At 71.9% G+C, this 113,025-nt stretch carries 107 protein-coding genes and 2 pseudogenes (2 of these 109 running past the window's edge); 46 read left to right on the top strand and 63 right to left on the bottom strand.

Translation table 11 applies throughout. The features are described from left to right. The 4 genes from F4553_RS02580 to F4553_RS02565 all read right to left on the bottom strand — a co-directional run. Positions 1-1,222: the 5' portion of an MFS transporter gene (locus tag F4553_RS02580; protein ID WP_312875067.1), read on the bottom strand. Its footprint begins 29 nt before the window's first position; 1,222 of the gene's 1,251 nt are visible here — the first part of the coding sequence; it begins with the start codon at positions 1,220-1,222; the stop codon falls past the left edge of the window. A 66-nt stretch (positions 1,223-1,288) separates the two neighbouring features. Further along, the gene (locus F4553_RS02575) at positions 1,289-3,190 is read right to left on the bottom strand and encodes a mechanosensitive ion channel family protein (protein ID WP_184831543.1); all 1,902 of its coding nucleotides are present in this window, start codon (positions 3,188-3,190) and stop codon (positions 1,289-1,291) included. Between the two features lie 67 nt (positions 3,191-3,257). Further along, positions 3,258-4,082, bottom strand: coding sequence for a GNAT family N-acetyltransferase (locus F4553_RS02570; protein ID WP_312875066.1), 825 nt, complete (start codon positions 4,080-4,082; stop codon positions 3,258-3,260). Between the two features lie 9 nt (positions 4,083-4,091). Next, positions 4,092-4,961 (bottom strand): sulfotransferase family protein, encoded by an 870-nt coding sequence (locus F4553_RS02565; protein WP_184831541.1) that lies wholly within the window; start codon positions 4,959-4,961, stop codon positions 4,092-4,094. Positions 4,962-5,222: 261 nt separating this feature from the next. On the opposite strand from F4553_RS02565, the gene F4553_RS02560 reads away from it, so the two are divergent. Further along, positions 5,223-5,771 carry a hypothetical protein gene (locus F4553_RS02560; RefSeq protein WP_184831539.1) on the top strand — a complete coding sequence of 183 codons (549 nt, stop codon included), beginning with the start codon at positions 5,223-5,225 and terminating at the stop codon, positions 5,769-5,771. 60 nt (positions 5,772-5,831) lie between these two features. Here the strand turns inward: F4553_RS02560 and F4553_RS02555 are convergent, their stop codons facing one another. Then, positions 5,832-6,119 carry a hypothetical protein gene (locus tag F4553_RS02555; RefSeq protein WP_184831537.1) on the bottom strand — a complete coding sequence of 96 codons (288 nt, stop codon included), beginning with the start codon at positions 6,117-6,119 and terminating at the stop codon, positions 5,832-5,834. A 40-nt stretch (positions 6,120-6,159) separates the two neighbouring features. Between F4553_RS02555 and F4553_RS02550 the strand changes: the two genes are divergently transcribed. Then, positions 6,160-6,729 carry a DinB family protein gene (locus tag F4553_RS02550; RefSeq protein ID WP_184833142.1) on the top strand — a complete coding sequence of 190 codons (570 nt, stop codon included), beginning with the start codon at positions 6,160-6,162 and terminating at the stop codon, positions 6,727-6,729. Here the strand turns inward: F4553_RS02550 and F4553_RS02545 are convergent. Further along, a complete protein-coding gene (locus F4553_RS02545) occupies positions 6,724-7,467 on the bottom strand; it encodes a class I SAM-dependent methyltransferase (RefSeq protein WP_184831535.1) in 744 nt (247 codons plus the stop codon). The genes F4553_RS02550 and F4553_RS02545 overlap by 6 nt on opposite strands. A gap of 90 nt (positions 7,468-7,557) precedes the next feature. After that, entirely contained in the window at positions 7,558-8,049 is a 492-nt protein-coding gene (locus tag F4553_RS02540) for an NUDIX domain-containing protein (RefSeq protein WP_184831533.1), read from the bottom strand. Positions 8,050-8,084: 35 nt separating this feature from the next. On the opposite strand from F4553_RS02540, the gene F4553_RS02535 reads away from it, so the two are divergent. From F4553_RS02535 to F4553_RS02515, 5 genes are all read left to right on the top strand, one after another. Continuing rightward, the gene (locus F4553_RS02535) at positions 8,085-10,166 is read left to right on the top strand and encodes a S9 family peptidase (RefSeq protein ID WP_184831531.1); all 2,082 of its coding nucleotides are present in this window, start codon (positions 8,085-8,087) and stop codon (positions 10,164-10,166) included. Between the two features lie 158 nt (positions 10,167-10,324). After that, entirely contained in the window at positions 10,325-13,099 is a 2,775-nt protein-coding gene (locus F4553_RS02530) for a CHAT domain-containing protein (RefSeq protein WP_184831529.1), read from the top strand. Next, positions 13,096-13,431: a CATRA system-associated protein gene (locus tag F4553_RS02525; RefSeq protein ID WP_184831527.1), complete on the top strand. Its 336-nt coding sequence runs from the start codon at positions 13,096-13,098 to the stop codon at positions 13,429-13,431. The genes F4553_RS02530 and F4553_RS02525 overlap by 4 nt, the downstream gene beginning before the upstream one ends. Next, positions 13,416-14,801, top strand: a complete 1,386-nt coding sequence (locus F4553_RS02520; protein WP_184831525.1) for a CATRA conflict system CASPASE/TPR repeat-associated protein — start codon at positions 13,416-13,418, stop codon at positions 14,799-14,801. Before F4553_RS02525 ends, F4553_RS02520 begins: the two co-directional genes overlap by 16 nt. Beyond that, on the top strand, positions 14,768-15,601 hold the full coding sequence (locus F4553_RS02515; protein WP_184831523.1) for a hypothetical protein: 834 nt from the start codon (positions 14,768-14,770) through the stop codon (positions 15,599-15,601). Before F4553_RS02520 ends, F4553_RS02515 begins: the two co-directional genes overlap by 34 nt. Before the next feature lie 87 nt (positions 15,602-15,688). Here F4553_RS02515 and F4553_RS02510 read toward each other — a convergent pair whose 3' ends face one another. The 4 genes from F4553_RS02510 to F4553_RS02495 all read right to left on the bottom strand — a co-directional run bounded on the left by F4553_RS02510 (position 15,689) and on the right by F4553_RS02495 (position 19,756). Further along, positions 15,689-16,294: a hypothetical protein gene (locus F4553_RS02510; protein WP_184831521.1), complete on the bottom strand. Its 606-nt coding sequence runs from the start codon at positions 16,292-16,294 to the stop codon at positions 15,689-15,691. Between the two features lie 120 nt (positions 16,295-16,414). Continuing rightward, complete coding sequence (locus F4553_RS02505) at positions 16,415-16,876, bottom strand: hypothetical protein (RefSeq protein ID WP_184831519.1); 462 nt, start codon at positions 16,874-16,876, stop codon at positions 16,415-16,417. Between the two features lie 32 nt (positions 16,877-16,908). After that, positions 16,909-18,150: an FAD-dependent monooxygenase gene (locus F4553_RS02500; protein WP_221469661.1), complete on the bottom strand. Its 1,242-nt coding sequence runs from the start codon at positions 18,148-18,150 to the stop codon at positions 16,909-16,911. After that, a complete protein-coding gene (locus F4553_RS02495) occupies positions 18,143-19,756 on the bottom strand; it encodes an MFS transporter (protein WP_312875065.1) in 1,614 nt (537 codons plus the stop codon). The genes F4553_RS02500 and F4553_RS02495 overlap by 8 nt, the downstream gene beginning before the upstream one ends. Before the next feature lie 106 nt (positions 19,757-19,862). Here F4553_RS02495 and F4553_RS02490 point away from each other — a divergent pair, with 106 nt between their 5' ends. The 4 genes and pseudogenes from F4553_RS02490 (at position 19,863) to F4553_RS02475 (ending at position 23,431) form a co-directional block, all read left to right on the top strand. Then, the gene (locus F4553_RS02490; RefSeq protein ID WP_184831508.1) at positions 19,863-20,348 is read left to right on the top strand and encodes a MarR family winged helix-turn-helix transcriptional regulator; all 486 of its coding nucleotides are present in this window, start codon (positions 19,863-19,865) and stop codon (positions 20,346-20,348) included. 72 nt (positions 20,349-20,420) lie between these two features. Beyond that, positions 20,421-20,966: pseudogene (locus F4553_RS42810) on the top strand (inositol monophosphatase family protein); the annotation flags it as partial. After that, entirely contained in the window at positions 20,927-21,301 is a 375-nt protein-coding gene (locus F4553_RS42805) for an inositol monophosphatase family protein (RefSeq protein WP_184831500.1), read from the top strand. The pseudogene F4553_RS42810 and the gene F4553_RS42805, both read left to right, overlap by 40 nt. A gap of 96 nt (positions 21,302-21,397) precedes the next feature. Beyond that, the gene (locus F4553_RS02475) at positions 21,398-23,431 is read left to right on the top strand and encodes a prolyl oligopeptidase family serine peptidase (protein ID WP_184831498.1); all 2,034 of its coding nucleotides are present in this window, start codon (positions 21,398-21,400) and stop codon (positions 23,429-23,431) included. Here the strand turns inward: F4553_RS02475 and F4553_RS02470 are convergent. Further along, complete coding sequence (locus tag F4553_RS02470) at positions 23,376-24,014, bottom strand: HAD family hydrolase (protein ID WP_184831496.1); 639 nt, start codon at positions 24,012-24,014, stop codon at positions 23,376-23,378. The genes F4553_RS02475 and F4553_RS02470 overlap by 56 nt on opposite strands. A gap of 58 nt (positions 24,015-24,072) precedes the next feature. Next, positions 24,073-24,372, bottom strand: a complete 300-nt coding sequence (locus F4553_RS02465; protein ID WP_184831494.1) for a hypothetical protein — start codon at positions 24,370-24,372, stop codon at positions 24,073-24,075. Between the two features lie 49 nt (positions 24,373-24,421). Here F4553_RS02465 and F4553_RS02460 point away from each other — a divergent pair, with 49 nt between their 5' ends. The 6 genes from F4553_RS02460 (at position 24,422) to F4553_RS02435 (ending at position 31,873) form a co-directional block, all read left to right on the top strand. Beyond that, complete coding sequence (locus tag F4553_RS02460) at positions 24,422-24,916, top strand: NUDIX hydrolase (protein WP_312875064.1); 495 nt, start codon at positions 24,422-24,424, stop codon at positions 24,914-24,916. 11 nt (positions 24,917-24,927) lie between these two features. After that, a complete protein-coding gene (locus F4553_RS02455; RefSeq protein ID WP_184831492.1) occupies positions 24,928-25,266 on the top strand; it encodes a cupin domain-containing protein in 339 nt (112 codons plus the stop codon). A gap of 329 nt (positions 25,267-25,595) precedes the next feature. Further along, entirely contained in the window at positions 25,596-27,788 is a 2,193-nt protein-coding gene (locus tag F4553_RS02450; protein ID WP_184831490.1) for an acyltransferase family protein, read from the top strand. Between the two features lie 14 nt (positions 27,789-27,802). Next, positions 27,803-28,393 (top strand): GNAT family N-acetyltransferase, encoded by a 591-nt coding sequence (locus F4553_RS02445; RefSeq protein WP_221469660.1) that lies wholly within the window; start codon positions 27,803-27,805, stop codon positions 28,391-28,393. 44 nt (positions 28,394-28,437) lie between these two features. Continuing rightward, positions 28,438-29,007 carry a hypothetical protein gene (locus F4553_RS02440; protein WP_184831488.1) on the top strand — a complete coding sequence of 190 codons (570 nt, stop codon included), beginning with the start codon at positions 28,438-28,440 and terminating at the stop codon, positions 29,005-29,007. A gap of 193 nt (positions 29,008-29,200) precedes the next feature. Next, the gene (locus tag F4553_RS02435; protein ID WP_376776169.1) at positions 29,201-31,873 is read left to right on the top strand and encodes a pectate lyase-like domain-containing protein; all 2,673 of its coding nucleotides are present in this window, start codon (positions 29,201-29,203) and stop codon (positions 31,871-31,873) included. A gap of 118 nt (positions 31,874-31,991) precedes the next feature. On the opposite strand, the gene F4553_RS02430 is transcribed toward F4553_RS02435, so the two are convergent. After that, positions 31,992-32,336: a hypothetical protein gene (locus F4553_RS02430; RefSeq protein ID WP_184831486.1), complete on the bottom strand. Its 345-nt coding sequence runs from the start codon at positions 32,334-32,336 to the stop codon at positions 31,992-31,994. A gap of 89 nt (positions 32,337-32,425) precedes the next feature. Here F4553_RS02430 and F4553_RS02425 point away from each other — a divergent pair, with 89 nt between their 5' ends. Next, complete coding sequence (locus tag F4553_RS02425; protein ID WP_184831484.1) at positions 32,426-32,962, top strand: hypothetical protein; 537 nt, start codon at positions 32,426-32,428, stop codon at positions 32,960-32,962. A gap of 1 nt (position 32,963) precedes the next feature. On the opposite strand, the gene F4553_RS02420 is transcribed toward F4553_RS02425, so the two are convergent. The 4 genes from F4553_RS02420 to F4553_RS02405 all read right to left on the bottom strand — a co-directional run bounded on the left by F4553_RS02420 (position 32,964) and on the right by F4553_RS02405 (position 35,539). Then, on the bottom strand, positions 32,964-33,347 hold the full coding sequence (locus tag F4553_RS02420; RefSeq protein ID WP_184831482.1) for a hypothetical protein: 384 nt from the start codon (positions 33,345-33,347) through the stop codon (positions 32,964-32,966). A gap of 116 nt (positions 33,348-33,463) precedes the next feature. Further along, on the bottom strand, positions 33,464-34,156 hold the full coding sequence (locus F4553_RS02415; protein WP_184831480.1) for a DUF4386 domain-containing protein: 693 nt from the start codon (positions 34,154-34,156) through the stop codon (positions 33,464-33,466). 93 nt (positions 34,157-34,249) lie between these two features. Then, positions 34,250-34,900, bottom strand: coding sequence for a hypothetical protein (locus F4553_RS02410; protein ID WP_184831478.1), 651 nt, complete (start codon positions 34,898-34,900; stop codon positions 34,250-34,252). A 144-nt stretch (positions 34,901-35,044) separates the two neighbouring features. Next, complete coding sequence (locus F4553_RS02405) at positions 35,045-35,539, bottom strand: SigE family RNA polymerase sigma factor (RefSeq protein WP_184831476.1); 495 nt, start codon at positions 35,537-35,539, stop codon at positions 35,045-35,047. A gap of 134 nt (positions 35,540-35,673) precedes the next feature. Between F4553_RS02405 and F4553_RS02400 the strand changes: the two genes are divergently transcribed. The 6 genes from F4553_RS02400 to F4553_RS02375 all read left to right on the top strand — a co-directional run bounded on the left by F4553_RS02400 (position 35,674) and on the right by F4553_RS02375 (position 41,708). Beyond that, entirely contained in the window at positions 35,674-36,867 is a 1,194-nt protein-coding gene (locus tag F4553_RS02400; RefSeq protein WP_184831474.1) for a sensor histidine kinase, read from the top strand. Further along, positions 36,855-37,517, top strand: coding sequence for a response regulator (locus F4553_RS02395; RefSeq protein ID WP_312875063.1), 663 nt, complete (start codon positions 36,855-36,857; stop codon positions 37,515-37,517). The genes F4553_RS02400 and F4553_RS02395 overlap by 13 nt, the downstream gene beginning before the upstream one ends. Positions 37,518-37,790: 273 nt before the next feature. After that, positions 37,791-39,185 carry a DUF1996 domain-containing protein gene (locus F4553_RS02390; protein ID WP_184831472.1) on the top strand — a complete coding sequence of 465 codons (1,395 nt, stop codon included), beginning with the start codon at positions 37,791-37,793 and terminating at the stop codon, positions 39,183-39,185. Positions 39,186-39,260: 75 nt separating this feature from the next. Then, positions 39,261-39,866: a GrpB family protein gene (locus tag F4553_RS02385; protein WP_221469659.1), complete on the top strand. Its 606-nt coding sequence runs from the start codon at positions 39,261-39,263 to the stop codon at positions 39,864-39,866. A 55-nt stretch (positions 39,867-39,921) separates the two neighbouring features. Beyond that, on the top strand, positions 39,922-40,434 hold the full coding sequence (locus tag F4553_RS02380; RefSeq protein ID WP_184831470.1) for a SigE family RNA polymerase sigma factor: 513 nt from the start codon (positions 39,922-39,924) through the stop codon (positions 40,432-40,434). Next, positions 40,431-41,708 carry a WD40 repeat domain-containing protein gene (locus F4553_RS02375; protein WP_184831468.1) on the top strand — a complete coding sequence of 426 codons (1,278 nt, stop codon included), beginning with the start codon at positions 40,431-40,433 and terminating at the stop codon, positions 41,706-41,708. The genes F4553_RS02380 and F4553_RS02375 overlap by 4 nt, the downstream gene beginning before the upstream one ends. Before the next feature lie 47 nt (positions 41,709-41,755). Here the strand turns inward: F4553_RS02375 and F4553_RS02370 are convergent, their stop codons facing one another. Together F4553_RS02370 and F4553_RS02365 are read right to left on the bottom strand one after the other, a co-directional pair. Continuing rightward, positions 41,756-42,187, bottom strand: a complete 432-nt coding sequence (locus F4553_RS02370; protein WP_184831466.1) for a hypothetical protein — start codon at positions 42,185-42,187, stop codon at positions 41,756-41,758. Between the two features lie 35 nt (positions 42,188-42,222). After that, positions 42,223-43,122, bottom strand: a complete 900-nt coding sequence (locus F4553_RS02365) for a LysR family transcriptional regulator (protein ID WP_184831464.1) — start codon at positions 43,120-43,122, stop codon at positions 42,223-42,225. 71 nt (positions 43,123-43,193) lie between these two features. Here F4553_RS02365 and F4553_RS02360 point away from each other — a divergent pair, with 71 nt between their 5' ends. Beyond that, entirely contained in the window at positions 43,194-44,066 is an 873-nt protein-coding gene (locus tag F4553_RS02360) for a dihydrodipicolinate synthase family protein (protein WP_184831462.1), read from the top strand. Between the two features lie 18 nt (positions 44,067-44,084). Further along, a complete protein-coding gene (locus F4553_RS02355) occupies positions 44,085-45,017 on the top strand; it encodes a tetratricopeptide repeat protein (RefSeq protein WP_184831452.1) in 933 nt (310 codons plus the stop codon). On the opposite strand, the gene F4553_RS02350 is transcribed toward F4553_RS02355, so the two are convergent. Next, entirely contained in the window at positions 45,018-46,088 is a 1,071-nt protein-coding gene (locus F4553_RS02350) for a MerR family transcriptional regulator (RefSeq protein ID WP_184831450.1), read from the bottom strand. It lies immediately after the preceding gene. 239 nt (positions 46,089-46,327) lie between these two features. Between F4553_RS02350 and F4553_RS02345 the strand changes: the two genes are divergently transcribed. Both F4553_RS02345 and F4553_RS02340 read left to right on the top strand, forming a co-directional pair. Beyond that, positions 46,328-47,713: a cellulase family glycosylhydrolase gene (locus F4553_RS02345; RefSeq protein ID WP_184831448.1), complete on the top strand. Its 1,386-nt coding sequence runs from the start codon at positions 46,328-46,330 to the stop codon at positions 47,711-47,713. A gap of 58 nt (positions 47,714-47,771) precedes the next feature. Continuing rightward, complete coding sequence (locus F4553_RS02340; RefSeq protein WP_184831446.1) at positions 47,772-48,896, top strand: cellulose binding domain-containing protein; 1,125 nt, start codon at positions 47,772-47,774, stop codon at positions 48,894-48,896. A 46-nt stretch (positions 48,897-48,942) separates the two neighbouring features. Here F4553_RS02340 and F4553_RS02335 read toward each other — a convergent pair whose 3' ends face one another. The 3 genes from F4553_RS02335 to F4553_RS02325 all read right to left on the bottom strand — a co-directional run bounded on the left by F4553_RS02335 (position 48,943) and on the right by F4553_RS02325 (position 52,450). Further along, positions 48,943-50,040, bottom strand: coding sequence for a hypothetical protein (locus F4553_RS02335; protein ID WP_184831439.1), 1,098 nt, complete (start codon positions 50,038-50,040; stop codon positions 48,943-48,945). 79 nt (positions 50,041-50,119) lie between these two features. Then, the gene (locus F4553_RS02330; RefSeq protein ID WP_184831437.1) at positions 50,120-50,980 is read right to left on the bottom strand and encodes a hypothetical protein; all 861 of its coding nucleotides are present in this window, start codon (positions 50,978-50,980) and stop codon (positions 50,120-50,122) included. Positions 50,981-51,244: 264 nt separating this feature from the next. After that, entirely contained in the window at positions 51,245-52,450 is a 1,206-nt protein-coding gene (locus F4553_RS02325; RefSeq protein ID WP_221469658.1) for an RNA-guided endonuclease InsQ/TnpB family protein, read from the bottom strand. 255 nt (positions 52,451-52,705) lie between these two features. Between F4553_RS02325 and F4553_RS02320 the strand changes: the two are divergent. Next, positions 52,706-52,933 (top strand): annotated as a pseudogene (locus tag F4553_RS02320) (allophanate hydrolase-related protein); the annotation flags it as partial. A 3-nt stretch (positions 52,934-52,936) separates the two neighbouring features. On the opposite strand, the gene F4553_RS02315 reads toward F4553_RS02320, so the two are convergent. After that, positions 52,937-53,410, bottom strand: a complete 474-nt coding sequence (locus F4553_RS02315; protein ID WP_184831433.1) for a hypothetical protein — start codon at positions 53,408-53,410, stop codon at positions 52,937-52,939. A gap of 261 nt (positions 53,411-53,671) precedes the next feature. Beyond that, on the bottom strand, positions 53,672-54,763 hold the full coding sequence (locus F4553_RS02310; RefSeq protein ID WP_184831431.1) for a polysaccharide deacetylase family protein: 1,092 nt from the start codon (positions 54,761-54,763) through the stop codon (positions 53,672-53,674). A gap of 247 nt (positions 54,764-55,010) precedes the next feature. On the opposite strand from F4553_RS02310, the gene F4553_RS02305 reads away from it, so the two are divergent. Beyond that, on the top strand, positions 55,011-56,258 hold the full coding sequence (locus tag F4553_RS02305) for a S1 family peptidase (RefSeq protein WP_184831424.1): 1,248 nt from the start codon (positions 55,011-55,013) through the stop codon (positions 56,256-56,258). Positions 56,259-56,719: 461 nt separating this feature from the next. Here the strand turns inward: F4553_RS02305 and F4553_RS02300 are convergent, their stop codons facing one another. From F4553_RS02300 to F4553_RS02290, 3 genes are read right to left on the bottom strand one after another with little or no spacing between them, the layout of a single operon-like run. Beyond that, entirely contained in the window at positions 56,720-57,682 is a 963-nt protein-coding gene (locus F4553_RS02300; RefSeq protein ID WP_184831422.1) for a hypothetical protein, read from the bottom strand. A 25-nt stretch (positions 57,683-57,707) separates the two neighbouring features. After that, a complete protein-coding gene (locus F4553_RS02295; RefSeq protein ID WP_184831420.1) occupies positions 57,708-58,454 on the bottom strand; it encodes a VOC family protein in 747 nt (248 codons plus the stop codon). A gap of 25 nt (positions 58,455-58,479) precedes the next feature. Next, positions 58,480-59,091: a hypothetical protein gene (locus F4553_RS02290; RefSeq protein ID WP_184831418.1), complete on the bottom strand. Its 612-nt coding sequence runs from the start codon at positions 59,089-59,091 to the stop codon at positions 58,480-58,482. Positions 59,092-59,195: 104 nt separating this feature from the next. On the opposite strand from F4553_RS02290, the gene F4553_RS02285 reads away from it, so the two are divergent. Both F4553_RS02285 and F4553_RS02280 read left to right on the top strand, forming a co-directional pair. Beyond that, positions 59,196-59,972, top strand: coding sequence for a phytanoyl-CoA dioxygenase family protein (locus F4553_RS02285; protein ID WP_184831416.1), 777 nt, complete (start codon positions 59,196-59,198; stop codon positions 59,970-59,972). Beyond that, positions 59,965-60,705 (top strand): class I SAM-dependent DNA methyltransferase, encoded by a 741-nt coding sequence (locus tag F4553_RS02280; protein ID WP_184831414.1) that lies wholly within the window; start codon positions 59,965-59,967, stop codon positions 60,703-60,705. The genes F4553_RS02285 and F4553_RS02280 overlap by 8 nt, the downstream gene beginning before the upstream one ends. 49 nt (positions 60,706-60,754) lie before the next feature. Here F4553_RS02280 and F4553_RS02275 read toward each other — a convergent pair whose 3' ends face one another. The 12 genes from F4553_RS02275 to F4553_RS02220 form a co-directional block, all read right to left on the bottom strand. After that, positions 60,755-61,522 (bottom strand): leucyl/phenylalanyl-tRNA--protein transferase, encoded by a 768-nt coding sequence (locus F4553_RS02275; protein ID WP_184831413.1) that lies wholly within the window; start codon positions 61,520-61,522, stop codon positions 60,755-60,757. Continuing rightward, the gene (locus tag F4553_RS02270) at positions 61,519-65,889 is read right to left on the bottom strand and encodes a non-ribosomal peptide synthetase (RefSeq protein ID WP_184831411.1); all 4,371 of its coding nucleotides are present in this window, start codon (positions 65,887-65,889) and stop codon (positions 61,519-61,521) included. The genes F4553_RS02275 and F4553_RS02270 overlap by 4 nt, the downstream gene beginning before the upstream one ends. Before the next feature lie 2 nt (positions 65,890-65,891). Then, entirely contained in the window at positions 65,892-69,038 is a 3,147-nt protein-coding gene (locus tag F4553_RS02265) for a non-ribosomal peptide synthetase (RefSeq protein ID WP_184831409.1), read from the bottom strand. Beyond that, positions 69,035-71,104, bottom strand: coding sequence for an amino acid adenylation domain-containing protein (locus F4553_RS02260; protein ID WP_184831407.1), 2,070 nt, complete (start codon positions 71,102-71,104; stop codon positions 69,035-69,037). The genes F4553_RS02265 and F4553_RS02260 overlap by 4 nt, the downstream gene beginning before the upstream one ends. Before the next feature lie 5 nt (positions 71,105-71,109). Next, positions 71,110-71,301, bottom strand: coding sequence for an MbtH family protein (locus F4553_RS02255; RefSeq protein ID WP_184831405.1), 192 nt, complete (start codon positions 71,299-71,301; stop codon positions 71,110-71,112). Between the two features lie 15 nt (positions 71,302-71,316). Then, positions 71,317-72,606: an MFS transporter gene (locus tag F4553_RS02250; RefSeq protein ID WP_184831403.1), complete on the bottom strand. Its 1,290-nt coding sequence runs from the start codon at positions 72,604-72,606 to the stop codon at positions 71,317-71,319. Beyond that, positions 72,603-73,874, bottom strand: a complete 1,272-nt coding sequence (locus F4553_RS02245) for a glutamate synthase-related protein (protein WP_184831401.1) — start codon at positions 73,872-73,874, stop codon at positions 72,603-72,605. Before F4553_RS02245 ends, F4553_RS02250 begins: the two co-directional genes overlap by 4 nt. Further along, a complete protein-coding gene (locus F4553_RS02240) occupies positions 73,871-74,854 on the bottom strand; it encodes an asparagine synthetase A (RefSeq protein ID WP_184831393.1) in 984 nt (327 codons plus the stop codon). Before F4553_RS02240 ends, F4553_RS02245 begins: the two co-directional genes overlap by 4 nt. Before the next feature lie 10 nt (positions 74,855-74,864). After that, entirely contained in the window at positions 74,865-76,163 is a 1,299-nt protein-coding gene (locus F4553_RS02235; protein ID WP_184831391.1) for a methylaspartate mutase, read from the bottom strand. After that, a complete protein-coding gene (locus F4553_RS02230; protein ID WP_184831389.1) occupies positions 76,160-76,687 on the bottom strand; it encodes a cobalamin B12-binding domain-containing protein in 528 nt (175 codons plus the stop codon). The genes F4553_RS02235 and F4553_RS02230 overlap by 4 nt, the downstream gene beginning before the upstream one ends. Positions 76,688-76,839: 152 nt before the next feature. Next, on the bottom strand, positions 76,840-79,743 hold the full coding sequence (locus tag F4553_RS02225) for a helix-turn-helix transcriptional regulator (protein ID WP_221469736.1): 2,904 nt from the start codon (positions 79,741-79,743) through the stop codon (positions 76,840-76,842). 208 nt (positions 79,744-79,951) lie between these two features. Continuing rightward, positions 79,952-80,155, bottom strand: a complete 204-nt coding sequence (locus F4553_RS02220) for a hypothetical protein (RefSeq protein ID WP_184831379.1) — start codon at positions 80,153-80,155, stop codon at positions 79,952-79,954. Positions 80,156-80,561: 406 nt separating this feature from the next. Here F4553_RS02220 and F4553_RS02215 point away from each other — a divergent pair, with 406 nt between their 5' ends. Then, a complete protein-coding gene (locus tag F4553_RS02215) occupies positions 80,562-81,914 on the top strand; it encodes a condensation domain-containing protein (RefSeq protein ID WP_184831377.1) in 1,353 nt (450 codons plus the stop codon). Positions 81,915-82,039: 125 nt separating this feature from the next. Here F4553_RS02215 and F4553_RS42195 read toward each other — a convergent pair whose 3' ends face one another. From F4553_RS42195 to F4553_RS02195, 4 genes are read right to left on the bottom strand one after another with little or no spacing between them, the layout of a single operon-like run. Then, positions 82,040-82,609, bottom strand: a complete 570-nt coding sequence (locus F4553_RS42195; RefSeq protein WP_184831375.1) for a TetR/AcrR family transcriptional regulator — start codon at positions 82,607-82,609, stop codon at positions 82,040-82,042. After that, positions 82,606-83,193: a sugar O-acetyltransferase gene (locus tag F4553_RS02205; RefSeq protein WP_184831373.1), complete on the bottom strand. Its 588-nt coding sequence runs from the start codon at positions 83,191-83,193 to the stop codon at positions 82,606-82,608. The genes F4553_RS42195 and F4553_RS02205 overlap by 4 nt, the downstream gene beginning before the upstream one ends. A 39-nt stretch (positions 83,194-83,232) precedes the next feature. Continuing rightward, complete coding sequence (locus F4553_RS02200) at positions 83,233-84,636, bottom strand: pyridoxal phosphate-dependent decarboxylase family protein (protein ID WP_184831371.1); 1,404 nt, start codon at positions 84,634-84,636, stop codon at positions 83,233-83,235. Next, a complete protein-coding gene (locus tag F4553_RS02195; protein WP_184831369.1) occupies positions 84,629-85,219 on the bottom strand; it encodes a helix-turn-helix domain-containing protein in 591 nt (196 codons plus the stop codon). Before F4553_RS02195 ends, F4553_RS02200 begins: the two co-directional genes overlap by 8 nt. 66 nt (positions 85,220-85,285) lie before the next feature. Between F4553_RS02195 and F4553_RS02190 the strand changes: the two genes are divergently transcribed. The 3 genes from F4553_RS02190 to F4553_RS02180 all read left to right on the top strand — a co-directional run bounded on the left by F4553_RS02190 (position 85,286) and on the right by F4553_RS02180 (position 88,528). Then, on the top strand, positions 85,286-87,133 hold the full coding sequence (locus tag F4553_RS02190) for a hypothetical protein (protein ID WP_184831367.1): 1,848 nt from the start codon (positions 85,286-85,288) through the stop codon (positions 87,131-87,133). A 142-nt stretch (positions 87,134-87,275) separates the two neighbouring features. Next, on the top strand, positions 87,276-88,043 hold the full coding sequence (locus F4553_RS02185; RefSeq protein ID WP_184831366.1) for a hypothetical protein: 768 nt from the start codon (positions 87,276-87,278) through the stop codon (positions 88,041-88,043). An 80-nt stretch (positions 88,044-88,123) separates the two neighbouring features. Next, positions 88,124-88,528: a YchJ family protein gene (locus F4553_RS02180; protein WP_312875062.1), complete on the top strand. Its 405-nt coding sequence runs from the start codon at positions 88,124-88,126 to the stop codon at positions 88,526-88,528. Between the two features lie 103 nt (positions 88,529-88,631). On the opposite strand, the gene F4553_RS02175 is transcribed toward F4553_RS02180, so the two are convergent. From F4553_RS02175 to F4553_RS02160, 4 genes are all read right to left on the bottom strand, one after another. Further along, positions 88,632-89,144, bottom strand: coding sequence for a hypothetical protein (locus F4553_RS02175; RefSeq protein WP_184831362.1), 513 nt, complete (start codon positions 89,142-89,144; stop codon positions 88,632-88,634). Between the two features lie 158 nt (positions 89,145-89,302). Then, entirely contained in the window at positions 89,303-91,024 is a 1,722-nt protein-coding gene (locus F4553_RS02170) for a PHP domain-containing protein (RefSeq protein ID WP_184831360.1), read from the bottom strand. Positions 91,025-91,124: 100 nt separating this feature from the next. Further along, positions 91,125-92,624: a GGDEF domain-containing protein gene (locus F4553_RS02165; RefSeq protein WP_184831358.1), complete on the bottom strand. Its 1,500-nt coding sequence runs from the start codon at positions 92,622-92,624 to the stop codon at positions 91,125-91,127. A 126-nt stretch (positions 92,625-92,750) separates the two neighbouring features. After that, positions 92,751-93,374 carry a hypothetical protein gene (locus tag F4553_RS02160; protein ID WP_184831356.1) on the bottom strand — a complete coding sequence of 208 codons (624 nt, stop codon included), beginning with the start codon at positions 93,372-93,374 and terminating at the stop codon, positions 92,751-92,753. Positions 93,375-93,425: 51 nt separating this feature from the next. On the opposite strand from F4553_RS02160, the gene F4553_RS02155 reads away from it, so the two are divergent. Further along, entirely contained in the window at positions 93,426-93,656 is a 231-nt protein-coding gene (locus F4553_RS02155; protein WP_184831354.1) for a DUF2630 family protein, read from the top strand. Between the two features lie 105 nt (positions 93,657-93,761). Here the strand turns inward: F4553_RS02155 and F4553_RS02150 are convergent, their stop codons facing one another. Continuing rightward, on the bottom strand, positions 93,762-93,899 hold the full coding sequence (locus F4553_RS02150; protein ID WP_184831352.1) for a hypothetical protein: 138 nt from the start codon (positions 93,897-93,899) through the stop codon (positions 93,762-93,764). Between the two features lie 158 nt (positions 93,900-94,057). On the opposite strand from F4553_RS02150, the gene F4553_RS02145 reads away from it, so the two are divergent. Next, entirely contained in the window at positions 94,058-95,041 is a 984-nt protein-coding gene (locus F4553_RS02145; RefSeq protein WP_184833128.1) for a GlxA family transcriptional regulator, read from the top strand. Here the strand turns inward: F4553_RS02145 and F4553_RS02140 are convergent. After that, positions 95,020-95,718: a class I SAM-dependent methyltransferase gene (locus F4553_RS02140; RefSeq protein ID WP_184831350.1), complete on the bottom strand. Its 699-nt coding sequence runs from the start codon at positions 95,716-95,718 to the stop codon at positions 95,020-95,022. The genes F4553_RS02145 and F4553_RS02140 overlap by 22 nt on opposite strands. A gap of 65 nt (positions 95,719-95,783) precedes the next feature. On the opposite strand from F4553_RS02140, the gene aroA reads away from it, so the two are divergent. Next, positions 95,784-97,019 carry a 3-phosphoshikimate 1-carboxyvinyltransferase gene (gene aroA, locus F4553_RS02135; RefSeq protein WP_184831348.1) on the top strand — a complete coding sequence of 412 codons (1,236 nt, stop codon included), beginning with the start codon at positions 95,784-95,786 and terminating at the stop codon, positions 97,017-97,019. A 94-nt stretch (positions 97,020-97,113) separates the two neighbouring features. On the opposite strand, the gene F4553_RS02130 is transcribed toward aroA, so the two are convergent. Next, the gene (locus F4553_RS02130) at positions 97,114-98,523 is read right to left on the bottom strand and encodes a condensation domain-containing protein (protein WP_184831346.1); all 1,410 of its coding nucleotides are present in this window, start codon (positions 98,521-98,523) and stop codon (positions 97,114-97,116) included. 188 nt (positions 98,524-98,711) lie between these two features. Then, positions 98,712-98,972 (bottom strand): antitoxin, encoded by a 261-nt coding sequence (locus F4553_RS02125; protein WP_221469657.1) that lies wholly within the window; start codon positions 98,970-98,972, stop codon positions 98,712-98,714. Between the two features lie 117 nt (positions 98,973-99,089). Between F4553_RS02125 and F4553_RS02120 the strand changes: the two genes are divergently transcribed. Continuing rightward, on the top strand, positions 99,090-99,650 hold the full coding sequence (locus tag F4553_RS02120; protein ID WP_184831344.1) for a GNAT family N-acetyltransferase: 561 nt from the start codon (positions 99,090-99,092) through the stop codon (positions 99,648-99,650). A 52-nt stretch (positions 99,651-99,702) separates the two neighbouring features. Here F4553_RS02120 and F4553_RS02115 read toward each other — a convergent pair whose 3' ends face one another. Together F4553_RS02115 and F4553_RS02110 are read right to left on the bottom strand one after the other, a co-directional pair. Next, entirely contained in the window at positions 99,703-100,584 is an 882-nt protein-coding gene (locus F4553_RS02115) for an NAD-dependent epimerase/dehydratase family protein (protein ID WP_184831342.1), read from the bottom strand. Continuing rightward, positions 100,581-101,279, bottom strand: coding sequence for a DUF4386 domain-containing protein (locus F4553_RS02110; RefSeq protein ID WP_184831340.1), 699 nt, complete (start codon positions 101,277-101,279; stop codon positions 100,581-100,583). The genes F4553_RS02115 and F4553_RS02110 overlap by 4 nt, the downstream gene beginning before the upstream one ends. Positions 101,280-101,365: 86 nt before the next feature. Between F4553_RS02110 and F4553_RS02105 the strand changes: the two genes are divergently transcribed. Next, positions 101,366-102,055 carry a TetR/AcrR family transcriptional regulator gene (locus F4553_RS02105; RefSeq protein WP_184831338.1) on the top strand — a complete coding sequence of 230 codons (690 nt, stop codon included), beginning with the start codon at positions 101,366-101,368 and terminating at the stop codon, positions 102,053-102,055. A 92-nt stretch (positions 102,056-102,147) separates the two neighbouring features. On the opposite strand, the gene F4553_RS02100 is transcribed toward F4553_RS02105, so the two are convergent. Next, entirely contained in the window at positions 102,148-102,936 is a 789-nt protein-coding gene (locus F4553_RS02100) for an SDR family NAD(P)-dependent oxidoreductase (RefSeq protein ID WP_184831337.1), read from the bottom strand. Between the two features lie 93 nt (positions 102,937-103,029). Further along, positions 103,030-103,497 (bottom strand): GNAT family N-acetyltransferase, encoded by a 468-nt coding sequence (locus F4553_RS02095; RefSeq protein ID WP_221469656.1) that lies wholly within the window; start codon positions 103,495-103,497, stop codon positions 103,030-103,032. Here F4553_RS02095 and F4553_RS02090 point away from each other — a divergent pair. Continuing rightward, entirely contained in the window at positions 103,472-104,131 is a 660-nt protein-coding gene (locus tag F4553_RS02090) for a cysteine hydrolase family protein (RefSeq protein ID WP_312875061.1), read from the top strand. The genes F4553_RS02095 and F4553_RS02090 overlap by 26 nt on opposite strands. Before the next feature lie 16 nt (positions 104,132-104,147). On the opposite strand, the gene F4553_RS02085 is transcribed toward F4553_RS02090, so the two are convergent. Together F4553_RS02085 and serA are read right to left on the bottom strand one after the other, a co-directional pair. Continuing rightward, complete coding sequence (locus tag F4553_RS02085; protein WP_184831333.1) at positions 104,148-105,509, bottom strand: FAD-binding oxidoreductase; 1,362 nt, start codon at positions 105,507-105,509, stop codon at positions 104,148-104,150. Further along, on the bottom strand, positions 105,506-106,720 hold the full coding sequence (gene serA / locus F4553_RS02080) for a phosphoglycerate dehydrogenase (RefSeq protein ID WP_184831331.1): 1,215 nt from the start codon (positions 106,718-106,720) through the stop codon (positions 105,506-105,508). Before serA ends, F4553_RS02085 begins: the two co-directional genes overlap by 4 nt. Before the next feature lie 55 nt (positions 106,721-106,775). Here serA and F4553_RS02075 point away from each other — a divergent pair, with 55 nt between their 5' ends. Both F4553_RS02075 and F4553_RS02070 read left to right on the top strand, forming a co-directional pair. Further along, entirely contained in the window at positions 106,776-107,561 is a 786-nt protein-coding gene (locus F4553_RS02075; RefSeq protein WP_184831329.1) for an RNA ligase family protein, read from the top strand. After that, positions 107,548-108,669, top strand: coding sequence for an AAA family ATPase (locus F4553_RS02070; protein ID WP_184831328.1), 1,122 nt, complete (start codon positions 107,548-107,550; stop codon positions 108,667-108,669). The genes F4553_RS02075 and F4553_RS02070 overlap by 14 nt, the downstream gene beginning before the upstream one ends. Here the strand turns inward: F4553_RS02070 and F4553_RS02065 are convergent. The 3 genes from F4553_RS02065 to F4553_RS02055 all read right to left on the bottom strand — a co-directional run bounded on the left by F4553_RS02065 (position 108,659) and on the right by F4553_RS02055 (position 110,854). Continuing rightward, positions 108,659-109,996 (bottom strand): TolB-like translocation protein, encoded by a 1,338-nt coding sequence (locus F4553_RS02065; RefSeq protein ID WP_184831326.1) that lies wholly within the window; start codon positions 109,994-109,996, stop codon positions 108,659-108,661. The two genes, F4553_RS02070 and F4553_RS02065, sit on opposite strands and share 11 nt — an antisense overlap. Next, on the bottom strand, positions 109,993-110,502 hold the full coding sequence (locus tag F4553_RS02060) for a SigE family RNA polymerase sigma factor (protein WP_184831324.1): 510 nt from the start codon (positions 110,500-110,502) through the stop codon (positions 109,993-109,995). The genes F4553_RS02065 and F4553_RS02060 overlap by 4 nt, the downstream gene beginning before the upstream one ends. Before the next feature lie 91 nt (positions 110,503-110,593). Beyond that, complete coding sequence (locus tag F4553_RS02055) at positions 110,594-110,854, bottom strand: hypothetical protein (RefSeq protein WP_184831322.1); 261 nt, start codon at positions 110,852-110,854, stop codon at positions 110,594-110,596. Positions 110,855-111,019: 165 nt separating this feature from the next. Between F4553_RS02055 and F4553_RS02050 the strand changes: the two genes are divergently transcribed. Next, on the top strand, positions 111,020-111,832 hold the full coding sequence (locus tag F4553_RS02050) for a Bax inhibitor-1/YccA family protein (RefSeq protein WP_376776159.1): 813 nt from the start codon (positions 111,020-111,022) through the stop codon (positions 111,830-111,832). Positions 111,833-111,984: 152 nt separating this feature from the next. Here F4553_RS02050 and F4553_RS02045 read toward each other — a convergent pair whose 3' ends face one another. After that, entirely contained in the window at positions 111,985-112,356 is a 372-nt protein-coding gene (locus F4553_RS02045; protein ID WP_184831318.1) for a hypothetical protein, read from the bottom strand. A gap of 103 nt (positions 112,357-112,459) precedes the next feature. On the opposite strand from F4553_RS02045, the gene F4553_RS02040 reads away from it, so the two are divergent. Then, positions 112,460-113,025: the 5' portion of a hypothetical protein gene (locus F4553_RS02040; RefSeq protein ID WP_184831316.1), read on the top strand. The gene runs 385 nt beyond the window's last position; 566 of the gene's 951 nt are visible here — the first part of the coding sequence; the start codon lies at positions 112,460-112,462; its stop codon lies beyond the right edge, outside the window.

Here is a 113,025-nt window from a genome sequence, read left to right as displayed (position 1 = left end):
GGCGCTGCCGGATCGGGGTCAGCATCCCGGCCGCCGCGATCAGCATGTAGGCGATTCCGGCGACGACCAGCACCGTGTTCACCCCGAACCCGGCTGCGGCGGCCGTGAGCACCGCGGCGCCGACCGGGCCCAGTGTGGAGTGGATAGTCCAGTAGGCGGCGGTCACCCGGCCCAGCAGGGCGTTGGGCGTCACCTGCTGGCGCAGGGTCATCGAGCAGATCCCGGCGATGGTGCTGAATCCGAAGGTGACGACGGAGAGCAGCGCGACCGCCGGGACGGAGGCGGCGAAGCCGAGCCCGGCGATCCCGGCACCGCAGAGCATCGTCGCGGCCACCCAGGTCAGGCCGAATCCGAACCGGCGGCGGACCCGTGCCACCAGCAGCGATCCGGCGATCGTGCCGAGGCCGGTGACCGCGAGCACGTAGCCGATCGTGCTGTCCGGCTGGCCGAGGTCGGTCTTGAGGTAGTAGATGATCAGGTCGATCAGCCCGAGGTGGATGAAGATCAGCAGGGTGAGCAGGGCGGTGAGGGAGCGCAGCACCGGGTGCCGCCACAGGAACCTCGCCCCCACCAGCAGGTTCCGCCAGAACGGCACCGCTTCGGCGGGTGCCTCGGTCGGGGCGGGGCTGCGGAACCGGACGAAGAAGATGCCCACCGCCGCGGCGAGGAACGTGGCGGCGTCGACCCCGATCGCGGTCGCGGGACCGTACCGGGCTGACAGGATCCCGGCGATGATCGGCCCGGCGATGCCCGCCGTGGCGTAGCTCGCCGAGAGCCGTCCGTTGGCCTGGGTGAGCTGCTCGGCGTCGACCAGCCTCGGCAGGATCGCCACATATGTCACCTGGAACAGCATCGCCAGCGCCCCGCCGAGCGGCACCACGACGTAGAGCAGCCAGATCGGGGTGGCGAAGAGCCAGGCGACCGGGATCGACGCGTAGATCACGCCCCGCGCCACGTCGCAGACGATGAGCAGCCGTCGGCGGTCGAACCGGTCCACGATCACCCCCGCGAAGATCCCGGCGAGGATGTTGGCGACGGCACCGGCACCGGTGACGAGGCCCATCTGGACCACGGAGCCGGTCGCGTGCAGCACCAGCAGCGGGATCGCCACCATCGTGAACGTGTTGCCGGCGGTGGAGAACGTCTGCACCAGGAGGAAGAGGTTGAAGTCCCGGTTGTCGCGCCACTGCAGCGGGGGTGCCGCCGCCTCCTGATCATCCACTCGCCGGAGGTTACCCATGCCGCTACGACATCGACAAGGGCAGATGCAACATTCAGTATTTCTTCCTCACCCAGCGTGCGGAACCGTGGGGGCGGACAGGTCACAATGCTCGGTGCAGGTCACCAGGACCGTGTCGTAGCCCTCGACGAGCATCATCGCGAGCTCGCCGCCCGGACCGACGGCGACGTGAACGTCGCGGTCCGGGGTCGTCAGCCCGGCGACGAAGAGCGTGACGTCCCGGCCCGGCACTGCGCAGCTCTGCCCGCACCGGGCCACGCTGTAGCGGGGCGGGGAGTCCAGCCACGACCAGTCGAGGCACCACTCGAAGCAGTCCGACGCCGCCGGCCTGCGCAGCACCACCAGGCGGCCGCCCGCGGCGTCCAGCGCCAGCAGCGCCGCCCAGGTGCCGCGGTCCGACGGCCGCTCCTTCGCGCGGACGACCAGCGAGGAGCAGCCGTCGTCCACGCACTGGGCCTCCGCGGTCAGGCCGGGGCCGTAGTCATGGCCGCGGGTCCAGGTGATCAGCGGACGCCCGTGCTCGTCGTGGCCCGGGGTGAGCTGGCCGGCCGAGTTGAACAGGCTGGTCTTCCGCCCCAGTTCGACGGGTACGCCCACACAGCGCGCGTCGTCACCGCAGCGCCACGCGCTCAGCTTCCCGCCGGTCCCGGAGTCACCCCGGTCGAGCAGGAACGCGGCGAGCACCTCGCTGCCGCCGGGTAACGCGACGATCACCGCCGCGGTGGGCCCGCTGACCCCCTCCACCGGCATCACGTAGGCGGTGCAGTTCCCGTCGGCGGTGCAGCGGTGAAATCGGGGCTGGTCCTTCGACAGGCCGCCGCTCGCGGTGGAGTGGGTCAGCGCGACGAAGGTGCCGTCGGCGTTGACGGAAGCGGCGTCGAAGTGGCCGATCTCGGTGTGCTGGGCCTGGTCGCAGGCCCGGTCCCGGCACCTGGTCACCCCGGTCTGGTCGACGATGACGAGCGTGCCGTCCGGGGCGTGGCCCATCGCCAGGGCGGCCTGGTCGAAGCGGTGCGTCGCGGTGACCGTTAGCCCCGCCGGGTTGGCCACGGGCACGGCGACGACGAGCAGCACGGCTGCGGCGAGCCCGGCCGGGGCAGCCCGTCCCCGCCATACTGCCCACCGCGCCGGCACCGTGGTCTCGGCGGCCGCGATCTCGGCGAGGGTGACGTCGATGGACGGGAGGTCGGCGACGGCCCGGGCGTCACCGGGGTCGCGCGGTGCGAGCAGGGTCCGCACGATGGTGCAGGCCTGTGCCGTCACGAGCACGACGACGCCGAGCAGGACGAGGCACTCCCCGGCCCCGGCGAGCAGTCCGCCGGCGAGGCGCCCGCCGGGAGTCGCCGCGCCGCGGACCGCGGCGGCGGCCCAGAACCCCAGCGCGGGCAGGGCGAGCAGCACCAGCACCATCCGGATGCTCGCGCCCAGCGTCCGCCCCCGCAGCAGCAGGCGGGTACGCGTAACCGGCGCACCGGAGCCCTCCAGCAGCCGCACCGGCAGGCTCAGCACGGGCTGCCCGCAGATCAGCAGAACGCCGCCGACGAGGATGGCGAGCCCGAGGACCAGGCCGAAGGAGGTGCCGACGACCGCGAGGCACAGGGCGGCGAAGCCGACGAGGAGCAGCGCCGCGGCCACCCCGACGAACCAGACGGCGGTGCCGCGGATCCCGCGCAGCCCCCACCGGATCGCCGCCGGTGCGGAGATCTCCGCCCCCCGGAGCCAGGCGGCGGCGACCGGCAGCGCCGCGGTGAGTGCGACGAGCCAGGCGAATCCCCAGACCAGGGCGGTGGTCAGCACACCCGTGCCGGGCCGCAGCTGATGGTCGAGCAGGGCCTCGGCGGCGAACCATGCGACGGCGTGGTCGATCAGCCAGGCGAGGACCAGCGGCGGCGCCGCCGCGAGGAACAGCCGTCGATGCTGGTGCCACAGGATTTCGACCGTGATGGGCATGAGGTGACGATAGGTAAACCCCGCGGATGCCGTGGTCCCATGAGGACACGGTTGGGCCAAGAGCGTGTCACCCGAGCGCCTGCATCACCGGGACGAACCAGCGGCTGCGGTCGCCGGGCAGCGGCCGGTCGCCGCGGACCATGAGGGCGGTGTCGAACCACGGCTTGGCGCCGTGCTCCGAGGCCCACTCGATGAGCCGGGGGTGCCGGGCGTCGAGGTCGAGCCGGAACGGGCCCTCGACCGAGGCGGCGAGGTCGGCGATGAGCGTCATCGCGTCGGCCTCGGTCGCCGCGATCACCGGGCCGATCACGGTGGCGCCGACCGTGCGCCACGCCCCGGCGTACCCGGTGATGGTGTTGCTCTTCTCGACGACCCGCAGCTGCTCGCAGAAGCCGGGCAGCAGCGGGACCAGGTGCGTGCGCTCGACGCCGTTGACCTCGGCGTCGAGCGCGAGGATCGCGGCGACGTCGCCCGGCTCGGCCGGGCGTGAGCCGGGTCGCGCGGGCGGCAGGACGAGCGGACCCAGATGGGTATGCGTGGCGCCGACCGTGACGAAGCCGAGGCGCTCGTAGACGGGGCGGCCGTACTCCGTGGCGTTGAGGAAGGTGATCGCGTCGCCGGCCTCGTCGAGCGCGTGGGCCATCATCCGGGTGCCCAGGCCCCGGCGGCCGTAGCGGCTGGCGACGAGCACCATGCTGATCGCGGCGAGCTCCGTGCCGTAGCGGGTGAGGATCGTCGTGCCGACGAGCTCCGGGTCCCGCAGGCCGTATGCCTCGCCGACCTCGAGGAGCAGGCCCCATTTGCGGTCCTCGGGCCCCCAGTCGCGGTCCTGGGCCAGGGTGAGGCAGTCGGGCAGGTCGCGGGGGCCCAGGCGGACGATCTCGTCGATCACCGGGCCAGCTTATCGCTGCTGGGTCGCGCCGTATCCGAGTCGCTCGACGAGGTCGCCGTAGCGGGCGGAGATCGCCTTGAGGTGGTCGTCGGTGAGGTGGTCGGGCCAGTCGCCCGGGATGCCCCGGCGGTAGTGGCTCGTGACGTCGACCTGGCCGGGCTGGCGGCCCTTGGACATCTTGGCGAAGGTGAAGCGGTTGACGGCGCTGTCCACATAGGTCGACGGCAGCGCGTGCAGCGGTGCCCGGGGCAGCACGCGCCGGGCGAGCGCGAGCGGCTTGGGGGTGCGCCGCCGCGGGGCGAGGTTCCAGTGGAAGGCCGCCGTCCGCAGGCGCTCGCCCTTGGCCGGCACGACGAGGCCGAGGTGGCGCAGCGCGCGGTCCCAGGAGCCGCGCGTGTCGGCGAGGATCTCCTCCATCCGCAGCTCCAGTACGCCGGGGTTGGCGTAGTTCCACGCCGACATCGGATCGAGGAAGAGACCGCTGAACTCGATCTCGCGGTAGAGGCCCTCGTCCTCGCTGAGCTCCTTGAGCGCCTTGCGGTGCTCGACGAGGTTGGTGAAGGTGATGCCGAACAGCTTCTCGGGGTGGCTGTGCAGGTGGCTGAAGTAGCCCGAGACGATGATGTCGCGCGGGTCGCGGATGACGTTGAGGCCGACGAGCGGCGGCAGGCTGTCGAAGTCCTCCTGGCGGCAGTTCGTCATCACCAGGACGTCGGGCTTCTCGGCGCGGACCTTGTCGCCGATCGTGGCGTAGCCGTCCCACTGCTCGGGCACGTGGACGGTGAGCGTGGTGAGGCCCAGCGCGATCGTCGCGTCCGCCAGGATGCTCCGCGACCAGGTGGAACCGGTCCTGTGCCGACCGAAGAACGCACGGAGCATTGCCGACTCCTAACGGTGTGTGAGCGCGACCGAACCAAGCCATAGATGTCTATGTCTCGAAGAAGGGTCTGTCAAGAGTTTGAGTCGAACTTGTTAACTCACATTCACAAATGGCCCAACCTGTGTCAGTCTTCGGCCGAAAATCGAGATGCGGCGATTCACTCGTGTTTACGCCGCTGTTAAAACGCTCGCCGTGGACGTATCGTCATCGACACCCGCCGATCAGCCCTTATTCGCTCTCCTGAATTTGGAGGCCTTCTGATGGTTCGACTCGCCCGTGTCGTCACCGTCGCAGCGCTCACGATCGCCGGGACTCTCTTCACCGTCGCGCCCGTGTCGGCTGCCCCGACGCCCGGTATCAACTGCAACCCGCCCAGCAGCAACCTGCTGACCTTCACGCCGCCGCTGACCTCGACCCTCCAGCCGACGACGATCGTCAAGCAGACGACCTACAAGCCGTGCGTGTCGCAGTCCAACCCGAACGTCATCAGCGGTACGTCGAACGTCACGTTCAACATGATGGACGACTGCACGATGCTGATGCTGACCGGCTCGACCACCTTCACGATCCTGTGGAACACCGGCCAGACCTCGACGATCACCGCGACCCGTTCACCGATGCTCGTGGGCACGCCTCCGGGCTCCCAGTTCGTCGTGAACTTCACCGGCACCGTCACGGCGGGCCTGTGGGCCGGGCTCAACGCCAAGCAGCAGTTCAAGGGCTCGGGCGACGACCTCTTCAACTGCCTCTACCGCGGCGGCCGCCTGCAGTCCCTCAAGTCGTCGGTGACCCTGGCGATCTTCCCCTGAGCCCTTTCCCGGCTCACGCAGGTACGCCCCGACCGGTCCGCCGGCCGGGGCGTACCCCACTCACACAATGGTCCAGGTCACGGTGATTCCGCACTTCACGGCACCGATGTTGGTGTATCCGGTGTCGAACAGGCTCTCAGGGTTGGCGGGCTGCCGGTAGAACCGCAGCTCGTGCTGGTCCCAGTGACAGGCACCCGCGGCGGTGGCGTCCGGTGCGGCGCCCGGGATGAACACCTTCCCGCCGGGGACGTCGTTGCCGGGCATGATGCCGTGGCCGTTGCCCGGATTCATCGGGTTGAGGTGCCAGGTCTTCGCGACCGGGGGCGGGTATTGGACACGGTTGGACACGCCGCGCTGCGCGACCTGGCATGCTGGGCGGATGCGCACCATGGGGGCAGACCACGTCGACGAGGCGCTCGCCGAGCTGCGGCGGGCGCTCACCCCGCACGTCACCCGCGACTGGTTCCAGCCCGCCGGGGAACTCACCTGGACCTGCTGGGCGACGGCCGTCCACATCGCCCACGACCTGCTCGCCTACGCCGGTCAGGTGGCCGGCCGCCCCGCCGACGCCTACCTGCCGCTCGACCTGACCGTCCCGGCCGAGACCCCGCCCGCCGAGGTGCTGCGGGTCATCGACGCCTGCGGGGCCCTGCTGAGCAGCGCGATCACCACCGCCGACCCGGCGAGCCGCGCCTGGCACTGGGGCCCGACCGATCCCGGCGGCTTCGCCGCGCTCGGGGTCGACGAGATCCTGATGCACACCCACGACATCACCCGCGGTCTCGGCGTCGACTGGCGGCCCCCGGCGGACCTCTGCGCGTCGGTGCTGGCCCGGCTCTTCCCCGACGCCCCGCCCGGCGACCCCGCCGACGTGCTGCTGTGGTGCACCGGCCGCGCCGAGCTCGGCGACCGGCCCCGCCTGTCGTCGTGGACGCTCAAGGCAGCGCTGGACTCATGACACGTCGGCGATGACCAGCCGGTAACCGGCGTCGAGCTCGTCGAGTTCCAGCAGGTCCGCGTGCTGCTCGTGCCAGCGCCCGGACGCGAGGTCCGCGTGCAGGCGCGCCAGGCCCGGCGCCAGCGCTTCCTCGCCGGTCTGCGCCAGCATCGAGATCCCGTCCCGGACAACCCTCTCCAGGTACGCCGAGGGGCGCCGCCAGTATGCCGCGCCGAACCCGTCGACACAGTCGTGCGGCACCGGGACGGTCTCGATCCGCGCCCCGCCGAGCAGCTCCGCGAGCACCTCCACCGGCACCGCCCGCGTCTCGTCGATCGCCGTCGCCTCCGGGACGTACTCCCGCAGCAGCCAGAACTCACGGGTGACCCGCTGATCCCAGGTGAGGACGACGACCCGCCGCCGCGCGATCCGCCGCAGCTCCGCCAGGCCCGCCGCGAGATCGGTCCAGTGGTGCACGGTGAGCAGCGCCATCACCGCGTCCGCGGCGTCGTCGGCGACCGGGAGCGACTCCGCCACCGCCTGCACCGCCGGTGCCGCCCCGGCCGGCCGCTGGGCGATCATCACCGCGCTCGGCTCGACCGCGAGGACCGTGCCGGCGGGCTCGTAGGAGCCCGCGCCCGCACCGACGTTGACGACCGTCCGCGCGTCGCCGAGTGCGCTATGGATCCGGGCCGCGATCCGCGGGTCAGGTCGCCGGGTGCTGGAGTAGGTCGCGCCGATGCTGTCGTAGACGGTCACGCCGAGCAGTGTAGGAGGCCGGGTGACCACCCCCGTGGGACCAACTCTTGAAGAGTCGGTCCCACGGGGTGTGCGCCTCAGCTCTCCGGGTCAGCTCCGTGTGGCGAAGTAGCGGGCCGCCACCGCCGTGTGCAGGTCGAAGGCGAGCTCCACCGGGCCCGTGATCAGCTCCCAGCCGTCGCACTCGTCGTTGGCGACCGACTCCGGCAGGTCCGCGAGCGTCAGCGTCGGCAGCAGGCCGAAGACGAGCAGCGTTCCGCTCGGCGCGCTCAGGGTGTCGAAGTGGGTCACGTCGGCGGCGGAGGTGACGAGACCGGTCTCCTCGCGCAGCTCCCGTGCCGTCGCCTCCTGCCATGACTCGCCCAAGTCGAGGAACCCGCCCGGCAGCGCCAGCCATCCCACCTGGGGCGGGATCGACCGGCGGATCACCAGCAGGCCGTCGTCGACGGGCTGGACGGCGAGCACGACCGGCAGCGGATTGAGGTAGCTGATCTCCGAACAGCCCTGGCACCGACGCGGCCAGGGCTGGTCGACCGCGAACGGGTGGCCGCAGTAGGAGCAGTGCGAGTGGCGTACCGGCATACCCGCGACTGTAGCGACTCTGGCAGGCTGGGCGGATGTCGATGATCACGCTGCCGCGGCAACTCGCCCGGACCCGCCGGTTCACCCTCGGCGCACCCGGCCACTTCAGCATCGGGCCCGGCGGCGGCACCGTCCTCTTCCTGCGCAGCGCCGCCGGGGACGACGCGGCCGCGAGCCTCTGGGCGCTCGACGTCGCCACCGGTGCCGAACGGCAGCTCGCCGACCCGGTCCAGCTCCTCGGCGGTGCCGCCGAGCAGCTCTCCGCCGCCGAACGCACCCGGCGGGAGCGGGCCCGGGTCGCCGGCAGCGGCATCGTCGCCTACAGCACCGACGCCGATCAGCGGCTCGCCGCGTTCGCCCTCTCCGGTGCACTCTGGACGGTGGAGATCGCCACCGGCGTCGTGACCAGGCTCGACGCGGTCGGCTCCGTCATGGACCCGCGCCTGGACCCGACCGGGCGGCGGGTCGCCTACGTCAGTGACGGGGCGGTCCGCGTGATCGAGGCCGACGGCACCGGAGACCGGGTGGTGGCGGCACCGGACGGACCGGAGGTCACGTTCGGGCTGGCCGAGCACGTCGCCGCCGAGTCGATGGGGCGCGACGATGGGTTCTGGTGGGCACCCGACGGACAGCGCCTGCTCATCGCCCGGGTCGACAACGCCGCGGTGATGGTCTGGTACATCTCGGACCCGGCCGAGCCCGCCCAGCCGCCGCGAGCCGTCCGCTACCCGGCCGTGGGCAGCGCCAACGCCGACGTCACGCTCTGGGTCGCCGGGCTCGACGGGGAGCGGACCGAGGTGCGGTGGGACCGGACGGCCTTCGAGTACGTGCCCTCCGCCGGATGGGACGACCACGGGCCGTACGCCGGGGTGCAGAGCCGGGACCAGGGGACCGTCCGCGTGCTCGCCGTCGACCCCGACGACGGGTCGACCGCCGTCCTCGCCGAGCAGCGCGACGACTGCTGGGTGCAGCTCGTCCCGGGGCTGCCGGTGCGGACCGGATCCGGGCTGCTGGTGGGCCACGCCGACGTGGGGGAGACCCGGCACCTGACCGTCGCCGGGGAGCCGGTCACGCCCGCCGGGCTGCAGCTCGACTCCGTGATCGACGTCGAGGGCGACGAGGTGTTCTTCGTGGCGTCGGCCGAACCGACCGAACGGCACCTGTGGGTCTGGGCTGCGGAGACCGGAGCCCGGCAGGTCAGCTCGGCGCCGGGCGTCTACACCGGCGCGCGGCGGGCGGGAACCGTGGTCGAGTGTGCGCGTACCCCCTCGTGGTTCGGCGCGGTCGTGACCGTGCGGCGCGGCGCGGCGCCGGACCGGGTGATCGGGTCGCGGGCGCAGCGGCCGGTGCTCGAGCCGCGGGTCGTCGCGTTCGCGGCCGGGGAGCGGGAGCTGCGCAGCCACCTCTTCCTGCCGTCATGGCACCGGGAGGGGAAGCTGCCGGTGCTGCTCGACCCCTACGCCGGGTCGGCCGCGCAGCGGGTCACGGCAGAGCAGGCGGCCTGGTCGCTGGTCTCGCAATGGTTCGCCGAGCAGGGCTTCGCGGTGCTCGTCGTCGACGGGAGTGGTACGCCGGGCCGCGGCCCGCGGTGGGAGCGCGAGGTCTACGGCGACATGTTCACCGGCGTCCTCGACGACCAGGTCACGGCGCTGCACGACGCCGCTCGCCGATTCCCCGACCTCGACCTGGACCGCGTCGCGATGCGCGGCTGGTCCTTCAGCGGCACGCTCGCCGCCCTCGCCGTGCTGCGGCGGCCGGACGTGTTCCACGCGGCGATCGCCGGGGCGGGCGTGACCGACCAGCGCCTCTACGACACGCACTGGCGGGAGCGGTTCCTCGGCCACCCCGATCTGCACCCCGACCGCTACGACTCCTGCTCGCTGCTGCTGGAGGCGCCGAAGCTGACCCGGCCGCTGCTGCTGGTGCACGGGTTGACCGACGACAACGTGTTCCCCGCCAACACGCTGCGCTTCTCCCACGCGCTGCTCGCGGCCGGGCGTCCCCACGAGGTGCTGCCCCTGAGCCGGGCCACCCACGGTGTCGCCGACGAGGCCACCGCCGAGAACCTGCTCCTGCACCAGCTCGACTTCCTCCGCCGCGCCCTGCACCTGCCCTGACCTCACGCCGCGCAAACCGCCTGATCAGGCGGTGACGGCAGCCCTCGCCTCCCCTGTCCGTCATTGAACAGGGGAGGGTAGATGACATTTCTCGTGACGCTCGGCTCCCCGGGGCGGAGCTGGACCAGGGTCCTCGGCGCCACCGGCACGGACCCGGTATGAGCGCGTCCCGGCGGTACGACAAGGCGCTCGAACTCACCCGGCAGGCGCTCGCCCTGGTGGCCGGGCAGGAGTACCAGCAGGCCGCAGTGCTGTTCACCCAGGCCCTGCGAATCCTCATGCCCGGACCCGGTCTCCTCGCCTCCGGCCACGAGCACAGGAAGTGGGAGCTGGCGCGCACCGACCTGCACGGCGAACTGGGCAAGGTGGAGTTCCTGCTGGGCCGGCTGGCTCCCGCGCGGGAGAACCTGGAACGGGCGTGCGCCGGCTACCGGCACCTCCAGGAACCCGACTCCCGCGACTACGGCGTGACCCGGAGCAACCTCGGCGTGGTCTACGAGAAGCTCGGGATGATCAACGAGGCGCTCGCCTGCCACGAGGACTCCCTGCGTATCGCGCAGCGGCACGGCGAGCCGGCGGATTCGCTGGCCACGTCGCTGTGCCATATCGGCATGGTCCAGCAGCTCGCCGGCGACCGGCCGGGGTCGGATCGGAGCTTCGCGGCCGCGATCGCCATGCCCGGCGTCTCGCGGCTGATCCGGGCCGGTCTGCTGCAGAACGCCGCCTTCCACCACACCCACTACTTCGAGTACGCCCAGGCGCTGCCGCTGTTCTTCCAGGCCCTGGACGAGTTCACCGCGCTGGAAGAGGCACGGGTGCTGCCGTCCGGCTCCGACGAGCGCGCCATGTGCCTGACGAACATCGGGCAGCTCTACGCCAACGAGCAGGACTTCACCCGGGCGCTGGACTACCAGCGGCGAGCCCTGGCGCTCTTCGAGAGGAAGCAGCCCGACGGCGTGATGACCGCCACGGCGCTGTCCAATCTCGCCGGCACGCTGATGCTCCGGATGCTTGAGGACGACCTCGCCGAGGCCGACGGGCTGCTGGGCAGGGCGATCGAGATCTCCGGCCGCCACTCCGCCGCCGCGCCGGTCCGCGGCCTTTACCTGGCGAACCGCTCGTATGTGGCGCTGCGACGCGGCGATCCCGACCGGGCACTGGCGCTGGCCGTCGAGGGCATCGCCGTACGGGCCGCAGGCACCTCGGACCGGACCACGGTCGTTCCGTACGCGGCGGCAGGCCTGGCGTACTTCACCCTCGGCCGGCTCGACGAGGCGGAGGAGGCGCTCCTGGCGGCGCTGCGAGCATCGGAGAGCATCGCGCCGCTGCTGCCGGACAGCCAGGACCTCCACAGCCTGCTCGGCGCCATCGCGCTGGAACGGAGCCGGTCGGAGGAGGGCGAGCTGAAACGGAGCCGGCTGGACCGTGCCGTCGAGTGCCTGCGCACGGCGCGAACCGTCGCGGAGCAATCCCGCCGACTCCTCGACGGCGAGCCGGGCCTGGAGTTCCTCTTCGGGACGGGCGCGGCGGCGTACCACTGGTTGATCGACGCGCTCTACCAGCGCAACGGTCCCGGTGACCGGGAGGAGGCGTTCACCGTCGCCGACGGCGTGCGTGCGCGCGGCCTCGCCCGGATGCTGACCGGCGACGACATCGCCGCCGCCGAGGATCCCGAGATCCGCCGGCTGATCGCCGATCACCAGGACGCGCTGCGCCGGCTCGGTGTCGCGTGGCAGGAACTCGCCAAGGCGGAGGACCCGGTCCAGCAGGCCGAGCTGAGGTGGCGATACACCGACCTGGCGCACCGGGCCGAGCAGTACCGGATCCGGCTCGCGGGGTCCTCGTTCCGCTTCGGCGACGTCATCGCTCCCAGCGCCTGCACGGTGGAGCAGGTCCGCGCGGCCCTGGATCCCGGCACCGCGTTCGTGCTGCACGAGCCGACACCGAGCGGCACCTACGCGTGGGTGATCCGGCCCAGCGGGACCACGATGATCCGCCTGCCGATCGACGCGGCGGAGCTCGAGGAGCTGGTCACGACGGCCGTCCAGGACCTGGAAGAGCCGGTGGACGCGACCGGCCCCGGCGGGCAGCTCGCCGACCTGAGCACGGTGCTCCTGAAACCGCTGGCCGACGGGCTGCGGGGAGCGGAGCATGTGGCGCTCTCCCCCGGAGGTGTCCTGGCCTACCTCCCGTTCGAGCTCCTCACCATCGACGGGGTGCGGCTCTTCGAGAGGTGCACGACGAGCTACGTCCCGTCGCCGACCACCATGGTCCGCTTCGGCGGCGGGCCGGTTCGCGGCACGCACGAGCTGGACTTCGTGGGCTTCGCGTCCAGCAACGACGGTTTGAAGCATCCGCCCCTCGAGGTGGCCGAGATCGCCGAGATCTTCGCGCCGCGATCACTGCAGATCGTGGCGGCGGCGACCCCGGAGGCGGTCCGTGCCGACGCCGTCCGGGCCCGCTACGTCCACATCGCCTCGCACGCGTTCGTCGACGACGACCAGCCGCAGTTCTCCCGGCTCGTGCTGGCGCCGTCGGCGGTGGACGGTGATTCGTCGCTGTTCGCGTTCGAGTTCGCCGGGCTGCGCCTGCGGTCCCAGCTCGTGTCGTTGTCGGCGTGTTCCACGGCACGGAGCAGGCTCCGGCCGGGTGAAGGGCTGATCGGGTTCTACCGGGCCGTCCTGGCGACGGGGACCGACGCCGCGCTGCTCAGCCTGTGGGCGGTCCCGGACCGGCTCGCCCGGGTGTTCATGGTGCATTTCTACGGGCTGATCGCCGCGGGCAGGCCCGCCGAGGTGGCCCTGCGGGAGACGAGAACACACTTCGCGCCGCCGGACGGTGCGATCAGCGCGAGGACGACCTGGGCGGCATTCATCCTGGTCAGCGTCAACCCGCGAGGGAGCCGTTCCATCGAGAAAGGTCGGCGAGCATGACACTTCCGGTATCCGCGGTCATCGACGAGGCACTCGAGGTGCTCGGCGAACTCACGGCATGGGAGCTGACCGAGCGGGCATGGGCGTTCGTCGAGCGGCAGCTGATGGAGCTCGCGGCGGCGGTCGAGCAGCGGGACGTCACGCGTACCCAGGCGGCTGTTCTGGAACTGGAGGAGGTGGGCGAGACCCAGCGGCAGCACGCGAGCGCTGCGCGGCCGCCCGCCCAGCCGCCGCGCGCACCGAAGGAGCCCTGCTCACCCCGCCTGCGTACCGTCTCCCAGGTCCTCGGCGAGCGGCTGATCGAGTGGAGGCGGGAATGGCAGGCCCGCTGACCTCGGCGGCGCTGCACGTCCACTGCTTCAGCGCCGCCGGCCAGGATGCCTACCGCCGTGCCGTCGGCGATGCCGTCACCGGTCTGGGCATGGTCGAGGTCCAGGCTCCGACGGCCGCGGCCCCGCCGGACGGGTTCGTCGGACTTCACGCGGCTCCGGGCGGCGGAATCCTCGAAGCGCTCCAGTACCGCGACGGCGACCTCACCGCGCACTCGGTCTGCCTGGCGCCGGACCCGGCCGTCGCGGATGCCTCCTGGTCCGTGCTCGACCGCCGCTGGCGAGATCTCGGCACCGACCCGGCCCCGCAGGCGTGCATGCTGGAGGCCCGCGTCCTCTACGCCCTGTATGGCGGCGGGCCCCCCGACGCCGTCGCCATCGCCGGCCTGCTGCCCGCCGAGGTCGGCCCGCTGCGCCCCGCCGCCGCCGATCTCGGCGACGGCATCCGGGTCTGGGCGACCGGCTCCCCTCACGACGCACTGCGCTACCTCGTCGTGGTCGCGCCGCGGGACCACGAGGCCGAAGCCGACGGATGGCTGTGGCCCGACGGCAGGACGGACCTGCCGAGGGTGCCGCGCTACCTCTGGGAGGCGGCGAAGGTCTCCTACCGCATGCGGCAGATCCGGGCCGCCGGGCCGGACGGCGGCTGGACCGGCGCCCACGCCGACATCCTGCTCGGCGACCTCGACGAACCCGATGCCGACCGCGTCGTCGCCGAAGCACACCGCCGCGCCGACGCGCTCGCGCTCACCCAGGCGATGCTCGCCGACTCGCGGACCGGGGTGGCTGCGGTGCTCGCCAACCTCGCCCTGCTGATCTTCGTCGACGCGCCGGCGGCGGCGAGCCGCGGACCGTTCCACGCGGACCTGGTGACGTGGGAGGCGGATCTGGTGTTCATCGCCGACCGGACCGCCCTCGTGTCCGCGGCCCGCGATCGCGTCGAAGCGCTCGCCCGCATGGCGGCCCGGCAGCGGGAGCACACGGCGAGCGCCGCCGTGGCCCGCAACAGCCACGCGATCGTCGCCCAGGCGGCGATCATCGGCGCGTTCCTGCTGGCGCTGTCGGCTGCCCAGACCCTTCACTACGACTGGCCCTTCCGGCCGTCCCTGCGCCTGCCGGCGATCACCATGGTGACGGCGATGGCGCTGCTGCTGCCGCTGGCCACGGCATCACCGCGGCACACCCGGTCGGTGTGGCGGGTGGCCGCCGAGTGCGGTGTGTGCGCGGCGTCGGGGTGGCTCGTGACGACCGTGGCCGCGTACGCGTCGTGGGGGAGACCGGCACCGGTAGCGGTGACCCTCATGGTCGTGCTCGCCGCGATCACCGTCGATTTCGTATGGTGGCACAGCCGGACGTCGAGGAGATCCTCGTGACGGCCCGCGATCTCGAACAGTCCTCCGTCTTCCGCCGGAGTCTCGCGCAGTTCGCCGTCACCATGATCGTCTTCACGGTGGTGCTGTGGCTGCTCGCCGCCCCCACCTGGGTGTTCGTCGCGACCGAGGCGGCTGCCGGGGTCGTGTCGGCGGTGCGGCTCTGGGGACCGGGCGAGCTCGACAACGCCCAGGAGTACGCGCTCATCGTCGCCACCGAGTTCACCTGGGAGGTCGTCGAAGCCCTCGCCGCCGATGAGCGGCTTCGGGACGGCTGGGGCCGCGCGGGCGTGCGTACCGGCCTGCTGGCGGGCCTGACGCCGGCGTCGGCCGCCGCCGCGGCGGAGACCCTGCGCCGGACTGCCCGCCCGCGGGTGGAGCCGTGGACCGTCGCGCTGGTGGCGGTGCTCGTCACGGCGGGAACCGTCCTCGCGCTGGAAGTCCTGGCGCAGCCCTCGTGCATCCGCATCTCCACGACGGCCGTGACCGTGTTCGTGGTGGCCGCCGTCGTGGCGGTGGCGAGCCGCTTGGTCCGGCACCGGTATAACGAACGGCAGCGGCACAACCTCCGCGCGCACCTCGCCGCCGACCCGCGACAGTCGATCGTCGCCGAGCTGAGGGCGTTGCTGGCCTCGGGTGCGGTGCGGCAGCGGACGATGCTGGCCGCCGCCCTCGACGACCTGTGCGATCCGAACCCGGAGCGTCGGCCGTCGCTGCCCGCGGTCGCAGCCGTCCTGCTGCCGTACGCCGTCCTCGGTGCCGTGGCGGCGCTCTGGCTGACCGGCCTGACGACAGCCTGCTGACAGGCCCCTGAATCGCACGCCGGGAAAACGGAGACGGAAGTCGGGATCAACCGGCGTCACGCGGCTGATCCCGACTTCCGTGGCGGATCACACCAGGCTGTAGGTGACCCAGTAGTTGCCGCCGTCGCCGACGTAGTGGACGGGGGTGCCACCGGCTGCCACGGTGTTGCCGGACGAGGCGACCATGTCGTCGTTGCCCAGGTACATCCCGGTCGTCCCGACGATCGTGCTGCGCAGCTCGGAGATCTTCGTGGCCTGCGCCTTGTAGAAGGAGATCTGGTACTGGTTGTACATGTTGTTGCCGATGCTGGTGATCTCGCTCGCGGTGAGGTCGTTGCCGTCGTCCTCCTCCAGCATCAGCGAGATGATGAGCCAGCCGCTGCTCACGCCGCTGACGATCGTCGCGTTGGGGTGGTAGATGTCGCCGGTGGCGACCTCGTTGTCCCAGCCGCCGGGGCCCCACTTGCCGAAGGCGGTCGCGTTCGGGTTGGTCGGGCTCGCGGCGAAGACCAGGAAGTACGGGCTGTCGTCGCCGATCTCGTCGGTCTCCTCGTCGCACTCGACGGTGGCGACGCGCAGCGAGGAGGCGGCGAAAGCGGGCACGGCGGTGGCGAGACTCGCCGCGACCGCCACTCCGGCGACCGCGCCGAGCAGACCGATCCGGCGGGTGAGGTGCTTGAGCTTCATGGACATGCCACTCCGTTTCGCGTACCTGGAATGTTCAACCGGCGGAGCCGGTCGGTCCCCAGGGCACACGGCAGCGGTTGCGGCGCTGTTGTGGCTGGGTTGTCCCGCTGCTCGCGCCGTCGGGCGCTACGGCGTGAAGCGGATGGCGTCCGGGTAACAGAAGGAAGTGGTCGCCGCCTGCTCGCCGGGCAGGCACTCGCCGTCGACGAGCGACCTGCCCCCCAGCGGCTCGCCGAGGACCACCTCGTAGGGAACCTGATCGTTGCCCGGGCACGTCGCAGCACCGAGCTGTTTCGGGGCGACGGTGAAGGTCACGACCACCTCGGACTCGCTGGTGCGGATCCGAGGTGCCGAGACCTGCCCGGTGACCCCGCCGTTGCAGCCCAGGCGCGTGACGAGGGCACGGAACTTCGTGGACGATCGCTGAGGGCTCTGGCCCGGCTCGAGAGTCCAGACGGCGGCATCGCCCTCGGTGCTGCTCGCCGCTGATCGCGCCGGAGCGGACGGGGTGGTGGCCGAGCACGCCGGCAGCACGGCCGCCAGGGATGTCCACGTCAATATCGAGACAAGGTGGAGTCTGGTCGTCATCCTCATGGGACGTGGCGATGCGGTCGCCGGTTTCACGAGGAGTACTGAGGCAGGTCGATCTTGTCAGCGGGTGGGGAGAACAGTGTGCCGGCGAGCCCGCCGATGCGGCTGCCGATCGGGCCGGCGGCGAAGCGCAGTCCGGTGTGGAAGATCTTGAGGCCGATCCGGCTCTTGGGGTTGGCGATGCGCGGCACGCCGGGCGGGAGCTTCTGCGCTTGATCGACGTAGGGACGCATGATCCGTTCATAGGAGGCGAACGCGTCGTGATGGGAGCCGCCCGCTGCCAGCTGCCCGGCCAGGACGTAGGCGCCCACGAGGGCGAGGCTGGTGCCCATGCCCGTGATCGGTGACGGGGCGTAGGCCGCATCGCCCAGCAGCGCGATCCGCCCGGTGGACCAGCGCGGCGCTGTGACCTGGCCGATCGCCTCGAAGTAGAAGTCGGTGTCGGCAAGCTCGTCGAGTAGCCGGGGAGCTTGCCATCCGACTCCGTGGAACACCGTGCGTAGGACGCGTCGTTGCTGGTCGCGGTCCATGTCCTCGTATCCGCGCGGTGGTGAGAGGAATGACATCGCGGCGCGGGTGGTGCCGAGGTTGTCCGGTCGGATGAGGATGGCCCGGCCGCCGGTGGTGTTGAACCAGCGTGCCCACGCCGTGTCGGTGTCGATGCGCGGCACGGTGAACCACGCCGTGTAGAGGCCGAGCGGACGGATGCGGACCTGATCGCCGAAGATCAGGGCGCGGGTGCGCGACCGCATCCCCTCAGCGAGCACGACCAGGTCGAAGCGGCGCTGCTCGCCGCCGGCGAAGGTCACGTCCACACCGTCGCCGAGGTCCTCGACGGCGGTGATGTGGGTCCCGAACAGATACTCGGTGTCGGTGCTGGTGTGCTCGACGAGGATGCGGGCGAGCTCGCCGCGCAGGATCTCCAGTTCGTCGGTGGGGCCGTCGGCGCCTGCGGCGCCGGCCGGGAAGCTGGCCACGACAGCACCGTCGGCATCGAGGAACTGTGTTCCCCTCTCACCGGTGCCGGCGTCACGGATGTCGTCCTCGATGCCCATCCGGCGGGCCACCTCGCGACCGGCGCCGCGGACGTCGACGTTCTGACCCTCACTGCGCAGGGACTCGCCGCGTTCGACGATCGTCGTCTGCCAGCCGTAGCGGTGCAACCAGAAGGCGAGGCCGGGTCCGGCGATGCTGGCGCCGGAGATCAGAATGCTGGGTCGAGACATGATCGCGTCCTCGGTGGGTGTGATGTCGGTGCCGCTGTCAGACATGGGCCGGTTGGAGCGGGACCGCGTCCGCGCTCTGCGGCCGGGGTGTGGGGATCAACGCGGTGCCGAGCAGGCCCAGCAGGATGAAGCCGGAGGCGAGGTAGGCGCCGAGCGAGACCGCGTCGGTCATGGCGCTGCGGCCCGCTTCCGCGATCGCAAGGGTCTGCGGCTGCTGCGCAAGGCTCGCGATGGCGGCGCCGGCGCTGTCGGTGACGGCGTGCGCGTACTGGTCGGCCTGGCCCGCGGCTACTCCGTCGTCCCGGAGGCCCTCGGCGAGCCGGGAGGTGAGCGTGCTGAAGAACACCGTGGTCAGGACCGCGATGCCCAGCGCGGAACCGAGCTGGCGGAAGGCGCTCTGGATGCCGGAGGCCTGCCCGTTGTCGCGCTCCGGGATGTCGGCGAGCACCACGTTGGTGACCTGTGCCGTGGCGAAACCGACCCCGACGCCGTAGACGCACAGGATCAGCGCCAGCGACCACCAGGAGCTGTCGGTCGAGGCGATCAGCCCGAGTCCGGCCAGTCCCACGGCCTCCAGCACCAGTCCCAGGCGCACCAGCGCGAGGGGCGAGGCCTTTCCGGCCATGCCGAAGCTGGCTCCGCTGGCGATGAAGCTGCCCAGAGCGATCGGGACCAGGGCGAGACCGGATTGCACGGCGCTGTAGCCGAGCGTGAACTGCAGCCACAGCGGCAGCACCGCGACGATGCCGAACTCGCCGAGCCCGATGATCAGGGTGGCGAGGTTGCCGTTGCGGAACGACGCCAGCGAGAACAGGCTCAGGTTCATCAGCACCTTGTCCGAGCCGGTGCCGCGCAGCAGCGCCGCCTGCCGCCACCCGAATCCGCCCAGGGCCGCGACCGCCAGCACCAGCGCGACCAGCACCGGCGACGGGCCGCCGTCCCAGTGCAGGCCGCCGACGGCCATGGGGTGGACGGTGGTGACCCAGCCGTATGTGCGGCCCTCGATCAAGCCGAAGGCCAGCAGGCCCAGGCCCAGCGCGGACAGCACCGAGCCGATCACGTCGATGCGCCCGGAGGTACGCGGCGACGGCGCGAGGAACGCCAGCACGCCCACGACGATCAGGACGGCCAGCGGCACGTTGATGCCGAAAGCCCACCGCCAGGACGCGTGCTCGGCGAGCCACCCGCCCAGCAGCGGGCCCAGTGCGGCGGCGGCGCCGATGGTCGAGCCCCAGACCGCGAACGCCTGGCCGCGGGCCTTGCCGGTGAAGGTGGCGTTGAGCAGCGCCAGGGACGTCGGCAGGATCATCGCCGCCCCGGCGCCCTGCAGGAAACGTGCCACGATCAGCAGGCCGCCGCCGGGGGCGAGCCCGGCCAGGATGCTGGTCACGCCGAACACCACGACGCCCGCGACGAAGACCCGGCGGGCGCCGACGACGTCGGCGATCCGCCCGACGACCAGCAGCAGCGCCGCGAAGACGATGGCGTAGGACACCTGGACCCACTGGCCCTGGACCGAGGTCATCTCCAGGCCCTGGATAATCGACGGGATGATCACGTTCACGATGGTGGTGTCCACCACGATCAATGCCACACCGAGTGCGATGGCGATCAAGCCGAGCCAGCGGCGGGTGGAAGTTTCCTTGCCCACGGGTACCTCCGCAGAAATAGACTTCACGTTGAAGTAGCTTCACCATGAAGGTACTTTGATGATCGCGAGCTGTCAAACCATTCAGCAGCAGGAAGGGAGCGGTGGCATGAGCGAGCCGATGCAGCCACAGCACGAACGGCTGGCGGAGAGCCTGCGCTCGTACGGCGCGAACTACCGCGAGTTCAGCCGCAGATTCGCCGCCTGGCTCGGCCTGCACTCCACCGACGCCGAAGCCCTCATCGAGATCCTCAACGCCGAGGAGCGCGGCGCCGCCCTGACCCCCGCCCGGCTCGGCGAACGGATCTCCCTCACCTCCGGCGCCACCACCGCGCTCGTGAACCGCCTCGAACAGGCCGGCCACGTCCTGCGTACGCGCGAGCACACCGACCGCCGTCTCGTCACCCTGCGCAGCAGCACCCACATCCACCGGCTCGCCGACGAGTTCTTCGGCCCGCTCGGCACCCGCGTGGGCCGGGTGATGTCGCAGTACCCACCCGAGCTGCTCAAGCAGTTCGAAAGCCTGCTGGGTGAGCTCCGCGGCGCCATGGAAGACCAGCTCAACGCCCCTGCACCGGAGCCGCCGACGCGCTGAACGCCGGGAGCGCGGAGATGCCTCCGGCGGGTCTTGGCCACCACTCCAGTATCCTAGGATGCTCTAGGCGATGTGACGCCGTCGGTCGGCTCAACCACAGTGGATGTCCGGCCGCCCGCACGCGGGCGGCCGGACACTGCATCGATACAAGCAGGCCCCTCTCGCCCGTCTCAAACGGGGGATCGGGCCGGGCTGCTAGCGTCGTCGATCGTGGACAGCACCGACGACCTTCAGCTCGCGTTCGCCACGTCGAATCTGGCCGCGGACCTCGCGCTCGCCTACTTCGAGGCCGGTGTTTCGGCGACGTCGAAGGCCGACGGCACCCCGGTCACGGAAGCCGACCGAGCCGTCGAGCAGTTGGTACGCCAGACGCTGTCCGCAGCGCGGCCGCAGGATGCGCTCCTGGGCGAGGAGTTCGGCCGACGCGGCGAATCCGACCGGGTCTGGATCATCGACCCGATCGACGGCACGTCGTCGTTCAGCCGGCGCGACCCGAACTGGCGCGTCCAGATAGCGCTGGAGGTCGCCGGTCGCACCGAGGTCGCCGTCGTCACCGCCCCTGCGCTGCGCCGCTGCTGGTGGGCGACCCGAGGCGGTGGTTCCTTCGAGTCGTCCTGGCCGCGCGTGGGTGCCGAACCCAGCCGCCTCGAGGTCAGCACCACCTCGACACTGGCCGCCGCACGGCTCGACGCCATGGACGAGGCGTCCAGGGCGCGCCTCCCGCAGGGCGCCCGCCTGCCGTCGAGCTCGTCCGCGGCGAGATCGACGCCTTCCTGGTCGAGCGCTACCACATCTGGGACCACGCACCGTGGATCCTCCTGGTCCAGGAGGCGGGCGGCCGGTTCACCGACCGAACCGGGGGAGCTGCGGGCGATCAAGGCGGCGGCCTCTACTCCAACGCCAACCTGCACGGCCTGCTGCTCTCCGAACTGGGATATCCGGCGCGCCCCTGAGTGCCGGCGACGGGATCGCACCGCGGTGGAGTTTCCCGAGTGCGGTTCGCAGTCCGGTCGTAGTGCGGGCGGCCCCGGGTCGGGCATAGTTGGCGGATGGATCAACAGCTGGACGCCGACGAGTACCTGTGGCTGGAGGAGCTCGACTCCGTGGAGGCGTCGGGCTGGGTGGCGGAGAACAACGAGCGGATGGTCGCCGCGACGGGTGGTGCGGGGTTCGCGGCGTTGCGGGAGGAGATCCGGCAGGTCCTCGACGACGACCACCGGATTCCGTATCCGCGGCGGCGGGCCGGGTTCCTCTACAACTTCTGGCGCGACGGGGAGCATCCGCGCGGGGTGTGGCGGCGGACGACGCCTCAGGAGTACGCGACCGCGGCCCCGGTGTGGGAGGTGCTGCTGGATGTGGACGCCCTGGCCGCTGCGGAGGGTGAGAACTGGGTGTGGCACGGTGCGGCGGTGCTGCGCCCGGCGTACGAGCGGGCGTTGGTCAGCTTGTCGCGCGGTGGTGCGGACGCGACGGTGGTCCGCGAGTTCGACCTGGTCGGCAGGGAGTTCGTGGCGGACGGGTTCGTGTTGCCGGAGGCGAAGAGCTCGGTGCACTGGGTCGACGCGGACCATGTGTTCGTCGGGACCGATACGGGGCCGGGTTCGATGACGGTGTCGGGGTACCCGAGGGTGATCCGGTTGTGGCGGCGGGGGACACCGCTGGAGGAGTCGGTGGTGGTGTTCGAGGGTGAGCCGGGTGACGTGCTGGTGGACGCGTCGCGGCACCTGACGCCGGGGTTCGAGCGGAGTTTCGTGCGACGGTCGACGGACTTCTTCCACCGGCGGATCTGGCAGCTCACCGATGACGGCGGCCTGGTGCGGATCGAGGTGCCCGACGACGCGGTGGCGCAGGTGCACCGGGAGTGGCTGCTGGTCCGGTTGCGGACGCCGTGGCAGGTCGGCGGTGTGGTGTTCTCGGCGGGTGCCCTGCTGGCGGCCCGGTACGACGAGTTCGTCGCCGGCGGGCGGGACCTGACGGTGCTGTTCGAGCCCGATGAGCGGACGGCGCTGTCGACGTGGTCGTGGACGCAGCACCACCTGGTGCTGAACCTGCTGGTGGATGTCGCGACGCGGCTGGAGGTGCTGACGCCGGGCGACGGCGGCTGGGAGCGGTCGCCGCTGATCGACGCGACGGACCTGAGCAGCTCCTACATCCTGGACACGCATCCGGACGACGATGACGACTACCTGCTGGTCACCGACGGGTTCCTGGAGCCGGCGACGCTGCGGCAGGGGCGTCTGGGCGGGAGCGGTCCCGAGGTCCTCAAGCAGGCGCCGGGGTTCTTCGACCCGGCCGGGATGACGGTGGAGCAGCACTTCGCGGTCTCGGCCGATGGGACCCGGGTGCCGTATTTCGTGATCGGCGATCCGGCCGCCCGGCCGGGGCCGGCGCTGCTGACGGGGTACGGGGGTTTCGCGAACGCGAAGCTGCCCGGTTATGAGGGGGTGACGGGGCGGGCGTGGCTGGCGCGGGGCGGCACCTATGTGGTGGCGAACATCCGCGGCGGCGGTGAGTACGGTCCGGCGTGGCACCATGCCGCGCAGCGGGAGCGGCGGCCGCGGGCGTTCGAGGATTTCGCGGCTATCGCGCAGGACCTCGTCACCCGGGGTGTGACGACGGCGGCGCAGCTGGGTGTGGACGGGCGCAGCAACGGCGGGTTGCTGACGGGGGTGATGCTGACGCGGTACCCGGAGCTGTTCGGGGCGATCGTGATCGGGGTGCCGCTGCTGGACATGCGGCGTTTCCACAAGCTGCTGGCGGGTGCGTCGTGGATGGCGGAGTACGGCGATCCCGATAATCCCGACGACTGGGAGTTCCTGCGGGGGTATTCGCCGTACCAGAACGTGCGCGCCGGTCAGGCGTACCCGCCGGTGCTGTTGATCACGTCGACCCGCGACGACCGGGTGCATCCGGGGCATGCGCGGAAGATGGCGGCGCGGCTGCTGGCGCACGGCTACGACGTGTCGTATTACGAGAACGTGGAGGGCGGGCACGGGACGGCCGCCGACAGCAGCCAGCGGGCGTTCCTCACGGCGTTGAAGTTCGACTTCCTGTGGCGGACCCTGCGGCCAGAAGCGTCGTGAGGTCGGCGAGCACCTGTGCGTTGTCGGTGATCCGGATGGCGTGCATGCCGACGGCGCGGGCTCCGGCGACCATCTCCTCGGTGTCGTCGACGAAGACGGCTTCGTCGGGGCGGACGCCGAGCTGTTCGCAGGCGAGCAGGTAGATCCGGGGGTCGGGTTTGCTGATCCCGGCTTCGTGGGAGTAGACGATGACGTCGGCGAGGGCCGCGAAGCCGTGGGCCTGCTCCTCGCGCTCGCGCGCGCCGACGAAGCTGTTGCTGATGATTCCCGGCCGGTACGCGGGGCGCAGTGCTCGCAGATAGTCGATGAGTTCGGTGTTGGGGGTGCCGACGTACTCGGTCCAGATGTCGTCCATGAGCTCGTCGACGATGTGGGGGTCGACCTTGAGGAGGTCGCGCAGGCGGGTGTGGACGTCGTCGAGGGTGATGTCGCCGACGGCTCCGGCTTCCCAGATGTCGTTGGCGAGTTCGTCGAGCTGTCCGGGGGCGAGGCAGAGTCGTGGTTCCCACCGTTCGGCGATCCCGGTCGGGGTGTTGATCTCCAGGACTCCGCCGATGTCGAACAGGACCGCGCGTATCGTCATGCCCGGCAGTGTAGGCAGCTGCCCTGGTCGGGGCGCTATAGGTGCTTCTGCCTAGGTACTACTGCGCGTCGGGGTCGACGACCCAGGTGGTGCCGTCGTCGCTGATGACGGCGACCTGTTCGAACGCCGACCAGAACGAGTCGAGGACGGCCCGGGCTCGCACGGACTCCTCGTGCCAGTCGGGGTGCGCCCAGATCTGCTGGAGGGCGTCGCCGTAGCGCAGCCCCGCTTCGTCGCGCAGGGTTTCCACTGCGTCGGCGAGGGTGAAGCTGTGGCGGCGCAGGACGCTCAGCGCCAGGTCGAGATCGCCGTCGGCGATCAGTTCCCGCGCCTTCGGCGGCACCGTCTGCTGCTCCATCGGACCTCCATTCGACCGCCCCCTGCCGGAGCCGCACAGCCTACGAACCGTGAAGCAGCAGGTCAAGGGCGTGACCCACCCTGTGGGATACGGTGTCGGGATGTTGGAGTACTCCGTTGCCATCGTTCTGCTCGTCGACGCCGACGGGGCGCTGCTGATGCAGCTCCGCGATGAGCACGCCCCGATCGCCGCCAACCAGTGGGGGTTCCCGGGCGGGCAGATCGAGGCGGGGGAGACCCCGGTCGAGGCGGCGCACCGGGAGCTGCTGGAGGAGACCGGCCTGTCTGTCGGCGAGCTGTTGCCGTTCTGGTCGGGGATGCGTCCCTTCGAGGACGGGGTGGAGCGGCGGGTCACGATGCACGTGTTCGCGGGGCGTACCGATGCGAAGCAGGACGATGTGGTGCTGGGTGAGGGTCTGGCGATGGTGTTCGTTCCGGCGGAGCTCGCGGCGGACCGGGATCTGTCGGTGTCGGCGGCGCTGCTGATTCCGATGTTCCTCACCTCCGACCGGTACGCCGAACTACGGCAGATATCGATGTCCTAGCATGGGCGACCATGCGCATCGTCGACTTCGGGCCCGCAGAGGGACGAGAGATCAACAGTTTTGACAGCAGGCACCTCTGGGCGGTCGGGCTGGTCCGCGACGACGACGTGTCCGTGACGGCGCTGCACGTGGGCGCCGGTGGCGAGATCGGGCGGCATCCCGCCACCGTCGACCAGCTCTTTCTCGTGGTCTCCGGGCGCGGCACGGTGTGCGGAGACGACGGTGAGTGGCAGCCGGTCCGGGCCGGTCAGGCGGTGGTCTGGGCGGCGGGGGAGCACCACACCACCCGTGCCGACGGTGACCTCACCGCCATCGTCGTCGAGATGCCCGACCTGCCCGTGACCCGCTGAGCACCGCCCGGCACCGCCCAAGGTCGCCGCAACTCTCGAAGAGTTGGCCCTAATACCCCGTTAGGACCAACTCTTCAAGAGTTGCGGCGACCTTGGGGCCGGCCCCTCCCTCGTGTGGGGCTGCGCCGATGCCGTCGCCGTCCTGACCGCACCGGGGTAGCCGACACCCTGTCGCTGGTTCATCTGGACTCGATACACTCGCGCCACTCGACGAATGCAGCCCCGGAATTTGGGGCTATATAAGACAAATCGTACCGAGCCCGGGTCGCAGCCCGGGCTTTGTGCGCGACCGGCGACTGGCGCGACCGGCGATGGACCAGGGGAGCGGCGTGGCCACCGACTTGCATCTGGAGCCGACGATCCGGCCCCCCGAGGCAGCCGAGCCCGAACTCGAACCGGTCGCCGAGGTCGAGCCCGAACCGCAGCCGGAGCCGCCGCCCGCCCCGCAGCCGTCGGTGCGCCTGGACATCCAGGGGCTGCGCGCCATCGCGGTCCTCGCCGTCGTCGTCTACCACCTGTGGCCCGGCCTGCTGCCCGGCGGGTTCATCGGTGTCGACGCCTTCTTCGTCATCTCCGGCTTCCTCATCACCAGCCACCTGCTGCGCGAACCGCCACGCACCGCCCGCGACCTGGTCGCCTTCTGGGGGCGGCGGGCCCGGCGGCTGCTGCCGGCGTCGCTGCTCGTCCTCGGCGCCACCCTCGCCGCCACCGTGGCGTTCGCGCCGGTCACCCACTGGGCGCGGGCCGCCGGGCAGGTCATCACCTCGGCCCTGTACGTGCAGAACTGGCGGCTGTCGGCCGACGCCGTCGACTACCTCAACGCCACCGACCCGCCGACCGCCGTGCAGCACTTCTGGTCGCTCTCGGTCGAGGAGCAGTTCTACCTCGCCTGGCCGATCCTGATCCTCGCCGTGGCGCTCGCCGCACGGGTGATGAAACGGCACGTCACGAGGCTGATCGCGACCGTGGTCACGGTGGTCGTCGCCGCCTCGTTCGCCGCGTCGGTATGGGTGACGGCCACCAGCCCGGTGTCGGCGTACTTCTCGACCCCGGTGCGGATCTGGGAACTCGGCGCGGGCGGCCTGCTCGCCGCGGTGCTGCTGTCCGACGAGTGGCGCCCGCGGCTGCCCGCCGTGTGGTCGCTGGCCGCAGGCGCCGGGCTCGCCGCGATCGGCTGGTCCGCCTGGGGCTACTCCGCGGCCACCCCGTTCCCCGGCTGGGCGGCGGCGCTGCCCGTCGCCGGGTGCGTCGCGGTGCTCGCCGCGGGCGCCCTGCACCCCGGCGGGCCCGTCGAGAGGCTGCTCGGGCGGCAGCCGCTGGCGTTCCTGGGCGACATCTCCTACTCGGTCTACCTGTGGCACTGGCCGCTGCTGATCCTGCTGCCCCACGCCACCGGCCGGCCGCTGGGCGCGCTGGACCGCGTCGGCATCCTCGCCGCCACGATCGTGCTCGCCGTCGCCACCAAGCGGCTCGTCGAGGACCCGTTCCGCCGCCCCGGCACCGGCTGGCTGCGGCGGGGGCCGTTCCGGATCGCCGCGATCGGCATGGTCGTCGTCGTCGCGGCCGGGTTCGCCGTCATCCGCGATGTCGACAGCCGCCGCAGCGAGGCGCTCGCCGTCGTCGAGGAGGCGGTCAGCGTACCCAACCCGTGTTTCGGCGCCGCGGCGCTCGCGCTCGGGGCGCAGCAGTGCCCCGCGGACCCGGCCGTCCGCCCGGTCCCCTACGCGGCGCAGGCCCAGAACGACCTCAACGTCGCCTACGCCGACGACTGCTTCGATTACCCGCCGTTCCCGAAGACCACGACCTGCACCTACGGCAGACCCGACGCGAAGGTGTCGATCGCGCTCGTCGGCAACTCCCACGCCGGGCACTGGCTGCCGGCGCTGCTGGCGCTCACCGACCGGCTCGACTTCAAGATCACGACCTACCTGGCGTCGGGGTGCAACGTCTCCACGACCCGGATGCGGTGGGAGCCGAACTCCGACGCCACCGCGTGCCTGGCCTGGGCGCAGCGGGTCGTGGCCGCGACCGAGCACGGATACGACCTCGTCGTCACCAGCGCCTACCCGTCGCGGATCCCGGCCGGCTTCAAGGACCGCGTCGAGGGCTTCGACGCGGTCCGCGACGGGCACCGCGACATGATCGACCGGTGGATCGCCACCGGCACCGATGTCCTGGTCATCCGGGACACCCCGCACCCGGCCAACGACTTCGGGCCCATCCCCGACTGCGTCGCCGCCCACGAGACCGACGTGTCGCGGTGCTCCGGCCCCCGTACGGACTGGGTGTGGCCCGACCCCCTGTCCACCGCCGCGACCGACGCCCGCAACCCGCACGTGGTCGTCGTGGACCTGACCGACTTCTTCTGCGACCCGCAGACCTGCTACGGCGTCATCGGCGGCGTGATCGCCTTCTCCGACGTGCACCACATGACCCAGACCTACGGGCGCACCCTCGCGCCCTACCTGGCACCGGCGCTGGCGGCGGCGATCGACCGTGCCGTGGGACGGCAGCCCTCATAGGGAAGACTGGGCCCGTGAACGACGCGGTGACGACCGAATGGCCCGGCCACGCCGATGAGGCCCTGCTGGCCGAGTGCCATCGGGTCGTCGCCGCGGTGGTCGGCCTCGGCGGCGCCGTCGGCTGGCTCGACGTCCCCGACCGGTCCGACGTGGACGCCTGGCTGCTCGGGGTCGTGGACCGGGTCGCCGCGGGTACCGCCGGGCTGCTCGTCGTCCGGGCCGCCGGGCGGGTCGAAGGGCTCGGGACGTGGGTGGCGAACCCGCCGGGGACCAAGGCGGTCGTCACCGACCTGCAGCGGATCATGGTGCACCCGGACGCGCGCGGGCTGGGGCTCGGGCGGATCCTCGTCGACCTGCTCACCGGCGCGGCGCTCGGCGCCGGGGCCGAGGTGGTGACGCTCGCGGTGCGGGGCAACAACCACGGTGCGGTCGCGCTCTACGAGGCGTGCGGGTTCCGGATCTGGGGCGTGCTGCCGGGCGGGGTCGCCGTCGGCGACGAGCGCTACGACGACGTGCGGATGTACCGGGCCGCTCCGCTCCCGGACCACCTGGTCCGGCACGGCAGCAACCCCACGGGGCTGGGTAGTTCCGCGGTCCGCAGCTGAGGCGGATCGGAGCCGCCACCGTCCACTTAGCTACCATCGCAGTCATGGCTGTCGAATCCCTGATCGCAAGCGCGTTGCTGCTCGCCGTCGGAGCGGCGATCGGATTCGTCCCGACGCTGTTGATCGAGAGGTCCAAGCAGCGGCATGCCCTGCAGACCAGGTGGGATGTCCCGCTGTTCGAGCTCTGCAAGCAGTTCGTCGGTGCGGCCAGGCAGCTCGTCCATCTCGCGCGTCACCTGGATCGGGCGCCCGATCCCACCGGACACGCCCTCCGCGTCGACCAGGCGCACTCCGAACTGCGCGCCCTCTTCGAGCAGGTCCGGTTGTTGGGCAGCGGCCGCCTGCAGGAGGCGGCACGGCTGGTGGTCCACCACGCCTATGCCGTTCGGGCCGTAGCGGAAGGGCAACCGGACGAGCGGGCCAAGGACTATCCGGGTACCACCCCGCAGGCACGGATCAAGAACGCCATCACAGAGTTCCTCGCGGCCGCTCGGGATCAGCTCGGGGTCGCCGCTCCCGACGACGTTCTGGGCGACGCCGTACTCGAGGACGAGCCATGGCGGAGCAAGTGGTTTGCGCAGCCCACCGGTACGGCCGAGCAGAAGGTCTCCTGATCCCGAGCTCCGGAGAGCGTTTTCCTGACGGCAACTCCGCAGATCCGTTGCGGCAGCATCAAACCGGCAATTGCTGACCAATCGACAACCTCGTATTGACGCGCGCGCAACAGCGGGGCAATACTCACGACATCTCGGAGAGCGCTCTCCAAGTGTCCCGGTACCGTCCCTCCCTTTTCGACAGGCAGAACCCATGACCCCAGAGCGGCTCTCCGCCCGCGCCAGATCCTGGCGCTGGACCCTCCCCGTGATGACCGCGCTCGCCGCGCTCATCGGCAGCTACCTGGTCTTCGTCGCCCCGGCGCAGGCCGCGGACACCCTGCTCTCGCAGGGCAAGCCCGCCACCGCCTCGTCCGTGCAGGGCGCGGACCTCCCCGCCTCGGCGGCCTTCGACGGCGACCCCGGCACCCGTTGGGGCAGCCTCTGGGCCGATCCGCAGTGGATCCAGGTCGACCTCGGCGCCACCGCGGCGATCAGCCAGGTCGTCCTGCAGTGGGAGGGCGCGCACGCCACCTCGTTCCAGCTGCAGACCTCCGCCACCGGCACCGGCGGGTGGACCGACATCTACACCACCACGGCCGGCCCCGGCGGCACGCAGACCCTCACCGTCACCGGCTCCGGGCGCTACGTGCGGATGCTCGGCACGGTCCGCAGCAGCGGATACGGCTACTCGCTGTTCGAGTTCAAGGTCTTCGGCACGATCGGCGGCACCCCGCCGAGCGCCAGCCCCAGCCCCAGCACCCCGACGGGCGCCTGCGGCACCACGAACGTCGCGGCCGGCAAGACCGCCACCGCGTCGAGCATCGAGGGCGCGGGCACCCCCGCCTCGGGCGCGTTCGACAACAACGCCGGCACCCGCTGGGCGAGCCTGCGCAGCGACCCGCAGTGGGTCCAGGTCGACCTCGGTGCCACCACCGCCATCTGCCAGGTCGTGCTGCAGTGGGAGGGCGCCTACGCCACGTCGTTCCAGATCCAGACCTCCGCGACCGGCACCGGCGGGTGGACCGACATCTACACCACGACCACCGGCCCCGGCGGCACGCAGACGCTCACCGTCTCAGGCTCCGGCCGCTACGTCCGGATGCTGGGCACGGTCCGCGCCAACGGCTACGGCTACTCGATCTGGGAATTCAAGATCTTCACCGGGGGTACGCAGCCCAGCCCGTCCCCGTCGACCTCGACCCCGCCGGTGGAGGCGACCGACCCGAAGAACCCGAACTTCGGGCCCAACGTCTTCGTCTACGACCCGTCGACGCCGACCGCCACCTTCCAGAACAAGCTCAACACGATCTTCGCCGAGCAGGAGACCGCCGAGTTCGGGTCCAGCCGCTACGCGGTGCTGTTCAAGCCCGGCACCTACACCGCCGACGTGAACCTCGGCTTCTACACGCAGGTCGCGGGCCTGGGACTGAGCCCCGACGACGTGAACCTCAACGGCCACGTCCGCGTCGAGGCGACCTGGTTCGGCGGCAACGCCACGCACAACTTCTGGCGTACCGCCGAGAACTTGTCCGTGACCCTGCCCGCGGGCGTGACCGTGGAGCGCTGGGCCGTCGCCCAGGCCGCGGCCTACCGGCGGATGCACCTCAAGGGCGCCGCGAACCAGATCCAGCTGTGGAACGGCGGCGACGGCTGGGCCAGCGGCGGCCTCATCGCCGACAGCAGGATCGACGGCCTGGTGTCGTCGGGCTCGCAGCAGCAGTGGTTCTCCCGCAACAGCGAGTTCGGCTCCTGGACCGGGTCGGTGTGGAACATGGTCTTCACCGGGGTCACCGGCGCACCCGCCGCGAACTTCCCCAACCCCTCGCACACCGTCGTCGCAGCGTCGCCGGTCGTGCGGGAGAAGCCGTTCCTCTACATCGACTCCACCGGCACCTACCGGGTCTTCAAGCCCGGTGTGCGGACCAACGCCGTCGGCACCAGCTGGTACAACAAGACCCCGGTCGGGTCGTCGATCTCGCTCGCGGACTTCTTCGTCGTCCGCCCCGGCACCACCGCCGCCACGATGAACGCCGCCCTCGCCCAGGGCAAGCACCTGCTCATCACCCCCGGCATCCACCACCTCAGCCAGGCGCTGCAGGTCAACAACCCCAACACGATCATCCTCGGGCTGGGTCTGGCGACGCTGGTCCCCGACAACGGGGTCGCCGCGATCAAGGTCGCCGACGTGGACGGTGTGCAGGTCGGCGGGGTACTCGTCGACGCGGGCCCGGTCAACTCGCCGGTCCTGATCGAGTTCGGCCCGGCCGGTTCCGCGGCCAACCACGCGGGCAACCCGTCCGCGCTGCACGATGTCTACGTCCGCGTCGGCGGTGCCGGAGCGGGCAAGGCCACCACCAGCCTCGTCGTCAACAGCAACAACGTCATCGGCGACCACCTGTGGCTGTGGCGCGCCGACCACGGCGCCGGAGCGGGCTGGACCAGCAACACCGCCGACCAGGGCATGATCGTCAACGGCACCGATGTCACGATGTACGGCCTGTTCGTCGAGCACTTCCAGAAGTACGAGGTCGTCTGGAACGGCAACGGCGGGCGGACCTACTTCTTCCAGAACGAGCTGCCCTACGAGGCGCCCAACCAGGCCGCCTGGATGAACGGCACCACCCGGGGGTACGCCGCCTACAAGGTCGCCGACTCCGTCACCACGCACGAGGCGTGGGGGCTGGGCTCCTACTGCGTCTTCACCGCCGACCTGTCGATCGTGGGGGAGCGGGCGTTCGAGGTGCCCAACACACCCGGGGTGAAGTTCCACAACATGGTGATCGTGTCGCTGGGCGGCCAGGGGACGATCAACCACGTCATCAACAACACCGGCGGACCGGCCGGTCCCGCCGTCAACACCGTCTACCTCACCAACTACCCGTGACCGGCGGCGGCGTCCGTCCCGGTCCTCGCAGCCCGGGGGACGGCGCCGCCGCCCCGGAACCACCACGCCGGCCCCGGGCACTCCCGGGGCCGGCGGCCTCCGTCAGGGCTCCTCGAGGTCAGCGGCTGCGGCCTGCGGCGCTCTCGGCCGCCGTCGTGCTGAGCTCGATCGAGACCGCGCGGGACGCTGGCCCGTCGTACTCGGTCAACGTGAACCGGCCGTGCTCGTCGAGCAGCTCCACCAGCACGTCCACGACGTCGTCGCCGCCGATGCGGAGCCGGAACACGGGGTCGAGCGCGCAGAGGAGCTCGAAGCCCTCCAGGTCGGCGCCGTCCACCAGCGTGCCTGTGGCGTCGCAGCCGTTCCCGGTCCACCGGGCGCCGACGCTCACCTCGACCGACGCGAGGCACGTCAGCGGGTTGGCCCACCAGTCCAGCCGGCACCGCCCCCCGAACTCGTCCACCGGGCGATCATGGCAGCCGGGCGCGTCGGCCACCAGGCCTTATCGTGGTGACCACCTCGACCGGAAGGGCACCACCCGTGGAGAACGCCGTGCCAGCCTGGTTCGCCGACCTGTGGTCGGCCGACCGGGCACGTCAGAACGCCGCCTACGAGTCCGCGATGACGGCGAGCCGGGACACCGCCGTGCCGTGGGCGTACGACGTCTGGGACGAGGTGGTCGGCCGACTCCGGGACCCCGACAACCACAGCCGGGCCATCGCCGCCCAGCTGCTCTGCAATCTCGCCGCGCACGACACCGCCGGCCGGGTCGTCGCCGACCTCGATGCGTTGATCGAGGTGACCCGGGACAAGCGGTTCGTCACGGCCCGGCACAGCCTGATGGCGCTGTGGCGGATCGGCCTCGCCGGTGACGGCCAGCGCCGGACCGTCGTGGCGGCCCTGGACCGGCGCTACCGGGGCAGCTTCGAGGAGAAGAACGGCACGCTGATCCGCAACGACATCGTCGAGAGCCTGCGCAAGCTGCACGATTCCGTCGCCGATCCGCAGATCGAGGCGGCCGCCCGCGCGCTCATCGAGGCGGAGCCGGACCAGAAATACCGCCGCAAGTACGCGGCCCACTGGAGGTAGGTCAGAGCCGCACGACGACGGTTCCCGTGACGAAGATGCCGCCCTCGCCGCTCTGGGTGGCGAAGTCGAGCTCGACGGTGGTCGGGGTGTCCCGGATCCGGTGCGCCTCCCGGAAGCCGTAGCGCAGGTAGCTGCGCCACGCGCCGCTGATCTCGGCGGCGATCTCCTCCGGGCTCGCCCCGCTCGCGGCGGCGCAGGTGACCAGGAGCAGCCGGGCGGGATCACCGGTGGCGGCGACCGTGCCCTTGCCGAGCGCCCGGCACTTGAAGACCAGGTAGTGGTCGAAGTCGATCATCATGCCGTCGAGGTTGTCGCCGTCGCTCGGGGTCCCCGAAGCCATCATCTCGCGCTTGTCCTGCTCGAACGAGTCAGTACTGACGGTCATGAGACGGTCGCGGTCAGGCAGATCATCCGCCGAGTATGCGGACAACCGGTTCGGTCGGGCAAGGCGAAAACCTCATCCGGGTACGCGGCACCGGCGCACCGCGTACCCGGACGGGGTCAGGGGCGGACCGGGAGCGCGGCCATCGCCGCCGGGTGGAAGCCTTTGGCGATCAGCCACACCGCGAGGCTCATCTCGTAGGCGAAGACCGGCAGCGCCCCGACGGCGCCCCAGACGGAGAGCTGGTCGTAGGCGCCGAACAGCACCGGCACCGCCGAGACGAAGATCAGCGTCCCGCCGACCATCCCCAGAATTGCGATGGTCCGCGGGACGAGCCGGGTGCGGTGGAGGAACACGCCCATCATCAGGGTGCTCGGCCCGAGGGCGAGGTTGGGTCCGAAGAGGAACGTCCAGTCGTGCACCGCGATCAGCAGCTTGCTGCCGGTCAGGTAGGACGCGGCGTCGGCGCCGGTGAAGTCCTTGTTCAGGGTCACGACCGCGAGCAGGCTCATGGCGCCGATCACGATGATCGTGGCCTCCATCAGGCGGAACGACGCGTAGCCGAGGGCGACGGCCTCGTTGCGGCGCCGGACGATCGGGAACATCAGGACCGCGATGCCGACCAGGGAGAACGCGGCGACGACCTCCAGGAGCGCGCCGGAGGCGATCTCGGCCTGGTGCGCGTCGCCGCCGGTGACGTAGTCCGCGTCGTTGAGGAGCGGTCCGTAGAGGATCAGGCCGATGATCGAGGTCACCGCCGCCAGGATGAAGAGCGACCCGACGACTACCGCTGTCTTTCTGTGCGTGCTCATGCCGATCACACTGCGGGCTGCGGACCCCGAAAACCTCCCCGTACGGTCGGAGCGGGCCTCCACCTCCGGGTGGAGGCCCGCTCCGACCGCCGGTCAGCCGAAGACGGCGAACCCGGGGTCCTGGACGATCGCCGTGAGCTGCTCGACGGTGAGCGGCACCGCCGCCGACACCGTGATCGCGGGACGGACGGTGTCCACGTTGCTCGCGGAGACCATGACGCGGGTGCGCCCGGTCCACAGCACGACCGTGCTGATCAGCGCCGTGGTCTGGGGGAACGGCAGCTGCTCGGTCCAGGTCGCCAGATGGCGCCCGCCGCCGAGGTCCTGGAGGCTGTGCTCCTCGCCGACCCCCCACGGCTGGTCGTCGGCGGGGTCGAAAGCCTTCGGCTGGCGGGTGACCTCCACCGAGATGAGACCGCCGGGTGTCCGGCCGCGCGACCCGACGGCCCAGTTCCCCTCGGCCTCGTCCAGGGACGCCTGGAACGCCGGGCCGCCGACGAAGTCGTGCGGGTAGAAGCGCATGCCGGGTGCCTGGGCCAGGACCGTCCGGACGGCCGTGCAGGCGACCTGGGCGAGCTGGTCCTCCGTCGGCGGCGGGAAGGCGCCCGGTGTCGCGGTCGCCCGCCAGGACGCCATGGCGTCGGGTTTCCCGGCAAGCGGGTCGGTGGTGACGTCACCGGGGAGGTTCCGGTCGACGGGGACGTCGTTGAGGCAGGACGCCTGGGCGGTGAGGGCCTGCGGCACCGGGACCGGTCCCGGCAGGTAGGCGAAGGCCGCGGCCGCCGCGACGGCGGCGGCGCCGGCGGGCGCCGAGGGCGAGCAGCCGGTCGGCGGTGAGGGTCATCGGCGGCTCGTCGGCCGTCACGTAGGCGTTCAGGTCGTGGCTGGTCATACCGGCTCCTCCGATAGTGCCGCAGGGCTCAGGGCCGTGCGCAGCTTGGCCAGCCCGTGGGCGGTCTGGCTCTTGACGGTGCCTTCGGCGATGCCGAGGATCTCGGCCGCGTCGGCGGTGGACACGTCCTCCAGGTGCCGCAGCACCACCAGGGCGCGCTGCCGCGGCGGCAGGTCCGCGAGCGCCCGGCGCAGGTCGAGTCGGCGGGCGAGGTCCGTCCCGTCGGCGGTCAGCAGGTCGGGCGGGTCGGCGAGCACGGTCTCGTGCCGCCGGTCGCGTTTGTGGGACAGGAACGCGTTGACCAGCGTCCGGCGGGTGTACGCGTCGATCGTGGTGGTGTCGACGCGTTTGCAGTGCCGGTAGAGCTGGAGGAAGGTGTGCTGGACGAGGTCCTCGGCGAGGTGCCAGTCACCGCACAGGGCGTAGCCGAGTCGCCGTAATCGGGGTGCTCGCGCGGTGAAGTAGTCGGAGTAGTCGGCGGTCCATGTCATGCGCCATCTACTCCAGGGGCCGGGCGGAGGTTGCATGTGCGGACCGCCGGATATCTGCGGCCTCCACCCTAGGGCGGAGGCCGCAGAGCCGCCGGGTGGGGCCGGTGCCCGGCGAAGGCGCCTACGCTGAGCTGATGACGACACCGCTTGCGCCGCTGCGGCCCTGGTCCCGGACCTGGCGCTACCTTGTCGCGGTGGCGGTCGGCGCGGTCGCCTGGATCGGCTACGCCGCCGCGCTCGGCGCCGGCTCGCCGGACGCCGCGCAGCGTGACCGGATCGTGGCGGCGCTCGCGCTCGACCTGGCCGTCGGTGCCGCCGCGATCACCCTGCTTTCGCTGCGGCGCCGGGCACCGCTCGCCGTGGCGTGCCTGACGACCGCGGCCGCCGCGTTCTCGGTCGCCGGCCTCGGCGCCATGGTCGTCGCCGTCGTGTCGATGGCGACCTGGCGGCGCCGCTGGTGGGCGGCGGCGGTCGGCGGGACCGCGGTCGCGGGCGGCATCGTCTCCGCCGGGTTCTACCGGCCGCTGTTCTCGCCCGCCGGGCACAGCGCGGGTCAGGTCGCCGCCAACGCCGTCGTGATCGGACTGATCACCGCCATCGCCGTGGCGAGCGGTTTCTACATCGGCGAGCGCCGGGAGCTGCTCGCCTCGCTGCGGCAGCGGGCGATCGCCGCCGAGCGGGAGCAGATCCTGTCCGCGCAGGCGGTGCGGGCCGCGGAGCGTACCCGGATCGCTCGGGAGATGCACGACGACCTCGCGCACCGGATCTCCCTGGTGGCCCTGCACGCCGGGGCCCTGGTCTTCCGGGAGGACCTGAGCCGGGCCGAGACGGCCGCGACCGCGCAGACGATCCAGGCGAACGCGCAGCTCGCGCTGACCGAGCTGCGGCAGGTGCTCGGGGTGCTCCGCGACGGCGACCCGGGGCTCGTCGCGCAGCGGTCCCAGCCGACGCTCGCGGAGCTGCCGGCGCTGATCGCCGACGCGCGGGAGGCCGGTTCGGTGATCCGGTTCGACGCGTCGGGGCTGCCGGGCGCGGTGCCGGAGGCGCTGTCGCGGACCTCGTTCCGGGTGGTGCAGGAGGCGCTGACCAACGCGCGCAAGCACGCACCCGGAGAACCCGTGGGGGTACGCCTCACCGGCGCCCGCGGCGACCGTCTGGGCATCGAGGTACGCAACCCCGTGGGCGCGCCCGCCGCTGTGCCGCTGCCCTCGGCCGGGGTGGGTCTGGCGGGGCTGGGCGAGCGCGCGGCGCTGGCCGGCGGCACACTGGACTTCGGCGAGGAGAGCGGCGACTTCGTCGTCCGGGCGAGCCTGCCGTGGCCGGCGTGACCGCGGTCCGGGTCGTCATCGTCGACGACGACCCGCTGGTCCGGGCCGGTCTGCGGATGATCCTCGCGGGGGCGCCCGAGCTCGTGGTCGCCGGTGAGGCGGCCGACGGGCAGCAGGCGCTGACCGTGGTCGCGCGGGAGCTGCCCGACGTGGTGCTGATGGACATCCGGATGCCGAGGATGGACGGGCTCGCCGCCACCCGGCGGCTGCGCGAGCAGGGCAGCACCGCCAGGATCATCATCCTGACCACGTTCGACGCCGACGAGATGGTGCTGACGGCGCTGCGGCACGGCGCGGCCGGGTTCCTGCTGAAGGACACCGCGCCCGGCGACCTGGTCCGTGCCGTGCACCGCGTGGCACAGGGCGAGCCGATGCTGTCGGCGAGCGTCACGACCCGGCTGATCGCCGCGGTCACCGCGTCGGCCGACGACGGGCGGCGGGAGCGGGCCCGGGCGCTGCTGGCCCGGCTCACCGACCGGGAGCGCGAGGTCGCGATCGCGGTCAGCGAGGGGCTGACGAACACCGAGATCGCGCAGTCGCTCTACCTGGGTGTCGCGACGGTGAAGACCCATGTGGGCAGCGTCTTCGCGAAGCTCGAGGTCACCAACCGGGTCCAGGTCGCCCGCTGCGTGCACGACGCGGGGGTGTAGGGCCTCGTCCGGAGAGCGCTCCCTGGCGGGGCTCCGGCAGCGGATTCGCGGCTCGGCGCCGCCGCCGCCGATGGTCTGATTCGCGGAGAATGCGATCCTTGGCGAGCGCGCTTGCATCGAGTTTGACCTATTGACACCGATCGGCGATGCGCTCACTATGCAGGGATAGAGAGCGCTCTCCGCCAGGATCTCCACCTCGCGTCCCACGAGGAGGACCCCATGGCCGGTGGAACCCCGGCCGCGACCCGTCCCCGCAGAACCGGAGGATCCGTCATGTCCACTAGTGCCCTCACGGGCAGAAATCGACCACGTACCCTGGTCGTAGGTGTCGCCGTCACCGCGCTGATCGGCGCGCTGCTCACCAGCCAGGCGCTGAGCGCCTCCGCCGCCGAGACCCCGCTGTCGCAGGGGCGCCCGGCGACGGCGTCATCGACCGAGAACGGCGGCACCCCCGCGTCCGCCGCGGTCGACGGCAACCTTGGCACGCGGTGGGCCAGCGCGTTCAGCGACCCGCAGTGGCTGCAGGTCGACCTCGGCGCCACGGCCGCCATCAACCGCGTGGTCATCACGTGGGAGACCGCCTACGCGCCCGACTTCACCATCCAGACGTCCGCCAACGGCACCGCACCCTGGACGACGATCAACACCACCGTCAACGGCACCGGCGGCGTCCAGACGCTCAACGTCACCGGCTCCGGCCGCTACGTGCGGCTCAACACCACCCGCCGCGCCACGCAGTACGGCGCGTCGGTGTGGGAGTTCCAGGTCTTCGGCACCGGCGGCGCCCAGCCCAGCCCCAGCCCGTCCAACGGCGCCGGCTGGATCAAGATGGACCAGACCGCGTGGGCCGCCCAGCTCGCCGAGTTCAACGCGATGGTGATGAACCCGGCGCCCCCCAACGCCGTGCGGGTCTCGGAGTTCAACGCCTCGTGCGTCTACAGCCACTCCTTCAAGGACGACCCGATCGTCTTCCCGGGGCTGCCGGGTGCGTCGCACATGCACAGCTTCTTCGGCAACCGCAGCACCAACGCCAACACCACCACCGCGTCGCTGCGCGCCAACACCGCGGCGAGCTGCGGACCGGTGGGCGACCCGTCGGCGTACTGGATCCCCACGCTCTACCAGAACGGCGTGGCGATCGAGCCGCGCGGCGTCACCGTCTACTACAGCTCGCGCCTGCCCGACCCGACCAAGACGGTCCCGTTCCCGCAGGGCTTCCGGATGATCGCCGGCGACGCCAAGCGGCAGGTCCCGACACCGGCCGGTGCGCCCGGCCAGTTCTGGTGCGCCGGTATCGGCGGCGAGATCGGCCGCAGCGCCGACGGCAACTGGCCGGTCTGCGCCCAGACCGCCAACCTCACCTACCAGCTGGTGTTCCAGGACTGCTGGGACGGCATCCACCTGGACAGCCCCGACCACAAGTCGCACGTCTCCTACAACACCGTCAACGGCAAGTGCGCCGGCGACTACCCGGTCGCCATCCCGAACGTCTCCTTCGTCATCGACTACCCCACCCACGGAAGCGCGGCCGGCTACACGCTCTCCTCGGGCATGGCCTCGTCGATCCACGGCGACTCGTTCCTCGCCTGGGACAACGCGGCCATGGGCCACCGGGTGAAGGACTGCATCGTCCAGAAGGCCAAGTGCAACACCGCCGGTACGTTCTGACCGGCTGACCGCGCCGGGGTCCTGGCCGCCCGCCAGGGCCCCGGCGCGTGCCGTCGCGGGCGTAGAGTCGCCGCCGTGCGTACTCCTCCCTTGCCGGGGCCGGCCGCCCCGCTGAGCCCGGACCGGATGGCGGCCCGCGCCGTCGGCGACCGCCCGGCCGAGGTGGCCTCGCCGATCGTCATCGGCCCCTACGACCCGGCGTGGCCCGCCCGCTACGCCGCCGAGCAGGCCCGCATCCGGGACGCCGTCGGGGACCGGGCGCTCGCGATCGAGCACGTCGGGTCCACGGCGGTGCCGGGGCTGGCGGCGAAGGACCGGCTCGACATCGACCTCATCGTCGCCGACCCGGCCGACGAGGACTCCTATGTGCCCGCGCTCGCCGCCGCCGGCTACGCGCTGCGCACCCGCGAACCCGACTGGTACGAGCACCGCTGCCTGTGGAACGCCGGCCACACGGTGAACCTGCACGTCTTCGGCCCGGACTGCGACGAGCACCTGCGGCACCTCGTCTTCCGCGACCGACTGCGCGAGCACCCCGAGGAGCGGGAGCGCTACGAGGCGGCGAAGCTGCGCAGCGCGGCCGAGAACCCGCTGTCGATGGCGGCCTACAGCGCGGGCAAGGCACCGGTCATCATCGAGATCCTGCGCCGGGCCGGTCTGCGACCGTCGGAAACCCGCTGACAGCTCGACCCCTCCTTCCCGGCTCGGCGGTGCGTGTAAGGGGGCGGAGGTGGTCATGTCCGATGCCGAGTCGTTCCACGAGTACGTCAGGGCCCGCACGGCGGCGCTGGGCCGGGTGGCGTTCCTGCTGACCGGCGACGCGTACCTCGCCGAGGACCTGGTGCAGCTCACGCTGATCCGGGTCGCCGCCCGCTGGGAGAAGATCACCGCGGCCGGAGACCCGGACCCCTACGTGCGCCGGGTCCTCTACACCCAGCACGTCTCGTGGTGGCGGCGGATGCGCCGCGAGGCACCGGTGGCGCAGGCCCTGCCGGAGCGGGTGGTCCCCGACTTCACCGGCGATGTCGCGACCGGGCTCGCGGTCCACGACGCCCTCGCCCGGCTCGCCCCGCGCCAGCGCGCGGTGCTGGTGCTGCGCTACTTCGAGGACCTGACCGAGGCCGAGACGGCATCCGCGCTGGGTGTGTCGCTCGGCACGGTGAAGAGCCAGGCCAAGGACGCGCTGGCGCGGTTGCGGACGATCGCCCCCGACCTGTCCGAACGGCGATTGACGGAGGCGACGCGATGAGCGACACCCTGAGGACGGCCCTGCGCCGCACCGGCGACGCGGCACCGGTGCCCCGGGTCGCCGACGACACCTGGACCCGCGGGCGCCGCCGCCGCACCCTGGGCCGGGCCGGGCAGGCGGCGGCCGTGCTCCTGGCGGTGGCGGTCCTGGCGGTCGTCCCGAGCCTGCTCGACAGCGGCAGCAGGCCGCACCAGGCGGGCGACACGGACCGGCCGGGGTCGCTGGGGACGGCCTACCCGTGGCAGGCGCGCCACCACGAGCGCCCCAACGGGCCGGCCGCAGCGGTCTTCAGCGTGCGCGACGGTTCCGGGGAGACCAGCGCCGTCGTCGGCAGGGACGGTTCCTACCGGCTGCTGGACACGCCGCCGGGCCATTCGATCGGGATCGTGTCGCCCGACGGCCGCCTCCTGGCCGGTCCGGGCCGGGTGGTCGACCTGACCGACGGGACCCCCCACGAGATCAGGAGCGGCGGCATCCCGATGGCGTGGTCGCCCGACGGCCGCAAGCTCCTGCTCGCCCTCTTCCGGTCCCGGGACCCGGACGCCGACCCCTTCCTCACCGACCAGTTCACGCTCTACGACATCGAGACCCGGAAGGAGGCCGTCCTGCTCAACGGCGACTCCCGGACCAACACGGTCGTCGCGTTCTCCCCGGACGGCACGCGGATCGCGATCTCCGTCGCGCAGGACTCCCTGGCCCCCCGGGTGGTCGTCCTCGACACGGCCACCACCGCGACGATCGGGACGATCCCGCTCGCCGCGCACCAGCGGCTCGCCGGCACGGCGGCGTGGACCCCGGACGGGAGGTCCGTCGCCCTGGTCGCCGACGAGAAATGCGCCTCGGGACCGTGCATCACCAGGCAGGAGACCTACGACGGGTGGCACCTGCAGTTCGCCGACCCGGTCACCGGGGCCGTCGCCGACGAGAAGGCCACCGGGCGGTCCGGCCGAGCGCAGGGGATCGCCGGGTGGCGCGGTCCGGTGCCCGTCGTCGTCGACGGCAACCCGCTCGACGTCGACCCGTTCAACCCCTCGCTGGTCCTGGCGCTGCCCGACGGCACGCAGCAGACCCTGCTGACCACTCCCGACGGCACCCGGCAGCTCACCGTCCCCCGCGACCTGATCGAGAACGGCACGTTCGCCGACTACCGGGCCAGTCCGTGGGACGCGCAGCCCTGGTTCTACCGATCGCTGGGCGCCGGGGTCCTCATCGCCGCGGCGCTCACGGCCCTCGGCCTGTGGCTCCGGCGCCGCCGGTCGGCGGCGGGGCGGTGACCCTGTGGCGGGGTGTCCGGACGGGGGTGCCCCGCCACCACCGCCCGTCAGCCACCACCCCGCGGGATGTCGGGCTCCACGGTCGCTTTCGCGCCGACGGCGTTGAGGCGGTCGGCGAGCAGCTCGGCGTGCTCCCGGGAAACCCCGCGGGCCACGACCGACGGCACCGTCTTGACGAGCTGCCACGCGTCGTCGCGGCTGATCCCCAGCGACTCGCCGAGGACGGCGAGCACCTCGAACCGGCCGTGCGCGGCGACGACCACGCGCTGGTCGCCGGGCTGGTCGCCGACCGGAATCGGCGGGTGTGCCGGTGCCTTCGGCGCGGCCGGGACGGCGGCGCGGACGATGGGCGGCACCGCGAGGACGAGGGCGATCAGCAGCGCGGGCCACCACAGGGCGGGTCTGTCCAGCAGCCGCACCGCGACCACCAACACGGCCGCCAGCCCGACGCGCGTCGGCGCCACCCACCTTCTCCGCATGCCTCATCCTCCTGCGGACCTGCCCGGGCGCAGGCCTATTCGCCCAGGTGGTCCGCCGTCGCCGACCGCAGCGCCGTCACGCACGCGGCGACCGCCGGATGCGCCGCCGCACCCCGCCGATAGGTGACCCTGGTCCGCCGCCGGGTCGCCAGCGGCACCAGGACCACCCCGGCGGGCGGCTGCGCCGTGGCGAGCTGCGGCACGAGCGAGACGCCCAGTCCTGCCGCGACCAGCGCCAGGACCGCAGCGAAGTCGTCCGCGTGGTGGCGCACCCGCGGTGTGAACCCGGCGGTGCGGCACACCTGCAGCGTCACGGCGTGGCAGGCGGTCCCGGGGCTCCCCGCGATCCAGGCCCGGTCCCGGGTCGCGCCCACCGGGTCGCCGCCGGCTTCCGCAAACCCTTCGGCGGGTACGGCGAGGAAGACCGTCTCTTCGAGCAGCGGCACCGCGTCGAGCGCCTGATCGGGCTCGACCGGCATGATGTCGTAATCGTGGACCAGGGCGACGTCGAGCCGCCGTTCGCGCAGCGCTTCCGGCACGGCGACCGGGTCGAGCTCGGTCACCATCAGCTCCAGCCCCGGATGGTCGCGGCCCAGCGTGACCAGCGCCCCGGGCAGCAGGGTCCGCACGGCGGAGGGGAACGCGCCGATGCGCAGCGGACCGCTGAGCTCGCCGCCGGCGGTCGCCATCGCGGCGCGGGCGCCCTCCAGGGCCGCGAGGACCTGCTCGCCGTGGCGGACGAGCAGGTGCCCGGCGGGGGTGAGCACGACGCGGCGGCCGGTGCGTTCCAGCAGCCGCACACCGGCCTCGCGTTCCAGGGCCGCCAACTGCTGGGAGACGGCGGACGGCGTGTAGGTGTGCGACTTGGCCACGGCGGCGATGGTGCCGAGCTGGGCCAGGTCGCACAGCAGGCGCAGCCGCCGCACGTCGAGCATCAGTTCAGCTTACGGGTTGGCGTACCAATCGGAACTGGACCTTGACCTTGGGGGTGGGGTTGGCTGTGCGCATGACGCTGACCGGGCTCTTCGTGCCCCTGATCACCCCGTTCGACGAGGCGGGCGCCGTGGCGCTCGGCGCGCTGTCGGACCTCGCCCACCGGATGCTCGACGGCGGCGCGGCCGGGCTGGTCGCGCTCGGCACCACCGCCGAACCGTCCTCGCTCAGCCCCGCCGAGCAGCGCGACGTGGCCGCCGCCGTCGCCCGGGTCTGCCGGGAGCGCGGCGCGCCGCTCATCGTCGGAGCCGCGACGGTGCCCGCGCTGGAGTCGCTGCGGGACCTGCCGGGGGCGGTGGCGGCGCTGTGCGTGGTGCCGCCGTTCCTGCGGCCGGGCGAGGCCGGGGTGCTGGCCCACTTCCGGCAGCTCGCCGCCGCGAGCCCGGTCCCGATCGTGGTCTACCACGTCCCCTACCGGACCGGGCAGCCGCTCACGGCCGACGCGCTGCGGAGGCTCGCCGCCCTGCCCGGCGTGGCCGGGGTGAAGTTCGCCGCCGGCGGGATCGACGAGGAGACGATCGGGCTCATGTGCGACGTGCCGCCCGGGTTCGCGGTGCTCGGCGGCGACGACGTGTTCGTGTCGCCGCTGCTCGCGCTCGGCGCCCACGGCGCGATCCTCGCCTCCGCGCACGTCGCCACGGGGGAGTTCGCGGAGCTCATCGAGGCGTGGCACACCGGTGACGCGGTCCGGGCGCGAGCGCTCGGGCACCGCCTGGCACCGCTGTCGCGGGCGCTGTTCGCCGAGCCCAACCCGACGGTGGTCAAGGCGGTCCTGCACGAACGCGGTGCCATCCCCACCGCTGCGGTACGCCTGCCGCTCCTGACGGCCGGGACCGACTCCACCGATGCGGCGCTGCGCCTTTCCGACTCCCTGCGGGGCGACTGAGGGACCTAAGATCTGGCCGTGCCCCCAGTTTTCGCGGTCCTCCTCCTCGCAGCCGCCCTGATCGGCGTCGGGCTGCTGGTCAACCGGTCCCGCATCCGCCGCTGGGTCGCGCGGCGGCAGGCCGCGCGCGTCGGCGGCCAGATCGAGGAGCTCGGCCGGGAGACGCGCCTGGTCCTGCTCGGCGACGAGTTCGACCGGCTGCGCCGCAAGGCCGACACCGACGAGCAGCGGCTGCGCCTGGCCGAGATGCTGCGCCTGTCCGCCGTGGACCACCAGCTCAACGGGCGCCTCGCGGAGGCGCTGACCTGCGCCGAGGAGGCCGCCGACATCACCGACGAGCTGTCGGGCAAGCACCCGCGGCAGGCGATCTGGCCGCACCTGACGCTGGGCCAGGCGCTCGCGGCGATCGGCGACGACGACGTGGCGGCCGTCGCGGTCCGCAAGGCGTTCGACCTGGCGCAGGCCTACCACCTGCCCGGCCTCGACCGGGCGATGCTCGCGGCGAACCTGAGCATGATCCTGCGGCGCCTGGGCCGGGCCGACGAGGCGGCCAAGCTCGCGACGTGGGCCGTCACGGTCGGTCAGCAGGCCGAGACGGCCGAAGCGCCGCCGTTCACCGTCGCCGCGATGGGATGGGCGCAGGCGGCGCTCGCGCTGGCGCAGACCGACACCGGCCAGGACGGGCGCCCGGCCGCCGACGAGGCCGTGGCGATCTGGAACTCGCTCGTCGCGGCCGGTGTCTTCCCCGACGGGGAGAGCGAGGGCCAGGCCTACGCGGACTTCGTCGCCGCCTACGCGCTGCGGCCCTTCGACCCGGCGCTGGCGCAGGAGAAGGCCCAGCGCGTTCTCCTGCATTTCGAGCAGCTCAGCGCCCAGGTGCCCCGGCGTTACGACCGGCGCCTGGTCGAGGTCGACGCGTTCCTGCGCAGCCCGGCTCCGGCCGCGATCTGATCACCCGGCGTCGATGTCGGCGATGACGCAGGCGATGTTGTCGGGCGCACCCGCGGCGTGGGCGAGCGCGATCAGCTCCCGGACGGCCTGCTCGGGGTCCGGCACTGTGGTCAGGGTCTCGTGCAGCGCCGCCCGCGGCACCACGGCCCACAGCCCGTCGGAGCAGAGCAGGTAGCGGTCGCCGGGCAGCGCGGTCCGCAGGGCAAGGTCCGCCTCCACCGGTTGGCCGCCGCCGAGCGCCCGGACCAGCATGGCGCGCTGCGGGTGCGCGGCCGCCTCGGCGCTGCTGAGCCTGCCCTGGTCGATCTGCGTCTGCACCCAGCTGTGGTCCTGGGTGAGCTGGAACAGCTCGCCGCCGCGCAGCAGGTAGGCCCGGGTGTCGCCGACGTGCACGAGGGCGAGCTGCGAGCCGGACCGCAGGATGGCGGTGAGGGTCGTGGCCGGCTGCTGGTCGTCGGTCGACAGCCGGCGGACGGCGGTGTCGGCGGCGGTGATCGCCTCGGTCAGCATCGTCAGCAGTTCCGCGGCGGGTGCCGTGGCGAGCTGCAACGGGATGAGGGCGTCGAGGGCGGCCGCGCTGGCGGCGGCTCCGCCGGGTCCGCGGGTGCCGTCGGCGACGGCGAGCAGCCGGTCGCCGGCGTAGGCGATGTCCTCATTGGTGTCGCGCGGCGGCGCACCGATGTCGGTGGCGGCGGCGTAGCGGATGCCGAGGGCGGCGGTGGTGTCGGGCATGGCGGTGCTCCTTCGGGACAGGTGCTCGACGAGGAAGGCGGCGAGCTGCGCGCGGGCAGCGGTGTCGGCGGTGACCTGCTGCCAGTACGCGGTGACCGCCTCGGCGGCGTCGGCGGGCGGCAGGCCGCACACGGTGCGGATCTCGGCCAGCGGCATGCCGATGCTGCGCAGCCGGGCGATGAGCCGGGCGTGGTCGAGCTGGTCGGGGTCGTAGAGCCGGTAGCCGGTCTCGGCGTCGACGGCGGCGGGGGACAGCAGCCCCAGCTCGTCGTAGAGGCGCAGCGCCTTGGGCGTCAGCCGGCAGGCGTGGGCGAACACCCCGATGGTCAGCAGCCCCACGTGTCGGCCTCCTTCTCGTCCCGGCCGCGTCGGCCGGCAGGGACCAGCCTGCGGCTTACCCCAAGGTCAAGGTCAAGGCGACGCGCCGCGGGATCCGCTCCGCCCGAGACTTAGTTGCGTCGTTAGACAAACTTATTTACGCTGAGACCAGCGTGGATGAGTCGGGAGCGGACGTCATCCGTGAGGTAACACCACATCTCGCCCCAGCCCAGGGGCCTCCCACAAATCAGAGGTAGGTCGTGAAAAGACTACTCACCGCCCTCGGCGCCGCCCTGCTCGTCGTCGCCGCATCCTTCCTGGTGTTCGTCAGCCCCGCCAGCGCCGCGACCGGGCTGCACATCAGCGGCACCAACATCGTCGAGGCCAACGGCCAGACGTTCGTCATGCGCGGCGTCAACCACGAGCACGTGTGGTTCACCGGCCAGACCAGCTCGTTCGCGAACATCAAGGCGCTGGGCGCCAACACCGTCCGGGTGGTCCTCGGCAGCGGCAAGCGGTGGGGGCCGTCCAACGACGTCCCCGCCATCATCGCCCTGTGCAAGCAGAACAAGCTGATCTGCGTACTGGAGGTGCACGACACCACCGGCTACGGCGAGGACGGCGCGGCCGCCACGCTCGACGAGGCGGCCAACTACTGGATCAGCCAGAAGGCCAACCTGGTCGGCCAGGAGAACTACGTCGTCATCAACATCGGCAACGAGCCGATCGGCAACACCAACGCCGCGCAGTGGACCGCCGCGACCACCGCCGCGATCCAGAAGCTGCGCACCAACGGCTTCGAGCACCTGCTCATGGTCGACGCGCCCAACTGGGGCCAGGACTGGCAGTACGTCATGCGCGACAACGCCCAGACCGTCCTCAACGCCGACACCAAGAAGAACACGGTGCTGTCGATCCACATGTACGACGTGTTCAACACCGCCGCCAGCATCACCGCCTACCTCGACCGGTTCCGCACCAACGGCTGGCCGCTGGTGATCGGCGAGTTCGGCTGGCAGCAGTCGTCGAACAACGTCGACGACCAGACCATCCTCGCCGAGGCGAAGGCCCGCGGCCTGGGCTACCTCGGCTGGTCCTGGGCCGGCAACAACGACCCCTACCTGGACATGACGGTCAACTTCGACCCCGCCCAGCTCACCACCTGGGGCAAGCGCCTGTTCGGCGGCGCCAACGGCATCACCGCCAACTCGCGGCAGGCCACCATCTACGACGGCACGACCTCGCCGTCGGCGTCGGCGTCGCGCAGCACCACCCCGTCGCCGAGCGTCTCCCCGAGCCGGTCGACGAGCCCCTCTCCGAGCCCGTCGCCGAGCACCGGCGGGCGCACCTGCACCGCGGCGTACGCGGTGACGGGGCAGTGGCCCGACGGCTTCCAGGGTGAGGTGAAGGTGACCGCCGGCGCCTCGGCGATCACGGGGTGGACGGTGACCTGGACCTATGCCAACGGCCAGACCGTCACGCAGTCCTGGAGCGCGACGGTGACGAGCAGCGGGGCGACCGTCACCGCCCGCAACGCCGGCTACAACGGTGCGCTCGCCGCCGGGGCCGCCACGACCTTCGGGTTCCTCGGGAAGTGGAACAACGCCGCCAACGGCGTACCCACCGCTTCCTGCACCGCGAGCTGAACCCACCCGGCGGCCGGGCGCGCACCGCGCCCGGCCGCCGGCTCATCCGGAGGTCGACATGCTTCGCAGATCAGTTTTGTACGCCGTCCTCGCCGCCCTGATCGCGGCGGCGACCTTTCTCGCCGTCCAGCCTGCGCAGTCCGCCGCGGCACCGGTGCGGATCATGCCGCTGGGCGACTCCATCACCGCCGGGACCGGCTGCTGGCGGGCCACGCTCTGGCACCAGCTGCAGCTCGCCGGGTACACCGGCATCGATTTCGTCGGCGGCGTCTCCGACGGCGGCGGCTGCAACCCCGGGTACACCTACGACTTCGACCACGAGGGCCACGGCGGCTACTCCGCCACCGGCATCGCCGACAACAACCAGCTCCCGCCGTGGCTGGCCGCGGCGCGGCCGGACATCGTCCTCATGCACCTCGGCACGAACGACATGTGGGGCCACTACATCGCGACCGCGACGAAGCTCGCCGCGTTCACCAAGCTCGTCGGGCAGATGCGGGCCGCCAACTCCACCGTGAAGATCATCGTCGCGCAGATCATCCCGATGAGCGCCGCGAGCTGCTCGACCTGCCCGGCCGACATCGTGGAGCTCAACAACGCGCTGCCGGGCTGGGCGGCGGGCCTCACCACGACCCAGTCGCCGATCACCCTCGCCGACCTGTGGACCGGCTACGACGCGGTCGCGGACAACACCGACGGGGTGCATCCCAACAACAGCGGCTTCCAGAAGATGGCGAACCGCTGGTACCCCGTGCTGACGCGGGTGCTCGACGGCGTGACACCGTCACCGTCGGCCAGCGCGACCCGCTCGCCGAGCGCGTCGCCGTCGGCCAGCCCGTCGCCGTCGGCCAGCCCGTCGGCCTCTCCGTCGGCCGGTGGCGCCTGTTCGGCGGCGTACACGGTGGTTTCGCAGTGGGGCGGCAGCTTCCAGGGCGAGGTGACGGTGAAGAACACCTCGGCGTCGGCGTCGGCGGCGTGGACCGCGACCTTCACCTACGCCAACGGCCAGCAGGTCAGCCAGGCGTGGAACGCAACGGTGGCGCAGAGCGGGACGGTCGTCACGGCTCGCAACGCGACTTACAACGGTGGTCTCGCGCCAGGGGCGTCCACATCGTTCGGGTTCCTCGCGAGCTGGAACAACGCCACGAACGCGGTCCCCGCGGTGCGCTGCACCCTCGGGTAACCGACCGGCTCCCGTTCCCGCCGGGAACGGGAGCCGGTCCGCCCGGTCAGCGGCCGCCGGGGAGGACGAGCTCGGCGTTCGGCGGGAGGAGGCAGGCGAGCGACGCCGCCCCGTCCGTCCGGCGCAGCCGGTGCACCTCGATCTCGTCGGCGAACGACGGCGAGCCCATCGAGTGGTTGCGGATCACCGTGACCGAGGAGCCGGAGACGCCGCCCATCCCCCAGAACTGGTAGTCCAGCGGCGATTCGGCCTGGTAGGAGTGCCGCCACAGCTGTCGTCCGGTGCGCAGGTCCCAGGCGGTCACCGCACCGGTGCCCGTGTTCGACCCCGAGAACATCGTGGAGTCGACGACGAGGCCGAAGGGCCCTGTCGAGTCGTCGCCGAAGTCGATGGTGGTCCGGTGCACCTCGGCGCCGGTGACCGGGTCGACGATCGAGTAGCTCTCGTGCCGGGGGTCGGGGTCGCGGTTCTCGCCGTCCCACATGCGGGTCATCACCAGCGTGCCGTCGTCGCGGACGCCGATGACCTGCCATGCCTCGCCGTTGCGGTCGGGCAGGCGTACCTCGATCTTCTCGCCGGTGGCGACCTCGTGGCGTTCGTAGGCGGAGGAGCCGCCGGGGGACAGCGGCCGGGTCGTCAGCCACCGCGAATTCGACGACCACTGGCCCGGGTCGAAGACGCCGGGCAGCCGGACGACCGTCTCGCCGGTGAGGTCCCGCAGGGTGCTGCCGAACGCTACGGACGGCCGGCTGAGCCACCGGCCGTCGGGAGACAGGTGTACGCCGAACATCGGGTCCAGGGGTTTCTGCGGTTCCGCAGTCGCGCCCGGCAGCAGCGACGACTGCGGGTCCGGTGTGGCCGGCGGTGGCGGCACGGGTACCGGCGGGAGCTTGACGAACCGGCCGTTCTCGGTCAGCAGCCACGCGTCGCGGCCCGGTTCGCCCGCCGACCGGTAGACCAGCACCCCGGCACCGACGCCCTGCCCGGCCAGGACCGGCCCGTCCGGCTCGGCGGGCAGTCCGGTTAGGCATACCGGCGGGTAGCCGGGTCCTGCCTGGTCCGGCTCCGCCGTCGCCTGGGCACAGGCGGTGAGGGCCAGAGGTGCGATGAGTAGAACCGCGCAGGCGGCCCGTCCGATTCTCATGCCTGCCCCACGCGCCGATCGCCGCTGCGGTTTCACCCGGCGGCGATCGGCTTCGGCACGGCACTCGCCGGCGCCGGTGTCACACGTCGGCGAACGTGGTCGTCAGCTCGCACGTCACCGATCCGGAGTTCAGGGAACTGGTGTCGGACCTGCGGGGCCAGTAGCCGATAGGCTGCACCGTGTACTGGCAGGCGGCCGCCGAGTTCACCGCGGGCATACCACCCGGGACGACGACCCTGATGCCGTCCGGGATGCCCCGCAGGACCCCGAGGCTGCTCCCCGGCGGCATGGGGTTGGCCAGATGGCTGAAGGTGACCGGCAGTCTCACCAGCCGCAGCTGCGCCGAGCAGGTGGCGGCACCCACGTTGAGGGCCCGCCACGCGAATTCGTTCTCGCCGGACGGCTGGGTCCGGTAGCGGACGTTGACCACCTCGATCGCGCAGTCGCCGCTGGCGAGCTGGTCCGGGACGGGAGCCACCACGTAGACGTTCGCGCCGGTGCGCGCGTCGTTCAGGGTGAAGTTGCGCCACTGGCCGGGGGTGAGCGAACCGGAGGCGACCTCGGTGAACTTGGTCAGGCGGGCCAGCCACACCGTGACCTGGCACCGTTCTCCGTGCCCGCCGTGGATCTCCAGGTGGAACTCGCGCTCGCCGGAGGCGTGGCGGACATACCAGGTCCGGGCGATGGTGACGTGGCAGACGTCGTTCGGGTCGTCGGCTTCGGTCACTTCGAGGCCGGGCGCGTAGGCGTCGGAGGTGGCGTTGTTCCACCACACGTGGCGGATCTCGTCCGGCTCGAGAACGCCGAGGCTGAAGGAGGCGAAGGAGGCGGCCGACGCGACACCGGGGGTGGCCACCACGCCGACCGAACTCGTCAGGACCAACGCCAGGGAGACGGCAGCGGCACGGCGCCACCGGCCCGGAACATGCGGATGCTTCATGGCCTGGATGGTCACACGTGCGGCCGTCCCGGACGGGCGGCGTTGGACGCGGTTGGACAGCACACCGCGGGCACAGCGGTTCGGCTGGGACGGAGGTCGAGGCGAGCGGATCGGGCGGCGGCTGGGTCGCCAAGCTGTCCGAGCGCGACACGCTTCTAACTCTGACGACGCGATGGAGGCATCCGTTCAGCTTGCCGCTGGGTAATAACGATCGCGCCTTCCCTGCCCGAGAATGCAACGTTACAAAGTGGACCATGGAGTCAACTACCCGCCTGTGAATGGGCGGGTTTGCAGGTCACCTCCCTCGCTGGCTGCGAGGTCAGGCCGCGTGCGGGCGGTTGACTGCGCCCCGGCCTCGACACCACGCGAGGCGATGTTGAGGGCCGCATTGTGATCGGCGTGGGCAACGACCCCGCACGACCGACAGTTAAAGGTTTCCTGGTCGACTCGGTTTCGCTTATCGCGGTGGCCGCACCGGTGGCAGGTCTGGGAGGTGTACCGGGGGTCGACTTCGACCAGTGGTACACCGGCGCGGCGGGCTTTGTAGGTCAGGAACTCGCCGAGCTGGTGGAACGACCATGAGGACAGCGTGACCCGTTGGGGCTTGCGGAGCCGGACCCGTTCGCGGATCCCCGTCAGGTCTTCGACGGCGATACCTCGACCGGTGCGTTCAGCCTTGGTCACGATGGTCTTCGCGATGCAATGGTTGACGTTCGCGGCGTGCCGCGCTTCCTTGCGCCGACGCCGGGCGAGCAGCCTGCGCGCGGAGTTGGTGTCCTTACGCTGCAACCGTTGACGTAGCCGCAGTTGCCGACGGCGGTAGCTGTTGAGGGTGGTCCCGGCGTACCGGTCACCGTCGGAGTCGTAGGCGATGTTCGCGATGCCCATGTCGATGCCGAGGAACCCTTTCGGGTCGACTAGCTCGGGCTCGGCGGCCTCGACAGTCGTGTGGAGGAACCACATGCCGTCGCGGTGGACCAGGTCGGACTCACCGACCGGGAGTTCCGCGACGGCCTTGAGCCCGTCCGGCGACCCGGCGTACGCGACGCCCTTGAGGCGCCCGGCGACTGTCCAGATGGACACGGTGCGCGCGTTGCGTTGCCAGGAAAGCATCCGTGCGTCGTAGGGCTGTGCGGCTTCCCACCGGAAGCTGATCGGGTCGGTCTCGGCCCTGCGCCGCCGCTTCGACCCTGGCCTGCCGAGGTTCCCCGCCCGAATGTTGGCCTTCAGGGCCTTGTACGAGTCGCAGACCTTCTTAATGACGTGCTGCGCGGCCTGCGCACCGAGCCGGTGGTTGTCCTTGATGTTCTGATAGACGTACTTACGCAGGTCGTAGTTACGGTAGACGCCTCTGTTGCGGGCGACCCGGGCGACTTCCGAGGCAGCAGTGTTGCAGGCACGCAGAGTCGACTCCAGAGCCGACACCTGTTCGGGCGTCGGAAGCAGTTTTACCTGCACGACCAGCTTCACCCTCACATTGTGCCATTTGGCCTATGCCACCAAGATGGACCCCAGACCCCGATATTAAGTACGGCCGCAGCATTATCCACAACCTCCACGTCCATTTGGCCTTCTGTGCGCGATCGCGGTACTCGCCGGAACCCGCGACGACGGGCTGCCCTTCGGCGTGCAGCTCATCACGCCGGCCTTCGCCGAGGCCGCTGAACTCACAGCTCACCGGCCTCGGCGGGCGGCTGGCGTACCAGCGGCGGATACCGGCCCGCGCTCGTCTACACCGGCGACGGCCCGGCCGACGGGGTCGCCGTCGAGGTGTTCGAGCTGCCCCAGCAGGGCGTCGGCGCGCTGCTCGGCACCATCCCGGCGCCGCTGGCGCTCGGCCGGGTCGTGCTCGACGACGGTGCCGAGGTGACCGGGTTCCTCGCCGAGTCGACCCGGCTCGACGGTGCCACCGACATCAGCGGCTTCGGCGGCTGGCGCGCCGCCACCGCCTGACCGTCAGCCTTCCAGACCCGGTTTGGCGGCGTTGACGAGGTTCTCCGTGTTCGTCGCCAATCCCTTGTCGTCGCAGCCCTCGGGCAGATTCGGATCGGCTTTGCTCGCGGTGGTGAGCGCGATCAACATGTAGGCGCGGAACTCCTCGACCCGCTCCCGCACCTCCGTCGGCGCGATCAGGTCGACGCGGGCCTTCTGCGTGAGCACCTGGCCGTAGGCGTCGTTCGCGGCGTTCAACGTCAGGTCGCGGTGCGTCATCAGCGCGCAGAGGGACGTCACCTCGCCGAGGAAGTCGACGTAGGCGGTGCGCCGCTGGTCGACGATCTGGGCGTTCCGCACGGTCCACGCCGCGTCCTGCGCCGCCTGGGTCGTGACGATGTTGCTGATGATCGCGGCGGCGGCGGTGGTGATCAGGCCGACGATCGCGATGATCGTGCTGCCTCGGCCGCCCTTGGCGCTGTTGGCACCGTCAGTCATCGATGCTCCCTGTGTCTGCGAGGTGGGTCGACACGCCGCTGAGCTGCGCTATCGCCGGTATTTTCCGCACGATACCGTTGCTCCACATCGGATGTGTTACGTCCCGCTGTCGGCTGCTTGACAGATGAATGTCGATGCCACACCGCTGCGCCCGGGCATCACGGCGAGGACGGGGGCCCGCCGCTCCGAGCACCGGAACGACCAAGATCGCCGCAACTCTTGAAGAGTTGCGGCGATCTTGGGGCGGCGTCAGCGGGTCGGTCAGGAACCGCAGGCGGCGCCGTTGAGGGCGAAGCCGGTCGGAGCAGCCGAGTTGCCGGTATGCGTGGCCTGGTAGCCGATGGTGGTGGAGGCGCCGGGCGCGAGGGTGCCGTTGTAGTTGACGTTGGTCGCGGTGACCTGCCCGCTGGTCGGGGTATAGGTGGCGCTCCAGCCGGAGGTGATGTTCTGTCCACCCGGGAGCGTGAAGGTCAGGCGCCAGCCGTTGATCGTGGCGCTGCCGGTGTTGGTGATGGTGACATTGTTGGTCAGGCCGTTGTTCCAGGCGCTGACGTTGGAGACCACGCGGCAGCTCGTGGGGCCGCTGCTCGGCGACTGGCTCGGGGACTGGCCGGGCGACCGGGACGCCGACGGCGACGGGGACGGCGGGGTGGTGCCGTCGGGTGCGACCGCGCGGCCGGTGGTCGGCGAGATCATGCCGGCGCAGAGGTTGCGGCTGGCCAGGCCCGCGGCGATCTGCGGGATCGCGGCGACCGTGTTCGCGGGCCAGTCGTGCATCAGGATGATCTGGCCGTTGGTGAGCCGGGCGTTGGCGGCGACGATCGACGCCACGCTGGCGTTGTTCCAGTCCTGGGAGTCGACGTCCCAGATGATCTCGGTGAGCCCGTACTGCGCCTCGACCGACTTGAGGGTCGCGTTCGTCTCGCCGTAGGGCGGGCGGAACAGCTTGGGCGCGGTGCCGGTGATCTGCTGGATCGTCTGCTGGGTGTTGCCGATCTGGGTGCTCATCTGCGCCGTGGTGAGCTGGGTCATGTGCGGGTGGTCCCAGCTGTGGTTGGCGGTCCACATTCCGGCGTTCTTCTGAGCCAGGACCAGCGACGGGTTGGCCTGCGCGTTCTGCCCGGTGTTGAAGAAGGTCGCCCGCAGCCCGGCGGAGCGCAGGGCGTTGAGCAGGTTCTGGGTGTTGCCGGCGGTGGGGCCGTCGTCGAAGGTGAGGCCGACGTAGCCGTTGCAGGCCGCCGCCTGGGACGGTGCCGCGGCGGTCATGACCACGACGGTGCTGACGAGCGCCGTGGCGGAGACGGCGGTCGTGACGGCGAGGATCTGCCTGGTGAATCGACGTGCGGAAGCCATTGCTTCTCCCTTGCATGCGACTGCCGGCTGGGCGACCAGTGCCGCTGGGTGGTTGGAGCTTGTGGGCAGCCCTATTGAAGCATCACGATTTTTGTTTCTGCAAGTTCCGGTACCAATTTGGCCCACTGTGCAGATCGACTCACCATGAATGTGCACTTCAATACCCATGATCGGTTACCGAAACTTTCAGTCATATGGACCCTCGGCATTCTCAAATGTAAGCTCGTCAATATTTGAGGAGCTGGACATGGGCTGGAGAAATTCTCGGCTGGCGGCGCGCGTACTGGCCGTCGGGGCCGCGATCACCGTGGGCGTCACGGGCGGCGTACCGGCGAATGCCGGGTTGGATGCTCGTGGCGGCGCACGGCCGCAGGGCGCCTCGGCGACCGTGATGGCCGCGCTGCAGCGCGATCTCGGCCTCACTGCCGACCAGGTGAACCGGCGTCTGGCGCAGGAGTCCGTCGCGGTGAAACTCGACGCCGAAGTGCGCGCCACCATGGGCGCGGAGTTCGCCGGTTCGTGGTTCGACCCCGGGTCCGGCACGCTCGTCGTCGCGGTCACCAGCGCGCAGGCCGCCGCCAGGATCACCGCCTCGGGCGCCCAGGCGCGAATGGTCCGCCACCCCATGTCCACCCTGCGGGCGATCACCGACAAGCTCGACGGCCTCGCCGGGCGCGCGAACCCCGCCTCGCGCAGCCACGCGGTGGACGGGCTGGTGGGCTGGTACATCGACCCGGTCGCCAACAGCGTGGTCGTCACGGCACTGCAGGGTGCCACGCGAGCCGCAGCGCTGGACCTTTTCGCCGGCTACGAGGACGCGGTCCGGGTGGAGTACACCGATCGCATGCCCACCCCGGCCACGAACGCCATCGACGGCGGCGATGTGATCAACCGCACCTGCTCGGCCGGGTTCAATCTCCGCAACCCCACGACCGGCCAGGGCTACCTGCTCACCGCCGGACACTGCGTCGCGCAGAACTCGGGGGTACGCGGCCAGGGCGGCCCGTTCGGTATCGGCGTCTTCTTCGGCACCGCGATCATCAGCCGTTTCCCCTCCGCCGACGACGCGATCGTCCGCAACGAGAGTGCCGGTTACTGGATCCAGGGACCCTGGATGGACCTGAACCCGTCCAATGGGAACTTCGCCTATGTCGTCGGCACCAGCGACGCCCCGGTCGGCACCTCGATCTGCAAGTCGGGCATCACGACCAAGCTGACCTGCGGCACCATCACCGCGAAGCGGGAGACCGTGACCTACAGCGGCGGGCGCACCGTCTATGACCTCACCCGTCACAACGCGTGCGTCGAAGGCGGCGACTCCGGCGGCCCGAACACCACGCAGTTCGGCACCGCGGCCGAGGGCGTCACCAGCGGATCCAACGGTTACTCGGGCCGCTGCGGCGAGGTCTACGGATACGCCAACGTCTCGTGGTACTACCCGATCGTGCTCAGCCTCGCCCTCTACGGCCAGGTATACGGCGCGACCCTCTGGTAGGCGCCGTCCCGCTCGCGTTGATGAGGGCGGCCAGGTCCGCCACGACATCGCCGGAGAGGCGTAGCGCCGACCGGCCTTTGCTCGCGTAAGGATCCGGCGACGGCGCCGAACCGTCGCCGGATCACCTTTCCGCCGGTGCCCGGGACATCCGGTCGGGCCGTTTAGGCGGCCTCCGTGGCTGTCAGGCCGTTTATGCAGGTCAGAGCCGCTATGTGAAAGCTGCGCCGGGTCGCTGGAGCGCGACGGCGGGAACCGTCAGGACCATTTCGGCAGGTAGATCTCTTGTAATTATTTGGATCATCCATAACGGACATTATGGTGTACGCGGATTATCGCGCGTCAGACCCTTTTTCTAATTATTGGATTACATTAACCAGCAATTCAGTAATTACCCGAGGGTGCTGAGCGGAGTGACCGCTGCGCCCGCGCACCACCGTGGGGCCGACGCAGCGGTCGGTGCGTTACAGGCCGGCGGCGCTGCGGGCGTTCTGCAGCTCGACGGAGGCGTCGCCGAAGTATCCCCACGGCCACTCCGATGCGCGGTCGCCGCCGCGCTCGAGGTGTACCCGTGCCTTGGCCTTCGCCCCCGCGTGGGCGTAGTAGGCGCCGAACATCTGGTGCGCCATCATCGCCCACGGGTGGTCGGCGAACGCTGCCGCGCCCGCCAGCATCCGGTCCGACGCCCGGTCCACCTCGTCGCGGACGGCTGCGCGCTTCAGCGGGCCGTAGGTGAACCGTCGGTAGATCCGGCCGGCGAAGTTGCCCTCCATCCACCCGTCGACCCAGACCTCGATGTGGGCCTGCGGCACCAGCGACAGCAGCGGGTGCCCGTCGGGAAGGAGGGCGACGCGCTCACGTGTGAAGCCGAGCATCTGCTCGGTGCTGCCGTACCACTTGCGGCACAGCATGCTCAGCCGTTGCTGGTTGCCCATGAACGAGTCGGGGGCGAGCGCGTCCACCTGTTTGAACAGCCGGTGTGGTTCGTGGCGGTCGGTCGCCGCCGCCTTGACGACGCTCATCAGCGCTACCAGGGGCGCCGGGTCGTCGGGGGCCAGGGCGGCGGCTCGGCCCAGCATCGTCCGGGACTGCGCGGCGAACCCGAGCATGCCCTGAACCTGGTCCTCGGCCGTGTGGTCCATCGTCGCGGCGCCGCGGGCGGCCCACGCGGCGAAGCCCAGGGCGGAACCGAGCAGCAGCAACGCGTGCGGGTCGTCGCCGGCGTCCGATGCCAGCTCGCGCAGGGCTTTCAACTGGTGCCGGCCGGCGTCGCCCAGCACCGAGACGTAGAGCTCGCGCCGGTCGGGGTCGGTCGTCGCGGCGAGGAGGTCCCGTGCCTGGCCGGGGGCGCCGTCGGCGAGCGCAACGGCCGCGCGCTGCAGTGCGGGGTCGGCCCAGGCGAGGTTCATGTCGGAGGGGAGGGACATAGCGCGGAAGCGTACCAGCGCGGGATTACGGGGCCAGGACGCAGAATTCGTGGCCGTCGGGGTCGGTCAGGCAGGTCCACGGGGCGTCGCCCTGGCCGATGTCGAGGTCGGTGGCGCCGAGTGCCCGCAGCCGGTCCGCCTCCACCGCCCTGTCGTCGCCGGGGTAGGGCAGCAGGTCGAGGTGGATGCGGTCCGGCGCGGTCTTCCCGCCGGGCGTGCGGAGGAATTCCAGGTACGGGCCGGTGTTGTCGGCGTTGCGCAGCACCGCGTGCTCGTCGGTCGCCTCGTGCAGCGTCCAGTCGATCGCCGCACCCCAGAACCGGGCCATGGCCCGCGGATCCGCGCAGTCGACGACCACGACGGCGATCGGCCCGGTGTCCCGGTGCACCTCGCGCGGCTCCAGCACGCAGAACTCGTTGCCCTCCGGGTCGGCGAGAACGGTCCACGGCACGTTGCTCCCCTGACCTACGTCCGCGGGTGTCGCACCGATCGCCCGCAGGCGTGCCACCAGCTCCGCCTGATGGGCCGCGGACGTGGTGGCGAGGTCGAGGTGCACCCGGTTCTTCGCCGCCGTCTTGGGCGCGGGGACGGAGACGACGTCGATGCCGAGGACGACCGGGTCCGGCCAGACGAAGTCGCCGACGGGGGCGACGTAGCTGGTCACGCCGGGTGTGCCGCCGGTGACCGCCCAGCCGAGCGCTGCCGCCCAGAACCGGCCGACCTCGGCGGTGTCGACGGCCTTGATGTTCACCTGGACGGGTCGCAGTGCCATGCCGCCGATCCTATGGCGTCGCCGGTCAGCGATAGGCGGGGTGGATGTCGGCGGGCTTGTCGTCCGGGAGGGCCAGGACCTGCTCGGGAGAGACCTTCGTGAAGTCCGTCCGGGCGATGAGCTGCCGGGAGTATTTGGCCCGCACGACCTTGGCCTCGGTCTCGATGCCGTTCTTGTCCAGCACGGCGCCGGTGGCGATGAGCAGCACCGTTCCGTACCCCATCGAGACGCCTTTGACGGCCTGGAGCAGTGCGATCGCGTCGAGCCGCACCCGGGCCCGGGCCGTCGTGTCGGAGGGGTCGGTGTTGACCGTCCAGGTGATCACGAGCTGGTTCTCCGCCGCGGGCCGCTGCTCGACGGTGAGGGTGCCTGCTGCGGCGCCCGGGTCCGCGGCGCGCAGCGCGGTGACGAGCCGTTGCCGCAGTGCCTCCAGGGGATCCTCCGGGGCGGAGGCGGTCGGGGTGCCCGTCGGCACGGCACCGCTGTCCGGTGCGGCGGAGCGGGGTCCGACCTCGCCCTGCGGACCGGCCTTCGCCGGATCGGCACCCGCGACCGGCCTGTCTCCTTCCGAGGCGCACCCGGCGAGGCTGAGGACCGCCGTCGCCAGAACCACGGCGGACCGCAGACGTGTGACCAAGGGGTGCCACCTTTGTTCGATTGATCGGCAGCCATATCGTATGCACTGCCGGTGGCCGGACTAAATCGGATGACCGGGGCGCGAGCCGCGCGCACAATCGGCGGATGGATGTCGACGGCTTCGTACGCGACGGCTACACCGTGGTGCGGGGTGCCTTCGACGCCGGGACGGCCGCCGCGTGCCGCGAGGTGATCTGGTCGGAGCTCGCCGCCCACGGCATCGGCCGCGACCCGGCGACCTGGACGCGTCCGGCGCTGCGGATCGACTGCCCCGAGGGCGGGCCGTTCGTCACCGCCGGGACCGCACCGGCGCTGAGCGACGCCTACGACATCCTCATCGGCGCGGGCCGGTGGACGCAGCGCGGCGGGGTCGGCGGGACGATCCCGGTGCGGTTCCCGACCGAGGAGTACCCCGGTGAGGTCGGCTACCACATCGAGGGCAGCTACGAGGTCGACGGCGGTGCTTACTGGACGAACGTGCGGTCGCGGGGCCGGGGGCTGCTCGCGCTGTTCCTCTTCTCCGATGTCGGACCCGACGACGCCCCCACCCGGCTGGTGACGGGCTCGCACCGTTTCATCCCGCCGCTGCTCGCCCCCGGCGGCGAGCGTGGTATGCCGGGTGACGACGCGGTGAAGCGGCTGCGCCCGTCGGTGCTGTGCCGCCGCGCGGTCGAGGCGACGGGTGCCGCCGGTGATGTCTTCCTGTGCCACCCGTTCGTCGTGCACACCGCGACGTGGCCGCATCGGGGGACGGTCCCGCGGATGATGGCGCAGCCGGGGGTGGAGGTCCTCGACGGGTTCGCCCTGGACGGCTCCGATCCGTCGCCGGTCGCGCGGGCCATCGTCGAGAGTCTGGAGGGGTACGGTGACGGCCGTGACTGATGAGGACGGCTACTTCGGTGAGCGGGTGGCGGCGAAGTACGACGACGGCACGTCGGCGGAGTACCAGCCGGAGGTGATCGGGGCGACCGTCGGCGTACTGGCCGAATTGGCCCGGGGAGGTCGCGCGCTGGAACTCGCGGTCGGGACCGGGCGGATCGCGCTGCCGCTCGCGGCCCGTGGGGTCGAGGTGCACGGGATCGACATGTCGCGGGCGATGGTGGCCCGGCTGCGGGCCAAGCCCGGCGGCGACGCGATCGGCGTGACGATCGGCGACTTCACGACGGCCCGGGTGGAGGGGTCGTTCTCGCTCGCCTACCTCGTCTTCAATACGATCATGAATGTGACCACGCAGGACGGGCAGGTCGAGTGCTTCCGCAACGCGGCCGCGCACCTGGCGCCGGGCGGCTGCTTCGTGGTCGAGGTGATGGTGCCGGAGCTGCGGAAACTGCCGGTGGGGCAGGACGTGGTGCCGTTCCGCGCGGATGCGACGGGGTGGGCGTTCGACCGCTACGACCTCGTGACGCAGGAGATGAGCTCCAACTACATCGATGTCGTGGACGGGCGCGGGGATTACCGGTCGGTTCCGTTCCGGTATGTGTGGCCCGCGGAGCTGGACCTGATGGCGCGGATCGCGGGGCTGCGGCTGCGGGAGCGCTGGGGCGGGTGGAACCGCGAGCCGTTCACGGCCGACAGCGCCCGGCACGTCTCGGTCTGGGAGAAGCCCGCCGCGTGACCGGGGCGACGGCGAACGATCACCGTGCGCACCCCGGTCACGTGTGCGGTCACCCGGCCAGGGCTGAGGCGAAGCGGACGCCCATCGCCGGGATGAGCGGCAGATCCACATCGCGCAGTGCGGCCAGGTAGTCGGCGCGGTCGATCGGCCGGGCGCCCAGCGCCGTGGTGTAGTCGCTGGTCACCTGCACGTCGATCAGCGCTTCACCGGGCAGCCGGGCCGCGAGGTCGGCGAACGCGACCTTCCCGGCGTCCGGTACGCGGGTGAAGGCCGAGTCGACGCCGTGGACCCGGCCCATCCCGGTGCCGAAGAGCCCGCCGATCAGCTCGTCGCCGTGCCATACCTCGACGCTGTGCGCCCAGCCCGCGTCGTAGAGGGCGAGCAGCGAGTCGCACAGCTCGTCGGTGAGCCACCGGCTGCTGCGGTGCCGCCGGCACTCCTGGACGACCTCGGTGAACGCGTGGTCGCAGGTGGTGGTCCAGGGGTGCCGGTTGCGCAGGTCCCGGCGCAGGTTGCGCGACAGGTGCAGGCCGCCGGCCGGGATCACCGGGCGCTGCGGCGGGTTCCACCACGTCACCGCGTAGGGGTCGGTGCCGGGGAACGCCGTGATCACCCCGTCCTCGACGTGGTCGCCGTAGAGCGCCCGGTTGACCTCGGCCGCGTAGTCACCGCTGCTCGGGTAGGGGAACGCCCCGTGCCGGTAGGCCTCGAGCAGCCGGTGCGGTGCGACCGAGCCGCCGACCGCGACGGGCAGGTCCGCCGTCGCGCCGGTCAGGTCGACCGACTCCCAGGCCATCTCGGTGCAGGTGCCGGTCACGACAGGTCACCGCCGTCCGCAGAGGCGTCGCGAGAGTTGATCCTGACTTCTGTTGCGGGTTCTGCGGCGTGTCCAGCATTAAAATTCAGGAGGGGGTAGAAACCCGTGCGGGCCGCCGCCAGCGCCGCCACTGCGATCGTGGCGGCGGTGACCGTGCCGGGCGGGACCGGCTTGGCGGACAGGGCTGCCGCGGTCGCGGGGCGGCCCCAGTCGGGGAGCACCGACGGGGTGCGGAAACCCGCGCCGAGCAGGGCCGTCGATGCCCAGCTGCGGTCGCCGGACGCCACCGCGGCCGCCATGGACGACGCGAGCAGGGTGTCCCACTCGGGGCCGGGGATCTCCCGGATCGGGTACCCGGCCGCGCGGAGGCCGTCGACGACCACGCTGATCGGGACGGGGTCGTCGCCGACGAGGTGGAAGACGCCGCCGGCGCTCGCGGGGTCCATGGCCAGCTCGACCAGGGCGCCCGCGACGTGGTCGACGGGGACGAGGTCCACGCCGACGTCGAGGCCGTCGGCGGCGACCGCGCCGAGCCGGGCGATCGCCCTGGCGTAGTGCCAGAACGAGTCGTCGCTGCCCCAGGCACCGGTGGCGCTGTGCCCGGCGACCCGGCCCGGCCGGTGGATCGTCACCGGCAGCCCGGCGGCTCCGGCGGCGCGGACCAGCTCCTCGCCGACCCACTTCGTGGCGACGTAGCCGGACGGGACGACCCGGTCGGCGGGGACCCGGGTCGACTCGTCCACGATGTCGGGGTTCTCGCCGACGGCGACGGCGACCGAGACGCTGGAGACGAAGTGGACCGGGGTGGCGTGCACGGCGGCGAGCCGCAGCACCTCCCGTGTCCCGGTGACGTTGGCGGCCCGGAGCCGGTCGTAGGGGTCGAGGTGGTTGACCCGGGCTCCGTTGTGGACCACCGCGTCGACGAGGTCCGCGAGCTCGGCGAAGGCCGCCGCGGTGAGCCCGAGGCCGGGTGCGGCGAGGTCGCCGGGGACCGCGATGACGCGGTGGGCGTCCTCGGCCCGCCACAGGCCGTACCCGTCGAGGGTTGCCCGCAGGCGCGCGGACCCGGCGGCGGCGGACTCGGCGCGGACCAGGCAGTGCACCGCGGACCCGGTGCGGTCGAGCAGCTCGCGCAGCAGGAACGCGCCGAGGAACCCGGTGGCACCGGTGAGCAGCACGTTGCGCCACGGTCCGGCCGGGCGCGGTGTCCCGAGGGCGAACGCGCCGAGGACCGCGTCGGCGGCGAGCCGGGACGGATCCCAGACCCCGCCGACGCCGTCGAGCGCCGCCGCGAGCCCGGCGGCGGTGGGGCGGTCGAAGACGGTCCGGACGCCGAGCTCGACGCCGGTCTCCTCGGCGATGCGGGCGACGAGCCGGATCACCAGCAGCGAGTGTCCGCCGATGGTGAAGAAGTCGTCGTCGACCCCGACCGCGGGGAGCCCGAGGACCTCGGCGAGGAGCCGCGCCATGAGCGCCTCCTGCGGTGTCGCCGGTGGCCGCGACGGTGCCGGGGTGAGGTCGGGTGCGGGCAGGGCCCGCCGGTCGAGCTTGCCGTTCGGGGTGACCGGCAGGGCTTCCAGCAGCACCACCGAGGCCGGGACCATGTGCTCCGGCAGGGACAGCGCCGCCCGCGCCCGGACGGCCGCGGCGTCGGCGGTGCCGACGACGTAGGCGACGAGCCGCTGGTCGCCGGGGCGGTCCTCGCGGACGATGACGGCGGCCTGGGCGACGCCGGGGTCGGCGGCGATCACCGACTCGATCTCGGCGAGCTCGATCCGGAACCCCCTGAGTTTCACCTGGTGGTCGACGCGGCCGAGGTACTCGACCGCGCCGTCGCGGCGCCACCGGGCCAGGTCGCCGGTGCGGTAGATCCGCTCCCCGGCGGTGAACGGGCTCGCCACGAAGCGCTCCGCGGTGAGTCCGGCCCGGTGCAGGTAGCCGTGGGCGAGCTGCACCCCGCCGAGGTAGAGCTCCCCGGCGACGCCCGGCGGCACCGGCCGCAGCTGCGCGTCCAGGATGTGGAGGCGGGTGTTCCAGACCGGCCGTCCGATCGGCACCGGCCCGGGTTCGTCGCCCACCGGCTGGTAGGTGACGTCGACGGCGGCCTCGGTGGGGCCGTAGAGGTTGTGCAGGGGCGCGGTGAGCAGCCGCCGGAACCGGGCGGCCGACTCCGCCGGCAGGGCCTCGCCGCTGGCGAAGACCCTCGTCAGCGAGGTGCACCCGGCGACGCCGGGTGCGGCGAGGAACACGTCGAGCATGGACGGGACGAAGTGCAGCGTGGTGACGCGTTCCCGCTGGATCAGGTCGATCAGGTAGGCGGGGTCGCGGTGCCCGTCGGGTGCGGCGACGACGAGGGTCGCGCCGGTCATCAGCGGCCAGAAGAACTCCCACACCGACACGTCGAAGCTGGACGGTGTCTTCTGCAGGACCCGGTCGGCGGGGGTGAGGGCGTACTCGTGCTGCATCCACAGCAGCCGGTTGGCGATGGCGCGGTGCGGCACGGCCACGCCCTTCGGGCGGCCCGTGGAGCCCGAGGTGTAGATGACATAGGCGGTGTCGCCGGGCGCCAGGCCGTCGTGGTCCAGGTCATCCTGGGGGTACGCCGTCAGGGCCCCGTCGACCGCGACGCCGCCCGGGTAGCCGGTGGCGGTGTCGGTGAGCACGAGGACCGGGGCGGCTTCGGTGACCATGAACGCGAGCCGGTCCGCCGGGTAGCCGGTGTCGAGCGGCAGGTAAGCGGCCCCGGACTTGAGGACCGCGAGCAGCGCCACGATCAGGTGCTCGGACCGGGGCATCGCGACGCCGACGATCCGCCCCGGACCGGCCCCGGCCGCCACCAGGTGCCGGGCCAGCCGGTCGGCGCGTTCGTGCAGCTCGCGGTGGGTGAGCAGGGTGTCGCCGAAGACCACGGCCGGCCGGTCGGGGTGCCGGTCCCGCCCGGCCTCGACGAGCGCGGTCAGCGTCGTCTCCGGGAGGTCGTGCCGGGTGTCGTTCCAGGCCGCGATCGTGGTGAGCTCGTCGTCGAGCAGGTCGACCGCGCCGATCCGCGTCTGCGGGTCCGCCGTGACGGCGGTCAGCAGCCGGACCAGCCTCGCCGCGAGCCCTTCCACGGTGGTGTGGTCGAAGAGTTCGGCGGCGTACTCGAGGTTGGCGTCGATGCCCGCCGGATGGCGGTCGCCGTCGAGGTTCTCGGCGAACGCGGCGGTGAGGTCGAACTTCGCCTGGTCGCTGGTGAGCGCCTGCGAGGTGTAGCGCAGTCCGAGGAACTCGGGGTCGGCGGCGGCGTTGGACTGGAGCACCAGGTTGACCTGGAACACCGGGTGCCGGGCCATGGATCTGGCCGGGTTGAGGACCTCGACCACGCGCTCGAACGGTACGTCCTGGTGGGCGTAGGCGGCGAGGCTCGCCGTCCGGACCCGGGCGAGCAGTTCGGCGAAGGTCGGGTCCCCGGCGGTGTCGGTCCGTACGACGAGGGTGTTGACGAAGAACCCGACGAGCTTGTCGAGTGCCTCGTCGGTACGCCCGGCGACGGGTGTGCCGGTGAGGATGTCGTTCCCCGATCCGTGCCTGGTCAGCAGTGCCGCGACGGCCGCCTGGAGCACCATGAACAGGGTCGCCCCGTGCGCCTGGGCAAGGTCGGCCAGGGCCTGGTGCAGGGCGGCGTCGAGCCGGAACGGGACCAGCCCGGCGGTGTGGGTCCGGGTGGCGGGCCGGGGCCGGTCGGTGGGCAGCGGCAGCTCCTCGGGCGCCCCGGCGAGGGTCTGCGTCCAGAAGGCGAGCTGGCGGCTGATGACGCTGTCCGGGTCGGACTCGTCGCCGAGGAGTTCGCGCTGCCAGAGGGTGTAGTCGGCGTACTGGACGTCGAGGTCGTCCCAGTGCGGTGCGGTGCCGCCGGTGCGGGCGGCGTAGGCGGTGGCGAGGTCGCCGAGCAGCGGCCCGATCGACCAGCCGTCGCTGACGATGTGGTGCAGCACGATGAGCAGGACGTGCTCGTCCGCGCCGGTCTCGTCACAGCGGTGGTAGAGGGCCACCCGCAGCTGCGGTTCGGTGGCGAGGTCGAAGGGCTGGTAGGCGGCCCGGTTGAGCTCGGCGACGAGGTCGGCCAGCTCCGTGCCGGGCCAGTCGATCACGTCGAGCTTCGGGTGCGTACCCGTGGGGAGGATCTTCTGGTGCGGCTCGCCGCCGGTGACGGGGAAGACCGTGCGCAGCGTCTCGTGCCGGTCCACGATGTCGCCGAAGGCGGCGTCGAGGGCGGCGGCGTCGACCGGACCGTGCAGGCGCAGGGCCAGGGGCGCGTTCTGCGCGCCCCCGGCCGCGAGCCGGTCCAGGAACCACAGCCGGAGCTGGGCGTAGGACAGCGGGATCATGACTACTCCTTGACCCGGCGCTTGAGCGTCGGGCGTGCCTTCTCGGCCTGGCCGAGGCGGCCGGCGAGCCCGGCCACGGTGGGTGCTTCGAAGATGGCCTGGATGGTGAGTTCGACGCCGAGCTGGGTCCGCGCCCGGCTGATGAGCCGGGTCGCGAGCAGCGAGTGGCCGCCGCGCTCGAAGAAGTTGTCGTCGACGCCGACCTCGGGCAGGCCGAGGACCTCGGCGAAGAGCGCCGCGAGCGCGGTCTCCTGCGGTGTCGACGGTGCCCGGGACGCCACGGGTGCGGCGAGGTCGGGCTCGGGCAGGGCGCGGCGGTCGAGCTTGCCGTTCGGGGTGAGCGGCAGCGCGGCGAGGGTCGTGAACGCGGCGGGGACCATGTAGTCGGGCAGCAGCTGTCCGATGTAGTGGCGCACCACCGTGGTGTCCATGCCCTGGTCGCCGACGAGGTAGGCGGCGAGCATCTTGGCGCCGAGGTGCCCGGTGCGGGCGATGACGGCGACCTCGGAGACGCCCGGTGCCTGCCGCAGCACCGCTTCGACCTCGCCGAGCTCGACCCGGAACCCGCGGATCTTGACCTGGTCGTCGGCGCGGGTGAGGAACTCCAGCTGCCCGTCGCGGTTCCACCGCACCAGGTCACCGGTGCGGTAGATGCGCTCGCCGGGCTGGCCGTAGGGGTTCGCGACGAACCGCTCCGCCGTCAGCGTGGTGCGGTTGACGTAGCCGTTGGCGAGGCCGATGCCGCCGACGTAGAGCTCGCCGGGCACACCCGGCGGCACCAGCCGCAGCTGCCCGTCGAGGACGTAGCCGGTCTTGTTGGCCAGCGGCCGCCCGATCGGGACGGACGCGCCGGCGACCTCGGTGATCGTGTACGCGGTGGTGAGGCCCATGCTCTCGGCGGGTCCGTAGCCGTTGCAGACCCGCAGCTGCGGGAACTTCGCCAGGGCCCGCTCGACGTGGGCCGCCGACGCTGCCTCGCCTGCGGTCATCGCCCAGGTGAGGCGGGTGTAGACATCGGGGTACTCGTCGAGCATGAAGTTGAACAGGCTCGCCGACATCTGCAGCATCGTCACGCCGTGCTTGGCGACGAGGGCGGCGATCGCCTCCGGTTCCGGGTTCTGGCCGGGCTGCAGCACGCAGAGGGCGCCGTGCAGCAGTGCGCCGTAGAGCTCCAGCACGAACGCGTCCCAGGAGACCGGGGCGCACTGCAGGAAGACCTCGTCCGCGCCGAAGTCGACGTAGTCCTGGCCGAGGACGGTGCCGACGAGCGCCCGGTGCGGCGACGCGACGCCCTTGGGCCGCCCGGTGGAGCCGGAGGTGAACATGACGCAGGCGATGTCGTCGGCGGTGGCGATGGTGTCCAGGTTGCCGGTCGGCCGGGCCGCGAGCAGCGGCGCGACGGTGTCGAGGCTGATGGTGACGCCACTGCCCAGCTTGTCGGCGAGGCCGGAGTGCGTCACCACGATCGGTGCGTTGGCCTCGGCGATCGCGACGCGCAGCCGCTCGGCGGGGAACCGCGGGTCGAGCAGGGTGTATCCGCCGCCGGCCTTGAGCACGGCCAGGGCCGCGATCATCAGGTCGAAACCACGTTCGAGGTGTACGCCGACGAGCACCCCGGGGCGGACCCCGGTGTCGCGGAGGTACCCGGCGAGCTGGTTGGCCTTCGCGTTGAGCTCGGCGTAGGTGATCGTCGCGTCCTCGAACGCCAGCGCCGTCGACGACGGGGTCCACTCGGCCTGCTGCTCGAAGAGCTCGTGCACGGTCAGGTGCGCGGGCACGTCGACGACGGGACCGTTCCAGGTGCCGAGCACGAGGTCCCGCTCGGCGTCGGACATCAGCTCGACGCGGCCGATCGGGGTGTGCGGGTCGGCGGCGACGGCGTCGACGAGCCGGACGAACCGGTCGGCGATCTGCTGGGCGGTGGCGCGGTCGATGATGTCGGTGGCGTACTCGACCCAGCCGTTGAGGCCGCCGGCCGCGGCGCGCTCCTCCAGGGTGACGGTGAGGTCGAACTTCGCCACGGTCAGGTCGAAGGACTCGTCGGTGACGTCGAGGTCGCCGAGGGCGAGCTTCGCCTCGGCGTTGTTCTGCAGCACCAGCATCACCTGGAACAGCGGCTGCCGGGCCAGCGACCGGGCCGGGTTGAGGACCTCGACCACCCGCTCGAACGGCACCTCCTGGTGGGCGTAGGCGGCGAGCACCGTGGACCGCACCCGGGCCAGCAGCTCGGCGAAGGTCGGGTCGCCGCTGGTGTCGGTACGCAGCACCAACGTGTTGACGAAGAACCCGACCAGGTCGTCGAGGGCCTCGTCGGTGCGTCCGGCGATCGGCGACCCGATCGGGATGTCGGTCCCGGAGCCGGTGCGGGTGAGCAGGGCCGCGAGCGCCGCCTGCATGATCATGAAGGTGGTGACGTTGTGGCTGCGGGCCAGGTCGGCGAGCTTGGCGTGGGTGGCCGGGCTCAGGTCGAACTGCACCGAACCGCCCTGGAAGCTCGCCGTCGGCGGCCGCGGCCGGTCCAGCGGCAGCGGCAGCTCCTCCGGCGCCCCGGCGAGGGTACGCGCCCAGTAGTCGAGCTGCCGGGCGAAGACGCTGTCGGGGTCGTTCTCGTCGCCGAGCAGTTCCAGCTGCCACAGGGTGTAGTCGGAGTACTGGACGGCGAGCTCGTCCCACTGCGGTTCGGCACCGGTGCAGCGGGCGGCGTAGGCGGTGTTGAGGTCGCGCAGCAGCGGCCCCAGCGACCAGCCGTCGCTGACGATGTGGTGCAGGGCGAGCATGAGCACGTTGTCGTCGGGGGCGACGCTGTAGACGGTCGGCCGGACCGGCAGCTCCCGGGCCAGGTCGAAGCGGTGCCGGGCGGCGGTCTCCAGGAGCCCGGTCAGGGCGTCGGGGTCGCACTCGACGACGGTGAAGTGCAGGTCGACCTCGTCGAGGTCGAGGATGCGCTGCATGGGGCGCTCGTCGACCTCGACGAAGAGGGTGCGCAGGGCCTCGTGGCGGCCGACGACATCGTGCAGGGCCGCCCGTAACGCACCCCGGTCGAGGGGCCCGCGCAATCGCAGCGCGAGCGGCGCGTTGTAGGTGAACGACGGGCCCTCCATCTTGTCGAGGAACCACAGCCGCTGCTGGGCGAAGGACAGGGGGATCATGATGTCTCCTTCTGCGCCGTCCGGCGGCGCAAGGTGGGGCGGGCCTTCTCGGCGTGGCCGAGCCACTGGGCGAGGCCGGCGACGGTCGGTGTCTCGAAGACGGTCTGGATGGGCAGTTCCACGCTGAAGACCGAGCGGACCCGGCTGATCAGGCGGGCGGCGAGCAGCGAGTGCCCGCCGAGGTCGAAGAAGCTGGTCTCGGCGCCGAACGGTTCGGTGTCGGGCAGGCCCAGGACCTCGGCGAAGAGCCGGGCGAGGGTCTGCTCGTCGTCCCCGGTCGGCAGCCGTCCGGCGGCTGCGCGCAGCTCCGGTGCGGGCAGCGCGGCCCGGTCGGTCTTGCCGTTGGGCAGGGTGGGCAGGGCGCCCATCGCCACGACGGCGGCGGGCACCATGTGTTCGGGCAGGTGCGCGGCGGCGGCCCGGCGGGTGTCGGCCGGGTCGGCGGTGCCGGTGGTGTAGGCGACGAGGCGCCGGTCGCCGGGGCGGTCCTCGCGCAGCACCACCACGGTGTCGGTGACACCGGGCAGGCGGCGCAGGACCGTCTCGACCTCGCCGAGCTCGACCCGGAAGCCCCGTATCTTCACCTGGTCGTCGGCGCGCCCGACCAGGTCGAGCACCCCGCCGGGCAGCCACGTCGCGAGGTCGCCGGTGCGGTACATGCGGCTGCCGGGCGGCCCGAACGGGTCGGCGGTGAACCGCTGCGCGGTGAGCGCGGGCCGCCGCAGGTAGCCGTCGGCGAGCTGCGCCCCGGCGAGGTAGAGCTCCCCGGTGCCGCCGTCGGCGACCGGCCGCAGGTCGGTGTCGAGGACGTAGGCGCGCATGTTCGGCACCGGCAGCCCGATCGGGATCCGCGGCTGCGTGCCGGTGCCGACGAGCCACTGGGTGGCGTCGACGGCGGTCTCGGTCGGACCGTACATGTTGTAGAGGGGCACCCCGAGCACGTCGGCGACGCGTTGCGGCAGGTCGGCGGGCATCGCCTCGCCGCCGCACTGGATCCGGCGCAGGGTGGTGCACTCGGCGGCGCCCGGTTCGCGCAGGAACGCCTCCAGCATGGACGGGACGAAGTCGGCGAGGGTGATCCGCTCGTCCCGGATGACCCGGGCCAGGTAGGCCGGGTCCCGGCGCCCGCCGGGCTTGGCCGGGACGACGGTGGCACCTTCGGCGAGCGGCCGGAAGATCTCCTCCAGCGACACGTCGAACCCGATGTGGGCCTTCTGCAGCACCCGGTCGGAGGCGTCGAGCGGGTAGAGCTCGCGCAGGGTGCGGATGCGGTTGACGATGGCCCGGTGCGGCACGACGACGCCCTTGGGGCGCCCGGTCGACCCGGAGGTGTAGATGACGTAGGCGGTGTGGTGTTGCCGGGTCGCTTCGCTCTGTTGCTGGGTCGCTTCGCTCCGCGCGCCCTCTATGCGCCGTCTTCCCTCGTCGCTGCGCTCCTCAGTCCAGGCGGCGCGGGCGCGCTCCGCGAAGCTCCCGGGCTCCTCGGTCCAGACGGCGCGGGCGCGCTCCGCGGAGCTCCCGGGCTCCTCGGTCCAGACGGCGCGGGCGCGCTCCGCGGAGCTCCCGGGCAGCAGGTCGTCGAGGCGCCATACGGTTGCCCCGGCGACCGGTCCGGTCGCGATCACCGCGACCGGGGCCGCGTCGGTGAGGATGTAGGCGGTGCGCTCGGCCGGGTCGGCGGCGTCGAGCGGCAGGTACGCCGCCCCGGCCGCGAGGATCCCCAGCAGCACGGTGATCAGCTCCGCCGACGACGGCAGCTCCACGCCGATCAGGTCGCCCGGCCCGACGCCGCGACTGCGGAGCCCGGCGGCGATGCGCTCGCTGCGGGCGACGAGGTCGGCGTAGGTGAGGCGGGCGTCGGCGGCGTCCACGGCGATCGCGCCGGGGGTCCGCCGGGCCTGGTCGGTGACGAGGTCGACGAGGGTGGCGGGCGGGTAGTCGATGACGGTGCCCTGGTGCTCGGCGGGGTGCCGGGCCGGTTCGCAGACCGGCTCGGCGACTCCGGCGAGCACCGCGTCCCACCGCTGCCGGGCCAGGTCCGGCTCGGGCAGGCGAACGGTAGCCATCGTGGTCAGACCCTTTCCGGGGTGAGGTCGGTCCAGCGCGTCTCGACGTGGTCCAGGCACGACTGGCGGGTGGCAGGGCCGTGGCTCCTGGTCCAGCCGGCCGGGATCGCCAGGTGGGCGGGCCACAGCGAGTGCTGGCGGAGGTCGTTGACGAGGACCACGTAGGGCAGGTCGTCGTTCTCGAACGGGTTGGTCATGGTGTCTCTCCGGATTCAGGCGTTGGCGGGTGCGGTGGGCAGGTCGCGGGTCTTGCGGATGGGTCCGAACAGGAGGATCAGCTTGCCGACGGCGCCGAGCGCGAGCACGATCCACAGCGTTTCGCGTACCCCGATGAAGGTGCCGAGGGCACCGCCGAGCAGGGCGCCGATCGGGATCAGGCCGAAGGCGATGAAGCTGCCGCTGGTCGAGATCCGGCCGAGCATGTCCGGCGGGCAGTAGGTCTGGCGGAACGCGCCGCCGATGACGTTGACCGCGACGATCCCGGCGGCCGGGATGAGCAGCCCGGCGGCGAAGAACCCGAGCGCGGGCCCGCTGCCGGTGAGCGGGATGAGCAGGCCGAACGGTGCCGTGAGCAGCGAGAAGGCGAGCAGCGCCCGGGCCGATCCGAGCGTGCGGGAGACCTTGTTGGCGATGACCGCGCCGAGGACGCCGCCGGCGCAGTCGGCCGCCAGGAGCAGGCCGACCATGCCCGGGCTCGCGCCGACGGTCTGGATGAGGAAGACGACGAGCAGGGTGTGCCCGGCGGTGAGGAGCAGGTTGTCGACGGACGCGCCGATCGTCATGATCCGCAGGTACGGGTCGCGGATGAGGAACCGGAACCCGTCGCGGATCTCCTGCCGCAGCGTGGTGGTGCGCTCGGCGGCCTTGGGCATCGCGGGTTCCTTGGTGCGGATCGCGAGCAGGCAGACGGTCGAGACGACGTAGGTGATCGCGTCGGCGGCGAGCCCGAGGACGGCGGTCATGGCCTGGGTGAGCAGGCCGCCGATGCTGCTGCCGGAGACGACGGCGACCTGGGCGCTGCCCTGGAGCTTGGCGTTGCCCTCCCCGAGGTCCTCGGATTCGATGAGCGTCGGCAGGTAGGCGGAGTAGGCGGGGCTGAAGAAGACCCCGGTCGCGCCGCCGAGCAGCGCCACCGCGAGCAGGTGGACCAGGGTGAGCACGCCGAGCCAGGCGGCGACCGGGACGCTGAGCACCAGCACGAACGACACGACGTTCGCGATGATCATCGTGGGTCGGCGGGGCAGCCGGTCGATCCAGGCACCGGCGGGCAGGCCCAGGACCAGCCACGGCAGCCACGACGCGGCGCCGAGCAGGCCGACGGCGAGGGGTCCGGCGTGCAGCAGTTCCAGGGCGACGAGCGGCAGGGCGATGCCGGAGATGGCGTTGCCGAGCACGCTGACGCTCTCCCCGAACCACAGCAGCCGGAAGTCGCGGTGCTTCCACAGGCTGGGGCGGCGGGCCGGGGTCACCGGCACGACGGGGGCTTCGATCACGGCGGTCATATCAGGGACTCCTGTCGCTGCGGGACGGTCATGGTCGGGGACCACACGTCCTCGGGGTCGAGTGCGCTGGTGGCGTACTTGCCGAGGGCGCTGATGAGCAGGCGCAACTCCAGCGCGAGGGCCTCGGTGAGGCGGGTCAGGCCGTGCTCGGGGTCGGTGTCGGCGGCGAGCAGCGCCGCCCGGCCGAGCCCGGCCGCGCTCGCGCCGAGGGCCAGGGCCTTGACGACCCGGGTGCCCTCCCACATCCGGCCGGAGGTGAGCAGGCTGCCGAGCTTCGGCACCGGGCGCAGGCGGCGCAGGCACTCGGCGAGCGGCAGGCCGACGTGGTCCAGGAACGCGGTCGGCGCCCAGCCGGTGCCGCCCTCGGCGCCGTCGACGGTGACCGCGTCGGCGCCGGCCCGCCATGCCACGTCGGCCGCGTCGGCGATGTCCCGGCCGGGGTGCAGCTTCACCCAGACTTGTACGCGGGGGAAGTTGTTGCGCATGAAGCGGATCTGCTGGCGCAGGATCTCCTCGGTGAAGGTGCCAGGGGAGGCGCAGCGCAGCAGCCGGTCGCCGTCGCCGAGGACCCGGTCGAGGGCGAACTGCCCGCTGAGCCGGTCGGCGGCGGACTCCGACAGCACCGTCATGCCGCCGAGGCCGGGCTTCGCGCCTTGGCCGACCTTGAGCTCGAAGGCGAGCCGACCGGTCTCCAGCAGCGCCGTCGCGGTGGGGTCGCTGTAGACGAGGTTCCACACCTCGGCGTCGGCGTCCTCGGTGGACTGCTGCACGACGACCCCGCCGAGCCCGCCGGTGGCGGCTTCGGCGTAGGCGCGGACCCGGCCGACGAGGGACTTCTCGGTGCCGGTGCCGATGCGGCCGTAGCCGTTGACGGGGACGACGTTCTCGCCGATCACCATCGGCAGGCCGAGGCGGCCCGCCTGGCGGCTGACGGCGATCCCGAGGTCGGTGCTGGCGACCTGCGTCGACCCGAACGCCGAGACGTAGACGGGCAGGCTGGACCGGAAGCCGCCGATCTCGGTGGTGAGGTCCACGTCGCCGTACATGGGTTCGCGGGCGAGGTCGATCAGCTTCTCCAGGCGCAGCGGCATGAAGACCGGCGGGACCAGGCGCATCGCGTCGATCTCGTCGGCTGGTGCGGTCGCGCCGTCGGCGCCGAACAGGGTGTGGCCGTAGCCGTCGGCGGCCGGGAAGACCGACGCCGTGCCGAAGCGGGCCCGGTCGCGGATGCGGGCCTCGGGGAAGCCCGGTGCGTGCAGCGCGCTCATGCCGACACCACCCCGGGGACCTTCGGGTACGCCGAGGCCTGCCACACCGAGGTGAGGCCGGCGACGTAGCGGGTCAGCCGCTCCAGGCCGATGCCGAAGCCGCTGCTGGCGGGGATGCCGTCGCGGGCCATCTCCAGGTACCAGCCGTACTTCGCCGGGTTCTCCCCGGATTCGCGGATGCGGGCGACGATGCGCTTGTAGTCGTACTCGCGCTCGCTGCCGCTGCACAGCTCGCCGTAGCCTTCGGCGGCGATGACGTCGAAGTTGCGCAGGCGGCCGAGGTCGTCGAGGTTCTCCCGGTCGTAGAAGCCCCGGGATCCCTTCGGGTAGTCGGTGATGAAGAACGGGCGGCTCGCCTTGGCGGACAGGTGCTGCTCGTTCTGCCAGTCGATCTCCGCGTCGGGGGACTGCTCGTAGCCGAGATCGCGCAGGTTGGCGACGGCCTGCGGGTGGGTGATCCTGTCGAAGGGCCACTCCAGCAGCTCGGTGAAGGGCGTGGTGTCGCGGCCCAGCGCCGCGAGGTCGGCGGCGTTGGTGGTGAGCACGCGGCGGACGGCGTTGACGATGATGCCCTCGACGACGGCCATCGCGTCCTCGCGGGTGGCGCCGCCGATCTCGACGTCGATCTGGTGGAACTCGGCGAGGTGCCGGTTGGTGTTGCAGGTCTCCAGCGGCTCCAGGCGGACGTTCGGCGCCAGGTAGAAGATCTTGTCGAACGCCGTGAGCGATGCCTGCTTGTAGAGGATCGCGCTGGTCATGAGCTTGTAGCGGTGGCCGTAGAAGTCGACGTCGACCTGTTTGGAGCCGCGGCCGCCGGGGTCGGTGACCGGCCCGATGATCGGTGGCAGGAGTTCGGTGAAGCCCTGCGCGGTCAGGTGCTGTCTCGTCGCGTCGATGATCGCGTTCTGGATGAGCAGGGTGTGCCGGGTTGACGCCTTGGAGAGGTGCTCGCGGGGCGAGGACGGGGGAAGCTCGGACATGGTGGTCTCCCTATCGGTTCAGTGCGGTGGTGGTCGTCCGGCCGGTCAGGGCCGGTCCGTCGTAGGTGCGCTCCACATAGGAGAGCGAGGTGAGCAGGTCGGTGGAGGTGAGCACGCGCCGTTCGGCGGCGCCGACGAGGCGGGCGATCGGCATGGCGCCGACATCGGCCCAGCGCAGGCGCCCCGCGTCGTCGAGGTAGCTGCGGGACCGGCCCGCGTTGTCGGGGTGCAGGCAGAACGGCACGTCGAGGTAGCCGAGGGTGAACGCCTTCACCAGCGCCCGCCCGAGGTCGCCGTCGAGGTCGAGGACCGCGTCGATCAGGGCGCTCGCCTCGGCGTGGACCTGGTTGTCGGCGGACGCCTCGGCCCGGGTGACCCGGGCGGCGGCGGCCGACGCGATCTGCAGCGACTGCACGTTCTCCGCGACGGTCGGGATCCGGGACGCTTCGGCGACCGTCTTGACGATCAGCCGCGCGGCCCCGGATCGGGCGGCGAGCTGCGCCGACTGCTCCAGCAGCGCCAGCGCCCCGTCCGGGGTCCTCGGGAACACCCCCATGTAGGTGTAGATGACGACGTGCCGGTCCAGGGTGGGCAGGTGCTGCGCGGCGAGGCTGCGCAGGGCGGCGACCGCGTCGGCGTCCTGGCCGGGGTGGGTCTGCTGGGCGTAGCTGAGCGACACGCTGCGCAGCCCGTGCTGGGCGAAGAACATGCCCTCCAGCACCGACAGCGCGACCAGCAGCGACGGCGGGCACAGCTGGCCCATCATGCAGCCGCCGAAGGTCTCCAGGTGCGGCTCGATCCCGCGTCCGCGCAGCGCCGCGAGCAGCTCGCAGCACTCGGTCCAGTTGCGCACCGAGTCGGCGAGCGGTGTCCGCCCGTAGGGCAGGCAGTACGACACCGGGCCGCCCTCGGTGGCGTCGAGCCCGGACAGTGCCAGGGCCATGATGATGTCCTGCGGGCAGGCCGACCCGTGGCGTACCTGGACGGGGAAGCCGGCGTCGCGGACACCGTCGAGCATCGCCGAGGTGACCTCCGGTCCGTGGGCGACGATCGGGAACCCGTTGAGGTCGGCCCCCGAGTCCAATGCGCGGCGGGCGGCGGCGTGGTCGGCGATGCGGGTGTAGCTGTCCAGGGTGATCGTGCCGACGGTCGTGGCGTCGGCGTGCTTGGTGGCGAGGAGCCCGGCCCGCATCGCGGCGGGGTCGGCGATCCCCATCCGGGGCTGCACGACGAGCTCGCCGCGGGCGTGGGCCCGCTGGACGAAGCCGCCGAACGACACGGCGGGCAACTCCGGGACGAGGGCGGTCATCGGGATGCGCCCACCGGCAGCGCGGCGACGTAGGAGCGGAACAGGCCCAGGCCCGCGCCCTCCTCGAAGACCGCGTCGAATCCGGCGTCGACGAGCCCGGCGGTGTGGCGGGTGTTGCCCGCTCCGGCGATGCCGAGCTTGCCGCCGATGACGATCCGGGTGCCCGCGAGCTCGGGCTGCTCGCGCAGCTTCTCCACCACGCGCATGCCGTCGGTGGCGCCGTGGCCGTTGACGCTGCTCATGACGATGAGCTTCGGTCGGCGGCGGCGGGCTTCGTCGACGAGCAGGTCGTCGGGGACGCACGGGCCGAGGTTCGTGACCTCCTGGCCCAGCTCCTCCAGGAGCAGCTGCAGGAAGACGAGGTTCCAGGTGTGCGAGTCCGAGGCGGTCCCGGTCACCATCACGCCGGGATCGCCGTCGCGGACGGTGTCGATCTCACTGTGGTTCAGCGCGCTGGCCCGAGGAGTGATCGAGCGAAGCGAGGGAGCCCCGCCGGGCGCGCCTACGAGTAGGTCTGGTTGCATGCAGACGAATCTGCCGGGAAACCCTTTCGCAGACATGGGTGAGCGGGACCCATCTTCTGCGTACCCCCGCGCGGGTTATAGGGTCGCGGACCCGACACTCGCCGCGCGGACCGGCGCTGACCTGCGGCGTCGCGACCCCGATGGGGGTTCGCCTAGGGCAGGCGGGCAACCACCAGGTCCGACAGCGCGGTCCGATCGGTGCTGCCGAGCTTGTCCATCAGCGCCGCCACGTGCTTCTCCACGGTCCGCGGTGAGATGAACAGGAGCTTGGCGATCTCCGGATTCCCCTTGCGTTCGCCGAGGAGCATCAGCACTTCGTACTCCCGGGCCGTCACCCCGCGCTGGGCCAGGTCCGCCGGGACGGCCTCCAGGCCGCTGCGGCGCTGCATGACGCGCACCCCGGCCCGCCGCAGCAGCGACCGGCACGCGCCCGCCACGGCGGCCACGTCGGCGGTGTGGAACCAGGTCTCGGCCTCCCGCAGCCACGTCACCGGATCGCCCCACCCGTCGTCGAGCGCAGCCTCGGCGACGAGCCGCAGCAGCAGGTGCCGGGCCATCGGGAAGGGCGCCGAGGCCTGCTGCGACTGCGCCATCGCGATCGCAGCACCGTCGGCGTCGCCGTCGCGGCCGAGCAGGACCGCCTCGGCGGCGAGGACGAACTGCCGGTTCCAGCGCAGCCCGGCCGCGGCGGCACCGGCGATCTCGGCGTGGCGGGCGTGCCCGGCCCGGCGGGCCAGGATCTCCAGCAGCGGATCGAGGCCGTAGCGGCCGGACTGGTAGTAGATCGTCGGGTGGCTGCGCTCCCACTCGCGGACCCGGGCCATCTCGGCCTCGGCACCCGGCCGGTCCTCGCTGAGCAGCGCGCAGATGGCCCGGTGGCCGAAGACGATCGGGGCGTGGAAGGACTGCTCGCCGCCCCGGGCGCGGAAGTCGGCGAGGGCCTGGCGCATCGCGTCGCGGCGTCCCTGGTGTGCCGCCGATGCGATCTTGATGACGAGGGCGAACTGGCTCTCGCCCTCCTGGTGCATCCGGGTCGTCGCCTCCAGGATCCGGTCGGCGAGCTTCTCCGCCTCGGCGAACTCGGCGTAGAGGACCTGCTGCATGGCGAAGGTCGCGTCGGCCTGCGACCCGGCGGTGATCGCGCCGAGGTCGAGGGCGGCCTGGCGGGCCTGGTGGAGCTGCTCGGGCTGGCCGGTGCGCATGAGTTCGTTGGTGGCGAGCCGGATCTGGGCGCGCAGCCGCCAGATCGACAGGGCGTGCCGGTCTGCGGTGTCGAGCATGTGGCGCAGGTGCACGTCGGCGTCGTCGAAGCCGCGGCGGCGGGCGAGCAGCGCGAGGACCTGCCGGGCCTGGCAGGCGGTCGTGGGCAGCGGGACCGCCTCGGCCGTGCCGACCGCGCGCAGCGCCAGCTCCTCGGCGCGGACGGCCCGGTCGTCGCCCTTGACGTCGCCGAGGGTGAGCAGGTGCGCCTCGACGACGTCGACCGGGGCGAGGGCGGCCGGGGACGCGGAGTCGCCGAGCAGTTGCCGGGCCAGGTCGACCTGTTCACCAGCCTTCTCCCAGTGGCCGCCGACGACGCAGACCCAGGCGAGGCGGGTGTGCAGCTCGGCGCGTTTCTCGGCGCTGAGCAGCACCGATCCGGCGAGGTCGGCGCCCCGGCGCAGCGCGCCCTCCACATCGCCCGCTTCGGCGAGCGCGTTGAGGAGGGTGGCGAGCACGTCGGCGCGCTGGGCGGCGTGCTGCCCCGCCGGTACGAGTTCGAGCGCCTGGTCGAGCAGGCGGACGGCGGAGGTGGCCGCGCCCTCGGCGAGGGTCCGGCGCCCGGCGACGGCGTAGAGCAGCCCGGCGGCGGGCCGGTCCCCGGCGGCGAGGCGCAGTGATGCGGCGAGCTGGCACACCTCACCGGGCAGGTCGGGGCTGAGCGCCTCGACGGCATCGGCCGCGGCGGCGGCGATCCCGGCCCGTTCGGCGGGGAGCAGCTCGCTGGCGAGGGCTTCGGCGGTCCAGGCGTTGCGGAAGGTGTACCAGCCCGGCACGGTGCGCGAGGGCAGCAGCAGCTGGGCGTCGACCCCGGCCCGGACGAGGGCCCGCAGGCCGGCGTCGGTGACGCCGGAGATCTGCTGGAGCACGTCGAGCGGGAAGCGGCGCCCGACGACGGCGGCGGCCTCCAGCGCGCGGTGCCACTGCGGGCCGAGGCGCCGGGCCCGGTCGGTGACGCTGGCGACCACGGTGGACGGCACGTCGACGTGCACATCGCCGGTCATCGCCCAGCCGCCGCCGGTCCGGACGAGCGCACCGGCCTCGACGGCGCCGCGCAGCAGCTCCTCGACGACGAACGGGTTGCCGTCGGCGCTGCGGGCCAGCCACGGCGCGACCTCGGCGGGCAGGTCGGGTGCGGCGATGCCGAGGCAGGCGGCGGCGAGCGCCGTGACGTCGGCGTCGGGCAGCGGGTCCAGGTCGAGCACGCGGGCGACGCGCTGCCGGGCGCTGGAGCGGGCCAGGGTCAGCGCGGGCGACGGCAGCGGCCGCATGCTCGCCAGCAGCAGCACCGGCTGGTCGGGCAGGTTGTCGACGAGGTATTCGACGATCCCCATCGTCTCGGCGTCGCCGTCGTGCAGGTCGCTGAGGCAGATCAGCACGCCCCGGTCGCGGCCGACGACGCCGAGCAGCCGCAGCACGGCTTCGGCGAGCACGATGGGGGAGTCGTCGTTGGGGTAGTCGCGGCCTCCGCGCCACTCCGGGATCAGCCGCGCGAGCGCGGGCCGATAGGCCAGCAGATCCGGATCATCGGGTACGCCGTCCGCTCGCGCCAGTGAGAACAGCGCCTCCGTCAGCGGCCGGTAGGGCACCGTGGCGCCCGCCGGGGTGGCCCGTCCGCGCAGGACGGTCATGCCGGCGGCGTTCGCGAGGGTGGTGCATTCGCGGGTGAGCCGGGACTTGCCGAGCCCGGCGTCGCCGACGAGGAAGAACGCGCCGCCGCGACCGGCTGCCGTGCTGGTGAGGGCTTCCCGCAACGTGGCCAGCTCCTCGGCACGGCCCACCATCACCGGTGACATCACCTGCACAGGCTGCACGGTACTCGGATCCTCCCCCTGCGCGACGTGACTGAATGCTCACGCTACCGCTTCATCCATTCATGATCTTATGGCTGTCCGCCATTCGGGCAAAGCCGTCTGGCTCCCGCCCGGTGCGGGTGCTCTATACATGCGAAAGACCCGGCGCCGGGTTGTCCCGGCGCCGGGTCTGTGAGGTAGCCCGCTCTCTTCAGGCGTTCGGCCGCTCATCCGGCGGTGTGGACGGCAGTGCGCCGTTCCCCGTGCCGCCGTCGGCATGCCAGCCGCAGGTCGCCGCGCTGCCCGATATGCAGTGCCCGACCTGGGGCGCGTGGTTCGCAGTGCCGAGCTGCCAGGCACCGGCCGCGGTGGCGGCGATAGCGGCGGCGGTCACGGCGATCTTCTTGGCGTTCATGGTGTCTCCCGGGTCTTGGGGTGGTGCGTGGCTTCAACGGGATGAAGATTGCCAGTCGGGACGGATCCGTTCCATGCGTATTAGCCACCCAGATTTGCCGGTGTGACCCACGCAATCTGGGGTCGCCTAGGCGACACTGCGTAATCTGGAACCGTTTCCGCCGGTCCGGCCGGTCCTTGATCGAAACCCATTGCCGCCCTAAGACGTTCCTGGTCAGAGGTGTCGCGTAGCGGACTGGCCGCTTAGTCGCTTAGGTGACAGAGCGTTACATCCGATCGGACGAGCGCGGTGGCCGTTCGGCGGCGGCGCGCGGGACCCGCGATGCGGTCGGGCGGCGTACGGGCATCGACAGCCGACGAACCGTGCGCGACACTCGTGACCGAATGTCCGAACGGGGTGGTCCACAGTGCATTTCGATCTGGAGCTCGACATCGCCTTCTCGGCCGGCCGGTCCGGTGCCGGTCCGGCGACCTGGGGCCAGCACGCGATCTGGGATGCGATGCGCACCCTGGGCACCGACGCCGCCCGTTACAACGTGGCCGGTGGCGCCCGCCTGGATCCGCCGATCACGCGGAGCAGGCTCACGGCGGTGCTCGGGGAGCTGGCCTGCCTGCACGATTCGCTGCGCACCAGGCTGTCCGCCGACGACGGCGGGCTGCGGCAGGTGGTGTACTCCCGCGGCGCGGTGCCGCTCGTCGTCCGGCAGAGCACGGCCGAGGAGCTGGGCCGCTCCGCCAACGTCCTCTACGGGGAGCTCCGGGCGCTGCCCTTCGACGTGGAGCACGAATGGCCGGTACGCGTCGGGGCCGTCGAGGTCGACGGGCTGGTCCACCACGTCGTCTTCGCCCTGTCCCACACCGCGTCCGACGGCTGGGGCGTCCGCAACCTGATCGCCGACTTCACCGACCTGTGCGGCGGCCGGTCGGTCGCGTCGATCCTGGCCGGGAACGGCCGGCTCCAGCCGCTCGACGAGGCCGGTTTCCAGGCCTCCGGCCGTGGCCGCCGCCGGGATGCCGCAGCACGCCGGTTCTGGCGGGACCTGCTGCACTCCGGCCCGCCCAACCTCTTCCCCGCCACCGCGGGCAGGCCCGCCGCACAGCCGTTCCCCAACGCGGTGCTGCACTCGCCCGCCCTGGCACTCGCGACCGAGCACGTCGCCCGGTACCTCGCGGTGAGCCCGGCGTCGGTGCTGCTCGCCGCTGCGGCCGCCTCCATGGGCAGGCTGACCGGCGTCTCGGAGGCCGTGTTCCAGGTGGTGGTCAACAACAGGTTCCTGCCGGGGCTCGCCGATGTCGTGAACACGGTCGCCCAGGAGGGGCTGCTGCACGTGGCGGAGACCGACGGCGACTTCTCCCTGCTGGTCCGGCGCACGTTCGGGGCGACCGTCTCCACGCACTGGCACGCGTACTACGACAAGCTCGCCCTGGACAGCGACATCGCGACGAGCCGGGACCGGGGCGACGTGATCGGCGACCACTCCTGCGTCGTCAACGACTTCCGCGGCCTGGTGCCCGACGAGACCTGGGTCCGGCCCGAACCGGTGCCGCTCGCGCGGGCGCTGTCGCGCACGGTGCTGACCTGGCCGGTCGAGTTCGAACCGCGCCCCAACCTCAGCTTCGCCCTGGACGCCGCCGCCGTCTCCGGTGCGATCGAGCTGGCGATGACGGCCGACAGCGCGGTGCTGCCCCGCCCGGACATGGAACGCTTCCTGTTCGGCATCGAGAGCCTGGTCGTCGGCGAGGCACTGGCCCACTCCTGAAGCGTGCAGCCGTCACGGTGCGACTGTCACGGTGCGGCCGTCACGGTGCGGCCGTCACGTTTTGCAGCAAAGCGTGGCCTTGGCGCGCGAAATGACCACGCTTTGCTGCAAAACGTGACGGCGGGTCACGGGTCCAGGAAGCGCCTCAGAGCGGCGCGGATCTGGGCCGGGGTCATCGGGTCGGTGCCGAGGGCGCTGTGCAGCACCAGTCCTTCGACGAGGGCGTCGAGGGCGCGAGCGGTGGCCGGGTCGAAGTGCTGCTCCAGGGCTGCCCGGCTGCGCCGCATCCACTCCTGGGTGACCTCGCGCAGGGCCGGACGCCGGGCCGCGGCGGCGTAGAGCTCGGCGCTGAGGATCAGCCCGGTCCCGGGTGCCAGCAGGTCGGCGGAGATGTGCTCGGCGAGCGCGGTGATCGCCGCCTCGCGGCCGGGTGCGGCGAACATCCGCTCCTCCAGCACCTCGGCGACCGCGGCGGCGTGGCGGGTGAACGCCTCGGCGAGCACCTCGTCGAGCGAGACGAAGTGGTAGGTCATCGAGCCGAGCGGTACGTCGGCGGCGCGGGCGATCTCCCGGTGCGAGGCGGCGGCGACGCCGTGCTCGGCGATGACGGCCAGCGCGGCTTCGATGATCCGGTCCCGCCGGCCCGGGTCGTGGCGCCGGGCCCGCCGGGCAGGCCCGGCCGCCGGTCCGGTCACTGCGGGTCGATCGTCGCGTCGGGGTCGAGGCGGCGGATGACCCGGGCCGGGTTGCCGACGGCGACGACGTTGGCGGGCAGGTCCCTGGTGACGACGGCACCGGCGCCGACGACGGTGTTCTCGCCGATCGTGACGCCGGGCAGGATCTTCGCGCCGCCGCCGATCCAGACGTTGTCGCCGACGGTGATGGGCTTCGCCGCCTCCCACTTGTCGCGGCGCGGGATCGGTTCGAGCGGGTGGGTGGGGGTCATCAGCATCACGCCGGGTCCGATCTGGACGTCGGCGCCGATGGTGATCGCGACGACGTCGAGGGCGTGCAGGCCGAAGTTGGCGAAGGTACGCGGGCCGATGCGGATGTTGCTGCCGTAGTCCACGTAGATCGGCGGGCGGATCTCGACACCCTCGCCGACCTCGGCCAGGAGTTCGGTGAGGATGGCGCGCCGCCGCTCGGGTTCGCGGGCGGAGGTGGCGTTGTAAGCCTCCATCAGGTCCATGGCGCGCAGGCCGAGCTCGCCGAGCTCCGGGTCGGAGGCCTGATAGGGGTCACCGGCGAGCATCCGCTCCCGCATGCTTCGTTCTGTCATGTGTACGATCGTACACAACGATGCGTACGATCGTACACATCAGGCGGCGGCTCGGATCTCGTCGAGGAGCACGGCGAGGTCGTCGTGTGTCGTGGCGGGGTTGAGGAAGCAGGCCCGCAGCGCTTCGACGCCGCCGAGCCGCGTACCGGTGAGGAATGCGCGGCCCCGGCGCTGGACCGCGGCCGGAACCGCCCGGTTGAGGTCGTCGAGCGCCGCCGCCGCGAGCGCCGTCGGCCGGTAGCGGAACGCGGTGATCGAGGTGGAGACCGGCGTGAGCAGCTCGAAGTCGTCGGCCGCCTCGATCATCGCGGCGAGTTCGTGCGCGAGCGCGGCCGTCCGTTCGACGAGGTCCACGATGCCGTCGCGGCCCAGGTGCGAGATCGTCGCCCAGACCCGCAGGGCGCGGAAGGGCCGGGTCTGCTCGGGGCCGTACTCGGCGAACCAGCCGAGGTCCCCGGCGGTGTCGTCGCGCAGGTAGGCCGGGACGAGGCTGAACGCGTCGCGGGCCGCCGCCGGGTCGCGGAGCAGGACGCACCCGCAGTCCACCGGTACGCCGAGCCACTTGTGCGGATCGAGCACGACCGAGTCGGCCCGCTCCCACCCCGCGAAGGCGGGCCTGATCCGCTCGTCGAGGATCCCCAGCGCACCGTAGGCGCCGTCGACGTGGAACCACAGGCCGTGCTCGGCGGCGATGTCGGCGATCGCGTCGAGCGGGTCGATCGTGCCGGTGTTGACGGTGCCCGCGCTCGCGGCGACGCAGAACGGCCGCAGCCCGGCGGCGGCATCGTCGACGATCATGGCCCGCAGGGCGTCGGCGTCGAGCCGGAACGCGCCGTCGACGGGGACCGTCCGCAGGTGGCGGCTGCCGATGCCGAGCAGCTCGGCGGCCTTGCGCAGGCAGCCGTGGCCCTCGGCGGAGGCGTACATGACCAGGGGCCGGTGTCCGGCGAGCCCGTCGGTGCGGACGTCCCAGCCGTCGGCGCGGGCGGCGCGCTGCCGGGCCGACGCGAGCGCGATGATCGTCGCCATCGACGCGCCGCTGGTGAGCAGCCCGCCGCCGGGTCGGTGCGGGAAGCCGACGAGTTCGGCGAGCCACCGCACGACGGAGCGTTCCAGCAGCGCCCCGGCGTGGTCGCCGCCCGCGCAGCTCGGGTTGAGGGCGGCGCCGAGCGATGAGACGGCGATCGCGGCGGGCGACGGCGCCGAGTTGACCCAGCCGAAGAACCGGGGGTGGCCGTTGCCCATCGGGTGCGGCATGATCCGGTCCCGCACGTCGTCGAGCAGGTCGCCGAGGGGCCGCCCGGCAGCGGGCAGGGGCTGGCCGGTGAGCCAGGCCCGGTCGGCGTCGCCCACGGGCTGCCAGACCGGCCGACCGGTGAGGCCGCCGAGGTGGTCCGCGACGAGGTCGGCGGCGGTGCGGCCCGCCCGGCGCAGGTCATCCATGGACGGCTCCGTTCGGTTGTCCCAGCGCCATCGCCAGGTAGTAGACGCAGTCGGTGCTGCCGGGATTGGCGAAGGCGTGGCGCCGGTCGCCCGGGAAGTAGATCGAGTCGCCGGTGTCGAGCACCTGCTCGTCGCCGTCGACGGTGAGCCGGAGCCGACCGGACTCGACCGCGACGTACTCCCGGGATCCGGGCTGGTGCGGCGCGAACTCGCCCGCGTCGACACCCGCGCCGATCGTGGTCCGCATGAACTCGAACTCCACGCCGGGCAGGACCGGCGAGAGGATGCGGCGCTCCCACCCCGCCGGGTCGCGCACGACCCGCTGCCGGGCGTGGCGCAGCACCACGACGGCGTCGCGGACCGGTTCGTCGAGGAGGGCGGCGATGGAGGTGCCCAGCGCGGTGGCGAGCCGGTCCAGCACGAGGACGCTGGGGGTCTTGGTGCCGCGCTCGACCTCGGAGACCATGCTGCGGCTGACGCCGCTGACCTCGGCGAGTGCGTCGAGCGACAGCCCGGCCGCACCGCGGGCGGCCCGGATCCGGGCGCCGAGGCCGCTCATCGAGAGCCCGTTGGAGAACAACATCGTTCCACTATAGGGGAATCTTGTTCGCTATAGGAGAAGTGGTGGCCGGGGCGGAATAATCCTCACGTGCCCGCCGCCCTCACCACCGCCGATGCCCGCCTGCTCGTCTCCGCCGGACCTCGGCGCGGGCTGCGGCGGCTGGCGGGCTGGACGATCTTCGCCACCGGCCTGCTGGTCGTCGCGCTCAACGCGAACCTCGCCCCGGTGCTCACCTGCACGGAGGCGAGGCCCTGCGGCCACGACGTCCTGGGCGCCGTCGCCGTGGGGCTGGTGCTCACCTCGCTGCTGCTCGGCTGGCTGCTGCCGTGGGCCGCTGCCGCCGCCGCGGCACTCGGCGCCGCCGGACAGTCCTGGTGGGACAGCCGGCACCCGGCGGAGGCGTCCCCGGTCGGCACACGGCTGCTCATCGCGTACGCGGTGGTCGCCCTTGCCTGTGCCTGGCTGGCGACCCGGCGGCCGCGCAGCGAAGCCGTGGAGCTGTGGGCCGGGCGGACCGGCAGCGTCACGCTCCCCACCCTCGCCGAGGGTCCCCGCACCCGCCCGGGCCTGGTCCGGAGAGTCCTCGGCCTGCTGCTCATCGCCGCCGGAGCGGGCCTGGGCTGGTACGCCACCGCGCACCAGCAGGAGATGGACGCGCAGCAGCGAACCGCCCAGGTGGTCACCACCGTCGTCGACGGCCACGTCGACGAGTTCACCCTCCGGGTCAGGCGCACCGGCGGGGAACCCTTCACGATCCCCGTTCTCGACGTGGCGAGCTACCCGGTCGGCAGTGAGCTCCGGCTCGCCGTCAACGGCCAGGGCCTGCGGCAGCCGTTGACGGAGCCCTACGACGGGACCGGCTGGCACGCCCTCGCGGCCGGGCTCGTCTTCGTCGGGGGCGCCCTGTGGTGGCGGGGCCGTCGGCGGCGCGAGGAGTTGCGGGCGCCGCTGACCGGCCTCCACCCCGCGAGCGGCGTCTTCGTCAACTGGCGGGGCGACCTCTTCGCCGGTGACGCCCGCACCGGCGACGCACCGATCGCGAGCCTCGACGTGCTCGATTACCTCCCAGCGGCGTCGGCCGCCACCGAGACCCGGCCGACCGCGCCGACCCCCCTCGACGAGGACGAGGACGACGACTTCGACGACGATCAGGAGGTCGGCGACCTGGACACCGTGGAGGCCCGCGTTCTCTACGGCGCGCCCGTCATCGGGCAGCTCTGCGTCGTCGCCGACGAGCAGCGGCACCTGGTGACCGTGGTCCGCGTCGTCCCGGTCCGGTCCGCGGCCTCCTTCACCGCACTCGCCGACGGCGCCCCACCGGTGCCGGACGCCGCCGCGGCACCGGCCCGGTCGGCACCGGCCCGGTCGGCGCCGGTCCCGGCGGACCGGCTGGCGCTGATCCCGGACGCCGAGGTGGCGGCGCCGCCGGAGCTGGTCCACCGCCACCACAAGCCGCGGCTCCTGGGGCTGCTGCTCACCGTGTCGATGCCGCTCGCCCTGGCGGAGGTCATCCGGCTACTCCCGCGGACCGGCGCCTGGATCGCCGCGGTCGCGGCCACCGTGGTCTGCTGCTTCGTCGGCTACCGGATCTGGCTTCGCGCCGCCGTCGCCTGGAACGCGGGCGGTGTCGCGATCACCGGGATCATCGGCGGCTTCACCGCCCCGTGGCCGGAGGTCACCGACATCACGGTCGAGGGCGACATCGTCCACGTCATCTCGGACCGGCACGGAGCGGCCTCGGTCACCGCGCAGGCGAAGCGGGGCGGGCGCACGGCGGAGTCGCTGCGGGCGGGCCTGGACCACGCGCGGAGCCGGTTCACGCCCACCGTGGCGCCGCCCGCCCGGCCCAGCGCGTCGCCGCCGTGGGCGCTGCTGCTCCTCGCGCCCGTGCCGGTCGCGATCCTCGTCGCGTTCAACGCCTTCGGTCACAGCTGACCGCGTCGCCGCCGGCTCCGGAGGCCGGTACGGAGACCCGCCGGTCCGGCAAAGTTCCGTACAACGACTGATGTGGCCCCACCCCGGGCGCCCCTAGCGTGAAGGGCGTCGAACACCCGTACCTCCCGGAGGAAGAACAGTCATGCGCAGGGCAGCCAGCACCACTGCGATCATCATCGGGCTGGCCGTCATGGCCACCGGATGCGCCAAGCCGTCATCCAGCCCCAACGCCAACGCGACGGCGAACACCAACCTCTCCTCCTCCGAGTCGCCGGTCCCCACCGCGGAGCCCACGGGGACCGCACCGGCGGGCCCGGCCCCGAGCGGATCGGCGGGCGGCGGCTGCGCCATCTCCGGCACCGTCACCGGCGGCAGCGGCACCGCCCTGGACGTGATGAAGTCCTGGCTCAAGTGCGACAGCGCCAAGCTGCACACGTTGCTGCAGGACACGGCGTACTCGCAACTCAGCGCACTGGGTACCCCGAAGATCGATATGCACTGGTCGCTGGTGCAGTGTGATGGTGCGATGGGTTCGACGTACTGCACCTACCGCAACAAGCTCGGCTCGGATGTGATCATCAAGCTGCGCAACGAGCCCGGCCCGAAGCCGGTGACCGAGTTCAAGCTGGACTCGACGGTCTACCACGACAACGCCGAGAAGTACGCCCGGGAGTTCCTGGACGCGTTCGCCAACCACAACAAACCGCGGATGGTGGCGCTCGCCTCGCAGTCGGTCGTCGACAGCATCGTCGTCGACGCCCCGCCGGCCGGTTACACGCTGACCCTGACGCCCGAGCCGCACTGGGTCTACAGCGCCCAGTTCACCGCGACCGGCGAGTACTGGATCGTCACCATCCACGGCACGCTGGGCAAGGCGCACGCCATCACGGCCTTCGGCAACGCTGGCTGATCGCGCCGCAGACAGCTCCCAGTGACCGAGGTCATCCGGGCCGCTGCACCACGGCGGCCCGGATGACCGACAATGGGCTGGTGACCCCAGAAGATCCACGCAACCAGCCCGGCGCCCCGTGCCCCTGCGCGCTCGGGCCGTCCTACGAGCAGTGCTGCGGCCGGTTCCACCGAGGTGACGAGACGGCACCGACCGCGGAGCAGCTCATGCGCTCGCGGTACGCCGCGTTCGTGCGCTACGACGTCGCCTACCTGCTGCGTACCTGGCACCCGACGACCCGCCCGGCGAAGCTCTTCCCGGATGACGGCCCCCGCTACACCGGGCTGACGGTGCTGGAGCAGACCGGCGGCGCGCTCTTCGACAGCGAGGGCACCGTGCAGTTCGAGGCCCACTACACCGACGGTGTCCGCGACGGCGTCCTGAGGGAGAACAGCCGTTTCGTCCGCGAGGACGGCCAGTGGCTCTACGTCGGCCCCGTGGCCTGACCTCCGCCAGTAAAAAAAGGGGGCAACTCTTCAAGAGTTGTTGTTAAGGCCTGGCGGCCTGAAGCAACAACTCTTGAAGAGTTGCCCCCTTACCCTTGCCCGTTCAGTGGCCGCCGCAGCACGGGGTCGGGTTGGGGACCTCGAACGGGGCGATCCGCCCGCCCGCGGCCCGGGTGGTGATCAGCACCAGGTGCCCGTCGAGCCACTGCGGCCGGACGAAGGCCCTGGTCTCCAGCAGGGTCAGGGCGGTCGGCTGCGGTCCGCCGCCGAGCACCCGGACCTCCTCGATCGCGGTGCGGCCGAGCAGGTAGGCGACGCTGACCGTACCCGTCAGCTCCTCATGGCCCGGATAGCGGACCGCGCGGCCGGACCGGCGGCGCTCGTGTGCGATGGCCGCCTCGTCCGCCGCTGGCGACCCGGCCTGCGGCAGGGTCAGCGGCTCGGGCGAGTCGACCGTGATGATCACCCGGGGCCGGTCGCCGCCGTGCACGAGATGGGTGCAGGCGGTCAGGCCGACCACCGGCGGCAGCTCCGCCAGCCAGTGCTCGGCCTCACGCGCCGTCGCGTGGCCGAGGTCGAGTCCGATGATGTCTCCGGCGCGCCCTGCGGGGCTCACTCGCTGCGCTCCCTCACTCCTCGTGCCAGCGCTGTTCCCGGCGCGCCCTGCGGGGCTCACTCGCTGCGCTCCCTCACTCCTCGTGCCAGCGCTGTCACTGGCGCGCCCTGCGGGGCTCACTCGCTGCGTTCCCTCACTCCTCGTGCCAGCGCGGCTGCTCATCGGCTTGCGACGACCCAGATCGGGTTGGTGTAGAACCAGAGGTCCTTCCACGGGTCGGCGTCGCCGACGACGTCCATCGCCGGGCCGACCGGGTCGATCACCGCACCGAGATGGCCCGGTGCGGTGCGGTTGCCGTCGGTGCCGCGAAGCCGCACGTAGAACCCCTGGTCGAGGGTGCCGAGGTCGTAGGTGAAGGTGACCTGGCCGCTGGTGGCGGTGACCTCGAACGACTTCTCCACCCTCGTCCGCGCCGTGGTGAAGACGTCGCGGTCGGCGACCGCTCCGGTCACCGCGCCGCGGATCAGGTCGACGCGGGCCAGCTTGGGGATGAACTGGGCCCAGTTGGGCTGCGACGCGAGGTCGACCGTGACGGAGAGCTGGATCCTGCTGCCGCGCCGGGCGACGAGGGTGTCGCCGAGCGTCACCCAGTGCGACCCGGCCCGGACCTTGACATCGAGGCCGTCGACGAGGCCGCCGTGGTCGACCCAGACCCGGCCCGCGCGCAGGCCGTCCATGACCGCCGCGTAGGAGAAGCCGGTCGCGCCGACGTGGGTGCGGCTGTAGAAGCCGGGCCAGAAGTCACCGCTGGTCGTGGCGGTCTTGCCGCCGCCGTAGACGGGGTCGTTGTAGCGGCCGTTGGTGTTGAAGTCGCTGCCCGGGCCCCGGTCGGAGGTGTCGTTGTAGACGGTGTGCGAGTCGGAGTTCGCGGTGATCCACCACGGCTTGCCCTCGGCGAGGAGGCTGTCCCAGAGGCCGCCGACGGTCGCGGTCATCCAGTCGAAGCCGCCCCAGGTGCGGTAGCTCTCCAGCGGGTAGGGCGCGAACGACTGCGCGCTGGGCGACCCGTCGTAGAACCCGCGGCCCGAACCCGGTCCGAACGGCGCCGGGATGCCGGCGGCCTGGTGGCCGGGGGCGCCCTCGAAGCCGATCGCGATCCGCGGCTGCGCGTCGCGCCAGCCCCGGATCTCGTGCGGCGAGTCCAGGCCCTTGCGGGCCGGGTGGTTGGCGAGGAAGAGCGCGTCGGGGATGCGGCGCGAGGTGACGGCACCGGCGAGGAAGTTGACGCCCGCGATCGCGAGGGCCTCGTTGGCCGGGGTCGAGGCGGTCGTGTTCGTCACGGCACCGTCGAAGGTGTTCTCGAACTCCTTCAGGACCGCGACCTCGTTGCGGCTGGGGTGCACGAAGACCGTGCCGTGCTCGGCGGCCGGGATGTTCCACTCCAGACCCTGGAAGACCAGGGTGTCGGGGACGTCGCTGCGGGCGGCGACGATCTGCGGGTTGACGAGATCGACGCCGAGCTTGGCGTGCGCCAGGCTGCCGTGGTCGGTGATGACCATCCAGTCCAGCCCGTACGCGTTGGCGTGCCGCACGTGGTCGATCACCCGGTACATGCCGTCGGAGCTGTACTGGGTGTGGATGTGGTGGTCGCCGGCGAGCCACTGGTATCCGCTGCGGCGGCCCTGGTGCCAGGACCGGCCGAACGGGCCCCCGTCGTGGGCGTCCGCGGCGTCGGGTGCGGCGAGCGCACCGGCGGCGACGGCACCCGCGCCGAGCAGGCCGACGCCGCGCAGCAGGCCGCGCCGGGAGACCTCGCCGGGCGAGAGCTCACTGTCGGGGATGGACGTGTCGAAGACGTGCGAGCTGTCGACCGGTGCGGTGAGGTGGTCGTGGTCGTGCGCATGGTCGTGGGCGTGGCCGCCGTGGTGGTGCAGTCCCATCGGGTGTGCTCCTTGAGGGCAGTGTCAAGATCCGATCAACTCGGACTATCGACCTCAAGCGCCAACCCCGTGGAGCGCGAGGGTGGCGACCGCGTGAACATCAGGTGGGCAGCGCCGCCCGGGCCCGTTTGATGCGGTAGAGCGCGTCGTCGGCGGCGCGCAGGGCGGCGTCGGCGTCGCCGGTCAGCTCGGCCCAGCCGATGCTCACCGAGACCGGGGTGCCGGGGACGAGCAGGTCCCAGTCCTCGGCGTCGACCGCCGCCTTGATCCGGGCGCCGATCTCCTCGGCGCCCGCGGCGGAGGTGCCGGGCAGGATCACCACGAACTCGTCGCCGCCGTGGCGGGTCAGCAGGTCACCCTGGCGGATGGTCCGCGCGAAGATCCCCGCGATCCGCTGCAGCACCAGGTCGCCGGAGGGGTGGCCGTGGGTGTCGTTGACGGCCTTGAACCCGTCGAGGTCGAGCACGCCGAACATGGCGTTCAGGCCGCGCCGGGCCAGCCCCGCGACGAACCCGGCGACCGGGCGCCGGTTGGGCAGACCGGTGAGCGGGTCGGTGGAGGCCTGGTCGGCGTACTGCACGGCGACCCGGCGCAGCCGGTCCTGGTCGAGGCGGGCGCTGACGCTCGCGGCGAACAGGTCGCGGGTGTGCTTGTCCTCGGCGGTGAGCAGCCGCAGGATCGCCCGCTCGGTCTCCAGGGCTCCGGCGAGGTCGCCGAGCTGGGTCAGGGCGAGCGAGCGCAGCCGCAGCGGTTCGGCGGTGCCGAGGATGTCGATGGCCCGGGGCGCGTCGTCGAGCACCGCGACGGCCTTCCCGGGATCTCCGGCGGCGATCGCCTCGCAGGCGTCGCCGAGCCGGACGATGTCGGCGACGACCTGGTCGTCGACCTGGGTGCTCGGCGGCACGGCCAGCGTCACGGGGTGGCCGAGGGCGGCGAGGCGCTGGGCGGCGTAGCGCAGCGGTACGCGTTCGACCACGACGAGGTCGGGCAGCAGGGTCTGGCTGGCGGCGATGAGGGACTTCAGGTGCCGGACGCATCCGTCGGTGTCGCCGCGCTGGTCGAGGGAGAGGGCCGCGCGTACCTGCGCCTCGATGAAGATCGACATGGCGGGGGAGAGGCCGGCGGCGGCGCAGAGCCGGGCCGCTTCGCGCTGGCACTCCAGCGCCTTGGGGTGGAATCCCATCAGGGAGTAGGCGCTGGCGAGGTCGTGCCAGGAGTCGACGGCGGCGAGGTTGACGTCGTTCATCCGGCGCAGTGACCGCTCGGCGTGGACCGCGTACATCATCGCCTTGCCGAAGGAGCCGTGCTCGAACGCGATGTGGGCGACCATGGCGTGGAACTCGCCGATGAGCCTCGGGTCGGGTGCGTCGCGGAGCATGCCGTGGATCTGGTCGAGCAGCGGGCCGAAGCGCCTCGCCTCGCCCATGTTGATGAGGCCGACGAGCTTCTCGATCAGGGCCTGCGCCACCCGCCGGGGGTCGTGCGACTCCGCCACGATGCGCTCGGCCAGCTCGATGGCCTCGGCTGAGCGTCCGGCGGCGGTGAGGTCGCGGAAGACCACCCACTCAGCGGCGACCGGGTCCTGGCTATCCCGTGCCACACGACACCACGTTACGCAGTCGGACGTTCATCGATGGGGCCATCGGCCATTGTCCTCCGGATGGGTGACATCGGGATCGCCGAAGGATATCGGCCGCGCTCCCATCTATCCAGCCGGGCCGTCTGCTCACATCGCCACCGGCAGGTCGAGCCGGTAGCGGTCGCCGTCGCGGCGGAATCCGACCCGCTCGTAGTAGGGGGCGACCATCCCCGGCGGTGTGACGAGCGCGGTGAACCCGTGCCGGGCGAAGACGCCGCTGCGCCGGAAGACGAACTCGCCCGGGGTGAAGTCGCGGAACCGGGGCGCGACGTAGTCGAGGTCGATCTGCGCGACGCCATCGCCGCGGTCGTGCAGCAGCACGACGCCGACGGTCTCGTCGCCGCGCACGACGATGAACCCCAGCCGGCCGGTGGTCGCGGCCGCGTCGAAGCCCGGGTTGAAGCGCTTGATCTCCCTGCTGTGGGTACGCAGGACGTGCGCCAGGAATTCGTTGCCGGCACCCACCTCCACCGCGGCGTAGGACTCCTCGTCGTGCCGGGTCGACCACAGCCTGCGCAGGAAGTAGGCGTTGATCCCGGCGAGCACCACGTTGAGCCCGACCATCGGCCAGACGCCGAGCGCCCAGTTGAATCCGAGCAGCACGAGGCAGCCGATGAGGTTGAGAACCCGCAGCCGCAGGATCCGGGTCTGGAGCAGTGACCAGATCAGCAGTGCCGACCCCGCCCAGCCGATCGCGTCGAGCCAGCTCACTCTGTGAGGGTATCCCGTGCGCTCGGGGCGCTGCGGCGGTAGCGTCCAGGTATGGAGGAGCAGACGATCCTGCACCGGGTCTCGGAGCTTGTCGCCGAGGAGCACCGGCTGCGCAGTGGTGTCCAGGCCGGCACGATCTCCGCCGAGGACGAGCACGCGAGGCTCGCCGCCGTCGAGGTGGAGCTGGACCAGTGCTGGGACCTGCTGCGCCGCAGACGCGCCGCGGCCGACAGCGTCGACACCGTCCGCCCCGCCGCCGAGGTCGAGGGCTACCTGCAGTAGTTCCGCCCCCACAAGCACAAGATCGCCGCAACTCTTCAAGAGTTGGTCCTAACGGGTTTTAGGACCAACTCTTGAAGAGTTGCGGCGATCTTGCCCCCCGTTGCGCTACGCGAGCGGCCTTATGTGCGGGTCGTCGGCCGCGTAGTCGTCGCAGCGCTTGCTGATGCGGCTGTCGACGGTGAGCCCGGCGGCGCTGAGCACGTTGAGGAGCAGGAGGAATGCGAGCACGACAAGGAGTTCCATGACGGCGACGACCTTTCGAGTCGGTCTGGGAATACGTCGCCGGTGCGCACCGGTTCTCTCTCACGGATAAGCATGGCGCAGCCACCCCTCCCGCCCCAGTGGCAGGAATGCCACACCACCTAGAAATCCTGCCAAGTTGGCGTTAGGCTGGCCGCATGATGGTGAAGAAGGTCGCCGTGCTCGCCCTCGACCAGATCGCGGCGTTCGAGCTCGGCGTCGCCTGCGAGGTCTTCGGCACCGACCGCACCGCCGACGGGTTCCCGGCCTACGACTTCTCGCTCTGCACAGTGGACGGACTGCCGGTGCAGACCCGGTCCGGGTTCCACATCACCCCGCACGCCGACCTCGGCCCCATCGCCGACGCGGACCTCGTCGTCATCCCCGCGCACCCGCTCGACTGCGATGTGGACCCCCGCGCCATCGCCGCCCTGCGCGCCGCATACGCCCGCGGCGCCCTGCTGATGAGCGAGTGCTCCGGCGCGTTCGTGCTCGGCGAGGCCGGTCTCCTCGACGGCCGCCGCTGCACCACCCACTGGAAATACACCGACGAGCTGGCCCGCCGCTTCCCCGCCGCGCACGTCAACCCGTCGGTGCTCTACATCGAGGACGGCACCATCTTCACCAGTGCCGGCACCGCGTCCGGCATCGACCTGATGCTGCACGTCGTGCGCCTGGTCCACGGCTCGGAGATCGCCACCAAGCTCGCCCGCCGCATGGTCGTGCCGCCGCACCGCGAGGGCGGCCAGTCGCAGTACATCGAGGCGCCCGTCCCGCAGACGGAGAAGGCACCGACCCTCGAACCGCTGCTGGTCTGGCTCGTCGAGCACCTCGACCGGCAGGTCACCGTGGAGGAGCTCGCCGAGCGCGTCCACATGGCACCGCGCACCTTCGCCCGCCGCTTCAAGGCCGAGACCGGCTCCACCCCGCACGACTGGATCACCGGCCAGCGGGTGCTGCTCGCCCGGCAGCTGCTGGAGGGCACCGACCTCGGGGTCGAGTCGATCGCGGTGCACGCCGGGTTCGGCGACGCGGTCAACCTGCGCCACCACTTCGCCCGGCGGCTCGGGGCCACCCCGCAGGCGTACCGGCAGACGTTCCGCAGCCCGACCCGCGACCAGCCTCAGCGTTTGACGCAGGTGTAAGCGGCGTAGAGCGAGCGCTCCGACTCGGCCGTGACCACGTCGAACCCGGCCCGGTCGAGCATCGGTTCCAGCAGCCAGCCGAAGGTGCTGAACTCGGTCCGGATGTGCTCGGCGTAATCGGCGGCGGTGTAACCGGCCGCCGGGTCGGCCGCCGCACCGGCGAACCAGCCGTCGAAGAACTCCTCGGTCCGCTCCGGCGGGAAGTCGTAGACGAGGTCCCGCAGCCGCAGCACCCCGCCCGGGCGCAGGATCGCCGCGATCCGCAGCAGCGCCTGCACCTTGAAGAAGTCCGGCAGCTGGTGCAGCGCGTTGCGGGTGTGCACGGCGTCGGCGAGGGCTCCGGTGTGCTCATAGGTGAGGAACCCGGCCCGCACGACCTCCACATTCGCCAGCCCCGCCGCCTGCGCGCGAGCGGACACCTGGGCGAGCATCGCCGGCGACACGTCGACCGCGACGACCCGCCCGGCGTGGGGAGCGGCCGCCAGCGCCACCCGGCCCGTGCCGGTCCCGAGGTCCACCAGCGTCGACGTGGCGGTCAGACCGTGCTCGCGCAGGATCGCCACGTCGCCGTCCGGGTCGGGAAACCCCTGCTTGCGGTCGTAGCCGTCGACGAAGTCCGGGTCCAGGTGCTCCGGCCCGGCGTAGCCGAGCTCATCGATCATCCACGGCTTGGTCATGCCTGAATCCTGGCACGGCGGGCGGCGGGGGCAACCGGATATTCGCGGCTGGTTACGATCACCGCGTGACGATCGTGCGCATTCCCGGGTCCAAATCGGTGATGGCCAGGGCGCTCTTCCTGGCCGCGGCGGCGGACGGCACCACCGTCTTACGCCACCCCCTGCGCTCCGACGACACGGAGGGCTTCGCGCTCGCCCTGCAGGCCCTCGGCTACCCGGTGACCCTGGACGACGAGGCCTGGACCGTCACCGGCAACCCGGCCGGGCCGCCCGCGGGCAGCGCCGACGTCTACTGCCGCGACGCGGGCACCGCGGCCCGGTTCCTGCCGGCGCTCGCCGCCGCCGGGCACGGGCACTTCCGGTTCGACGCGTCCGCGCAGATGCGCCGCCGCCCGGTCGGCCCGCTGTCCGAGGCGCTGCGCTCGCTCGGGGTGACCCTGCACCACGACGAGGCCGAGGGGCACCTGCCGGTGACGATCGACGCGGCCGGGATCACCGGCGGCGACCTGCGCCTGGACGCGGGGCTGTCGTCGCAGTTCCTCACCGCGCTGCTGCTGATGGGCCCGCTGACCGGCCAGGGCCTGCGGATCCACGTGACCGACATGGTCTCGGTGCCCTATGTCGAGATGACCCTGGCGATGATGGCCCGCTTCGGGGTGGCGGTCGAACGCGACGGCAGCGTCTTCGTGGTGCCGGCCGCCGCCTACTCCCCGCAGGACTACGTCGTGGAGCCCGACGCGTCCAGCGCGAGCTACTTCTTCGCCGCAGCCGCGGTGGCCGGGCGTACGGTCACCGTGCCGGGGCTGTCGTCGTCGAGCCTGCAGGGCGATGTGCGGTTCGTGCACGTGCTGGAGCGGATGGGCGCGACGGTCGACATCGCCGACGACTCGATCACGGTGACCGGCCCGCCGAAGCTCAACGGGGTCACGGTCAACATGCGCGACATCTCCGACACCGTGCCGACGCTCGCCGCGATCGCGCCGTTCGCGGACGGCCCGGTGCGGATCGAGGATGTCTACAACATCCGGGTCAAGGAGAGCGACCGGCTGGAGGCGTGCGCGAGCAACCTGCGCGCGCTGGGGATCCGGGTCGAGACCGGCCGCGACTGGCTGGAGATCCACCCGGGTGTTCCGGCGGGGGCGCGGATCGCCTGCCACGCCGACCACCGGATCGCGATGAGCTTCAGCGTGACCGGGCTGCTCACCGACGGCATCACGCTCGACGACCCGGACTGCGTGAAGAAGACCTTCCCGACCTTCCACCGGGTCTTCGCCGAACTGCGCCAGGGCTGGGACCTGTAACACCGGCGCGCCCGGCGGGGCTCCTCGCTACGCTCGTCACTCCTCGGGCCAGCGGGGCTCCCGGCGCGCCCGGCGGGGCTCCTCGCTACGCTCGTCACTCCTCGGGCCAGCGCTGTTTCCTGGCGCGTTCGACACCGCGGTAAAGCTCCGCCAGCCGCACCTCGCGGGTGGCCGCGGTGACCACCAGCTCCTCGAACGCGAGCAGGACCGCTACCTGTCGGCGCGGCGGCAGGTAACGGGCGTCGGCGGCGAGCGACACGCACAGGCTGCCCGGCAGGTCGCTGACCGACAGCATGAAGTGCCAGCTGAAGTCCCTGAGCGGTTCGCGCCAGGTGATCCGGGACCGCCTCCTGGCCGCGTGCAGCCGGGCGGTCCCGGTGCGGCGGCCGCGCAGGTGGCCGTTGGCGGCGCGCATGTCGTTGAAGCAGCAGAAGGGTGCGATCCGGCCGTCGTGCAGCCGCCCGGTGTCCTCGAGGAACCCGTCGAGGGCGTCCTGGTCGTAGTAGGCGTGCCGGAAGCAGCTCAGCGATTCGCGCCAGGCACTGGTGACGAGGTCGCCGAAGGTGGCGGTCCCGCTCAGGTCGAACGCGAGGATGCCGAGCTGGTTGACGGGCGCGATCACGTCGCGGTGGCCGTCGTGGAACCGGTTGTTGACCAGGGTGAGCATCCCCAGCCGGTCCTGCCTGGTCCAGGCGGCGAGGACGGCGCAGGTCGCCGCGAGCAGGACCGCCGAGGAGCTGGTGCCGTAGCGGCTGGCCGCCATCTGGCAGGTGGTGCCGAGCGCGGGTGAGACGAGGTCGGCCTGCCCGTAATAGGGGTCGGCGGACGGCGCCGCCGGGGGGAACGCCTGCGCCGGGAACCGGGTGTAGCGGCCGCGCCAGTAGTCCTGGACGCGCCGGGTCCGCTGCCGCCCGGCCGCGCTGTGCTCGCGTTCGGCCATGTCGGCCGGCTGGCGACCCGGTGCCGCGGCGACCGCGCCGTCGACGAGCAGCGCCGTCAGTTCGCGTTCCAGGCGGGCCAGGGCGTACCAGTCGACGGCGATGTGGGCGAGGACCAGGACCAGGTAGCGCACCGTGCCGTCGGCCAGGACCGCGGTGACCCGGATCGGCAGGTCCTCGGCGTAGTCGAACGGGATCAGCCGCAGCCGCTCCCGGGCCTGCTTGGCGGCCCGCCGGGCCTGGTCGGGTGCGGTCTCCAGCACCTCGATCGGGCATTCGCCCGCGGCGGCGACGTCCTGCCACGGCACCTGGCCGACGGTGCGGATCCTGGTCCGCAGGGACTCGTGCCGGGAGATCAATGTGCCGACGGCCGCCGCCACCGCCGCCAGGGTCGCGACCGCGCCCGCGGGGACGGCGACGATCCGGCGCTGGTTGAGGAACGCGTCGTGGGGCGCCATCGCGGTGATGATGTTCCAGATGCCCTGCTGCCCCCAGGTCAACCGGGCGGTGACGCTCCGCCCGCCGTGAAACGTGGCGACGGGCGACGGGTCCAGTGCGGGTATCACGGGGGCTCCTGCGGGGTTCGGATCGTCGCCGACGATCTCACCCTTGACGACCCGGAGCGCGCCCGCAAGGCCTCAGCGCGGCCGGCTGTCCCGCCACGGACAGCGCAACGGCCCTCCTCCGCGCTACTTCAGCGCCGGAGCGGGCCGTTGCACCATCTGAGCCGCTGCGTCCGTGTCGGACGCGCGGGCTACATTCCAGGAATCTTGTCGATCGCGTCCTTGGCGGCGTCCTGGCCCTTGTCGATGTGGCCGGAAGCCTTGCCGCCGGTCATGTTGTCGATCTTGTCGCCGCCCTTGTCGACCATGTTCTTCGCCTTGTCGGACATGCTTCCGGCCTGGTCCTTGGCAGCGTTGGATGCGTCGGCGGCCTTGTCGCCCACCTTGCCCGTGGCGTCCTTCGCCGCGTCGGTGGCGTCGTCCATGCCGAGCATTTCCTTGGCCTTGTCCATGATCCCCATGATGCCCTTTTCCCCTCGATAAGCCCGTCCTGGATAAGTCGGGCATTTCGGACTCAATTCTACGTCCCCGGGGAACCGTCGAGCGGCCGTTCGAGGCAGACTGGGCTCATGAACGACACGATCCCGATCGTCCCCATGGGCCTGGGACACCTCCGCCAGGTCCTCGACCTCGGCCATGAGGTCTTCGACGTCAGCGTCAAGCCGTACACCTCCTGGTCCCTCACCGCCGTCGCCGAGCACCTCGACACCGACGACGGGGCGTGCTGGGTCGCGCTCGACTCGGACCGGGTCGTGGGCTTCGTCCTCGGTTCGATGGAGTTCGAGTTCCGTGAGGACTGGGCCTACCTGGAGTGGATCGCCGTCGCCCCGGACATGCAGGGCCGGGGCATCGCCCGGCGCCTGGTCGAGGTCTGCTGCGAGGCGCTGTTCGCCGCCGGTGCGCGCCGGGTCGTCACCGACGTCGAGTCCAGCAACGTCGCCTCGGCCACGCTGATGTCGCGCAACGGGTTCGTCCCGGCGACGACGGTGGCGCTGTTCGTGCGCACCAATCCGGCCGAGCCGGAGCTCTCGGCCGAGGAGACCGCGAAGGCCCTGCCGCCCGGCACGAAGCGCGCGCTGATCCGCACCGGCCGCCTCACCGGCGACAACCAGCATGTCCGCCACGGCTGACGCGGCGCCGTTTTAGGACCAACTCTTCAAGAGTTGGTCCTAAAACGGCGCTCTAGGCCAGGGCGACCGCCAGCGGGGTCGGCACCAGGCCGGTCTCCTGCCGCAGCAGGGTGCCGTCGGCGACGTAGGGCCGGTCGTACTGCCAGGCGAGCCCGGCCAGGTCCCGCGCGCCCCGGCTGAAGATCCCGGCGACCCGCAGCGCCGCCAGCGACAGCACCGCCCCGGGCCGCCCGCCCGCCGCCGCGAGGAACTCCCGGCCCGTCGGCGCCTGCGCCGCGATGATCCGCCGCCGCGCGCCGCTCCAGCCCGCCGAAGCGCCGATCGCCGCGAGCGCCGCCGCCACATCCGGGGTGTACGCCAGGCTGTGCGCCTCGTCGAGCGCCACCGGCCACCGCGGCACCTTCCCGGCCTCGACCGCCCGGAGCACCAGCGCCCCCGGCACCGAGTTGCGTACCCCCGGTCCGAAGAAGTCCGCCGCGTGCGCCACGGTGGCCCCCGGCAGGTCGCCCCGACCGGCGGCCCCGAGCACCAGCTCCGCCAGGTGCAGCCGCAGCCGCCCCTTCGCCTCGACCGGGTTCGGCGGCGACGCCTCGGTGATCGCACCCTCGGGCGGCCCGAACGCGTAGAGGTTGTCCAGGTAGACCAGCCGGGCCGAGGCGGCGGCCGCCCCGGCGAGCACCGACGCCATGACCGCCGGGAAGGCCCGGTCCCACTGCGGAACGGGAGCCCCGGCGGTGTGGTAGACGACCGACGCCCCCGCGCACGCGGCGATCGTGGCGTCCACGTCGGTGAGGTCCGCGCCGCGGTGCTCGGCGCCGGCGGGCAGCCCGGCGGGGCGGGTGCGGCTGACCACGCGTACCCCCAGGCCTGCGGCCGCGAGCGCGGCGGCGAGTGGGCGGCCGGTCTGGCCGGCACCGAGGACGACGTGGGTCATCGGCGGGCCCCGCGCCAGACGACGGCCGCGAGCGCGAGCAGCCAGATCTGCACGGCGGTGACCCCGACGGAGGTCAGCGCGCCCGCGTCGACCCCGGCGAGCTCGACGAGCGGGACAGCGGCCAGGACCGCGGTGGCCGCGCCGAGCCAGGTGAGCCAGGCCGGGACGGCGGCGCGGATGGCGATCGTGGCGCAGGCGACGGCGGCGGAGCCGAACGCGGCGACGCCGAGGAGTTCGCCGATGCCACCGCCGAAGTCGTTGAGGACGCCGAACTGCACGGCGATGACCGCCCGCATTGCCGGGTCGGCCCCGGCCCAGCTCGCGGCGAGGACCGGCATCGCGGTGAGCCAGCGCAGGATCCCGACGGCCCGGGCGAGCGCCGAGAGGCCGGCGAGCAGCACCGCGATCCGGGCGGCCGGGTGCCGCCGCTCGGCCGGTCCGGCGAAGGTGCCGACGGCGACCGCGATCACCGGCAGGAAGAGCAGCGAGTAGGCGAGGTAGGCCAGGTATCCGGCGCGCAGCCCGGTCTCGTGGGCGGCGACGAGCGGGAGGGTGACCGATGCGGGGTCGCCGAGTCCGGCGGGCCAGTTCACGGCCTGGCCGAGGACGACGAGCGGGACGGCGATCAGCAGCCCTTCGGCGATGAACAGGGCTGCGGGCCAGCGTCGTGGCGGGCTGAGGGGGGTGGTGCTCATGGTGGTCCTCCTGGTGGGTTCACTGTCGAACAACAGTAGATTTAACTGACAGTGTTAGTCAAACCAGAATGCGTTAGGCTACCGGCATGACGGAGGTACGGGTGTCGCTGCGCGACCGCAAACGCGCGGCGACGATCGACGAGATCAAGACGGTCGCGATCAGCCAGCTCTCCGCCGATGCGGGGCAGATGACGCTGCGCGGGGTGGCCCGCGAGGTCGGGATGACCGTCCAGTCGCTCTACCACTACTTCCCGAGCCGCGACGACCTGATCACCGCGCTCATCGCCGACGCGCACAACGCGCTCGCCGACGCCATCGAGGCGGCCGGGCAGGCGCATCCGGACCTGGTGGGGGTCGCCTCGGCGTACCGGGGGTGGGCCGTCGAGCACCGGGCCCGGTTCCTGCTCATCTTCGGCACCCCGGTCCCCGGCTACGCCGCCCCGCCCGGCGGGCCGACCACCGACGCCGCCCGCCGGCTCGGGGTCGCGTTCACCGGCGCGGTCTTCCACGGCTGGAGCCCGGCCGACCTCGCCGCGATCCGGCCTCCCGCTGTCGATCCGGCGCTCGACGACGCGCTCACCGCCGCGGCCGCCCTGGTCCTGCCGGGGATGCCGCCCGCCGCGTTCGGCTGGGGCCTGGACCTGTGGGGCCGGGTGCACGGCCTGGTGCTGCTGGAACTCCTCGGCCACCTGCCGTGGCTGGGCGACCAGGCCGCCGCCAACTTCCACCACGCGGCACTGCGCGCCGCCGCCGACCTGGCCCGCCTGCGCCCCTGAGGAACTCTCGCGGGCGCCCCGGTGTAGGACCAACTCTTGAAGAGTTGGTCCTACACCGGGGCGCGGCTTGCCCTGCGAGCGAACGCACCGCCTCAGCTGGCGAAGATGCCGCCGGTGACGTTGACGAAGGTCGCGGTGATGCCGCCCGCGCGGTCCGAGGCGAGGAACGCCGCCGTCGACGCGATCTCGGCCAGGCTCGGCGAACGCCGCAGCATCCGCATCGACGCGAGCTGCGCCAGCAGCCCCTGCATCGCCGCGTCGTCGAAGACCATGTCGCTGTTGACCGCGGCGAGCTTCTCCGGCGTGAACGACTCCGGCACACCCGCTGCCCACATGCCCAGCACCCGGACGCCGCTCGGCCCGATCTCCCCGGCGAGGTTGCGGATGAAGGTGTCGATCGCGGCGTCGGCGAGGCCCGTACCCCCCATCATCGGGCTGCCGTGCGCGGACCCGCTGTTGAAGGCGAGGATGACCCCGGAGCCCTGCCCGGTCATGTGCCGCGCGGCGGCGCGGGCGGTGACGAAGGTCGCGGTGAGGCCGGTCATGACCGGCCGCAGCAGGTCCTCGGTCGTCATCTGCGCCAACGGGATCCCCTGGACGTCGCCCCTGGTCACGAGGCTGATCGAGATGTCGAGGCTGCCGGCGCGTTCGACCATGGACCGGGCGTGGGCGTCGACCGCGGCCTCGTCGAGCGCGTCGACGACATCGGCCTCGGCCTGCCCGCCCGCGGCGGTGATCTCCTCGGCGAGCGCCTCCAGGGTCGCCCGGGTCCGCCCGGTCAGGAAGACCCGCGCCCCCTCGGCGGCGAAGGTGCGGGCCATGCCGGAGCCGACGGATCCGGCGGCACCGTAGATGACGGCGTTCTTGTTCTGGAGCAGCATGTCTGTCGTTCCTCGCTTCACGGTGGCCGGTCCTGTTCCCAGCCTCTACCCGTGCGTCGGGCGGGCAGCCCCGGAATCGACAAGCCGCGCGGATTATTTTCGGTCGAGCCGCCAGACGACCTTCGTCCCGGTCTTCACCGCCGTCGGCGGCTCCACACCGACCCGCCGCTCGACCTCGGTGAAGCCGAGCCGGGCGGGCACGGCACCGCTGCGGTGGTTGTTCGAGTCGTGCACGATGATCACGTGCGTGGCGCCCATCAGCCACGCCGCCTCGATCTGCGCCCGCGACGCCTTCGTGGCGATGCCCTGCCCGGTGTAGTCGCGGTGCAGCCAGTAGCCGATCTCCACGCCGCCCTCGGGCCGCTCGGTCATGATGCCGGTGCTGCCCACGACCCGCCCGTCCGGGGCGACGATCGCGTAGTTGAAGTTGCGCCGGGAGTCCCAGTGCTCGTCGCAGAGCGCGAGGTAGGCGACCGCGTCGGCCTCGGTGTAGCCGTTGGCGGCGAACTCCATCCACGGCGCCAGGTGCTCGATCGTGTCGTTGACGAGCGCGAACGTCAACGCCGCGTCGCCGTGGCGCCAGCGCCGCAGGGTCACCCCGTCACAGGTCAAAATCTCATCCGGTACGCCGAACTCGCTCATCCGCGCGACTTTACTGCGCCGGTCCGCTCACCGCCTGCACGATGCCGGTGACCCGCCATCGCCGTCGACCGGTGTCGATGGGTGGCGCTACGGCGGGCGGCATGACCACACTGCCGAACCGGCCCCGGACCGCACTGCTCGTCATCGATGGATCCAGCACTCCGACGCTCACCTCGAACACGGCAGCGACCAGTGGCGGATCGTCCCCGAACTCACCCCGGACGCCGCCGAGCCGCACGTCGACAAGCACTACCTCGACGCCTTCGAGGAGACCAGCCTGGAGGCGGTCCTCGCGGACCTCGGCGTCGGCCGGATCTTCGTCACCGGCGCGCAGACCGACGCGTGCATCCGCTCGACCCTGCACGGCGCCCTCACCCGCGGCTACGACACGGCCCTGGTCCGCGACGCCCACACGACCAGGGACCGCTCGCAGTTCGGCGTGCCGGGGCCGGGGGAGGTCATCGCGCACACCAACCTCTACTGGACCCACCAGACGGCCCCGGGCCGCACCGCGGGCACGGTCGCCACCGCCGAGGTCGACTTCCACGCGTGAGGGCCCCGGCCGGGTCTCACCGCACGGGCAGCAGCACTCCCGGATTGAGGATCCCGTCCGGGTCGAAGGCGGTCTTGATCCGGCGCAGCGCGGCGAGCTCCGCCTCCGACCGGGACAGCTCCAGCCACGGCACCTTCGCCCGGCCGACCCCGTGCTCGGAGCTGATGCTGCCGTGCCGCTGCGCGACCAGGCGCAGCACCGCGTCGGTGACCTCTTCGGCGTGCTCCCCGGCACCGAGCACGTTGACGTGCAGGTTGCCCTCGTTGACGTGCCCGAAGACGATGCCCCGGGCCCCGGGCGCGACCGCGGCGACGGCGCCGGGCAGTTCGGCGACGAGCCCGGCCAGCTCCCGCAGCGGGACGCACACGTCCAGCTTGACGGGGACCCCGGCGGCGCTGATCGCCTCGGTGTGCGTCTCCCGGTAGGCCCACAGCCGCGCCCGGCCGACCTGGTCGCCGGCGACCGTCGCGTCCTGCACCGCGTCGCAGTCGGCGAGCAGCTCCAGGATCTCGTCGGTCGGGTCGCTGTGGGCGGCGCACTCGAGCAGCACGTAGGCCGGGTAGTCCTCGGCGAACGGCGCCGACAGCCGCCCGTGCGCCCGGACCAGGTCGATGCCGTCGGCGTAGCAGAGCTCGGCGGCGCTGAGCGTGGCGAGCCGGCTGCGGGCCGCCGCCAGCAGCGCCAGCGCCCCCTCGGTGCCGTCGACCGCGACGAGCGCCACCGCCCGGGCCGGCAGCAGCGGGACCAGGCGCAACCGGACCCGGGTGATGACCGCCAGGGTGCCCTCGCTGCCGGCGAGGAGCTGCGTCAGGTCATAGCCGGTGTTGTCCTTGGCCAGCCCGGCGAGCCGGGTCAGCACGGTCCCGTCGGCGAGGACCGCCTCCAGGCCCGTCAGCTGGTCGCGCATGCTGCCGTAGCGCAGCACCCGGATCCCGCCCGCGTTGGTGGCGACCATGCCGCCGACCGTGGCCGCCGACCGGGCCGCGAGGTCGACGCCGACGTCGAGGCCGGCCGCCCGGGCGTGGGCCTGCAGCTTCTCCAGGGTGACCCCGGCACCGGCGGTGACCTGCGATTCGAGCTCGTCGACCGGCTCCAGGTCGCTGAGCCGGGTCAGGCTGAGCAGCACCTCGCCGCGGTCCGGGACGCCGCCGCCGACCAGGCCGGTGTTGCCGCCCTGCACGGTGATCGGCACCCCCGCCGCAGCGCAGGCCCGCACGACCGCCGCGACCTCCGCGGTGTCGCGCGGCCGCACCACGCAGCGCGCGGTGCCGGTGAAACGCCGGGTCCAATCCGTCTCGTACGCCGCCCGCAGATCCGGGTCGACGAGCACGTGCCCCGGCCCGACGATGCCCCGCAGCACCTCTTCGATGTCGCTCACGACAGCACCCGCAGCCGGACCGTCTGGTCCATGGCGCGCAGCCGGGTCACGACCTCGTCGGGGTAGTCGGCGCCGATGTCGGTGATCAGGTACCCGTACTCGCCGCGGGTCGCCAGCAGCTGGCCCTCGATGTTGACCGAGTGGTGCGCCAGGATGCTGTTGACCTGCGCCAGCACACCGGGCATGTTGTGGTGCACGTGCACGATCCGGTGCGTGCGCTCCTGCTCCGGCAGCGCCACGTGCGGCATGTTGATGCTGAGCGTGGTGGCGCCCTCGGTGACGAACCGGGTCATCTTGTTGGCGACGAACCCGCCGATGTCGGCCTGCGCCTCCTCGGTCGACCCGCCGATGTGCGGGGTGAGGATGACGTTGGGCAGACCCCGCAGCTCCGACTGGAACTCCTCGCCGCGGCCCTTGGGCTCCTTCGGGAACACGTCGATCGCCGCACCCGCGAGGTGCCCGCTGACCAGGTGCCGCCGCAGCGCAGCGTGGTCGATGACGAACCCGCGCGACAGGTTCAGGAAGATGCTGCGCGGACGCATCCGCGCGAACTGCTCCTCGCCGAAGAAGCCGCTGTTGCCGGCCCGCCCGTCCACGTGCAGCGTGACGGTGTCGGCGACCTCCAGCAGCTCGTCGAGGGTGCCGCAGCGCTTGGCGTTGCCCAGCGCGAGCTTGTCGGCGGTGTCGTAGAAGTAGACCCGCATCCCGAGGTTCTCCGCCAGCACCGACATCTGCGTGCCGATGTTGCCGTAGCCGACGATGCCCAGCGTCCGCCCGCGCACCTCGTGGCTGCCGTCGGCGGCCTTGTCCCACACACCCTCGTGCATCGCGGCGTTCTTCTCCGACAGCCGCCGGGTCAGCATGATGATCTCGGCCAGCGCCAGCTCGACGACGCTGCGGGTGTTGGAGAACGGGGCGTTGAACACCGCGATCCCCGCCTTCGACGCCGCCGCCAGATCGATCTGGTCGGTGCCGATGCAGAACGCACCGATGCCCACCAGGTCCGTCGCGGCGGCGATCACCCGCGCCGTGACCTGGGTCTTCGACCGTATGCCCAGCAGGTGGACCCCACCGATCCGCGCGAGCAGCTCGTCCTCGTCCAGGGCTGCGTCGAGGGACTCGACGAGATAGCCCTCCGACTCCAGCCGGGACACGGCGTCAGGATGGATGTTCTCCACGAGGAGGACCCGGATCTTCGCTTGCTCGATCATGCGATCAGCCTAAACCGCTCGCGTCGGGCACCGGTCAGGCGGTAGACATACTCCCGTGCTGGTCAAGTATCCGCGGACCCCGCACCTGTCGGGGTCCCGGCTGCAACCCGGTGACGAGGATCTCGACCAGGTGCCCTTCGCCGACCTCCGGGGACGCCACATCGTCGTCGAGGAGAAGCTCGACGGCGCCAACGCCGGCATCAGCTTCACCGCCGGCGGCGAGCTGCGCCTGCAGTCGCGCGGCCACTTCCTCACCGGCGGCCCCCGCGAACGCCAGTTCGGCGCCCTCAAGTCCTGGGCCGGCACCATCGCCCCCCGGCTGTGGCCGCGCCTGACCGACCGCTACGTGCTGTTCGGCGAGTGGCTCTACGCCAAGCACACCGTCTACTACGACGCGCTGCCGCACTACTTCTGCGAGTTCGACATCCTCGACCGCACCACCGGGGCCTTCCTCGGCACCCCGCAGCGCGCCGCCCTCCTCGACGAGGTGCCCGTCACCAGCGTCCCGGTCCTGCGAGCCGGGACGTTCGCCACGCTCGGCGAGCTCACCGCCCTCGTCGGGCCGTCGCTGTGCCGTACCCCCCGATGGCGGGACAGCCTCGCGCGGGCCGCGACCGACGCCGGGGTCGACCCGCAGCGCGCCGCCGCCGAGACCGACCGCGACGACCACATGGAAGGCCTCTACCTCAAGATCGAGGACGGGGGAGAGGTGGTCGGGCGGCTCAAATGGGTACGCCCCAGCTTCGCCACCGCCATCGCCGACTCCGGCAGCCACTGGGCCGACCGACCGATCATCGCCAACCGGCTCGCCGACCCGGAGGCCCTCTATGCAGGCCTTTGACGACCTCTGCCCGCGCGCACCCGACTGGGCCGTGCCCTGGGACCGCATCCGCGAGCGCTTCGACTGGATCCGCGCCATGGAGGGCGTCGCCCAGGACCCCGTGCACCACGCCGAAGGCGACGTCGCCGTCCACACCTGGATGGCCGCGCAGGCGCTCGCCGCGTCGCCGGAGTTCCGGGCCCTGCCGGCCGACCGGCGGACCCTGCTCTTCGCCACCGTGCTCCTGCACGACGTGGCGAAGCCCTTCTGCACCCAGACCGGCCCCGACGGGCGCGTCACCGCGCACGGGCACTCCCGCGGCGGCGAGCTCGCCGCCCGCCGCATCCTGTGGGAGCTCGGCGCCCCGATCGCCTGGCGTGAGCACGTCGCCGCGCTGGTTCGCCACCACCAGGTGCCGTTCTGGGCACTGGAACGCGCCGACCTGCAATCCATCGCCCTGCGCGTCAGCCTGGTGGCGGGCAACGCCGACCTGGCGATGCTCGCCCGGGCCGACATCACCGGCCGGACCTGCGGCGACGCGGCCACGGTGCTGGAGAACATCGACCTGTTCGCCGAGTACTGCACCGACCTCGGCGTGCTGGACCGGCCGTGGCCGTTCGCGTCCGACCACGCCCGCTTCGACTATTTCCGGACCCCCGGCCGCGACCCCGCGTACGCCGCCTTCGACGACACCCGCCTCACCGTCACCGTCCTGTCGGGCCTGCCCGGCGTCGGCAAGGACACCTGGATCGCCGCGCACCGGCCCGGCCTGCCCGTCGTCAGCCTCGACGCCACCCGGGAGCGGCTGCGGATCAAACCCACCGACGACCAGGGACCCGTCGCCGCCGCCGCGCGGGAGGAGGCCCGGGTGCTGCTGCGGGCCGGTCGCGACTTCGTCTGGAACGCCACCAACATCAGCCGCCAGCAGCGCGAACGGTGCATCTCGCTGATCGCCGGCTACCACGGGCGGGTCGAGATCGTGGCCCTGGAGGCACCGCCGGACGTCGTCCGCGCCCGCAATCGGCAGCGCGAACGGGCGGTTCCCGACGCCGCCCTGGACCGGCTGATCCGCCGCTGGGAGAGCCCCGACCTCACCGAGGCCCACACCGTGCACCGGATCACCGCGTAGACGACCCGCCGAGCGAGCTCCGTGCCACCGACCGCCGCCCCCACCGGCGGCGCAGCCTCACCACGAGCGCCGCGCCGGCCAGGGCGGCGAACCCCACCACGACGTACGCCCAGTTCTGGGCCTGCCATGGTGACGGCGCCAATGGTGGGCCGTCGAGGGTCCACTGCTCCAGTGCGTCGCGGGGGTAGCTCGGGCACCCGTACCCGGCCGACCGCAGTGGCAGAGTCTCAGGGCTCCGGCCGTCCGGAAGACGCACGATGGCGCAGGAGCCATCCGTGTCGGTGACCGACAGGACCGGTGCGCCCTGCCGCCACGCGATGAGCGACGGCTGACCGGACCGGCCGCGGTCCGCCTCGTCCGTGACCGTTCCGGTGTCGACATCTAGATGTTGCAGGTGGAACCGGTGCGGGGCCGGCCGGTCGGGGGCGGACTCGTCGCAGGATGTCGGGGCAGGGCATCCCTCGGCGAATGTCAGGACCAGGTGGTTGCCGTCCAGGGACCACGCTGCGGCGCCCGCGATCTGCTGCTGCTCGCTCAGTGGCGCCCTGCGTTGTACGGCACCGGTCGCAACGTCGATGACGAGCAGCTCCTGGTCCTGTGCGTCCCGGCCGACGGTGATGGCGAGCCGGGAACCGTCAGGCGAGAACGCGGCCCGGAAGGCGCCCGCCTCGGCGACGTGGACGACCCTCGGACTGCCGTCGGGCACGCTGACGATGACGATGTTGTCCAAGCGGGTCGGATCGTTGATCCGCTCGCCGTCTGGCCCGGTGGTGGGCACCACGTCGTCCTGTCCGACGACGGCGACGGCGCTTCGGCTGTCGGGCGACCACACGACCGGCCACTGCGACGAGACGGCGGGGCTGAGCGTGCGGGACTGCCCGGTGACGAGGTCGACCAGGCTGCCGCCCAGGAGGTAGCGGCCGTCCGGCGACAGACTGCCCGTCCACTCGCCCGGATCGCGGTAGATCAGCCGGAAGGAGTCGTCCCGGCCCACGACCACCAGCGACGTCTCCAGATCGAGACTGTGCCCCGTCTCGAACACGAGCTTCGCCGGCCCGTGGGGATCCGCGCCGAACGTCTGCTGCCACAGGTAGGGCTGTGCGACCCAGGCCGGCAGCGTGCGGTCGTCGGTCGCTGCGAACTGCGACCCGGTCGCGGTAGGCGACGGCAGCCACATCGCGGCCGCGCCCACCAGCAGGCAGGTGAGAATCCCCACGGCTCGGCGCCGCCGGCGGATGCGGCGTCCGCGCCGCCACAGGTCCGGCATGCGCACGCTGGGAGCCTCGCCCGAGAGATCGACCAGAGCCCGACGCAGTGCTGTAGTCATCTCGACGCCTCCTGCAGGTCGGCCAGTTCGGGGGCGACGGCACGCAGACGGGCCAGCGCGTCCCGGGTCTGGCTCTTCACGGTGCTCGTCGAGACACCGAGGACCTGCGCCGTCTGTGCCTCGGTCAGGTCCTCGAAGTAGCGCAGCACCAACACGGCCCGCTGCTTGGGGGCCAGTTTGGCCAGTGCGTGGCGAACGTCGATCGCCGTCGTCGTCGGCCCGTGGGGGTCCGCCCCGGCGACCTCCGGCACGTCGGCGACCGGCAGCGGCTCCCGTCGCCACCGTCGCCACCAGGAGACATGCTGGTGGTAAAGGACGCGCCGCACGTAAGCGTCCGGGTTGCCGTCCGCCACGATCGGTTCCCAGCGGGAGGCGACCTTGGCCAACGTCTGCTGAACCAGGTCCTCCGCCAAATAGGAGTCGCCCGTCAACAGAAACGCCGTGCGCACGAGCGCCCCTAGACGCGCGTCCACATACTCCCGGAACGAATCCGCAGGAGCGGTCATCGCTGGCACATCAACATCACTGGCACAGTGAAATACACGCTCAGAAGGCGACCATTGGACGGGTGGCTCGAATGCCGATGGAAAAAGCCGGTCAGCCCTTGAACATCGCCGTCGACGTGGCGATGACGTAGACGACGAAGATGACCAGGGCGATGACCAGGCCCCGCACCGCCAGCCCGAACGCCGTACGCGCCTTGCCACGCCCGGCCTTCGCCTTCGGAATGCCGGCACGGGCCGTCTTCCACCCGCCGTAGGCGGCTTTCGTGCCCCGCCAGCGCAGCCAGACGATCGTGCCCAGCACGCCGCCGAGCACACCGATCACGAGCGCGCCCGAACTCGCCGAATCCGCCACGCAACGCACGATATGCCAGCCCGCCCAGCCGATGACATCGGTCGATAGGTCGATTGCCGAACGCCCATGCCGATCGTTATGTCACGCATTGATCAGCCGCAACGCCGGGGGAGAGGCCCACCCGGAGCCAGGCAGGACTGGTCATGGGATGGCACTATGGAGGGCATGCGCCGTAGCTCGAATCCTGTCTTCACTCATTTGACACCTCAAACTCAGCCCGGGACCAATTCCTACGGGCAGTCCGGCTGGTACCAGCCGGGCACCGTCACGACCAGCGGACCCGTCGTCGTCGACCGCACCGACCGGATGACGGTCGAGGACGTGGTCATCAAGACCGTCGCGCTGCTCGCCGTGCTCGGCATCACCGGTGCCGCCGCCTGGACGCTGCTGCCGGAGAAGTACACCGGCATCGCGATGATCGGCAGCCTGGTGATCGCGCTGGTCATCGGTCTCATCATCGGCTTCAAGCGGGTCACCAGCCCGCCGCTGATCATCGCCTACGCCGTGTTCGAGGGCGTGGCGATCGGTCTGATCAGCAAGTTCTACGAGGAGCGGTTCGGCGGCATCGTCCTGCAGGCCGCGATCGCGACGTTCGCCATCTTCGGCGTCATGGCCCTGCTCTACACCAGCCGTGCGATCCGGGCCACCCCGCGCCTGCGCAAGATGATCGTCGGTGCGCTGATCGGCGCGGTCGTCGTTATGCTCGTCAACTGGGTGCTGAGCTTCTTCGGCATCTACACCGGCCTGCGCGGCGACGCCAACGGCAACGGCGGCATGCTCGCGATCGGCTTCAGCATCGTGATGATCATCATCGGTGCGATGACCTTCGTCCTGGACTTCGACGAGGTCGAGCGCGGCGTCGCCCAGGGCCTGCCCACCAGGGCCTCCTGGTACTGCGCCTTCGGCATCCTCCTGGGCCTGGTCTGGGTCTACCTGGAGGTCCTCCGCCTTCTGAGTTACCTGCGCGGCCGAGACTAGAACCACACGAAGGAGTCCGTTACCGAACGAGCGCAGCGAGTTGGGTAACGGACTCACATTATCGAACCGCATGCGCGGTTCGATAATGTGCATTATGTAAAGTTGAGGCGGTGGGGAACGCTCCCCACCGCCTCAACTGCGCTCTACGCGCCCTACGTCGTGAGCGGGTCGCCCTCGGGCAGCGCATCGAGATCCGCCTGCGCGGTCGGCCGGGCCTTGTCCTTCACGAAGCCATAACGTGAGAACACGTCAGCATTCGAGATGTAGCGCTTCCAGCCGTTCGCGACGAAGTACGTCTTGTCCTCGGCATCGGACTGCGCCAGGTAGGCGTCCTCGATCACCTGGCCCTCGTCGATCTCGGCCACCTCCGGGGTGTCCTCGATCCCCGCCCAGTCGTCCGGGAACAGCCGCAGGTAGATCTCCTGGTTCTTCACGTGGCTCTTCTTGCCGTCGAAGACCAGGTAAACAGCCTTGTCACCCGGCGCCCGCAACCGCTTCCCGTTCAGATCCGTCCGCACACTCACGACTTACCCCCCGTATATCAAGCATGACCGACAGTCACGATGGTAAGGCGTGCCCCTCTCCACCCGTACCCATATCGATCTCTGCCCACATTAAGATGCACGGATGCCAACCCGCCCGGGCGACAACGTCCCTCCGCCACGGACCGCCTGGGCCGAACGGTTCGCCGCGATCCTCGCCAGCTCCTTCGTCCTGCCGCTGCTCGGCGAGATCCTGCTGGCCGTCCTCAACGACGAGCCCTTCAACTTCTTCCGCACCGCCCTCACCGCACTCCTGCTCGGCTTCAGCGCGGCCATCCTCTACGCCTCCCAGGCCGGCCGGAAGCTCTTCCAGCGCGCCCGCGCCGCGTTCCTGCTCTTCAGCGGCCTTGCCGCCGCCGTGCACGGCTTCCTGCTCGCCGCGATCCCCGATGTCCTGTCCGCCGACATGGTCCAGGACATCGTCGGCATGACCACCCTCGTCCTCGGCCTCGCCACCTTCACCATCGGCTGGTTCTACTTCCGCGTCGAAGCCCCCGTCGCCGAAGCCCCGTCAGCCGAGATCCCCGCCCAGCGCCGACCGCTGCCCATCGAACGCCTCGCCTTCACCAAGATCCCCGCCCGCTTCGACGGCCCCAAGCACCAGCAGGCCTTCGACGCCTGCCGCGAAGCCCTCACCCTCGACCGGCTGCA

It is taken from the genome of Allocatelliglobosispora scoriae (genome assembly GCF_014204945.1).
Classification (GTDB): domain Bacteria; phylum Actinomycetota; class Actinomycetes; order Mycobacteriales; family Micromonosporaceae; genus Allocatelliglobosispora; species Allocatelliglobosispora scoriae.
This window is presented reverse-complemented; position numbering and strand designations above follow the sequence as displayed.

Bases quoted from the DNA above. Each gene is read 5' to 3' on its own strand.
- F4553_RS02170 (WP_184831360.1), bottom strand. From the start codon at position 91,024: ATGGGACTGCACCACCACGGCGGCCACGCCCACGACCATGCGCACGAC.
- F4553_RS02185 (WP_184831366.1), top strand. From the start codon at position 87,276: ATGCGCAGGGCAGCCAGCACCACTGCGATCATCATCGGGCTGGCCGTC.
- F4553_RS02140 (WP_184831350.1), bottom strand. From the start codon at position 95,718: ATGACCAAGCCGTGGATGATCGATGAGCTCGGCTACGCCGGGCCGGAG.
- F4553_RS02370 (WP_184831466.1), bottom strand. From the start codon at position 42,187: ATGCGGAGAAGGTGGGTGGCGCCGACGCGCGTCGGGCTGGCGGCCGTG.
- F4553_RS02310 (WP_184831431.1), bottom strand. From the start codon at position 54,763: ATGGCTTCCGCACGTCGATTCACCAGGCAGATCCTCGCCGTCACGACC.
- F4553_RS02070 (WP_184831328.1), top strand. From the start codon at position 107,548: ATGCAGGCCTTTGACGACCTCTGCCCGCGCGCACCCGACTGGGCCGTG.
- serA (WP_184831331.1), bottom strand. From the start codon at position 106,720: ATGATCGAGCAAGCGAAGATCCGGGTCCTCCTCGTGGAGAACATCCAT.
- F4553_RS02475 (WP_184831498.1), top strand. From the start codon at position 21,398: ATGGATCAACAGCTGGACGCCGACGAGTACCTGTGGCTGGAGGAGCTC.
- F4553_RS02335 (WP_184831439.1), bottom strand. From the start codon at position 50,040: ATGAGAATCGGACGGGCCGCCTGCGCGGTTCTACTCATCGCACCTCTG.
- F4553_RS02520 (WP_184831525.1), top strand. From the start codon at position 13,416: ATGGCAGGCCCGCTGACCTCGGCGGCGCTGCACGTCCACTGCTTCAGC.
- F4553_RS02235 (WP_184831391.1), bottom strand. From the start codon at position 76,163: ATGACCGCCCTCGTCCCGGAGTTGCCCGCCGTGTCGTTCGGCGGCTTC.
- F4553_RS02155 (WP_184831354.1), top strand. From the start codon at position 93,426: ATGGAGGAGCAGACGATCCTGCACCGGGTCTCGGAGCTTGTCGCCGAG.
- F4553_RS02540 (WP_184831533.1), bottom strand. From the start codon at position 8,049: ATGCCGGTACGCCACTCGCACTGCTCCTACTGCGGCCACCCGTTCGCG.
- F4553_RS02300 (WP_184831422.1), bottom strand. From the start codon at position 57,682: ATGTCCCTCCCCTCCGACATGAACCTCGCCTGGGCCGACCCCGCACTG.
- F4553_RS02065 (WP_184831326.1), bottom strand. From the start codon at position 109,996: ATGACTACAGCACTGCGTCGGGCTCTGGTCGATCTCTCGGGCGAGGCT.
- F4553_RS02240 (WP_184831393.1), bottom strand. From the start codon at position 74,854: ATGTCCGAGCTTCCCCCGTCCTCGCCCCGCGAGCACCTCTCCAAGGCG.
- F4553_RS02505 (WP_184831519.1), bottom strand. From the start codon at position 16,876: ATGACGACCAGACTCCACCTTGTCTCGATATTGACGTGGACATCCCTG.
- F4553_RS02105 (WP_184831338.1), top strand. From the start codon at position 101,366: ATGACGGAGGTACGGGTGTCGCTGCGCGACCGCAAACGCGCGGCGACG.
- F4553_RS02200 (WP_184831371.1), bottom strand. From the start codon at position 84,636: ATGGATGACCTGCGCCGGGCGGGCCGCACCGCCGCCGACCTCGTCGCG.
- F4553_RS02125 (WP_221469657.1), bottom strand. From the start codon at position 98,972: ATGGACAAGGCCAAGGAAATGCTCGGCATGGACGACGCCACCGACGCG.
- F4553_RS02380 (WP_184831470.1), top strand. From the start codon at position 39,922: ATGTCCGATGCCGAGTCGTTCCACGAGTACGTCAGGGCCCGCACGGCG.
- F4553_RS02225 (WP_221469736.1), bottom strand. From the start codon at position 79,743: ATGTCACCGGTGATGGTGGGCCGTGCCGAGGAGCTGGCCACGTTGCGG.
- F4553_RS02375 (WP_184831468.1), top strand. From the start codon at position 40,431: ATGAGCGACACCCTGAGGACGGCCCTGCGCCGCACCGGCGACGCGGCA.
- F4553_RS02205 (WP_184831373.1), bottom strand. From the start codon at position 83,193: ATGACAGAACGAAGCATGCGGGAGCGGATGCTCGCCGGTGACCCCTAT.
- F4553_RS02560 (WP_184831539.1), top strand. From the start codon at position 5,223: ATGGTTCGACTCGCCCGTGTCGTCACCGTCGCAGCGCTCACGATCGCC.
- F4553_RS02115 (WP_184831342.1), bottom strand. From the start codon at position 100,584: ATGACCCACGTCGTCCTCGGTGCCGGCCAGACCGGCCGCCCACTCGCC.
- F4553_RS02550 (WP_184833142.1), top strand. From the start codon at position 6,160: ATGGGGGCAGACCACGTCGACGAGGCGCTCGCCGAGCTGCGGCGGGCG.
- F4553_RS02470 (WP_184831496.1), bottom strand. From the start codon at position 24,014: ATGACGATACGCGCGGTCCTGTTCGACATCGGCGGAGTCCTGGAGATC.
- F4553_RS02260 (WP_184831407.1), bottom strand. From the start codon at position 71,104: ATGGCTACCGTTCGCCTGCCCGAGCCGGACCTGGCCCGGCAGCGGTGG.
- F4553_RS02295 (WP_184831420.1), bottom strand. From the start codon at position 58,454: ATGGCACTGCGACCCGTCCAGGTGAACATCAAGGCCGTCGACACCGCC.
- F4553_RS02420 (WP_184831482.1), bottom strand. From the start codon at position 33,347: ATGACCGTCAGTACTGACTCGTTCGAGCAGGACAAGCGCGAGATGATG.
- F4553_RS02400 (WP_184831474.1), top strand. From the start codon at position 35,674: ATGACGACACCGCTTGCGCCGCTGCGGCCCTGGTCCCGGACCTGGCGC.
- F4553_RS02195 (WP_184831369.1), bottom strand. From the start codon at position 85,219: ATGTTGTTCTCCAACGGGCTCTCGATGAGCGGCCTCGGCGCCCGGATC.
- F4553_RS02060 (WP_184831324.1), bottom strand. From the start codon at position 110,502: ATGACCGCTCCTGCGGATTCGTTCCGGGAGTATGTGGACGCGCGTCTA.
- F4553_RS02510 (WP_184831521.1), bottom strand. From the start codon at position 16,294: ATGTCCATGAAGCTCAAGCACCTCACCCGCCGGATCGGTCTGCTCGGC.
- F4553_RS02270 (WP_184831411.1), bottom strand. From the start codon at position 65,889: ATGATCCCGCTGTCCTACGCCCAGCTCCGGCTGTGGTTCCTGGACCGG.
- F4553_RS02315 (WP_184831433.1), bottom strand. From the start codon at position 53,410: ATGACTGACGGTGCCAACAGCGCCAAGGGCGGCCGAGGCAGCACGATC.
- F4553_RS02455 (WP_184831492.1), top strand. From the start codon at position 24,928: ATGCGCATCGTCGACTTCGGGCCCGCAGAGGGACGAGAGATCAACAGT.
- F4553_RS02465 (WP_184831494.1), bottom strand. From the start codon at position 24,372: ATGGAGCAGCAGACGGTGCCGCCGAAGGCGCGGGAACTGATCGCCGAC.
- F4553_RS02110 (WP_184831340.1), bottom strand. From the start codon at position 101,279: ATGAGCACCACCCCCCTCAGCCCGCCACGACGCTGGCCCGCAGCCCTG.
- F4553_RS02100 (WP_184831337.1), bottom strand. From the start codon at position 102,936: ATGCTGCTCCAGAACAAGAACGCCGTCATCTACGGTGCCGCCGGATCC.
- F4553_RS02230 (WP_184831389.1), bottom strand. From the start codon at position 76,687: ATGCAACCAGACCTACTCGTAGGCGCGCCCGGCGGGGCTCCCTCGCTT.
- F4553_RS02490 (WP_184831508.1), top strand. From the start codon at position 19,863: ATGAGCGAGCCGATGCAGCCACAGCACGAACGGCTGGCGGAGAGCCTG.
- F4553_RS02500 (WP_221469661.1), bottom strand. From the start codon at position 18,150: ATGTCTGACAGCGGCACCGACATCACACCCACCGAGGACGCGATCATG.
- F4553_RS02405 (WP_184831476.1), bottom strand. From the start codon at position 35,539: ATGACATGGACCGCCGACTACTCCGACTACTTCACCGCGCGAGCACCC.
- F4553_RS02390 (WP_184831472.1), top strand. From the start codon at position 37,791: ATGTCCACTAGTGCCCTCACGGGCAGAAATCGACCACGTACCCTGGTC.
- F4553_RS02285 (WP_184831416.1), top strand. From the start codon at position 59,196: ATGGATGTCGACGGCTTCGTACGCGACGGCTACACCGTGGTGCGGGGT.
- F4553_RS02255 (WP_184831405.1), bottom strand. From the start codon at position 71,301: ATGACCAACCCGTTCGAGAACGACGACCTGCCCTACGTGGTCCTCGTC.
- F4553_RS02305 (WP_184831424.1), top strand. From the start codon at position 55,011: ATGGGCTGGAGAAATTCTCGGCTGGCGGCGCGCGTACTGGCCGTCGGG.
- F4553_RS02440 (WP_184831488.1), top strand. From the start codon at position 28,438: ATGGCTGTCGAATCCCTGATCGCAAGCGCGTTGCTGCTCGCCGTCGGA.
- F4553_RS02530 (WP_184831529.1), top strand. From the start codon at position 10,325: ATGAGCGCGTCCCGGCGGTACGACAAGGCGCTCGAACTCACCCGGCAG.
- F4553_RS02265 (WP_184831409.1), bottom strand. From the start codon at position 69,038: ATGATCCCCCTGTCCTTCGCCCAGCAGCGGCTGTGGTTCCTCGACAAG.
- F4553_RS02120 (WP_184831344.1), top strand. From the start codon at position 99,090: ATGAACGACACGATCCCGATCGTCCCCATGGGCCTGGGACACCTCCGC.
- F4553_RS02150 (WP_184831352.1), bottom strand. From the start codon at position 93,899: ATGGAACTCCTTGTCGTGCTCGCATTCCTCCTGCTCCTCAACGTGCTC.
- F4553_RS02525 (WP_184831527.1), top strand. From the start codon at position 13,096: ATGACACTTCCGGTATCCGCGGTCATCGACGAGGCACTCGAGGTGCTC.
- F4553_RS02365 (WP_184831464.1), bottom strand. From the start codon at position 43,122: ATGCTCGACGTGCGGCGGCTGCGCCTGCTGTGCGACCTGGCCCAGCTC.
- F4553_RS02250 (WP_184831403.1), bottom strand. From the start codon at position 72,606: ATGACCGCCGTGATCGAAGCCCCCGTCGTGCCGGTGACCCCGGCCCGC.
- F4553_RS02535 (WP_184831531.1), top strand. From the start codon at position 8,085: ATGTCGATGATCACGCTGCCGCGGCAACTCGCCCGGACCCGCCGGTTC.
- F4553_RS02050 (WP_376776159.1), top strand. From the start codon at position 111,020: ATGCGCCGTAGCTCGAATCCTGTCTTCACTCATTTGACACCTCAAACT.
- F4553_RS02435 (WP_376776169.1), top strand. From the start codon at position 29,201: ATGACCCCAGAGCGGCTCTCCGCCCGCGCCAGATCCTGGCGCTGGACC.
- F4553_RS02220 (WP_184831379.1), bottom strand. From the start codon at position 80,155: ATGAACGCCAAGAAGATCGCCGTGACCGCCGCCGCTATCGCCGCCACC.
- F4553_RS02330 (WP_184831437.1), bottom strand. From the start codon at position 50,980: ATGAAGCATCCGCATGTTCCGGGCCGGTGGCGCCGTGCCGCTGCCGTC.
- F4553_RS02575 (WP_184831543.1), bottom strand. From the start codon at position 3,190: ATGCCCATCACGGTCGAAATCCTGTGGCACCAGCATCGACGGCTGTTC.
- F4553_RS02360 (WP_184831462.1), top strand. From the start codon at position 43,194: ATGACGCTGACCGGGCTCTTCGTGCCCCTGATCACCCCGTTCGACGAG.
- F4553_RS02340 (WP_184831446.1), top strand. From the start codon at position 47,772: ATGCTTCGCAGATCAGTTTTGTACGCCGTCCTCGCCGCCCTGATCGCG.
- F4553_RS02245 (WP_184831401.1), bottom strand. From the start codon at position 73,874: ATGAGCGCGCTGCACGCACCGGGCTTCCCCGAGGCCCGCATCCGCGAC.
- F4553_RS02565 (WP_184831541.1), bottom strand. From the start codon at position 4,961: ATGCTCCGTGCGTTCTTCGGTCGGCACAGGACCGGTTCCACCTGGTCG.
- F4553_RS02415 (WP_184831480.1), bottom strand. From the start codon at position 34,156: ATGAGCACGCACAGAAAGACAGCGGTAGTCGTCGGGTCGCTCTTCATC.
- F4553_RS02145 (WP_184833128.1), top strand. From the start codon at position 94,058: ATGGTGAAGAAGGTCGCCGTGCTCGCCCTCGACCAGATCGCGGCGTTC.